This window comes from Pseudomonas sp. E1MeOHC2 (assembly GCF_058745025.1).
This window is the reverse complement of sequence record NZ_CP196675.1, coordinates 1,876,538-1,990,467: the sequence shown is the minus strand read 5'-3', so window position 1 is coordinate 1,990,467 and position 113,930 is coordinate 1,876,538. Positions and strand designations below refer to the sequence as shown.

The following is a 113,930-nucleotide window of genomic DNA, read 5'->3' as shown; positions in this document are numbered from 1 at the left end:
CGCTTGTTCGAGGGGTTCCTCGACTATGCCGAGCAACATCAGCGGGTGATTGCCCGGTTCGGGCGCTTCCCGCACCGCAATCTGATGCTGGAGCGGCCGAGCACCAGTGAAGAGATGGACTTTTTGCTGGAGCCTGGGTCCAGGTTCTGAGATTCACAGGTTTGCCACGCAATCCTGTCATGACAAAAAACCGCCCCTGCAGCAGGGGCGGTTTTTTTTTGCCGCCTTTGGCCACCCGACCAATGGTGTAGGTGGAAAGGGGGTAGGGCAGGGAACCAGGGAGGGATTTTCCCGTCGAAGGTCACTGCAGGCCACTCGCCTGTATCCCCTGTCCAGGAGTGTCCTTCATGTCGTTGCGTTCCCTCGCCCTGTTGTCCTTGTGCGTCGTTTTGACCGCGTGCAGCAAGATCAACCAGGAAAACTATTCCAAGCTCAAGGCCGGCATGAACAAGGCTGAGGTCGAGCAACTGCTCGGCACGCCTGCCGAGTGCTCCGGCGCGCTGGGCATGAGCAGCTGTACCTGGGGGGATGAAAAGAGCTTTATCAGCGTGCAATACGCGGCTGACAAGGTGCTGATGTATTCAGGGCAGGGCCTCAAATGAGGCGTCTGCACCTGCTGCTGGGGTTATGCCTGGTCATGTTGCTGGGCGGCTGCGCCAGCTCCGCCCATGATCCGCTGACGCCGAAAACCGCCGGCAATGTCGACCTCAAGCGCTACCAGGGCAAATGGTACGAGTTGGCGCGCCTGCCGATGCGTTACCAGCAAGGCTGCGAGCAATCCGAGGCGCACTACAACCTCAAGCCAGACGGTACGTTCGGTGTGCTCAATCGCTGCCGCACGATCGGTGACGAATGGTTGCGCGCAGAAGGGCATGCCGGCATCCAGGAGCCGGGGCATACCGACAAGCTATGGGTCGAGTTCGACAACTGGTTCACCCGACTGGTGCCGGGCGTGGCCAAGGGCGAATACTGGATTCTGTACGTGGACGAGCGCTATCACACCGCGATCGTCGGCAGCCCGGACCGCAAGTACCTGTGGATTCTGTCACGCACACCAAGCCTGCCGGCCTGGCAGCGCGAGAACTTGCTGTCCAAGGCACGGCAGCAGGGCTACGACACCAATCGGCTGATCTGGCGCACGTCTGACCAGCAGATCGTCAAGTCTCATTGATGGCGTTCAGGCTGTCGGTGTAAGGAGCAGCACAAGGCTGCTCCTACCATCAACTCAGCAATTGGCGCAGCACTTCAACGAACGCCCGCGCGCTTTCCGCTTCCTGCGCATGCCGCCCTTGGCGCACGACCCACTGCCCGTTGACCATCACATCGCGCACCTGGCGGTCCCCGCCAGCGAACAACCAGCGGTTGAGAATGGCATCGCCGTCTGCCATTGCGATGTACGGGTCCTGCCCATCGAGTACCAGCCAGTCGGCCCGCTTGCCCACCGCCAGCTCGCCGACGGCTTGCCCGAGCGCCTGGGCACCGCCGCTCAAGGCCGCGTCATACAGCGTGCGCCCGACCATCGGTTGGTCGCCTCGGTACAGCCGGTTGCGGCGCTGATCGCGTAGCCGCTGGCCATACTCCAGCCAACGCAGCTCTTCCACCACGCTGAGCGACACATGGCTGTCCGAGCCAATGCCCATGCGCCCACCCTGAGCCAGGTAATCCACCGCTGGGAAAATGCCGTCGCCCAGGTTGGCCTCGGTGGTCAGGCACAACCCGGCCACCGCGCCACTGCGGGCCATGGCGGTGACTTCATCGGGGGCGGCGTGGGTGGCGTGTACCAGGCACCAGCGCGCGTCCACCGCGACATGCTCGTACAGCCACTGCAGCGGGCGTCGGCCGCTCCAGGCCAGGCAGTCGTCAACTTCCTTCTGTTGTTCGGCAATGTGGATGTGGATCGGGCTGTGCGGGTTGCCGGCCTCCAGCACACGGGCGATCTGCCCTGGGGTGACCGCGCGCAACGAGTGGAAGCACAGGCCCAATTGCTGTGCCGGCTGCGCGGCCAGCAGCGGCGCGAGTTGTTCCTGCAGGCGCAGGTACTGCTCGGTGGAGTTGATGAACCGCCGTTGCCCGTCGTTTGGTGCCTGGCCGCCAAACCCGGCATGGCTGTACAGCACGGGCAGCAGGGTCAGGCCAATGCCGCTGCTGGCGGCCGCCGCGCTGATGCGCCGGGACAGCTCGGCGGGGTCGGCGTAGGCCTTGCCTGCCTGGTCGTGGTGCACATAGTGGAATTCGGCGACCGAGGTATAGCCGGCCTTGAGCATCTCGATGTACAGCTGGCGGGCGATGACCTGCAGTTGCTCGGGTGTGATCTGGCCCACCAGGCGATACATCAGGTCACGCCAGGTCCAGAAACTGTCGTTGGGGTTGCCCGCCACTTCCGCCAGCCCCGCCATTGCGCGCTGGAAGGCATGCGAGTGCAGGTTGGGCATGCCGGGCAGCAGCGGCCCGGCCAACCGCTCGGCGCCTTCGGCCGAAGCATCGGGCTCGATGCGGGTCACGTTGCCGTCGCTGGCGACCTCGATTCGGACATTGCAGGCCCAGCCATTGGGCAGCAGGGCGCGTTCGGCGAAGTAGGCGGACATCGGTGAAATCCTGTTATTGTTAACTTGTATATACATATACAGGCGTTTGCCTGCCGGGTAAACTGCGGCAAGCTACCGCTCATTCAATCGCACAAGGATCCAACGCCGTGCCGACACCTCCTGTCTCCGCGCTGGTTGCCCAGATGGGCGAGGGCCCGGCGCCGCTGTACGCGCGGGTCAAACAGATGATCATCCAGCACATCGACAACGGCAGCTGGCCGCCCCATCACCGGGTGCCCTCGGAGAGCGAACTGGTCAGCCAGCTGGGCTTCAGCCGCATGACCATCAACCGCGCCCTGCGTGAGCTCACCGCCGAAGGTTTGCTGGTGCGCATGCAAGGGGTCGGTACGTTCGTCGCCGAACCCAAGAGCCGCTCGGCGCTGTTCGAAGTCAACAACATCGCCGACGAGATCGCCGGCCGTGGCCACCAGCATAGCTGCCAGGTAGTCACCCTCGCCGAGGAAGCGGCCGGCTCCGAGCGTGCGCTGGCGCTGGACATGCGCGAAGGGCAGCGGGTGTTCCATTCGCTGATCGTGCATTACGAAAATGGCATCCCGGTGCAAATCGAGGACCGCTACGTCAACGCGGCGATCGCACCCGATTACCTCAAGCAGGACTTCACCCGGCAGACGCCTTACGCCTACTTGTCCCAGGTTGCGCCATTGACCGAGGGTGAACACGTGGTCGAGGCGATTCTGGCCGAGCCGCACGAGTGCCAGCTGCTGCAAATCGAGCGGGGCGAGCCCTGCCTGCTGATTCGCCGCCGCACCTGGTCCGGTCGCCAGCCGGTGACTGCCGCGCGGTTGATCCACCCCGGTTCCCGTCATCGCCTGGAAGGACGTTTCAGCAAATGAGCCAGTTGAAGTTGTTGCGTGCGCAGGACTACCCGCGCATGCCGTGGAAGAACGGTGGCGGCTTCACCGAGGAAATCACCCGTGACAGTGGCGAGGGGCTGGAGGGATTCGGCTGGCGTCTGTCGATTGCCGACATCGAAGAATCAGGCGGTTTCTCGTTGTTCGCCGGCTACCAGCGGATCATCACGGTGCTGCAGGGCGATGGCATGCGCCTGCTGGTCGATGGCCAGGCCAGTCGGCCGCTGTTGCCGTTCGATGCTTTCGCGTTTGCCGGCGAGAGCCAGGTCAGTTGCAACCTGCTGGGCGGGGCGATTCGTGATTTCAACCTGATCTATTCGCCGCAGCGCTATCGGGCACGGTTGCAGTGGTTCGATGGCACCAGCCGGCTGTTCAGTTCGGCGTCGACGGTGTTGATTTTCGCGGCCAGCAGCCAGGTCGAGGTGGCTATGGCGGGGCGTGAGACTCAGCGATTGGGGTTGTATGACTGCCTGCGGCTGGAAGGTAACGAGGCGCTGTTGGGGTTGGATATTCAGGGGCGGTTCTGCCTGATCGAGCTGACTGCGCACTAATCTCATTGTTGTGAAACAGGGGGCCGCATAGCGGCCCCTTTGCATTTGAGGAAGGAAAATATTTTGGTTGTCCATGCTTGTACATACAAGTAAAGGTGTGTTTGTATATTGGCCACGACACACCTGCCCGCGGACGACCGCAGAGGACCCTTCCCGTGACCGACAACAACAAATACCGTGACGTTGAAATCCGTGCCCCACGTGGCAACAAGCTGACCGCCAAAAGCTGGCTGACCGAAGCGCCGCTGCGCATGCTGATGAACAACCTCGATCCGCAGGTCGCGGAAAACCCGAAAGAGCTGGTGGTCTACGGTGGTATCGGCCGTGCTGCCCGCAACTGGGCCTGCTACGACAAGATCGTCGAAACCCTTACCCGCCTGGAAGACGACGAAACCCTGCTGGTGCAGTCGGGCAAGCCGGTCGGCGTGTTCAAGACCCACAGCAACGCCCCCCGCGTACTGATCGCCAACTCCAACCTGGTGCCGCACTGGGCCAACTGGGAACACTTCAACGAACTGGATGCCAAGGGCCTGGCCATGTACGGCCAGATGACCGCCGGCAGCTGGATCTACATCGGCAGCCAGGGCATCGTCCAGGGCACCTATGAAACCTTCGTCGAGGCCGGCCGCCAGCACTACGGTGGCAGCCTCAAAGGCAAGTGGGTACTGACCGCAGGCCTCGGCGGCATGGGCGGCGCTCAGCCACTGGCCGCAACCCTGGCCGGCGCCTGCTCGCTGAACATCGAATGCCAGCAGAGCCGCATCGATTTCCGCCTCGAAACCCGCTACGTCGACGAGCAGGCCACCGACCTCGACGATGCGCTGGTGCGCATTGCCAAGTACACCGCCGAAGGCAAGGCTATCTCCATCGCCCTGCACGGCAACGCCGCTGAAATCCTGCCGGAGCTGGTCAAGCGTGGCGTGCGCCCGGACATGGTCACCGACCAGACCAGCGCCCACGACCCGCTCAACGGCTACCTGCCAGCCGGCTGGACCTGGGAGCAGTACCGCGACCGCGCGCAGACCGAGCCGGCTGCAGTGGTCAAGGCCGCCAAGCAGTCCATGGCCGTGCACGTGCAGGCCATGCTCGACTTCCAGAAGCAGGGCATCCCGACCTTCGACTACGGCAATAACATTCGCCAGATGGCCAAGGAAGAGGGCGTGGCCAACGCCTTCGACTTCCCAGGCTTCGTACCGGCCTACATTCGCCCGCTGTTCTGCCGTGGCGTAGGCCCGTTCCGCTGGGCTGCGCTGTCTGGCGAAGCCGATGACATCTACAAGACCGACGCCAAGGTCAAAGAGCTGATCCCCGACGACGCCCACCTGCACCGCTGGCTGGACATGGCCCGCGAGCGCATCAGCTTCCAGGGCCTGCCGGCGCGTATCTGCTGGGTTGGCCTGGGCCTTCGCGCCAAGCTGGGCCTGGCGTTCAACGAAATGGTCCGCAGCGGCGAGCTGTCGGCGCCGATCGTGATCGGCCGCGACCACCTGGACTCCGGTTCGGTATCGAGCCCCAACCGCGAAACCGAAGCCATGCGTGACGGCTCCGACGCCGTCTCCGACTGGCCGCTGCTCAACGCCCTGCTCAACACCGCCAGCGGCGCCACCTGGGTTTCGCTGCACCACGGCGGCGGCGTCGGCATGGGCTTCTCGCAGCACTCGGGCATGGTCATCGTCTGCGACGGTACCGATGAAGCCGCCGAGCGCATCGCCCGCGTGCTGACCAACGACCCAGGCACTGGCGTCATGCGCCACGCCGACGCCGGTTACGACATCGCCGTCGATTGCGCCAAAGAGCAAGGCCTCGACCTGCCAATGATCACGGGCTGATCGCTGCACTTTGAGAGATACTGAACAACAAGAAGGGGCCCGCGGGCCCCGACAGAATGGAGTAGCGAAGTGACCGAACTGACCCTCAAGCCTGGCACCCTGACCCTGGCCCAGCTGCGCGCGATCCACGCTGCACCCGTGCGCCTGCGCCTGGATGCCAGCGCCGACCAGCCGATCAACGACAGCGTTGCCTGCGTCGAACAGATTCTTGCCGAAGACCGTACCGCCTACGGCATCAACACCGGTTTCGGCCTGCTGGCCTCGACCCGCATTGCCAGCCACGACCTTGAAAACCTGCAGCGCTCGCTGGTGCTGTCCCACGCCGCCGGTATCGGTGCGCCGCTGGACGACGACCTGGTGCGCTTGATCATGGTGCTCAAGATCAACAGCCTCAGCCGTGGTTTCTCCGGCATCCGCCGCAAGGTGATCGACGCGCTGATCGCCCTGGTCAACGCCGAAGTCTACCCACACATTCCGCTCAAAGGCTCGGTCGGCGCTTCCGGCGACCTGGCACCGCTGGCGCACATGTCGCTGGTACTGCTCGGCGAAGGCAAGGCGCGTTACAAGGGCCAGTGGCTGTCGGCCACCGAAGCCCTGGCCATTGCTGGCCTAGAGCCGCTGACCCTGGCCGCCAAAGAGGGCCTGGCGCTGCTCAACGGCACCCAGGCGTCTTCGGCCTACGCCTTGCGCGGTCTGTTCTACGCCGAAGACCTGTACGCCGCCGCCATTGCTTGCGGTGGCCTGACCGTGGAAGCGGCGCTGGGCTCGCGTTCGCCGTTCGATGCACGAGTGCATGCCGTGCGTGGCCAGCGTGGCCAGATCGACACCGCCGCGTGCTTCCGCGACCTGCTGGGTGAAACCAGCGAAGTCTCGCAATCGCACAAAAACTGCGACAAGGTCCAGGACCCGTACTCGTTGCGCTGCCAGCCGCAGGTCATGGGCGCCTGCCTGACCCAACTGCGCCAGGCCGCCGAAGTGCTGGGCATCGAAGCCAACGCCGTGTCGGACAACCCGCTGGTGTTCGCTGCCGAAGGCGATGTGATCTCGGGGGGCAACTTCCACGCCGAACCTGTGGCCATGGCTGCTGACAACCTGGCCTTGGCCATCGCCGAAATCGGCTCGCTGAGCGAGCGCCGCATTTCGTTGATGATGGACAAGCACATGTCCCAACTGCCGCCGTTCCTGGTGGAAAACGGTGGGGTCAACTCCGGCTTCATGATCGCCCAGGTGACCGCTGCCGCGCTGGCCAGCGAGAACAAGGCCCTGTCGCACCCCCACAGCGTCGACAGCCTGCCCACCTCGGCCAACCAGGAAGACCACGTGTCGATGGCCCCGGCCGCCGGCAAGCGCTTGTGGGAAATGGCCGAGAACACCCGTGGCGTGCTGGCCATCGAATGGCTGGGTGCCTGCCAGGGCCTGGACCTGCGCAAAGGGCTGAAGACCTCGGCCAAGCTGGAGCAGGCGCGTCAGGCGCTGCGCAGCGAAGTGCCGCACTATGACCGCGACCGGTTCTTTGCGCCGGATATCGAGAAGGCCGTCGAGCTACTGGCCAAGGGTAGCCTGACCGGGCTGCTGCCGGCTGGGGTTCTGCCTAGCCTGTAATGCCTTGGGGCCGCTTTGCGGCCCATTCGCGGGACGAGCCCGCTCCCACAGCAGCCCCACAGATTTCAGACCTGTGTCGTTCCTGTGGGCGCGGGCTTGCCCCGCGAGTGGGCTGCACAGCAGCCCCCTCGATCTCACGACCACAAAAACAAAATTAGGACGTGACATGCAACAAGCTCAAGGTCTCAAGCGCGGGCTATCGGCCCGGCACATCCGTTTCATGGCGCTCGGCTCCGCTATCGGTACCGGGCTTTTCTACGGTTCCGCCTCGGCCATCCAGATGGCCGGCCCGGCCGTGCTGTTGGCCTACCTGATTGGCGGCGCCGCCGTGTTCATGGTCATGCGCGCCCTCGGCGAGATGGCCGTGCACAACCCGGTCGCCGGCTCGTTCGGCCACTACGCCACGACCTACCTCGGCCCCATGGCCGGCTTCATCCTCGGCTGGACCTACGCCTTCGAAATGGTCATCGTCGCCATCGCCGACGTGACCGCCTTCGGGATCTACATGGGCTTTTGGTTCCCCGAAGTGGCCCGCTGGATCTGGGTGCTGGGCATCGTCTTCCTGATCGGCGGCCTGAACCTGTGCAACGTCAAAGTGTTCGGCGAAATGGAGTTCTGGCTGTCACTGCTCAAAGTTGGCGCCATCGTCGCGATGATCCTCGCCGGCCTCGGCATCATGGCCTTCGGCTTCAGCCAGGTGGGTACCGGGCATGCTGTCGGGTTGAGCAACCTGGTCGAGCACGGCGGCTTCATGCCTAACGGTGTCAGCGGCCTGATCGCCTCCTTCGCGGTGGTCATGTTCGCCTTTGGCGGTATCGAAATCATCGGTGTGACCGCCGGTGAGGCCAAGGACCCGCAGCGCGTCATTCCTAAAGCGATCAACGCGGTGCCGCTGCGTATCCTGCTGTTCTACGTGCTGACCCTGTTCGTGCTGATGTGCCTGTATCCGTGGCCGCAAATCGGCAGCGAGGGCAGCCCGTTCGTACAGATATTCAGCAACCTGGGGATCGGCTCGGCGGCGGCAGTGCTCAACGTGGTGGTGATTTCCGCTGCGATTTCGGCCATCAACAGCGACATCTTCGGCGCAGGCCGCATGATGTATGGCCTGGCTCAGCAAGGCCACGCCCCGCGCGGTTTCAGCAAGCTGTCCCGGCACGGCGTGCCATGGATGACCGTGGTGGTCATGGGCGCGGCGTTGCTGATCGGCGTGCTGCTCAATTACCTGATCCCGGAAAACGTGTTCCTGCTGATCGCCTCGATCGCCACCTTCGCCACCGTGTGGGTATGGCTGATGATTCTGGTCACCCAGGTTGCCATGCGCCGCAGCATGAGCCGCGAAGAAGCCGCCCAGCTGCAGTTCCCGGTACCGTTCTGGCCCTATGGCCCGGCCATGGCCATCGCGTTCATGGTGTTCATCTTTGGCGTGCTCGGTTACTTCCCTGACACCCAGGCCGCCTTGCTGGTCGGTGTGGTCTGGGTGGTGTTCCTGGTCGCGTCCTACCTGCTGTGGTGCAAGCCGCGGGCGGGTCAGGGCAAGGCGGCGCAGGCACAGGCCGAGCTGCATCGCTAGTACAGGAGATTGCATATGAGAACCCTCTGGCAGCACTGCCATGTGGCAACCATGGTTGACGGCCGCTACTCGATCATCGAGGACGCAGCGATCGTCACCCGTGGCGGGCTGATCGAATGGATCGGCCCACGCAGCGAGCTGCGGTCGGTCGAGGCTGATCGTACGGTGGACCTGGGCAACGCCTGGGTCACCCCCGGCCTGATTGACTGCCACACCCACGCCGTGTTTGGTGGCAACCGCAGCGGTGAGTTCGAGCAGCGCCTGCAAGGCGTGAGCTATGCCGAAATCGCCGCGCAAGGCGGGGGCATCGCCAGCACCGTGCGGGCGACCCGCGCGGCCAGCGAGGATGAGCTGTTCGCCAGTGCCCGCCAGCGGGTCCAGGCGCTGATGCGCGACGGCGTGACCACGCTCGAGGTCAAGTCCGGCTACGGCCTGGACCTGGCCAATGAGCGCAAGATGCTGCGCGTGGCCCGGCGCCTGGCCGATGAGTTGCCCGTTGCCGTGCGTGCCACTTGCCTGGCCGCCCACGCCCTGCCGCCGGAGTACGCCGGCCGGGCCGACGACTACATCGCGCATATCTGCGATGAGATGCTGCCTGCCCTGGCCGCAGAAGGCTTGGTGGATGCGGTGGATGCGTTCTGCGAACACCTGGCGTTCTCCCCGGCCCAAGTCGAGCGGGTGTTCATCAAGGCGCATGAGCTGGGCCTGCCGGTAAAACTGCATGCCGAACAGCTGTCGTCGTTGCACGGCTCCAGCCTGGCGGCGCGCTACCAGGCGCTGTCGGCCGACCACCTGGAATTCATGACCGAGGAAGACGCCATTGCCATGGCTGCGGCAGGTACTGTCGCGGTGCTGCTGCCGGGCGCTTTCTACTTCCTGCGCGAGACCCAGTTGCCGCCGATGGAGGCCTTGCGCCGCCACGGGGTGAAAATTGCTCTGGCCAGTGACCTCAACCCCGGCACCTCGCCAGGGCTGTCGCTGCGCCTGATGCTGAACATGGGTTGCACATTGTTCCGCATGACTCCCGAAGAAGCGTTGGCTGGGGTTACCACCCATGCCGCCACGGCGCTTGGCCTGGGCGACAGCCACGGTTCGCTGGCAGCCGGCAAGGTGGCCGACTTCGTCGCCTGGCAGATCGAACGCCCCGCCGACTTGGCCTACTGGCTGGGCGGCGACCTGCCCAAGCGCGTGGTGCGCAAGGGCCATGAAATTTCCAATTGAGCGAGGCGTAATGGACAAGGTACTGAGTTTTCACCAAGGCCGCCTGCCCCTGCTGATCAGCATGCCCCACGCCGGGCTCGGTCTGACCCAGGCTGTGCGCGAGGGCCTGGTAGACCAGGCGCAGAGCCTGCCCGACACCGACTGGCACATCCCGCGTCTGTACGATTTCGCCCGTGAGCTGGGCGCCAGCGTGGTGGCGGCGGAGTATTCACGGTTCGTCATCGACCTGAACCGCCCGGATGACGACAAGCCGCTTTATGCAGGCGCCACCACGGGGCTCTATCCAGCCACCCTGTTCGAGGGTGAGCCGCTGTTCAAGCCAGGCAAGGCGCCGTCCGCCGATGAGCGCAAGCACTACTTGGAACAGATCTGGCGGCCGTATCACCAGACGATCCAGCGTGAGTTGGCGCGCCTGCGCGAAGAATTCGGTTACGCCTTGCTGTGGGATGCCCACTCGATCCGCTCGCAGATCCCGCACCTGTTCGAGGGCAAACTGCCGGACTTCAACCTGGGCACCTTCAACGGCGCCAGTTGCGATGCCGAGCTGGCCGAGCGGCTGCGTGGCGTTTGTGCGCAGGCGCAGGGTTACAGCCATGTGCTGAACGGACGCTTCAAGGGTGGCCATATCACCCGTCATTACGGTGATCCGGCCAATCACATCCACGCCGTGCAGTTGGAGCTGGCGCAGAGCACGTACATGGACGAAACGGAGCCCTTCGCTTACCGTGAGGACTATGCACAGCCGACCCAAGCCGTGTTGAGCCAGTTGCTGGCGCAGGTGCTGGCATGGGGCAGGGAACGCTACGGTCGTTAGGCTGCAGCCTAGCGCCTGCGCGGTAATCCAAGTGAACACCGCGCAGGTGGGGCCGACTTCTCGCTTACTCAGGCGGCGCGCTCGGCCTCTCACGCATAGTCGTGACTGGCTGCAAGTGTCAGCTCGCGTACCAGGCGAGCGACGTTTTGCCGATGCTCTTGTTCAAGACGGTCGTACACCGGCTGCAACTGCTCGATCGTTTGCCCAGGATGTTGGTCGGTGACAGCCAGGACGCGGTTCTGGTAGTCCTGCTCAAGCGCCGCGAAACGCTCGGCGTGAGCCTCTTTCAAGTAATCGACCCAAAAATCCCGTTCGGCGGCATAGCGCATGAGGGGTTCGCCATGCTCACCCTGCTGAACTTGAGCCAAGGCTTGGTCCAGCTCGCCCCTGCGCAGGCCAGCCACGCCCTGGAACAGCATGCTGCTGGGCGGCAGTGGCAAATCCAGTTCACGCGTCAAGCGCAGGCGGTAGGCCAACCGGACCTCCGCCTCGTCGCGTGAGCCGGCCTGTGTGCGGGCAATGTCGTCCAGCGCCTGCAGGCGATAGAGTCGCAGGGTCAGGCGGTAAAGCGCCGAGCCACGCGATTGCGCGGGTATGTCACGCAATGCCTGATCAGTGAAAACACGAATCTCCATCTGGCTGAACAGCAGCCACGCACCATCTGCACACGTCTGCACAGCCTCTTGAGCGATCACATTGAACAGCAGGCGCTGTTCAGTGCTGGCGGCGGCGATTTCCAGTACATGCCAGACCCTGGCCGCGAAGTCGGCACGTGTGCGGCTGGTTCGATAAGGGGCGGAGTCTGTCAGGCGTCCGGTCAGCGCCAGCAGGTCTTGAGCATCATCGGCCTCCACCAGTGCTTGCCACGTGCTGCGATGAGCTTCGTTTTCTTCGACGCTACCCAGCAGCCATTGCTCAATGTCCGGAGCACCCTGAGGGAAGGGCTGGGGAGGGCTGTGGACATGTCCGTCGCTGTCGGATTCGGTACCGTCAAAGCCTTCGCTATCGCTTCCGGAGCCCTGCTCGGACGACGAGTCCGAGCTGTGCCGCTCGCGCCACTGGTCGTTTGCGATCGAATCCGGCAGGTCCATATTGAATGAATAGGCGCGCCCGTGCCGCTCGGAGGTGTGGGCGCGGTACTGGGTGTCTTCGCTCAACGGGTTGCCAAACAGGGAAATTTCCGTGTGCCCATGGTCGTTGCGTGGGTTGTAGAGGATGTTGTCCGGCAGCTCGGTAATGTGGTTGTTGTCGAGGTCCAGCAGGTTGAGCGGGAACAGCCCCTCTACCCACTCAGGCCAGGCCTGCAGGCCCGTGTCGGCCAGCGATAGCGAGCGCAAATGGGCAGAGAGCGCTGCCACGTCGTCGATCTCGCCAATGCGGTTACCGTCCAAGTGCAATGCGCTGAGGCTGCGTATGCGGGCAAAGACATTCATTGCCTGTTGGTCCACGCGCATGCCCTGGTCATACAGGCTGAACCGCTGCAGGCCGGGTAGCGCCGTCAGCGCCTCGGGTATGCGTTCCAGCGGTGGGGTGAGTGCTTCCAGGGTGAGCCCGCCCAGTATCCGAAACTGGCTGAGGAACCGCTCCAGTTGCTGCGCCGTACAGGTTACGCGTGCCAGGTGCAGGTTGTGGATCTGGGTGAAGTAGCTGCCCGGCAGGTGAGGAGGGAAATCAACCAGGTCAACCCCGTCGAGCATCAGCGGCGCGAAGGACTCGCCCATTTGCAGGGTGCGCAGATGCGCCAGCAGCCTGTCACCGATCAGCGACCTGGCACGGCTGGTAGGCTCGCTCAGTGGGGCTGTCGAACTGGACGCGTGTGCCCAGTTGTCGAGGGCCTCGCGCAGTTCGTTGTACTGGCGCACGTGATTGTCGATGATGTTTTGAATGGACGGCGTTACATCGATCTCGAAGCTGAAGCGCCCGCCCACCCGGTTGTCGCGCAGTTGGGTTTGCATGATGGCCCTGAAAGGCATGAAATTGCCCTGCAGGGAAACCAAGGTATGGGGTGGAGCCATCCGGGTATCGTTCAAGAGCGTGTCGGGTGCGCCTGAAAGGTGGTTACCCCGCAGTGACAGGTGCTGCAGGGCAGCGACGGTTTCGTCGTCCAGCCATTCGGGCCATGCATCCAGGCCCACCCGGTCAAGCCCCAGAAAGCGCAGGGACATGCCTTGGAGCAAGTTTCGCCCGCTCAGGAAGCCCATGCGGTTACCGCTCAGGTCGAGGTACTCCAGCGCGGGAAACTGGCGTAGCGAGTCCATTTCCAGTGATGTGATTGTAAGGTTGTGGTTCAGCAGCCTCAGTTCACGAAGCCTTGGAAAGTATGCAGCGAGCCGATAAAGGCTGACTACGTGCAAGCCGGGCGCAGCTGTATTCGCCGCTGTGCGACTTATTTCAAGCGCTGTGATTCGAGGGAAGTGTCGATAGAACCTTTCCATGTTCTGCGCGTCGGCCAACTGCTGGGGGAAGCTGTCAGGATGGCCGCTGATCTGGACGTCGATCAGCTCAAGCCGATCCACACGTTGCAGAAAAACGTCGGGCAACTGCGCGGGGAAATCGATCAGCAGCACCTGCTCAAGGCGCAGTGGTGCGGCGGTACGACCGATCTCCGGCAGGCTGTTGGCGAGCCAGTGCTGCCAGAGTGCATCCTGAATCCGGCTGCGGCTGGCCTCACGTCTTTGAAGGTCGGCAAGCGCGCTGGACGCCTGGCCCCAACGGGTGAGGCCCGCATCCAGCGCCGTGCGCTCCGCCAGCAGTTCGCCAAGGCGGGTGTGAATCTGTTGACGGGTAAGCCCGCTCGCTTCCAGTGCGTCGAGTATGTGTTCGGCCGACTCCGCTTCGCGGGGCAGTTCGAGCCAGCGAATCATGTCGAGCAAGGTCTCCCTGAGGATGTACCCGCTGGTCGCACCCCTGCCGCTCAAGGGGTAGCCGATGCGGCCGTTGGCCAGGCGCATGGGTGAATGGCGACCGGCCTTCGCGGGCTGCATTTTCAGCAGCTGGCGCAGGGCCGCCCGCGGCAGTAGCGGGCCTTCCTGGAGCCTGGACTTGAGTTTCGGCCCGTCCCAGGTGCCGGGGAAGCCAAGCTGCGCACGGTAGGTGTCGGACAATGCATGCAGAACCGCTGCGTAGAGGTTGTCGCGCCCATGCAGGCTCTGCCCGTCGTGATCGAAAACCTCATAGCCATCGCCGTGGCGGGTCAGTACCTTGCGAATCGGTGCGTCTTCAGGGCCGATAGCGTCCAGCTGCACCCCGCCGAATCGGTTGTCGCGAACCTCGATACGCACGTCGACCGACCAGCCGGGCAGGCGCTCAAGGCTATGCAGGATCAGCATGTCGCTATTGGGGTTGCGCACCGACTCCAGGTACAGGCCTTCGTATGCCCGTTGCAGGCGGACCTGTTGCTGATAAATGCGAATTTCTTCCGCCACACGCAAGGGCACTTTGCCTGTTTTGAGTTGCAGCAGTTCGTCGGCAGTGGCCTGGCCGGCGACCTCTTCGGCTACCGTGGCCGGGATTTTCGGATACGCTTGTCGGATTGCCTGGGTGGAGCCCTGTGCAGGGGAGGAAAGTGCCTGATAGCGGGTTTCGAATACCTTGGCACGCATGGCGGCATCCGCCGAGGGTAGTTCGGCAGTCACTTGCTGGTCGAGCGTGAAGCGCTGCAAGGTATCTTCAAGCAGTGCCGGGGGGCGAAGGTTGTCGCTGAACATGCGCCGCAGGACGGCTTCGGGTGTACCGCTGACCAGCAGGATGCGTTGCGCGGTGGTTGCGCTGAGCGTGGCGCTGCGTTCGCCCAGGCGCTGGATCAGGGTGTGCCCTTGCCATTCCAGCGGCTGGTCCAGTTCATGTTGCCAGGTGCCGGCACCGTTGTGACGCACGATGGGCGGGTAGCGGTCGCTGTGGGTGGGGTGTTCGAGCCTGTACTCGCCGTTTTGCACCGATTGCTTGACGGCGTACACCTTGTCTTCGAGGGCCAGCCAGGTTTTGCCCTGATAGTGATACAGCCCGAACTCGTCAGGCTGCAACCCGGATGGCAGCACGACATCGTGGGCAAAGGGGGCGAGGTCGGGGTGCCACAGGCGCCGCTCGCCGTTGGGCATCTCGACCGGTTTGAGCTCCTCGATGAACGACGGTGTTTCCACGGGGATCCGTTCCACTGCAGGTGTTCCGGTTTCGACGCCCGCCGCCCCCAGCGCGGTGATCAGTGCCACGTTCTCTGCCACGTCCAGCAGATATCCCAGGGCTTGCTCACGGTCATCGTTGGCCCAGCTTTCCAGGCCATCGAAAATCTCGAAGCCAAGTTGGGCGACGGTCACCCCCATCATGATCTCACCCAGGCCCGGTACGAAAAACGCAGCGACATTGAGCGCCTCGAAGGTCTTCTGGGTGAAGTAGGCTTTGCGCTTTTTAGCGGTTTTCTGATCTTCCTCTGCGGTGGAGACGGCATGAAACAGCGCATCATCCTTGAGGCGTGACATCTTCTGCGCGACCAGTTCATCGAGAAATGGCTGTTTGAAATAGAACACGCCTGTTGGGATCTCTGCCGTTGGGTTCTCCAGCGACTCAAGCTGACCCTTTGTCGGGTTCCACTTCTGCGGACGCAAATGCTCGCGCAGTTTCTCCAACACTTCGTCCTGATGGCGGGCCGGTACCAGGCGCCGTAACTGCCATGCATCGAGCTTCAGCAGTTGTCGTGGCAGGTCTGCCAGCAGCGACTTGACCGATGCATATTCCTTCATTGGCGTCGGCGAGCCAGGCAGATAGCTCACCACCGCCCCCCTGTAGGGCGGTACGCCAATGATCAAGGCCCCGCTAAGCTGGCGTTTCCAAAGGGTCATGAAGTTGCAGTGCAAAGGGCTGCCCTGGTAGTCGGCCTTGCTGCTCACCGACAGGGTCAAGAGTGCGTCGTACATGCCTTTGCTGATGGCTTTTTGCAGGAAAGCCAGATGGGTATGAACGCGGAACGCAGATTGTTCGGCATTTTTCAGCATGCCCTGTGCACTGGACGTGTAGGCCGCATCGATCAGTGCCTGATATTGGCCACCGATGTCCAGTTCACGAGAAAGCGCTGCGAATTGGTCGGGCACGATCGGCACTGGGTTGCCGGTCGCGGTAACGAATATGAATTCATTGCTGTCGAGGATGACCGCCTGCAGGCCCTTGGCGTCCAGCCCCCCGGGTTGCGCTTCCGAAGCCTCGAAGTTCTGCATGGCGCTGCGCAGCAGTGATTGGGTGGCCAGTTTCAGCGCACGCTGGCCCGCAACAATGACGTCCCCCTCAAGGTGCAGCTTGTATTCAGCGGCTTTGCTGGCGTTGAACAGGTAGGTTCGGGACAGGTTCAGGTCCAGGCCGAAACGCTGCTTGAATGCTGGCGCGAGTTTTTCATTGGCGAACGTTTCCAGCTCTGGCAAGGGTGCGAGTAATGCCGCCACCTTGGCTTCGTACTCCCGGTGCAAGGCGTAGTCCTGGGCGAGTGCACGAGCGACCTCGGGGCTTTGCGGGTAGGCCTGCTCAAACCAGGCGGGGAGGGACGTGATGGCGGCGCGCAAGCGTTGATGAGTCGCCGGCTCGGCAGTCGCTACCCAGGTGGGCAGTTTGCCGATGACAAGTTGCTGCTGAGCCGGTACAGGGGGCGCGGCAGTGCCGTGGGCCGTCGCGGGGGATAAGGCTGTCATGAGGGTGATCTCGTTTGTCGGGCCTTCGATGCTAGAGGCTGTTCGCCCATGGCAATCCATACAATGATCTATGCCCTGACCATTGCCTTCAGCACTCCCCTCTGCGGCTGGCGACTTCACACAGACACATGCTCAAAGCGCAATTCAGGTTTATGATGCCCAACGGCAGACTTAATCCTCACACGGAGTGCGCAATGCAGACCCTCTACCCGCAGATCAAACCCTACGCCCGGCACGATCTGGCCGTGGAAGCGCCGCATGTGCTGTATGTCGACGAAAGCGGCTCGCCTGAAGGTCTGCCGGTGGTGTTCATCCACGGGGGGCCTGGGGCGGGTTGCGACGCCCAGAGCCGTTGCTACTTCGACCCCAACCTGTACCGCATCATCACCTTCGACCAGCGCGGCTGTGGCCGCTCCACGCCCCATGCGAGCCTGGAGAACAACACCACCTGGCACCTGGTCGAAGACCTGGAACGCATCCGCAAGCACCTGGGCATCGACAAGTGGGTGCTGTTTGGCGGCTCGTGGGGCTCGACCCTGGCCCTGGCCTATGCACAGACCCACCCTGAGCGTGTGCACGGCCTGATCCTGCGTGGCATTTTCCTGTGCCGGCCGCAGGAAATCGAATGGTTCTACCAGGAGGGCGCCAGCCGCCTGTTCCCCGACTACTGGCAGGACTACATCGCGCCGATCCCGCCGGAAGAGCGGGGTGACCTGGTCAAGGCCTTCCACAAGCGGCTGACCGGCAACGACCAGATCGCCCAGATGCACGCCGCCAAGGCCTGGTCCACCTGGGAGGGCCGTACTGCCACGCTGCGCCCCAACCCGTTGGTGGTCGACCGCTTCTCCGAGCCGCAGCGGGCGCTGTCGATTGCCCGCATCGAATGCCACTATTTCATCAACAACGCCTTCCTTAAGCCGGACCAGTTGATCCGCGACATGCCGAAGATTGCCCACCTACCGGCGGTAATCGTGCATGGCCGTTACGACGTGATCTGCCCGCTGGACAACGCCTGGGCCTTACACCAGGCCTGGCCCAACAGCGAGCTGAAAGTCATCCGCGACGCCGGCCACGCGGCCTCTGAGCCTGGCATTACCGATGCTCTGGTGCGCGCTGCCGACCAGATGGCGCGCCGCCTGCTCGACCTGCCCCTGGAAGAAGCATGAGGGGGCTGTTGCAGCGTGTGCGAGGCGCACGGGTAGAGGTGGCGGGGGAGATTGTCGGTGCCATCGACCATGGCTTGCTGGTGCTGGTAGCGGTGGAGCCTGAAGATTCTCGCGAGCAGGCCGATAAGCTGTTGCACAAGCTGCTGAATTATCGTGTATTCAGCGATGAGCAGGGCAAGATGAACCTGTCGCTCAAGGATGTCGGGGGCGGCTTGTTGCTGGTGTCCCAGTTCACACTGGCGGCGGATACCCGCAATGGCATGCGCCCGAGCTTCTCGACGGCGGCACCGCCTGCCCTTGGCGCCGAACTGTTCGACTATCTTTTAGAGCAAGCGAAGGGCCAGCACGCCGATGTGGCGAGTGGGCGTTTCGGAGCGGACATGCAGGTGCATTTGGTCAATGATGGCCCCGTAACATTTATGTTACAAATTTGAGGTCAAAAAACCCCTTGTTTGTACGAAAACAAGGGGTTTTGTACGATAAATAGTTCGTCCAGCCTGATGCGTTGTTACGCGACCTGCTGGATAATCGCGCGCTGCATGGACCTGCGTTCGTAGGTTCGTTTCACTCTGACTCGAGCTTTGTCTGGATCCGTTTGGGGAATCATTACGCCCTCACGGGGTCCGAACAGTGCTCGCCAACCCGGCATTTGTCGCTGGCCGTTGGTTTCATGATCTGTTTTCGGCGAGGGTTGCTCGTGATTGTTAGTCCCCATAAAGCATCAAGAATCCCCGGCATTCCGCTACGCAAGGCCCTGATGGCCAGCGTGGCACTGGTCGGCCTGATGAGCGCGGGCCAGCTGTGGGCATTCAATCTTGACGATGTTGCAGCCAAGGCAAAGGATCTGGCCGGCCAGAAGTACGAAGCACCGAAGAGCAATCTGCCTGCGGCATTCCGCGACATGAAGTTCGCCGACTACCAGAAGATTCACTTCCTGCAGGAAAAGGCCGAGTGGGCCAAGGACAAGACCCCCTTCAAACTGTCCTTCTATCACCAGGGCATGCATTTCGACACCCCGGTGAAAATCAACGAAGTCACCGCCTCCAAGGTCGAGGAAATCAAGTACGACCCGAGCCGCTTCGAGTTCGGTGATGTGCCGCACGACCCGGAAACCACCAAGAACCTGGGCTACGCCGGTTTCCGCGTGCTTTACCCGATCAACAAGGCCGACAAGCAGGACGAGATCATGACCCTGCTTGGCGCCAGCTACTTCCGCGTGGTCGGCAAGGGCCATGTGTATGGCCTGTCGGCCCGTGGGCTGGCCATCGACACCGCACTGCCGTCGGGTGAAGAGTTCCCGCGTTTCACCGAGTTCTGGGTCGAAAAGCCCAAGCCTGCCGACAAGCACCTGGTGATCTATGCGCTGCTGGACTCGCCGCGTTCCACCGGCGCCTATAAACTGACCCTGCGTCCGGGCAGCGATACCGTGGTTGACGTCAAGTCGCGGGTCTACCTGCGGGATCACGTCAGCCGCCTGGGCATCGCGCCGCTCACCAGCATGTACCTGTTCGGCCCTAACCAGCCTTCCAAGGTCATGAACTACCGCCCAGCCCTGCACGACTCCGAAGGCTTGTCGATCCATGCCGGCAACGGCGAGTGGCTGTGGCGCCCGCTGAACAACCCGAAACACCTGGCGGTCAGCAACTTCAGCGTCGAGAACCCGCGTGGTTTCGGCCTGATGCAGCGTCATCGCGACTTCAAGGACTATGAAGACCTCGACGACAACTACCAGAAGCGTCCGAGCGCCTGGATCGAGCCGAAAGGTGACTGGGGCAAAGGCACCGTCGACCTGGTCGAGATCCCGACCGCCGACGAAACCAACGACAACATCGTGGCATTCTGGAGCCCCGAGACCCTGCCAGAGCCAGGCAAGCCGTTCGAATACGACTACCGCCTGCACTGGACCATCGACGAGGCCCAGTTCCAGGCCCAGGATGTGGCGTCGGTCACCCAGACCCTGCGCTCCACCGGCGACGTCAAACAGTCCAACCTGATTCGTCAGGCTGACGGCAGCGTGGCGTTCATCGTCGATTTCGCAGGCCCCAACCTGGCCGCCCTGGCGCCAGACACCGCGGTACGTAGCCAGGTCAGCGTCGGTGACAATGCCGAGGTGGTCGAGAACAACCTGCGCTATAACCCAGAGAGCAAGGGCTGGCGCCTGACCCTGCGGCTGAAGGTCAAGGAAGCCAACAAATCGACGGAAATGCGCGCTGCGCTGGTTCGCGACGTACCTGTCGAGCCCGCCAAGCCTGCGACCAAGGACGCCAAGCAGGACAAGGCCGCTGCCAAGCATGCCAAGGCCGAGAAAAACGCCAAGGCCGAACAACCTGCCGCCGATGCGGCGTCCACCAACGGGACCCCGGCCACCACCGAGAAAGTGCTGACCGAGACCTGGACCTATCAGTTGCCTGCCGATGAGTAACTCAAGCGCAAGGCCGGAATCGCTTGGCGAATACCTGGCCCACCTTCCACTGAGCGATGAGCAGCGCGCGGAACTCGCCAACTGCACCTCGTTCGGTGAGCTGCACCAACGCCTGGCGGCCAACCCGGCCGCCAATTCCGCCGAGGCCGTGCAGGCTTCGGTGGGCCCGCGGCTGACCGTGGGCAGCGCTGCCGAGCTCGAAGATGCCGAAATGCTCGGTGTCGACGGCAGCGGCCGGTTGTGCCTGAAAATCGCGCCGCCGATCAAGCGCACCCGTGTGGTGCCCGAGCCGTGGCGCACCAATGTGCTGATACGCATGTGGCGCCGCATGACCGGGCGCACCAACGCGCCGCAGCCAGCTCAGCGCGAGCTGCCCAAGGCCCGCTGGCGTACGGTCGGCTCGATCCGCCGCTATATCCTGCTGACCCTGATGATCGGCCAGACCATCGTGGCCGGCTGGTACATGAAGGGCATCCTGCCGTACCAGGGCTGGTCGTTCGTCGACCTCGACGAGATCCTCAATCAGTCGCTGTGGGAAACGGTCGTGCAGGTCTGGCCGTATGCGCTGCAGACCTCCATCCTGATTCTGTTCGGCATCCTGTTCTGCTGGGTGTCGGCGGGCTTCTGGACGGCGTTGATGGGCTTCCTCGAACTGCTCACCGGGCGCGACAAGTACCGCATTTCCGGCAGCAGTGCCGGCAGTGAGCCGATTGCGCCCGAGGCACGTACCGCGCTGGTCATGCCGATTTGCAACGAAGATGTGCCGCGCGTGTTCGCGGGCCTTCGGGCTACATTCGAGTCGGTGGCCGCCAGCGGCAACCTCGACCGTTTCGACTTCTTTGTGCTCAGCGACACCAACGACACCGACATTGCCGTGGCCGAGCAACAGGCCTGGCTGGACGTGTGCCGTGAAACCAAGGGCTTTGGCCGCATCTTCTACCGCCGCCGTCGGCGCCGGGTGAAGCGCAAGAGCGGCAACCTCGACGACTTCTGCCGTCGCTGGGGTGGCGAGTACAAGTACATGGTCGTGCTCGACGCTGACAGCGTCATGAGCGGCGAGTGCCTGAGCAGCCTGGTGCGCCTGATGGAGGCCAACCCGGACGCCGGCATCATCCAGACCGCGCCCAAGGCGTCGGGCATGGACACCCTGTATGCGCGCATGCAGCAGTTCGCCACCCGCGTGTATGGCCCGCTGTTCACCGCCGGCCTGCACTTCTGGCAGTTGGGCGAGTCGCACTACTGGGGCCACAACGCGATCATCCGCATGAAGCCGTTCATCGAGCACTGCGCTCTGGCGCCGCTGCCGGGTAAAGGCGCGTTCGCCGGTGCGATTCTCTCCCACGACTTTGTCGAAGCTGCGCTGATGCGCCGTGCCGGCTGGGGCGTATGGATCGCCTACGACCTGCCGGGCAGCTACGAAGAGCTGCCGCCGAACCTGCTCGACGAGCTCAAGCGTGACCGCCGCTGGTGCCACGGCAACCTGATGAACTTCCGCCTGTTCCTGGTCAAGGGCATGCACCCGGTGCACCGTGCGGTGTTCCTTACCGGGGTGATGTCGTACCTGTCGGCGCCGTTGTGGTTCTTCTTCCTGGTGCTGTCGACCGCACTGCTGGCGACCAACACGCTGATGGAGCCGCAGTACTTCATCGAGCCGTACCAGCTCTACCCGCTGTGGCCGCAGTGGCACCCGGAGAAGGCCGTTGCGCTGTTCTCCACCACCATCGTGCTGTTGTTCCTGCCCAAGCTGCTGAGCATCATCCTGATCTGGGCCAAGGGCGCGGTCGAGTTTGGCGGGCGCATCAAGGTCACCCTGTCGATGCTGATGGAGATGCTGTTCTCCATGTTGCTGGCACCGGTACGGATGATCTTCCACACCCGCTTCGTGCTGGCCGCGTTCCTCGGTTGGGCCGCGACCTGGAACTCGCCGCAGCGTGACGACGACTCTACCCCGTGGAGCGAGGCCCTGCGCCGCCATGGCCCGCAAACCTTGCTGGGCTTTGCCTGGGCTGCGCTGGTGGCTTGGCTGAACCCGAGCTTCCTGTGGTGGCTGGCGCCTATCGTGGGTTCGCTGGTGCTGTCGATCCCGGTTTCGGTGATCTCCAGCCGAACCCGCCTGGGCCTGGCGGCCAAGGACGAGAAGCTGTTCCTGATCCCTGAGGAATACGCCACGCCGCAAGAGCTGCTGGCAACCGACCAGTACACCCACGAGAACCGCTGGCATGCCCTGCATGACGGTTTCGTGCGGGCGGTGGTCGACCCGCGGCAGAACGCCCTGGCGTGCGCCATGGCGACCGCTCGCCACGGCCAGGCAGCAGCGATCGAAGCACTGCGTGCCGAACGTGTGGCCAAGGCACTGGAAGTAGGGCCCAAAGGGCTGGACCTGAACACCCGCCTGACCTTGCTGAGCGACCCAGTTGCCCTGGCGCGCCTGCATGATCGAGTCTGGGCAGAGCACAATGTGGCCTGGATCGATGTCTGGCGTGCCTCGATCGACAACGACCCGCATTCGCCGTTGTTGCCGCTGCATCCGGAGAATGAAGGCCAACCGGCACTCGTCGGCGCCTGATCCATAGCATTCGCGGGGCAAGCCCGCTCCTACAGGTATTGCGTAACCGTGTAGGAGCGGCCTTGTGTCGCGAAACGAGGGCGCAGCCCTCGCCAGCAATATCCCCCTCTACTCGATTTTGGCCAACAAAGTCCCCCCCAGCTCTAGGTCCCCGGGCCGCCATGCGTTAGCATCCCTCCCCGATAGAACGCTTCGGCCAGCACGGCCGTGCCAACAATAAGATTTGCTACTTTTCTTGCTAGGGGACTTGGTGATGATCAAGAAATACCTTTCGCGACTGCTGGTCGGTGTTACCGCCCTGGTCGCCGTCACGGCGGCCCAGGCTGGCGCTATCGAAGACGCGGTCAAGCGCGGCACCCTGAAAGTGGGCATGGACCCGACCTACATGCCGTTCCAGATGACCAACAAGCGCGGCGAGATCATCGGCTTCGAAGTCGATATCCTCAAGGCCATGGCCAAGTCCATGGGCGTCAAGCTGGAGACTGTCTCCACCGCCTATGACGGCATCATCCCGGCCCTGCTGACCAACAAGTTCGACATGATCGGCAGCGGCATGACCCTGACCCAGGAACGCAACCTGCGCCTGAACTTCAGCGAACCCTTCATCGTGGTCGGCCAGACCCTGCTGATCCGCAAGGAGCTGGCAGGCGAGATCAAGTCGTACAAAGACCTGAACAACGAGAAGTACAGCATCACCTCCAAGCTCGGCACCACCGGCGAGATGGTCTCCAAGAAACTGATCGGCAAAGCCAAGTACCACGGCTACGACAACGAGCAGGAAGCGGTGATGGACGTGGTCAACGGCAAGGCCGACGCCTTCGTCTACGATGCACCCTACAACGTGGTGGCGGTGGAGAAGGCCGGCGCTGGCAAGCTGCTGTTCCTCGAAGAACCCTTCACCTACGAGCCGCTGGCGTTCGGCCTGAAGAAAGGCGACTACGACAGCATCAACTTCATCAACAACTTCCTGCACCAGATCAAGCATGACGGGACCTACGATCGTATCCACGACAAGTGGTTCAAGAACAAGGACTGGCTGAAGGAAATGGAATAAGGCCCAGGCCACAAGCCCAGGCTGTGACCCCGACGCGCAGGCAAACCCTGCGCGTTCGCATTTACGGAAGTACCCCACGTGATCAAACACAAGAAAGCCCAGTGGCCCTGGCACGCGCTGACCGCGCTGGTCCTGGTGGGCCTGGCGGTCAGTTTGTACCTGGCCACCTCGATGATGTCCTATGAGTGGCGCTGGAACCGTGTCCCGCAGTACTTTGCCTACCAGGCCGAAGAAGCTCAGCGTGCCGCCGGCTATGGCACCGTGCAGGACATCGTCATTACCGGTGACACCGCCCGTGTAACGCTGAAGGAAGAGGGGGGCGCCGAGCAGGTGCTCGACGTCGACCGCAACAGCCTGTTGCTGAGCCGAGGCGATGATGTTTCTGAAGGCGACCAGATCGGTGTGACCCGCCATTGGGCGGCAGGCCCGTTGGCGTGGGGCCTGTGGACCACGCTGTGGCTGTCGGTGGTGTCGGGCGCGCTGGGCCTGGTGATCGGTCTGTTCGCGGGCCTGTGCCGGCTGTCGAACAACCCGACCCTGCGTGACTTGTCGACCGTTTATGTCGAGCTGGTGCGCGGTACACCGCTGCTGGTACAGATCTTCATCTTCTACTTCTTCATCGGCACCGTGCTCAACCTGTCCCGCGAATTCGCCGGGGTTGCCGCGCTGGCGCTGTTCACCGGGGCTTATGTGGCCGAGATCGTCCGCGCCGGTGTGCAGTCCATCGCCAAGGGCCAGAACGAAGCGGCCCGCTCGCTGGGCCTTAATGCTGGCCAGTCGATGCGCCACGTGATCCTGCCTCAGGCGTTCAAACGCGTGCTGCCGCCCTTGGCTGGCCAGTTCATCAGTCTGGTCAAGGACACCTCGCTGGTCTCGGTGATCGCCATCACCGAGCTGACCAAGAGCGGCCGCGAGGCCATCACCACCTCGTTCTCGACCTTCGAGATCTGGTTCTGCGTGGCAGGCTTGTACCTGCTGATCAACCTGCCGCTGTCGCACCTGGCCAGCCGGCTCGAGCGGAGGCTTGCGCAAAGTGATTGAAGTCCGTGACCTGGTAAAAGTCTTCGACACCCGCGGCCACGTGGTGCGTGCGGTGGACAATGTCACCACGCGTGTGGCCAAGGCCGAAGTGGTGGTGGTGCTGGGCCCGTCGGGGTCGGGTAAGTCGACCTTCCTGCGCTGCCTCAACGGCCTGGAGCATTTCGACGAAGGCGTTGTTGCCATCGACGGCTTGCAACTGGCCGACCCGAAGACCGACATCAACGCCTACCGCCGCGAAGTCGGCATGGTGTTCCAGCATTTCAACCTGTTCCCGCACATGACCGTGCTGGAAAACCTGTGCCTGGCGCAAAAAGTCGTGCGCAAGCGCGGCAAGGCTGAGCGCGAGGCGAAGGCCCGGGCGCTGCTGGAGAAAGTGGGTATTTCGCAGAAAGCCAACGAGTACCCGTCGCGCCTCTCTGGCGGCCAGCAGCAGCGGGTGGCGATTGCCCGCGCCCTGGCGATGGAGCCGAAGGTAATGCTGTTCGACGAGCCGACCTCGGCGCTCGACCCGGAAATGGTCGGCGAAGTGCTGGACGTGATGAAGACCCTGGCCCAGGAAGGCATGACCATGGTTTGCGTCACCCACGAAATGGGCTTTGCCCGTGAAGTGGCGGACCGAGTGCTGTTCTTCGATCACGGCAAATTGCTGGAAGATGCCTCGCCGGCGCAGTTCTTCGATGCACCAAAGGACCCGCGCGCGCAGGCGTTTCTGCGGCAGGTGCTATAACCGCGCAGGCCCATTCGCGGGGCAAGCCCGCTCCCACAGGATATCACTTGCCCTTGGGGCAGTAGGGCACCTGTGGGAGCGGGCTTGTCCCGCGAATGGGCCGCAAAGCGGCCCCGGCATTTTCAAAGGCTGAACCGCCCCACCATCCCCCGCAACTGCCGCCCCAACTGCTCCAGCTCCCCGCTCGACGCCGCCGTCTGTTCGCTGGCCGCACTGGTCTGGTCCGACACATCGCGCACATTCAGCACGCTGCGGTTGATCTGTTCGGCCACCACGCTCTGCTCTTCACTGGCCGTGGCAATCTGCTGGTTCATGCCCTGAATGCTCGACACCGTGTCGGTGATCTGGCCCAGCGCATGCCCGGCCTTGCGGCTTAGCTCCACGCTCTGTTCGGTCAGGCTCTTGCTGCTGTCCAGTAAGCGGTTCACTTCGTCAGTACCGTTGTGCAGGCTGTCGATCAGCTGTCCAATCTCCTCGGTTGCCGTAGAGGTACGCTGGGCCAAACCACGCACCTCATCGGCCACCACGGCAAAGCCACGCCCGGCTTCGCCGGCCCGTGCTGCTTCGATCGCCGCGTTCAAAGCAAGCAGGTTGGTTTGTTCGGACACCGACTTGATCACATCAAGGATGCTGCCAATCCGTTGGCTCTCGCCCGCCAGGTGCTGCATGGCCGTCAGGCAATGGTCCATCTGACCAGCCAACTGCTCGATCCGGCCGATGGCTTCGGCCACCACCTGATCACCCACCTGCGCCTGCTGGTCGGCGTTGGTCGCGGCCGCTGAGGCTTGCTCGGCATTCTGCGCGACCTCCTGCACCGTCGCGCTCATCTGGTTCATGGCGGTGGCCACCTGGTCGGTTTCTTCGCGTTGCTGGCTGATGCGCAGCTTGGTGTCTTCGCTGCTGGCCGCCAACTGCGTGGCCGCCTGTGTCAGGTGGCCGACACCCTGGTCGATGCCACCGATCAGCTCGCGCAGACTCAAGGTCATGTCGCGCATGCTGGACTGCAACTGGCCCATCTCGTCACGGCGCAGTACCGGCTCGACCTGGCTCAGGTCGCCCTTGGCGATACGCGCGGCCAGAGTCAGCGTCTGGCGCAGCGGCTGGGTGATCTGCAGGGTGATCAGCCAACCGGCGAGCACGCCCACCACCAGCGCCAGTACGGCCACGCTGGTCAGTAACGAGCGGGCTGCCAGGGCCTCGCTGTCGCGTTGCTCGACTTTGCGCTCGCCCAGCTCCACGCTCACGGCGCTTAACTCATCGCCCATTTTTTCCATGTTGCCTTGCAGCTGCTCGACCCGCACGGCGGCGTGACGGTACTGGTCCAGGCTGGCGCGATAACGCGCCAACTCGACGCCAGGTTGTTCGGTAAGCGTGCGCGGCAGCCCCAAGGTCGCCAGGCCTTTGAGCAACTGGCCAAGGGCGCTGTCGGCGGCGTCCAGTGCGGCATCGCCGACCTTGGCGAAATCCTCGACGGGCGAGAAGGTGTACGCCGGTACCAGGCTCTGCTGGTTGGCACCGTCAACGTGACGGCTGAGGGTGTCCATCAGGCCCAGTGTGCCGCTTTGCTGGCTATCGGCAGGCATCTTCAACAAGGCCTGGGTCTGCAGTTCATCGATGACGTCGTTGAGCTTCTGCTCCTGTGCCTGCATGGCCTCGCGCAGGGCGTGCCGCTGGTTGACCGTGCGCTGCAGTTCAGCGAAGTCGTCGCGCATACGCTGCAACAATTGCAGCTTCTGGGTGAGCATCTGGCGGGAGTCATCGACGCTACTGCGCTGCTGCAGGGTGCTCAGCATGCTTTCGAGCTGTTCGAGGATGCGCCCGATACGTAGCTTGCTGGTGTCGTCGCTGAGCACGCGATAGGTGATGCGCTCTGCACGCAGGTCCTTGACCAAGTCGTTGATCAGGCCGATTTCACTGAGTTGCTCTGAGCGGATGATGGCGCCATCCAGCGCGCGCCAGCCGCTGATGGTGGTGGCCAGGGTAAGCAGCAAGACCACGGCAAAGCCGAGGGCAAGCTTGGCGCCGACACCGATGTTGCCGAGCCTGCGGTTGAGGTAACCGAGCATGGTGAGTCTCCGTCCATTTGAGAGAGACCATGCCGGCACAATGCCGGCATGGCACTCCTGCCCATCGGCAGCGGAGGTGTAGGACTTGACCTGATAATCAGGTAGGAAATTTCACTTATACCTGTATGAACCTTCCCAGCAAGGCCGCTCCTACAAGAGCCGGTCAGAGCCTGAAGCGGCCCACCAGCCCTTGCAGGTGAGTACCCAGCCGCGCCAGCTCGACACTGGAACTGGCCGTTTCTTCACTGGCCGACGACGTCTGGTCAGAAATATCCCGCACATTCATCACACTGCGGTTGATCTCTTCGGCCACGGCCGTCTGTTCCTCCGCCGCAGTGGCGATCTGCTGGTTCATGGCCTGGATCGACGACACAGTCCGGGTGATGGTCGCAAGCGAGCCACCAGCGCGGCGGGTGAGTTCGACACTGCTGTCGGTCAGTTGGCGGCTGTTGTCCATCACACTGGCCACGCGTTGGGTGCCGTTTTGCAGGCCGGCAATCAGCTCTTCGATTTCTTCGGTCGACTGTTGAGTGCGCTGGGCCAAGCTGCGCACTTCGTCGGCGACCACGGCAAAGCCACGCCCGGCCTCGCCGGCCCGTGCTGCCTCGATCGCCGCGTTGAGGGCCAGCAGGTTGGTCTGCTGGGCCACCGACTTGATTACATCGAGCACGCTGCCGATCTTGTCACTCTCGGCCTTGAGCTGGTTCATCGCTTCGCTGGAGTTGGCCACCTCGCAGGCCAGGCGCTCGATCTGCGCCACCGCCTCACCTACCACCCGATCCCCCTCGCGGGCTTGTTGGTCGGCCATCAGCGCGGCTTCCGAGGCCTGTTCGGCGTTGCGCGCCACCTCGTGCACGGTGGCGGTCATCTGGTTCATGGCCGTTGCTACCTGGTCGGTCTCGACCTTCTGGTTGTTGACCCCGGCACTGGTCTGTTCGGTCACCGCCGACAGTTCCTCGGCGGCGCTGGCGATCTGCGTGACACCGTCGCCGATGCCGCCGATCAACTCCCGCAGGCCTTGGGTCATGCGCTGCATGCTGGCTTGCAACTGGCCCAGCTCGTCGCGGCGTTGCACCTGCAAGTCATGGCTCAGGTCGCCATTGGCCACGCGCTCGGCAGCGCTCAGGGTTTGGCGCAACGGGATGATGATCTGCCGGGTGATGGCCCAGGCTGCCAAGAGGCCCAGCGCCAGAGCCAGGGCGGTGGCGGCGGCGAGCAGGGCCTTGGCTTGGCTGGCGCCAGCGTTGCGGACGGCGGTCTGCGAGGCGGTCATCGCCTGGCTGGTCTGCAGCAGCACCGTGCCTTGCTCGGCCATGTGCTGCAGGGCTTGTTCGCTGGCAGTTTGCGCGTTGCCGAACTGGTTAACCGCGTCGCGGTAGCCGGCCATGGCGGTGGCGGCATCGTCGAGGCTGGCGGCATGCTCGGCAGGCACCTTGGTCGGCAGCGCCTTGAGTTCGGCCAGGGCTTGGTCGATGGCTTTCAGTGCGGTCTGTTGGAATTCGGCGTTGCCGCTATAGGTGTAGCCACGGACCTGGAAGCGCGCTTGTTGCAGCAGTGCGTTTACGTCCACTGCATGCTGGTATTGAGTGATATCACCCCCCTGCAGCAGGCCGCGCTGGACCCGGCCGACCAGCTCGACGGCCTTGTCGGCGCTGTCGCCGAGCACGCCACGGCTGGCTTCGCGGCGCTGGCCGGCCTGCTTCAGGTCGTTGAACGCTTGCTGGTAAATGCGCACGGCCTCGCGTTGCTGTTCGAGGCGCTGGCGGTCGGCGGGGTGTTCGATCTGGCCCAGCATGCGCTGTACCTGGCGATCAAGATTGGCCAGGGCCTTTTCCAGCTCTGCCACCGAGGCCTCATCGCGGCTGCGTTGGTAATGCTGGCGTGCAATGCGCAGTTCCTGGGTGTACTCCTGGATTACCGAAATATTACCCAGCTTGTCGCCGCGGTCGATGACGCTGTCCAGGCCGTGCCAGCCTGTCAGGGTGATGGCCAGGGTCAGGAGCAGTACCAGGCCAAAGCCCAGCCCTAGCTTGCGATTGACGCTTACGTTCCCCAGCGAGTGGGCTAACCATCGGTACATGTTCGACTCTCCGGTAACTTGGCAGCACGGGTAATTATTGTGTTGCCAAGGCATCGGCCTGGGAGAGGGAAACTTGATGGGTGGAAAGGTCTGACTAATCAGTCAGAAGATTCGCGACAGCAGCGCCGTCACGGCAGTCTCCACGCGCAGGATGCGCTCGCCCAGTTGCACGGGTGCAAGCCCCGCCTTGCCCAGCAGTTCGACTTCATAGGGGATCCAGCCACCCTCTGGGCCGATGGCCAGGGTCACGGCTTGTTCGACGGCACGCGGGCAGGCAGGGTAGGGGCCTGGGTGGCCCACCAGGCCAAGCGTGCCTTCGGCAATGGCCGGCAGGCGGTCTTCGACAAACGGCTTGAAGCGCTTCTCGATGATGACCTCGGGCAGCACCGTATCGCGGGCCTGCTCCAGGCCCAGGATGAGGTTTTCGCGAATGCTTTCGGGGTTGAGAAACGGCGTTTGCCAGAAACTCTTCTCGACCTTGTAGCTGTTCACCAGGATTAGGCGCGGAACACCCAAGGTGGCGACGGTCTGGAACAGCCGGCGCAGCATTTTCGGCCGAGGCACGGCCAACACCAGGGTCAGCGGTAGCTTGGCGGGCGGTGGTTGGTCAAAGCCGACGTGCAGTTCTGCCTCATGGCCTTCCAGGCGCACCACGGTGGCGCTGCCCATCAAGCCGTTGATCTGCCCGACGCGCAGGCTATCGCCCACCGCGACCTTGTGAATCTGCTGCATGTGGGTGAACCGCCGGTCGGCCAGGACTACGCGGTCAGCCGCGATGTAGTCGGCTTCTTCGAGTAACAGCAGGTTCACGGTTGCGTCGCTGGCGGTTGGTCGTTGTGATCGTTCGCCGCTTCATCATGCTCGCTGCGCTTGCGGATCAGGCTGCCGCACAGCACGCCGACCTCGAACAACAGCCACATGGGCACCGCCAGCAGGGTCTGGGAGAAGATGTCCGGTGGGGTCAAGACCATGCCGACCACGAAGCAGCCGATAATCACATAGGGGCGAACCTTCTTCAGGTACTTCACGTCGACCACGCCGATCCACACCAGCAGTACCACCGCGACTGGGATCTCGAAGGCAACGCCAAAGGCGAAGAACAGGGTCATGACGAAGTCGAGGTAGCTGGCGATGTCGGTCATCATCGACACGCCTTCCGGCGTGGCACTGGCGAAGAAGCCGAAAATCAGCGGGAACACCAGGAAATAGGCGAAGGCCATGCCGGCGTAAAACAGGAAGATGCTCGACACCAGCAGCGGAATGGCGATGCGTTTTTCGTGGCGATACAGCCCAGGTGCGATGAAGCCCCAGATCTGCTGAAGAATGAACGGGATCGCCAGGAACAGCGAAACGATCATGGTCAGCTTGAACGGCGTGAGGAACGGCGAGGCCACGTCGGTGGCGATCATCGTTGCATTGGCCGGCAGGTGATCGCGCAGCGGCGCGGAAACCAAGGTGTAGATCTGCTGGGCGAAGGAGAACAACCCGGCAAAGATCAGGAAAATGACGGCGACACAGCGCAACAGGCGGGTGCGCAGTTCGGTCAGGTGCGAGACCAGCGGCATCGGCTGGTCGTGTTCCGGATTTTCGCTCATGGGGCTCGCGGCGGTTGTGGCGGTTCAGAAGGTGCGGCCGGGGCTGCCGGCGTGGCGTCTGGCGTGGTTTCGAGCCCTGCGGGAGGCTGTACCGTGGCCGTGGTGACAGCTGGCTGCACCGGCGGCGTCTGGGGGTTGAGGATGCGCCGGGCTTCCTCTTCCATCTGCAGGATGTGCTCGTTATGCAGTTGACGACGGATATCGTCGGCGCCGATTTCGCGCTCGACTTCCATCTTGATGCTGTTGAAGCTGCGCTTGAGGCGGCCGATCCACAGCCCTGCGGTGCGCGCGGCGCCGGGCAGGCGCTCGGGGCCGAGCACCAGCAAGGCGACCAGGCCTACGAGCAGCAGCTCACTGAAACTGATGCCGAACATGGGTCAGTCTTTCCGCTGCGGCTCTTGGACCGGTTGAGCCTGGCCCTCGATGGTGTGGCCCTGGGGTTGCTGTGCGGTGTTCTGCACCGGTGGCACGGGCTGCGCAGGCGGCGGGGTCTGTTCGGCCGGCTTGTTCTCTTCGTCGTTCATGGCCTTGCGGAAGCCTTTGATCGACTCGCCAAGGTCGCTGCCCAGGTTTTTCAGTTTTTTGGTGCCGAACACCAAGACCACCACGACCAGCAGGACGATCCAGTGTTTCCAGTCAAAGATACCCATGTTGCTCTCCTAGAATTCTATTCGGTCAGGCCGAAGGTTGACGCGCAGCTTTCTCATCATGCCCGGACAGCCCAAAGCGGCGCTCCAGTTCATCGAGCACGGCCTGTGGGTGTTGCCCCAACGCGCTGAGCATCACCATGCTATGGAACCACAAGTCGGCGGTTTCATAGATGACATCGCTGTAATCCTTGCTGACAGCGGCGTCCTTGGCGGCAATGATCGTCTCGACGGACTCTTCGCCCAGCTTTTCGAGGATCTTGTTCAGGCCCTTGTGATGCAGGCTTGCCACATAGGAGCTGTCGGGGGCCGCGTGCTTGCGTTGTTCAAGCACTTCGGCCAGGCGGTTGAGGGTGTCGCTCATGTCAGTGTCCTGCGCTATAAATGGCGTCCGGGTCCTTCAGGACCGGGTCGACGGTGTTCCACTGGCCGTCTTCGAAGACGCGGTAGAAGCAGCTTTCGCGGCCAGTATGGCAGGCGATATGGCCCAGTTGTTCGACCATCAGGATGATCACGTCGGCATCACAGTCCAGGCGCATTTCGTGCAGTTTTTGCACATGGCCAGATTCTTCGCCCTTGCGCCACAGCTTGCCACGCGAGCGCGACCAGTAGATGGCGCGTTGTTCGGTAGCGGTCAGCGCCAGCGACTCGCGGTTCATCCAGGCCATCATCAGCACGCGTCCGGTCTTGTGGTCTTGGGCAATGGCCGGTACCAGGCCATCGCTGTTCCACTTGATCTCGTCCAGCCAGTCTTTCATCGTCGACTCCAAAACGGGCCCGCAACTGTGCCGGGCCCTTTGCGCTAGTGTGCCAGCCAGAGGCGCGGCTGGCTATTGGCGCACGATCAGGTAAAGGCCAGCGGCCAGCATCAGCCAGGCTGGCCAGGCGGCCGGGGCGGCCAGGCTGGCAGCCTCGGCGGCACCTGCGGCCAGTACCGCACCACCACCGAGCAAGCCTGCGCCAAGCAAACGCAGCGCCCAGCGGTCGCCCAGGCGACGCCGCTCTGGCAGCTGGGGGTCGTGCAGGTGCGGTTGCGACAGGCGTTCGAGCAGGTCGCGGGTCATGCCGGCCAGGTGCGGCAGTTGCTCGGCTTGGCTGTACAGGTTGCCGAACATGGCCTTGGGGCTGTAGCGCTCGCGCATCCAGCGTTCCAGGAACGGCTTGGCGGTGCTCCACAGGTCCAGGTCGGGGTACAGCTGACGGCCCAGGCCCTCGATGTTGAGCAGGGTCTTTTGCAGCAACACCAACTGTGGCTGGACTTCCATGTTGAAGCGCCGGGCAGTCTGGAACAAGCGCATCAACACCTGGCCGAAGGAAATATCTTTCAACGGTTTTTCGAAGATCGGCTCGCACACGGTACGAATCGCCGCTTCGAACTCATTGACCTTGGTGTGCGCCGGCACCCAGCCCGAGTCGATGTGCAGTTGCGCGACGCGGCGGTAATCGCGTTTGAAGAAGGCGATCAGGTTGCGCGCCAGGTAGTCCTGGTCTTCCGACGTGAGGCTGCCGACGATGCCGCAGTCGATGGCGATGTACTGCGGGCTCCACGGTTTTACCGTGCTGACGAAGATGTTGCCGGGGTGCATGTCGGCGTGGAAGAAGCTGTCACGGAACACCTGGGTGAAGAACACCTCCACACCGCGTTCGGCCAGCAGTTTCATGTCGGTGCGCTGGTCGGCCAGGGTCGCCATGTCGGTGACCGGCACGCCGTAGATGCGCTCCATCACCAGCACCTTGGGCCGGCACAGGTCCCAGTAGACCTGGGGCACGTACATCAGCTCGGACCCCTCGAAGTTGCGCCGCAGCTGGCTGGCGTTGGCCGCCTCGCGGAGCAGGTCGAGTTCGTCGTAGATGGTCTTTTCGTAGTCGTTGACCACTTCCACCGGGTGCAGGCGGCGGGCGTCGGCGGACACCCGCTCGGCGCCCTTGGCGATCAGGAACAGCCAGGCCAGGTCCTGGGCAATCACCGGTTTGAGGCCCGGGCGTACCACCTTGACCACGACTTCCTCGCCGCTTTTAAGGCGGGCGGCGTGCACCTGGGCCACCGAGGCTGACGCCAGCGGCTCGACGTCGAAGCGGCTGAACACCTCGCCGACCTTGGCGCCGAGCTGCTCTTCGATCAAGGCCAGGGCCTTTTTCGGGTCGAACGGCGGCACGCGATCCTGCAGCATCATCAGTTCGTCGGCGATGTCGGTGGGCAACAGGTCGCGGCGGGTGGACAGCAGTTGGCCGAACTTGATGAAGATCGGCCCCAGGTCTTGCAGCGCCAGGCGCAGGCGCGCCCCACGGCTGAGCGTGGAGGGCTTGCGCGGCAGCCAGCGCCAAGGCATCAGCAGGCGCAGGCTCATCAGCCACCAGGGCAGGGGCAGGTCGAACAACAGGTCATCGAGACGGTAGCGGATCACCACACGCTGGATGCGAAAGAGACGGCGGACGGCGAGCAGCTTCATGCGTTATCGCTGGTATCAAGGGATCGGGAGAGGCGCAGCAGGCGCGCCTCGAGGCGTTCTGTGTCGATTTTCAGGGCATCGAGCTCGCTGAAAGCGGCTTCGGCTTCGCGCTTGCCGACCAGGGTGCGGGACTCTTCGGCCAGGTACTCGGAGAGGTTCTGGCTGAAGCGCGTCAGGCCCTGGTGGGTCCAGCGCGCGCGCAGGCGGATGTGGCCGGCGAGCAGCGCAGTGGCCACCGGGCCGAGCCAGCGCTGCAGTTCGTGCTCCCAGTCCAGTTCGAGGTCTTGCAACACGCCGAACAGGTCGAGCAACACAGCGCTATCGCCATGCAGTTCGACCTGCGGGCTGTGCAGCACGGCGGTTTTGTCCTTGGCCAGCGCCAGTTGCGCCAGGCTGCCGGCAGGGGCGCGCAGGCTGCAGTCGACTTCGCCCTCCCAGTGCGCGGCCAGCATCAGGCCGTCTTCATCGGGCAGGATGAACACCTGCAGGGCCGGCTGACGGCAATCGATCTCGATGACCTTGCCTTCCAGCGCGGCCAGCCGCGGCAGCCCCGTGCTGTCCATGCGCAGGACGCGGTTCAGGCCATGTTCGACGCTGGCGAGCAGCCCGGCCAGCAGCATCAGGGCTTGATTCCCCGGTGCACGGCAACGATACCGCTGGTCATGTTGTGGTAGGTGACGCGGTCGAAGCCGGCGTCGACCATCATGGCCTTGAGGGTTTCCTGGTCGGGGTGCATGCGGATCGATTCGGCCAGGTAGCGGTAGCTTTCCGAGTCGTTGGTGATCAGCTTGCCGGCCAGCGGCATGAAGGCGAACGAGTAGGCGTCATAGGCCTTGGACATCAGCTTGTTGGTCGGTTTGGAGAACTCCAGGATCAACAGGCGGCCACCGGGCTTGAGCACGCGCAGCATCGAGCGGATGGCTTCGTCCTTGTGGGTGACGTTGCGCAGGCCGAAGGCGATGGTCACGCAGTCGAAGTGGTTGTCCGGGAACGGCAGCTTCTCGGCGTCGGCCTGGACGAACTCGATGTTGCCGGCCACACCACGGTCGAGCAGGCGGTCACGGCCGACCTTGAGCATCGAATCGTTGATGTCGGCGAGCACCACTTGCCCGGTCGGGCCCACAAGACGCGAGAACTTGGCGGCCAGGTCACCGGTACCACCGGCAATGTCCAGCACGCGGTTGCCAGTGCGCACGCCCGACAGCTCGATAGTGAAGCGCTTCCACAGGCGGTGCATGCCGCCGGAAAGCACGTCGTTCATCAGGTCGTATTTGGCGGCTACGGAGTGGAACACCTCGGCGACTTTCTTCGCCTTCTGGCTCTCCGGTACGTCTGTGTAGCCAAAATGGGTGGTGGGTTCGGCGTGTTCGCCTTTGCGCTGGTCGTTCATATCGCTTCACCGGAAAAAATTACCGCCATTCTAGGGCGAATGGGCGGATTTGTCTTGGCGGGGTGTGCCATGCGGCAGGGGCGGGCATAATGCCAATTATGTCTACATACCCAGGATCACCCGCATGACCCAGATCAGCGTTGAACGCAAACACTCCCTCGGCCGCGAGGGCGCCCGTGCCAAGGCCGAAGCGCTGGTGGACAAGCTGAGCCGTGAATACGACCTCAAGGCCACCTGGAACGGTGACCGGGTCGATGTGGCCCGCAGCGGCGCCAACGGCAGCGTGCACATTGGCGAGGACAGCATCCGCGTCGAACTGAAGCTGGGCATGATGCTGTCGATGATGAGCGGCACCATCAAGGGCGAGATCGAGCGGGCACTGGACAAGGCCCTGGCGTGATGCAGCCTGCGGGGCCGACGAGCCCCGCAGCTATCTGTCGTGCTCAAGGCTCCGGGAACGGAATGATGTCCTTGTCACGCTCATACAACAGGTCGCCACCATAGACCCTGAGCCGTTCATACCTGTTGGCGGCGCGCATGAGTTGCTCGCTGCGGGACTTGGCCTTCGGCAGTTTCAGGTGGCCCTGGGTAAAGGCATGGGCGGGCGCGTTCGCGCTGGGGTAGTGAAAGTGTGCCTCCCAGAGCAGTTCGCTGCCAGCCGCGCGTACCTTGTCTATCCGGTAGATATCCAGAAAGTGCCCATCTGCGGTGCGGGTGCGCTTGTCCACCCGCCTGACGGTGACTGCGCCAAGCTCCTTCAGGGCGCGCACCACCCAGCTCTCCGGATACTGGGTGTTGAAATAGATCGTTGTCAGCGCCTGGTACTTTGCATCGCGGGTGCGCTTGATGGCTTTAAAGAGTTTGTCCTTCAGCACAGGACTGGCTTCGGCATTCAGTTCATTGTGGACACCTGTGAGTTTGTCCATGTGCTGATCGAGTCGGTCAGCCAGTGTTTGTGGTTGCTCCATGTAGCGCTCGGCGCTGCGGATCTCTGCCTCGGTCTGGGCTACAAGGCGCGTACCTTCACTGCGTAACTTCTTTTGACTCTTGCCTGGTTGTGAAACCTTTGGCGCTTCCAGCCATACATCGCCATGCTGTTCGAGTTCGCAGGCTGCCGTTTTGCTCACGGGGTCGTACTGGATTGCGCGACCGTCCCTCAGCGTCTCTTCAACCAGGGTTTTCTTGTGCCGGGCGGTACGGATGCTTTTCAGCTTCCTTAACGGCTGCGTACGGATTTTCGCTTGCCCGTGCGCAGGGCCGGGTGTAACAGGCGCCTGTGCCGCCCCCGCCAGCTCGAATCTTTCGGTGTAGGCGGCGTCCAGGGCGCGCTCGGCAAGGTTACGCAACTTGGTGACCTGTTCGACGAAGCCCTGCAAGGGCTGCGTGTCAATCGCCGGATCGTTCAGCGCCAGCAGGTCCTCGGCGGTATTGAGGGCGCCGGTGTACGCCTGGCGCACACTGCTGAGTACTTCGATCTGATCGTCCAGCGATTGTTCACTGGCCAGCAAGCCGTCATGGTTCAGCACGGCCTTACGAAGCTCGGGCCCACAAAGGCGTTGAGGCTGGCTGTCGATGTGCTCGATACTTTCAGGCGTCAGGTTTTCCCTTTTAAATGCCAGCGAGGCCAGGTCCACGCATGTTTGGGCACACAGCATGACCGTGGAATAAGGTCGATGTTGCGTGGCATTCGCCAGTTCTGTCTCTTTGTTTGCAAATGCGATGCTGGCGTCACTTGATGCTTTTGTCAGATTGCGATCGAGGCGTTCGCTGGCTTTGAGCAAACGCTTGCTGATGTCGAGGGCGACGTTGCGAGCTGCTCTGTATTCTGTAATTGAGTGTATTTCTTCAGGTGTTCGGGGCAGGCGGGGAAGTTGCCTGGCCACGCTGTCGAGGTGGATGTAGTCAGTCTCCAGCAACAAGCGATTGAGCAGGCTGACGTCGTTGTCAATTGACAAGTGGTAAAGGTTGCCAAGGTTGTCTGTGTAGCGTTTGTTGCCGAACTGCTGATACACCGGCTCGCACAGTTCGGACGTGTCGTTTATGGTCACGGTGAGGACGGCGGCGCGTTCTTCCATCAGGGTCGAGGCTGCTCTCACGGCGTCCCCGAGCTCAACCCGCAGCGCTCTCAACGCTTGCAGATCGTCCAGTTGCTGCTGGGACGGCGTTGCCACAGTGTCGCCCTGCTCGGGCGCCTTATAGGTGTCTGCGTAGTTTTTCACCTGTTCATCGAGCGGTTGCAGGGTCAGCAGATTCGCAGGAATCGTTTCGTCGTAGACTTCAAGTGCCTCGATCCGCTCGATGACGGCGTTGCTCATCCTCTGGAAATCCACCTTGGGCGTGGTTTTCACAGGCATGCCGCCGGCCATCCTCAGTTGAAGTGCCCATTCACCATTCCACCGGCTGATCCAGGGGCCCCTTTCGCGCGCTCGGCCTACGATGTGATAACCGTCGGCTTCACCGCCCCATTTGGATTCCCATTCGCTCTGGCTCTGGTCAGGGCCGATGATCTGTACACCGCTCCAGCATTCCTGCACTTCATAAGGCGTGTCGTGCAGCTTGACGTAATGGTGCCCTTCGACTTCGTAGAGGCCGCGCAGGCGGCCTGTAGCGATCGGGGCATGCCCTTGCAGGGAACGCTTGGCTTGCAGCTTGGCCAGCGCGATGCGTCGTTCCTGCGGCAGGTTGGTCAGACGTTGGCTGTCGTTCCAGTGGCTGACCCTCGGGGAAGGAAATGCCTGTTCATCCTTGGCGGGTTCCCAAGGTAGCTCCCGGGGCGCTTCTGCGACTATCGATGGCGTCAGGCCTGCCGAAACCGGTGCGGTGAAACGCGCTGCTGGCGCTGGGGGCGCAGGTGTGCCGGCATGCGGCTCCGGGATTTGGCGATGCGCTAGCAACATCGCCAGGTTGGTCAACAAATCGGTGATTGCGATGGCTCTTTCCTGCTCCGAGCCATGCAGCAGTGCAGGAATATCGTCCTTCAAGGTGGCGACTGTTTGCAGTAGCCACACTGCGCTTGCTGCAGGTCCGCTTAACAGCATGGAGCCGGTGTTGAAAAGTGCCCAGGCAATCTGTTTGACCAAGGCCCATTTCGCTTGTGCATTGGAAACGCTGTTACGTGTTGCCATGAAGAGCATGGCATCTACCCGGCTCTTGAACATGTGCGCGTCAAGATCGCCTGCCCAGGCCTCGAACGTTGCGTCCACGGGAAGTGCAAGCGTGGCCAGGACGGTGTCCACCACTGCGCTTTGTGGGTTGACCAAATGGGCCAACTGGGAAAGGCGAGGGTGCAGATGTGGGCGGAGAAACCCACCGTTTTCGTAGAGCTGTCGGGCGTCTTTATCCAGCCAGTCGAGCATGCTCTGTTGCAGGTCGCCACCTTCGCGGACGCTGTTCATCAACGCATCCAGGCTGGCGAATTGCAGAATCGTGTCTTCTGGGTAAAGGGGACGATACAGGACCCAGCGGTTGGTTGTGGTTGGCAGACTGATCAGGTACATACCCTGCACCGTATCGCTAGACGAGGCGCCAGGCGCGCACAAGAAGGCCAATGGGGCCATGCTTGTCGCCTGCGATTGTTTAGCCGCCTGGCTAAATTCGACCAGTGCCTGACAGGCACTTCCACTGAGCTTCTTGTTGATCGTGGCCTGCAGGGCATTGAGCATCAGGTTGCTCCGCCATTCTTTGGCGAACCGGGCAGTTCGAGTTGCTTTCCCGGGCGGCCCGTCGATCTTGCTGTGTACGTAGGGCGAATAGTGGCCGCCAATGTCGACCTTGAGTATCAGGCTTTCTACCTCTTCGATGGTCAACCAGTCGCTGATGCCAGCATGACTGGCGTCGGTGATGCCCGTTATTGCCTCCAGCTGGCCGGCTTGCAGGCGGGAAATGGCAAGATCGGTCAGGGAGACGCGTCTACTGAACAGCGATTGCCCTCCGCCTGCAGGCCCGGAGGGCACGGCTTGATCGATGCTGATGAACACTTGGTCCGGGTCGTGTACCGCCTTGTCAGGGTAGTCGCTCACCAACTGCTTGCGCAGGCGGCGATTGGCAAAACGATGCACTCCGTCGATGTCACCAAGGGACGTCAGCCCTTTCGATTGCCCTTGACTGGCTGCAAGTTCAAGCATTGCCGCGTGATAATTGAAGCGATCAGTATCAGAGGCATCGGCAAGCCATTGGGGAAGTTCGATATCGGGTAAATCAGGGTTCAGGTAGCCAAGCTCGGAAAAAAATCCGGAGGGGTCGGTGATGTTGCTGAACACCGTTTCCAGTTGATCGGCTTCGGTCAGGTTGCCCAGGCGTAGGTGGCTGATGCGATCAAGAATGCTGTTGAGCACCTGGGTTGCCTGCCAGGCGAAGACGTCTTCGCTCAATGCACGCTGCGTCCATGACATGCTTTCAAAGCGATAGCTCTCGGCCAGCTCATTCTGCAGCGCCGCAGCCAGCGTCGCAAAGTCGGCATGGCTGCTGATGTGCCCCGATGGCCTGCAACGCAGCACTGATGTACGGCTGCCGTGTGTTCCCGTGAGGACCAGGTCCGGTATGGCGTGCGGGTAGGATGTTCCGTTGTCGCTGAGGGAAACTTGCAGGGCGCTGACCGTCAGCCCTTCGCCACTGCCCACGAGCATCGTGTAGAGCGCGTGCTTTTCACCTTCGTTCAGGCCTGGCTGCTGGATGTTGGCAAGCAGCGAGGCCTTGATCATCTGCTGCAGCCAGCGTAAGCGCGTCACATCCGATTCGCCGAAGCCGTTCCAGTAGCTGATTTGCGCCTGTTGCAGGTTTTCCCTAATTCCCGCGAGCAAGGTGTCGAAGGCGCTATTGAGCTTGCTCATGTCAAGGTCGATCTGCGGTTGCGCAGTGGCATCGAGCCCTTGCTCTTGAGCGCGGAAAACCTTGGGCGGTGCGATGCTCAAAGGGCCCTGGCTTACCAGCGACAAGCGCTCGCCGGTCAGAAGGTGTTGCAGGAGCCTGTCGACCAGGCCGTTGTTATCAACCTCGCCACCCAGAAGGGTAAAGGTTTCGAGGGATTTCAGGCCTGGGTTGTGGGTTGCGATCCAGGGGTAGCGATCGAGCAGAACTGCGAAACCGTCGGTGGCGATAACCTGGCGTAAGGTTGGGCGACTGGCGAAATGATTCGCGACGAGTTGTCGAAACGTGTTGCGCTGGGGCATGGTCGGGAGGCTCCGCTTGGCGGTCGTTGGGAAACGTGACGCTAGCGCTGCCTGGCCTGCGGTCGGTGTTGCATAGATCTGTTTAGGGTGCGAATTCTAATTTCCCTCCCTACCTTATGCTCAAGCCCAACCTCCATGGGCGGTTCCTCTCCACTCATGAGCATGAGGTACTAGAGCATGGCCAAAGTGAATGTGAAGAAAAAGGACGACGCCCCAGGCACCCTGGGCGAGGTGCGCGGCTACGCGCGCAAGATCTGGCTGGCAGGTATCGGCGCCTATGCCCGCGTCGGCCAGGAAGGTTCCGAGTACTTCAACGAGTTGGTAAAAGCCGGCGAAGGCGTTGAAAAACGTGGCAAGAAGCGCATCGACAAAGAGCTCGATGCGGCCAACAACCAGCTGGATGAAGCGACCCAGGAAGTCAGCCGCGTACGCGGCAAGGTCGAAGTTCAACTCGACAAGATCGAAAAAGCTTTCGACGCACGGGTTGGTCGCGCCTTGAATCGCCTTGGCATTCCGTCTAAACATGACGTTGAGGCGTTGTCCATCAAGCTTGAGCAACTGCACGAACTGCTTGAGCGCGTCGCGCACAAACCATAAGGAGAGCAGGATGGCTGGCAAGAAGAATTCCGACAAAGAAAGCAGCTCCTGGGTCGGCGGGATCGAGAAGTATTCCCGCAAGATCTGGCTGGCGGGGCTGGGGATCTATTCGAAGATCGACCAGGACGGCCCGAAGCTGTTCGACACGCTGGTGAAGGACGGCGAGAAAGCCGAGAAGCAGGCGAAGAAGACCGCCGAAGACGTGGCCGACAGCGCCAAAGCTTCGACCACCTCGCGCGTTTCGGGTGTGAAGGATCGTGCGCTGGGTAAATGGAGCGAGCTCGAAGAAGCCTTCGACAAGCGCCTGAACAGCGCCATCTCGCGCCTGGGCGTGCCGAGCCGCAACGAGATCAAGGCCCTGCACCAGCAGGTGGACAGCCTGACCAAGCAGATCGAGAAACTGACCGGTGCTTCGGTCACGCCGATCTCCAAGGCGGCCGCGAGCAAGTCCGCTGCTAAGGCGCCTGCCAAGCCGGTTGCGAAAACTGCGGCGGCCAAGCCAGCGGCCAAGGCTGCTGCGGCTAAGCCTGCAGCCAAAACCGCTGCTGCCAAGCCAGCGCCTAAACCGGCTACCAAGCCTGTTGCGGCCAAGCCTGCGGCGGCTAAGAAGCCTGCAGTGAAGAAGGCTCCGGCCAAACCGGCCGCCGCCAAACCGGCAGCGCCTGCCGCCAGCGCGGCGCCTGCTCCGGCGGCTACTGCGGCGCCAGCGCCAAGCGCGGCACCGGTCAGCAGCACCCCGTCGGCTCCGACCGGCACCGGGACCCTGATCTAGTCCCGCGTCGGCTTCTTCGCGGGGCAAGCCCGCTCCCACAGAGCCTCAGCACAGGGTTTGCAAGCTGAGCTGAATTTGTGGGAGCGGGCTTGCCCGCGAAGCAGGCACCGCCGATCCAGCAGGCTACCCCTCCAGATACCGCATCGCCAACTGCTCCGCCGCCGCCCGTGCCTGCGTCTGCAGATGCGGCGCCACCAGCATCATCACCTGGTACACCACAATCCCCACATCCCCCTCACGCCCCAGCACCCGCTGGTAATCCAGCGAGAACATCAGCGTCAGGGTGATCTGCTCCACCAGTTGCCCCAGCGCCTGGGTCTCACTCGTCACCTGCCCCTGGCCCTTGAGGCTGGCCAGCAGCGCGGCAAGGGTTCGCTTGAGCGCGTTGATCAGGCTGCGCATGCCGCGGGCCAGCTTGGGCAAGCGCCCGGTCAGGTTGGACAGGTCCTGGAACAGGAAGCGGTACTGGGCCATGCGCTCGACGATCAGGTGCAGGAACAGCCAGTAGTCCTCGGCATCCAGGCGCACCTCCAGCGGTGGGTCGAGCAGCGGCATCAGCGCTTCTTCGAAGCGCTCGAACAGGCCCAGCACCACGGGCTCCTTGCCATGGAAGTGGTAGTACAGGTTGCCAGGGCTGATGCCTAGCTCATTGGCGATCTCCAAAGTCGAGACATTCGGTTCGCCTTGCTGGTTGAACAGATGCAGGGCGCATTCGAGGATACGGTCGCGGGTTTTCATCCAGGCGGTGTGCTCATCGGGTCAGGACATAGGTGCCTGGCGCAGGGCCCAGCGGTGGATAGGTTGCATTGCCAAGCGCCGTACGCGGTGCTTTGAGCGGGCCTGAACGTGGTGTGACCCACTCCAGCCACAGCGGCCACCAGCTGCCCTCGCTGCGCTGGGCATCATGGAACCAGGCACGTGGGTCGCTCGACAGCTTCGGGTTGGCCAGGTAGTAGGCCTTGGGGTTGCCGGGTGGGTTGATGATGCTCTGGATGTGCCCGCTGTTGGCCAGCACGAAGCGCCGGTCGCCGCCGAGCAACAGGGCCGAGCGGTAGACGGCGTCCCAAGGGGTGATGTGGTCGTTGCTGCCGGCCACGGTAAAACTGTCGAGGTCGACCTGTTTGAGGTCGATGGGCGTGCCGCAGACCTCAAGGCCGGCCGGGTGGGTCAGCGGGTTGAGCTTGAAGAAGTCCAGCAGGTCGCCATGCAGCGCCGCAGGCAGGCGCGTGCTGTCGGCATTCCAGTACAGAATGTCGAAGGCGGGCGGGGTCTTGCCGAGCAGGTAGTTGTTGACCCAGTAGTTCCAGATCAGGTCGTTGGGCCGCATCCAGGCGAAGATGCGCGCCACTTCGGCGCCGTCGAGCACGCCGCGCTGGTACGAACGGCGCTTGGCTGCCTCGATGGTCTGCTCGTCGGCGAACAGGCTGGCGGGGCTTTCGAACTTGCTGTCGAGCAGGCTGACCAGGTACGTGGCGCTGCGTACCCGGCGCAACTGATGCTTGGCTTGCAGGTGCCCTTGCAGTGCTGCCAGGGTCAGGCCGCCAGCGCAGGCGCCCATCAGGTTGGGGTCGCGGTTGCCGCTGATGCTGCGGCAGGCATTGAGCGCTTCTTCCAGGGCCTGAACATAGCTGGACAGGCCCCATTCGCGGTGGCGTGGGTCAGGGTTGCGCCAGCTGACCATGAACACCTGTAGGCCGTTCTTGAGCATGTACTGGACAAAGCTGTTGGTCGCGCTCAGGTCGAAGATGTAGAACTTGTTGATCTGCGGCGGCACGACCAGCAGCGGCCGGGCGTGCTGCTTTTCGCTCATCGGCTGGTACTGGATCAGCTCCAGCAACTCGTTGCGAAACACCACGGCGCCTGGGGTTGCCGCCACGTTGCCACCCACCTCGAAGGCGCGCTCGTCCACCTGGCGAGGCAAACCATCGTTGTGGCGCAAATCGTCGAGCAGGTGCGCCACACCACGCACCAGGCTCTGGCCACCGGTGTTGAGCAGCTCCTTCACTGCCAGTGGGTTGAGCAGCGAGTTGCTGGGTGCGAGGGCGTCGTTGATCAGGCTGAACAGGAAATGCGCACGGGCCCGGTCATCGTCGTTCAGGTGGCTTTCCTCGATCCACAGGCGGGTCTGCTTCTGCCAGGCCAGGTAGGCTTGCAGGCCACGCCGGTAAAACGGGTTCTGGCTCCACGTCGGGTCGCTGAAGCGCGTGTCTCGCGGGCTTGGCTGATAGGGTGTGTCGCCGAGCATCACCCGGCCCAGCTGGCCGCTCAGGGCCAGCAGGTGGCGGGCGGTGTGCAGCGGATTGCGCAAGCCATGGCGGCCGACACTGCGCAGCGTGGAAATCAAATCGCGACCGCGCAGGCCGAGGACGGCGTTCTGCACGTTCATGCTGGTGGCGGGAAGCGTTGGCGTTCCTTTGGCCGGTTTGTCTTTCATGGCAACACTCCCTCGTCTTACCCTTCCGCCCGGTGGCCTCATCGCGGCCAAGCCTGCGCCTACACGCCCGAAGCCGGGCGAGGGTGCATGACTGCGCGCTGACGCTCTTGCTGAAGGAACTTCATGATGATCGGGGCGACGGCCTCGGCCCGGGTGATCAGAAACAGATGGCCGTCGTCGATAATGTGTAGCTGGGCATTGGGAATCCGCCAGGCCAGCAGGCGCATGTTGATCAGCGGGATCAGCGGGTCGTCATCGCCGGCCAGCACCAGGGTGGGCTGCTGGATCTTGTGCAGCCAGTGAATGCTGGTCCAGCCAAACCCTGCGAACAGTTGCCAGTAGTAGCCCAGCTTGCCGCCGGAACGCACCTTGGATGCGTGTTGCATGGCAAGGTCCGGGTCGCGGCGAAAGCCACCGCCGTAGATCAACGGGGCGATGCGGATCACATGAGAAGGCTGAATGTAGCGCCGTGGGCTGGCCATCATCCACAGCACCTTGGGCTTGCCCGGCACCATCACTGCACCCGCAGCGGTAGCGGCCAGTACCAGCTTCTTGCAGCGCTCGGGGTAGTCGTGGGCGAACTGCTGGGCCAGGGCGCCGCCCCAGGACACGCCAATCACATTGACCTGGCCGTAATCGAGGTAGTCGAGCATGCGTGCCGTCAGCTTGGCCAGCCCAGGGAAGCGATAGGGCTGGCGCGGCGTGGACGAGCCGCCAACGCCCGGCACGTCGAAGGCGATGACTTCAAGGTCCGGGTCCAGTGCTTCGATGAACGGGAACACCAGCTCCAGGTTGGCGCCGATGCCGTTGAAGATCAGCAGCGGCGTCAAGTGCGGCTTGCCTGGGCGCACGGCAGTGCGGATGGACTGATTGTCCAGTTCGACGGTCCTGAAGATATAGGGTTGCGGCATGCGCGTGGCTCTGTGGTGTAGTGAACACCGTGGCCCACCCGCAGGTAGCCACGGCGCTGCAACTCAACGTTCGTGAACGTAGGTGCCCGGAGATGCCTCGCCAGCGGCATAGGCGCGGTTGCCCAGGCGGGTCGGCGCTTTTTTCAGGTCGCCGGCACGTTCGCCCAGCCACGTCTGCCAATGCAGCCACCAGGAATCGGCATGCTTGGTCGCGTTCTCCTGCCAGGCCACGGGGTCGCCTGGGCGATCGGCGCCGGTCATGAAGCGCGCCTTGGGGTTGCCCGGCGGGTTGAGGATGCTCTGGATGTGGCCGCTGTTGGACAGCACGAACTCTATCTTGCCGCCAAACAGGTGCGCCGAGCGGTAGCAGGACGGCCACGGGGTGATGTGGTCGTTGGTGCCTGCCAGGCTGTAGATGTCGCAGGTGACCTGCTTCAGGTCGATCGGCGTGCCGCACACTTCCAGTGCGTCGGGACGGATCAGCGGGTTGCTTTTGAACATCTCGATCAGGTCGCCATGGAAGGCGGCCGGCAGGCGCGTGGTGTCGTTGTTCCAGAACAGGATGTCGAACACCGGTGGCTCGTTGCCCAGCAGGTAGTTGTTGACCCAGTAGTTCCAGATCAGGTCGTTGGGGCGCATCCAGGCGAACACCTTGGCCATCTCGCTGCCTTCGAGCACGCCGGCCTGGTAGGAGTGGCGCTTGGCGGCTTCGAGGGTCTGTTCGTCGACGAACAGCGCAACCTGGGTGTCCATGGTGGTGTCCAGCACGCTGACCAGCAGGGTCAGGGCATTGACCTTCTTCTCGCCAAGGGCGGCGTAATGGCCCACCAGCGCGGTGCAGGTGATGCCGCCGGAGCAGGCGCCGAGCATGTTCAGGTCTTTGCTGCCGGTAATTGCCAGCACCGCATCGACCGCTTCCTTGAGTGCATCGATGTAGGTCGACAGGCCCCATTCACGCTGGGCCTTGGTCGGGTTGCGCCAGCTGATGATGAAGGTCTGCTGCTGGGCGCGCAGGCAGAAGCGCGCCAGGCTTTTTTCCGGGCTGAGATCGAACACGTAGAACTTGTTGATCTGCGGCGGCACCACCAGTAGCGGCCGCGCATGTACTTGTTCGGTGATGGGGCTGTATTGGATCAGCTCCAGCACGTCGTTGCGGAACACCACGGCGCCGTCGCTGGTGCCCAGGTTCTTGCCCACTTCGAAGGCGTCCATGTTCACCTGGCTGGGCATGCCGCCGTTGTTGACCACGTCCTTGGCCAGGTTGGACAGGCCATCGAGCAGGCTTTTGCCACCGGTTTCGAAGAAGCGTTTGACCGCTGCCGGGTTGGACAAGGTGTTGGTCGGCGCCATGGCCTCGGTCATCAGGTTGATGACGAACTGCCCGCGGCTGATGTCCTGGGGCGACAGGTCGCTGCTGCCGATCCACTCCTGCAGCTCATTGCGCCAGGCCAGGTAGGTTTGCAGGTAGCGGCGGTAAAGGGGGTTGTTGCTCCAGGCGGGGTCGTTGAAGCGGCGGTCGTCGCTCTCGGGTGCCAGGCTGGATTTGCCCAGCAGCACGTTCTTCAGCTCCAGGCCAAAGTGCGCCACGTGCTTGGCGCTGTGCAAGGGTTGGCGCACTGCCTGGCGCAGCACGGTACGTGCCGAGCTCAGCAGGTCCTTGCGGCGGATGCCGATGACCGGGTTCAACCCCAGGGTGTTCTCCGAGGCCTGCCGCTGCAACTCATCGTTGTTCTTGTTACTCATCTACGACGCTCCGTTGTCCAGAGACGAGTACCGGTTGCCTGTGGCGGGGTGCACAGTCCAGAGCCCGGTACTGCTACTCGGGTGACCAGTGATAAGGAACAGCGGTGCTGCTGGCCGGATGCATGGGGTGATGAGCTGCGGGGAATTCTGCGTGTGAAGACAGCCTGCTTTCGCTCGCGACCTCTACATACCGGCTTGGTCCTGATTGCCTTCAAGGCGATGCAGGGAACTTGCCAGCTCCATTGGTTACCCGACTTTCATGTAATGCGCAAGACAGCCCGTCACTGGGCTGTCTGTAGGGCATTCAAGCAGATGAGATTAGAAAATGCGCTCTAAACATTGGATGGCTTGCGCTAGAGCATGAGTTTCACCACCGATTCGGCCGGATCGCGGGACTTTCCGGCCTTATGCAACTCGTCGAGGTACTCGGCCCAGAGCTGATCCTGGCGCAGGCTTAACTGCTCAAGGTATTCCCAGGTGAACAGGCCGCTGTCATGGCCATCGTCGAAGGTCAATTTCAGTGCATATTGGCCAGCGGGTTCGAGGCCGACGAGGCCGACGTTGATCTTGCCAACTTGCAGGATAGGGTTGCCGTGGCCCTGGACCTCGGCGGAGGGGGAGTGCACGCGCAGGAATTCGGCGGGCAGGTGGTAGACCTCGTTGGGGCCGTAGGTAAGGCTGAGGGTCTTGGAGGCTTTGTGCAGATTGATGGCGGTGGGCAGACGGGCCATGGGCTGAATCTCTCGGGAGCTGATGGTGCAAGCTTCCAGCTTCGGTGCAAGAGATTCAAGTTTGATTGGGGCCGCAAAGCGGCCCCATACGGTCTTACAGGATGTAGCGCGACAGGTCTTCGTTCTGCGCCAGCTCACCCAGGTGGCTGTTCACATACCCGGCGTCGATCTGGATCGGCGTTTCGTCGTGAGTGCTGGCCAGGTCGCCGGCACTGAACGACACCTCTTCGAGCAGGCGCTCGAGCAGGGTGTGCAGGCGGCGGGCACCAATGTTTTCGGTCTTTTCGTTGACCTGGTAGGCGATCTCGGCCAGGCGCTTGATACCGTCGGTGAGGAACTCGATGTTCAGGCCTTCGGTCTTGAGCAGGGCCTGGTACTGTTCGGTCAGCGAAGCGTGCGGCTCCTGCAGGATGCGCTCGAAGTCTTGCGGGGTCAGCGCCTTGAGTTCGACACGGATCGGCAGACGGCCTTGCAGCTCAGGTACCAGGTCGCTCGGCTTGCTCAGGTGGAACGCGCCCGAGGCGATGAACAGAATGTGGTCGGTCTTGACCATGCCCAGCTTGGTGTTGACGGTGCAGCCTTCGATCAACGGCAGCAGGTCGCGCTGAACGCCCTCGCGGGATACATCGGCGCCGCCGACATTGCCGCGCTTGGCCACTTTGTCGATTTCGTCGATGAACACGATGCCATGCTGTTCAACGGCTTCCAGGGCCTTGGCCTTGAGTTCTTCTTCGTTGACCAGGCGGCCCGCTTCTTCCTCGCGGACCATTTTCAGTGCTTCTTTGACCTTGAGCTTGCGCGCCTTGCGCTTGCCCTTGCCCATGTTGGCGAACAGGCTCTGCAACTGGTTGGTCATCTCTTCCATGCCGGGCGGCGCGGCGATTTCGACGCCCACGGCATCAGCCACTTCGATTTCGATTTCCTTGTCGTCCAGCTGGCCTTCGCGCAGGCGCTTGCGGAACAGCTGGCGGGTGTTGGAATCGCTGCTGGTCTGCGCGGCTTCTTCGCTGAAGCTGGTGACCCGCGCCTGCGGCAGCAGGGCGTCGAGGATGCGGTCTTCGGCGGCGTCTTCGGCGCGGTGGCGCACGCGGATGATCTCCTGCTCGCGGAGCATCTTAAGCGCGGCATCGGCCAGATCGCGGATGATCGACTCGACATCACGGCCCACGTAGCCGACTTCGGTGAACTTGGTCGCTTCGACCTTGATGAACGGCGCGTTGGCCAGCTTGGCCAGGCGACGGGCGATTTCGGTCTTGCCGACACCGGTCGGGCCGATCATCAGGATGTTCTTCGGTGTCACCTCGGCACGCAGCTCGGCAGGCAGCTGCATGCGCCGCCAGCGGTTGCGCAGGGCGATGGCCACGGCGCGCTTGGCGTCGTCCTGGCCGATGATGTGGCGGTTGAGTTCGTGAACGATTTCGCGGGGGGTCATGGACATGATGAAAATGGTCCTCAAGCAGAATGAGTCAGCGTGGAAAAGCCCCACCACTGGGATGGGGCGCCAGAACAGCTGATCAGTCGGCCAGGTCCTGCTCCTCGATGGTCAGGTTATGGTTGGTGAACACGCAGATGTCACCGGCGATGTTCAGGGCGGTCTCGGCGATTTCGCGGGCCGAGAGGTCGGTCTTGTTCAGCAGGGCACGGGCTGCGGCCTGGGCGTAGGCGCCACCGGAACCCATGGCGATCAGGCCGTCTTCGGGTTCGACCACGTCGCCGTTGCCGGTGATGATCAGCGAGGCATCCTTGTTGGCCACGGCCAGCATGGCTTCCAGGCGGCTCAGGGAGCGGTCGGTGCGCCATTCTTTGGCCAGCTCGACGGCAGCACGGACCAGGTGGCCCTGGTGTTTCTCCAGTTGCCCTTCAAAGCGCTCGAACAGGGTGAAAGCATCGGCGGTGGCACCGGCGAAACCGGCGATGACCTGGCCGTGGTACAGGCGACGAACCTTCTTGGCGTTGCCTTTCATCACGGTGTTGCCGAGGGAAACCTGGCCGTCGCCGCCCATGACGACTTTGCCGTTACGGCGGACAGAAACGATGGTGGTCAAGGGGAGAGTCTCCACGCAGCGGGGCGAAAGTGCCTGATGCAGACTCATATGGGGGTGGGGGGAAGGATTTCAACCTTGGGGGATGAATGGCTGGGGCTGTATGCGGTCAATGTGGGAGCGGCCTTGTGTCGCGAAAGGGCCGCAACGCGGCCCCAGCAATTTTATACACAGCCCCGAAATCCTGGGGCCGCGTTGCGGCCCTTTCGCGACACAAGGCCGCTCCCACAGGGCTGTGCAAGCTGCTTGCTCCCTGGTCAGGCCTCGTGGCAGACGTGCCCATCGACCAAGGTGTAACGCACCGCCCCAGGCAGGCAGTGGCCGATGAACGGGCAGTTTTCGCCACGGGAAAGCCACTGCTCGCCGGCGACGGTCGAGGCTTTCGGGTCGAACAGCACCAGGTCCGCCGCGCCACCGACCTTCAGCTCACCCGCCGGCAGGCGCATGGCGGCAGCCGGGCCGCTGGTCAGGCGCGCCAGCAAGGTCGGCAGATCGACCAGGCCGTCCTCGACCAGGGTCATGGCCAGTGGCAGCAGCACTTCGACGCTGCTGATGCCAGGCTCGGTGGCACCGAACGGGGCCAACTTGGCATCGCGCTCATGCGGCTGGTGGTGGCTGGAAATCGCCTGGATCACACCCGACTTGACTGCCGCGCGCAGGCCGTCGCGGTCGGCGGCGGTACGCAGCGGCGGCTGCACGTGGTACAGGCTGGAAAACTCGCGCAGCGACTCGTCGGTGAGAATCAGCTGATACAGCGCCACGTCGGCGGTCACCGGCAGGCCCAGTTCCTGGGCTTGGGCGATCAGCCGCGCGCCGCGGGCGCTGGTGATCTGGGTGAAGTGCGCGCGCACGCCAGACTGTTCGACCAGCAGCAGATTGCGCGCCAGGGCCACGGTCTCGGCGGTTTCGGGGATGCCCGGCAGGCCGAGGAAGCTGGCCATGGCGCCTTCATGGGCCAGGCCACCCTGGGCCAGGTCGCGGTCCTGGGAGTGGAACACCACGGTCAGGTCGAAGGTGGCGGCGTACTCCAGGGCGCGGGCCAGGGTGCGGTTGTTGGGGATTTGCTTGAGGCCGTTGCCGAAGGCCACGCAACCGGTGTCGCGCAGGGCTACCAGCTCGGCCAGTTGCTCGCCTTCCAGGCCCTTGGTCAGGGCGCCGATCGGGTAGACCTTGCTGTTGCCGGCTTCGCGGGCGCGGTCGAGAATCAGCTCGGCCACCGCCGAGGTATCCAGTACCGGTTTGGTCTGCGGCGGGCAGCACAGGCTGGTCACACCACCGGCCACGGCGGCGCGGGTTTCGCTGGCGATGTTGCCTTTGCGGCTGTAGCCCGGCTCGCGCAGGGCCACGTCGAGGTCGACCAGGCCAGGCGCTGCGATCAGGCCGTCGGCCTGGATCGTGCGGTTGGCGCTGAAGCCGGCCGGTGCCGCGCCGATCGCAGCGATGCGGCCGCCGTCCAGGTGCAGGTCGGTGATCTGGTCCAGGCCGCTCTTGGGGTCGATGACCCGGGCGCCAAGAATACTGATGCTCACAGGGCGTTCTCCTGGTCGAGTTGGCGTTGCGCGTTTTGCCCGCTCATGGCCATGGACAGCACGGCCATGCGCACGGCAATGCCGTACGTCACCTGGTTGAGAATCACCGAGTGCTTGCCGTCGGCCACGGCCGATTCGATCTCCACGCCGCGGTTGATCGGGCCAGGGTGCATGACAATGGCATCGGGCTTGGCACCGGCCAGGCGCGCGGTGGTCAGGCCGAACAGGCGGTAGAACTCGCCCTCGCTGGGCAGCAGGCCGCCGGCCATGCGTTCACGCTGCAGGCGCAGCATGATCACCACGTCGACATCTTTCAGGCCTTCGGCGAGGTCGGTGTAGACCTTCACGCCGTATTGCTCGATACCGATCGGGATCAGGGTTTTCGGGCCGATCACGCGGATGTCCGGGCAGCCCAGCGCCTTGAGCGCGAGCATGTCGGAGCGGGCCACGCGCGAATGCAGGATATCGCCGACGATGGCCACAGACAGGTTTTCGAAGCTGCCTTTGTGCCGACGGATGGTCAGCATGTCGAGCATGCCCTGGGTCGGGTGCGCATGGCGGCCATCGCCACCGTTGATCACGGCCACATCGGGGCACACGTGCTCGGCGATGAAGTGCGCGGCGCCCGAATCGGAGTGGCGCACGACGAACATGTCGGCAGCCATGGCTTCCAGGTTGCGCAAGGTGTCGAACAGGGTTTCGCCTTTGCTGGTCGAGGAGGTCGACACGTTGAGGCTGATCACGTCGGCAGACAGGCGCTGCGCGGCCAGTTCGAAGGTGGTGCGGGTACGGGTGGAGTTCTCGAAGAACACGTTGCACACGGTCTTGCCGCGCAGCAACGGGACTTTTTTAACGGCCCGGGCACCGACTTCCAGGAAGGAGTCGGCGGTGTCGAGGATCTCGGTCAGCAGTTCGCGGGGCAAACCGTCGAGCGAGAGAAAGTGGCGCAGCTGGCCCTGATCATTGAGCTGCAGCGGGCGCTTGGCGTCGATTGGCGTCATCGCGGGGGACTCTTAAAGGGCGGAAGCGGAGGCGAGGTCCTGGCGCTCGAGGGCGAGCGGTGCGGGTCCGGTCAATTTTACCCGTTCATGGGCTGCCAGCGACAGGGTGGCACCGAGCACATTGGGACGAATCGGCAGTTCGCCGGCATCCAGGTCGAGCAGGCAGACCAAGGTGACACTGGCCGGGCGGCCATAATCGAACAGTTCGTTGAGCGCGGCGCGAATGGTGCGGCCGCTCATCAGGACGTCGTCGATCAGCACCAGGTGCTGGCCTTCGATTTCGAAGGGTAGCTCGGACGGGCGCACCTGCGGGTGCAGGCCGTTCTGGCTGAAGTCATCGCGGTAGAACGACACGTCCAGGGTGCCCATGGGGCTGGTATCGCCCATTTCTTCCTGCAGCGCCTGGGCGACCCAGACGCCGCCCGTGCGGATGCCGATGAAGCGCGGCTCGGTGATAGCACGGCGGGCCAGGTGGGCGCGAAGGTCGACAGCCATCTGCCGGATCAGATCGGCGGGATTGGGTAGGCTCATTGCGTGCTCCTCGGGGGCCGCCGGCATTGCCCGGCGGCAAAGATGATCAGGTATTGGCCTCCAGCCAGCCTTGCAGCAGCAGGGCGGCGGCAATGGCGTCGACCGGGTTGTCGCGGTAGCTGCCGCGCTGGCCACCCCGGGTCAGGCGTTCGCCCTTGGCCTCGAAGGTGGTCAGGCGTTCGTCGTGGGTGTGCACGGGCAGGTTGAAGCGGCCGTTCAGGCGCCGGGCGAACTTCTCGGCGCGGGCGCTCATTTCGCTGGGCGTGCCGTCCATGTTCAACGGCAGGCCGACGACGATGGCGTCGGGCTTCCATTCGGCGACCAGTTTTTCCACCTGGGCCCAGTCCGGCACGCCGTTTTGCGCTTTCAGGGTGCACAGCTCGCGAGCCTGGCCAGTAATGACCTGGCCAACCGCCACGCCGATCTGTTTAGTGCCGTAGTCGAAGCCCAGCAGCAAGCGTAGTTCGGCCATCAGGCGTGGCCCGCCTGGCTGGTCAGCAGGCTGAGGTTGATGCCCAGGCTGGCGGCCGCAGCGTTCAGGCGCTGGTCGCTGGCAAGGCCGAAGATGATCTCGGGGTCGAACGGGCAGTTGAGCCAGGCGTTATCGGCCAGCTCCGCTTCCAGCTGGCCAGCTTCCCAGCCGGCGTAGCCCAGGGTGATCAGGCTGTTTTGCGGCCCGACGCCTTCGGCGATGGCAAACAGCACGTCCTGCGAGGTGGATAGCGACAGGCCCTGCAGCTCGATGGTGGCCTGGTAGGTGCACTCGCTGGAGTGCAGCACGAAACCGCGATCGGTCTGCACCGGGCCACCCTGGTAGATCGGCACGTGCAAGGTGCTGGCCGGGGGTTCATCGTCCGGGCGCAACTGTTCGAGGATATCGGCCAGGCTGAGCTCCTGCGGTCGGTTGACCACCAGGCCCATGGCGCCATTGGCATTGTGCTCGACGATGTACGTGAGGGTCTGGGCAAAGTTCGGATCGGCCATGTGCGGCATGGCGATCAGGAACTGATGCTTGAGGTAGCTCGGGGCGAGGGTTTTCATGGGGGATAGTGTGGCGCCAGGTGACGAGGCTGACAAGGTGGTTTGTGTGTCGCCTGTGCCGGCCCTTTCGCGGGGCGAGCCCGCTCCCACAATGATCACCACAAGTCTGAAAACTGTGAAGGACCTGTGGGTGCGGGCTTGCCCGCGAAGAGGCCAGTACAGCCAGCAAATCAGTTACTCGACAACCGGTCCCCACGGGCAAATCGCCAAGTGCGGATGATCTCCAACCGGTCGAATTCCGCCAGGTCGCCGGTAAACGGCGCAAACGGCGCCGCCAGCCTGACGATGCGTTGCGCCGCCTGGTCCAGCACCGCTTGCCCGGACGACTCCAGCACCAGTACCTCGTACAGCGAACCATCGCGGTTGATCGACACCATCATGCGCAGGTTGCCGTAGATTTGCTGGCGCCGCGCTTCGTCTGGGTAATTGAGGTTACCCACCCGCTCGACCTTCTTGCGCCACTCCTCCTTGTACCAGGCGCCCTTGTCGCGCATGGTCGAGGCCGCGTTGAGGCGGTGGATGCGTGGGCGCTTGGCATACAGCTGCTGTTCGTTGGACAGCTCGGCCTCAAGGCTGGCGATCTGGCTGGACAGTTGCGAGCTGTCGAAGTCAGGCGTCGGTGTTGCCGGCTTGGGCTGCGCCTTGCTTTCCTTGGGTTTGGGTTCGACTTTTTGTGGTTTGGCGGCCTTGGTCACCACCGCCGACTTCTCGGGGGTGGGCGGCGGCGCGACGTCGGGCCTGGCCGCAGGTGGCGGTGTGACCTTGTTGATCTTGCTGTCCTGGAAGGGGGCGACCTCGGTGGTCTTGGGCACCGCCTTTTTTTCCAGGGTGCCGCTGCCTTGCTGGTTGTCCTGAGCCTGGAAATCGGCCTTCTCGGGCGCTTTCTCGCTTTTGAAGGTGGCCAGGGTGATGTCCATGGTGTGGCGGATTTCAGCAGGCTTGGCCACGGTAAAACCAACGCCAAGGATCAGCACCAGGTGCACCAGGGCAGCCAGAAACAGGGTAAAGCCGAGCCGATCCACCGGGCGAACGCGGGGTGGCAGCAGGTCGGAGGGGATGTCAGCGGGCAGCGTCATCAGGTATCCAGCAACCGCGGGGCGGGGCAGCAGGCCAAGTAAAAAGGACCTGCATCATACCCCACTCTGCGATTATGCCGCGCGTTGCCGGTCAGCGGGCCTTCAGCTGGCGATCAATGGCGTCCATCAATTGCCCACCGATGTTGGTGTTGAACGCGTTGTCGATCTCGCGGATGCAGGTCGGGCTGGTGACGTTGATTTCGGTGAGATGCTCGCCAATCACGTCCAAACCCACGAACAGCAGGCCTTTTGCGCGCAGGGTCGGGCCGACCTGGGCCGCGATCCAGCGGTCACGCTCGGTCAGCGGGCGGGCTTCGCCACGGCCACCGGCGGCCAGGTTGCCGCGGGTTTCGCCACTGGCCGGGATGCGCGCCAGGCAGTAAGGCACCGGCTCGCCGTCGATCATCAGGATGCGCTTGTCGCCGTCCTTGATCGCCGGCAGGTAGGCCTGCGCCATGATCTGTTGAGCACCCAGCGCGGTCAGGGTTTCGAGGATCACCGACAGGTTGGGGTCGCCGACCCGGTGGCGGAAGATCGAGGTGCCGCCCATGCCGTCCAGCGGCTTGAGGATCACGTCGCCATGCTGGGCGGCGAACTCGCGAATGATGTCTGGGCGGCGGCTGACCAGGGTCGGCGGCGTGCACTGCGGGAACAGCGTGGCGAACAGTTTTTCGTTGCAGTCGCGCAGGCTTTGCGGGCGGTTGACCACCAGCACGCCCTCGGCCTCGGCCTGCTCCAGCAGGTAGGTGCTGTAGACGAACTCCATGTCGAACGGCGGGTCCTTGCGCATCAGGATCACGTCCAGCTCGGCCAGGGGGCTGTCCTGCTCGTCGCCCAGCTCGAACCAGCGTGCCGGGTCGGCGAATACTTTCAGCGGGCGCATCCGCGCACGCGCCTTGCCTTCGCCTTGGTACAGGTCGCGCTGTTCCATGTAGAACAGGCTCCAGCCGCGGGCCTGGGCGGCCAGCAGCATGGCCAGCGAACTGTCCTTCTTGTAGGAGATGGACGCGATGGGGTCCATGACAATGCCGAGGCGAACGCTCATGGGGTGGTTCCTCTTGGCGGCGCGCAGCCGCGATGGATCGAAAGAAAAGTGGCTCAGGGTGGCGCCGGGAGCGCCGATGGTCAAGGGGCGCAGCAGATGGAATGGCCACCCGGAGTGTGCTAAAAATGCGAGGCACAATGCTGCGCAAACCTGTAGCGGCCTTGTGTCGCGAAAGGGTCGCAACGCGGCCCCAGCAATTCTGGCCTGAGCAGCGACGGTAGCCCTAGTGATGGAACAACCCCTGAAGGTGATGGTGATCGACGACTCACGCACGATCCGCCGTACCGCGCAGATGTTGCTCGGCGAAGCGGGTTGCGAGGTGATTACCGCCAGCGATGGCTTCGATGCCCTGTCCAAGATCGTCGACCACCAGCCCCAGATCATCTTCGTCGATGTGCTGATGCCGCGCCTGGACGGCTACCAGACGTGCGCCGTGATCAAGCACAACAGCGCTTTCAAGGACATACCGGTCATACTCCTGTCCTCGCGCGACGGCCTGTTCGACAAGGCCCGCGGGCGGGTGGTGGGCTCCGACCAGTTCCTCACCAAGCCGTTCAGCAAGGAAGAACTGCTCGATGCGATCAGGGCCCATGTGCCCGGTTTTGCCGAACACCAACAACACGCACCCTGACCGCGTCCGCCATGGCGCGGTCTTTCTTTCCTGATGGGGAAACAGCATGGCCCGAGTTCTGATTGTCGACGACTCGCCGACAGAGATGTACAGATTGACCGAATGGCTGGAAAAGCACGGTTACCAAGTGCTCAAGGCCAACAACGGTGGCGATGGCGTGGCGCTGGCCCGTCAGGAAAAACCCGACGCGGTGTTGATGGACATCGTCATGCCCGGCATGAATGGCTTCCAGGCCACCCGTCAACTAAGCAAGGACAAAGAAACCAGTGCCATACCGGTGATCGTGGTCACCACCAAGGACCAGGAAACCGACCGTGTCTGGGCCACGCGCCAGGGCGCCCGCGACTTCCTGACCAAGCCGGTCGAAGAAGACGCGCTGATCGCCAAGCTCAAAGAAGTGCTGGGGGCTTGACCACCCGCCCCCAGGGCGCGTCGTTGACCGCCTTTGAGTTGCTGCTGGACATCGACCGGCGCTGCCGCCTGCTGGTGGCGGACCAGCCGCTGCAGGACACCCGCCTGCAACAGTGGAGCGGGATCGGTTTTCGCATCGCCGGGCAATGGTTCGTCGCGCCCATGGGCGAAGTCGCCGAAGTGCTGCGCGAACCCCGCAGCAGCCGTGTTCCTGGGGTGCAGCCCTGGGTCTGTGGGGTCGCCAACCTGCGCGGGCGGTTGCTGCCGGTGATGGACCTGAGCAGCTTCTTCGGGCTCGGCCCGGCAGCCCCCGGCAAGCAGCGACGGGTGCTGGTGCTGGACCATGAGGACCTGTTCGTCGGCCTGTTGGTGGACGAGGTACTGGGGCTGCAGCACTTTGCCCTGAGCAGCCTGGAACTGTCACCGCCGCAGCCCCTGATCCGCGCTGCTGCACGCTTCGTGCAGGGGCATTTCCCGCGTGAACGCAATTGGGCGATTTTCAGCCCCTTCGCCCTGGCCCAGGCGCCGGGCTTTCTCGATGTGGCGTTATAGGACCTGCGAACGTGAACAACCCCGCCACCAGTGCTACCGCAACGCCCATGGCTCCGCGCACGCGCAGCATCGCGCAGATCACTGTGCTGTTTCTGGTGCTGATTCTGTCGATCATTTTGCTGTTCGCCAATTTCGCCTACCTGAGCACCCAGTCCAACTACGACAAACAGTACATCGGCCATGCTGGCGAGCTTCGCGTGCTGTCCCAGCGCATCGCCAAGAACGCCACCGAGGCCGCGGCAGGCAAGGCCTTGGCGTTCAAGTTGCTGTCGGATGCGCGCAACGATTTCGAACGGCGCTGGAGCTACCTGCGCGAAGGTGACAAATCCACCGGCCTGCCCGCGGCGCCGGCCACGATGCGCGATGAAATGGAAGCGGTCCGCCAAGACTGGGAGAACCTGCGCAAGAACACCGATACCATCCTTGCCAGCGAACAGACGGTGCTGTCCCTGCATCAGGTGGCCGCGACCCTGGCCGAGACCGTGCCGCAACTGCAGGTCGAATACGAAAAAGTGGTCGAGATCCTGCTGCAGAGCGGCGCCCCGGCCAACCAGGTGGTGGTGGCCCAGCGTCAGCTGTTGTTGGCCGAACGTATCCTCGGTTCGGTCAATACGGTGCTGGCCGGTGACGACACCGCCGCCCAGGCGGCCGATGCCTTTGGCCGCGATGCCGGGCGTTTTGGCCAGGTGCTCGAGGGCATGCTCGACGGCAATCCGACGATCCAGGTCACCCGTGTCGAGGACGCCGATGCCCGGGCGCGGCTGGCCGAAATCGCCGAGCTGTTCCAGTTCGTGGCAGGCTCGGTGGACGAAATCCTCGAAACCTCACCTGAACTGTTCCGCGTACGGGAAGCGGCGGGCAACATCTTCAGCCTGTCGCAGACCCTGCTCGACGAGGCCTCGCACCTGGCCAACGGGTTTGAGAACCTGGCCGGCGGGCGCACCCTCGATACCGTCGGTGGCTATGCCTTGGGCCTGCTGGCGCTGGCGTCGATCATTCTCATCGGCCTGGTCATGGTGCGCACCACCAACCGGCAACTGCGCGAGACGGCGGAAAAGAACGAACGCAACCAGCAGGCGATCATGCGCCTGCTCGACGAAATCGAAGAGCTGGCCGATGGCGACCTGACCGTGACCGTGTCGGTCACCGAGGACTTCACTGGTGCCATCGCCGACTCGATCAACTATTCCGTCGATCAACTGCGCGATCTGGTTGGCACCATCAACCACAGCGCCGTGCAGGTGGCGGCTGCCGTACAGGACACGCAGAACACTGCCCGCCAGTTGGCCAAGGCGTCCGAGCACCAGGCCGCGCAGATCAGCGAGGCGTCCGAGGCGGTGGGCGACATGGTCGAATCGATCGACCGGGTTTCGGCGCATGCGTATGAGTCGGCCAAGGTGGCCGAGCGCTCGGTGGCGATTGCCAACAAGGGCAACGAGGTGGTGCACAACACCATCAACGGCATGGACAACATTCGCGAGCAGATCCAGGACACCGCCAAGCGGATCAAGCGCCTGGGCGAGTCTTCCCAGGAGATCGGCGACATCGTCAGTTTGATCGACGACATTGCCGACCAGACCAACATCCTCGCCCTGAACGCGGCGATCCAGGCCTCGCTGGCCGGTGAAGCCGGGCGTGGTTTTGCGGTAGTGGCCGACGAGGTGCAGCGCCTGGCCGAACGTTCGTCGTCGGCCACGCGGCAGATCGAGGCGCTGGTGCGGACCATTCAGGCCGATACCAACGAGGCGGTGATTTCCATGGAGCAGACCACCGCCGAAGTGGTGCGCGGCGCGCGCCTGGCCCAGGATGCCGGGGTGGCGCTGGCGGAAATCGAAGGGGTGTCGCAGACCTTGGCCGAGCTGATCCACAGTATTTCTGACGCGGCCCAGCTGCAGACGTCTTCTGCCGGGCAGATTTCCCACACCATGGCGGTCATCCAGCAGATCACCGCGCAGACGTCTGCCGGCTCCGGCGCCACCGCCGACAGTATCCACCACTTGGCACGCATGGCCAGCGAGATGCGCCGGTCTGTTTCTGGTTTCACCCTGCCGGCACCCGCCGAGCCGCGCTGAGGAGTGCCCATGGCTGTTGCCGCTGTAAGTCCCGAACGCCACGAAACGGTGGCGCTGGCCTGGACCAAGGCCGCCATCCTCGATTGCCTGGGCCAGGCGCGACAGGCCCTGGAGCGCTTTGCTGGCGAACCGGGCGAGCTCTCCATGCTGGCGTTCGTGGTCGACAACCTGCACCAGGTGCACGGTTGCCTGCGCATGCTCGAATTGCGCGGGGCGACGCACCTGGCGGAAGAACTGGAGCTGTTCGCCAGGGCCTTGGCCGAGGGCCAGGTCAGCCCCCGGGGTGACTGCTTGGGGGCTTTGTTCCGGGGCCTGGAGCAACTGCCCTCCTACCTGGAGCGGCTGCGCGGCGCGCGCCACGACCTGCCGTTGGTGATGCTGCCGTTGCTCAACCAGCTTCGCGCCTGCCGAGGCGTGGAACCCTTGGCCCAGGCCAGCCTCATCAGTGGCACTGCCCAGCGCTTTGCCGGCTCCGATGACCTGGCCAACCTTGACCTGTCGCTGGGCAACTGGCGGGAGCAGATGCAGGCCGGGCCCGGCCGTGACGCCTTGCGGTCGGTGGTGAGCGCGCTGTGCGACGACCTGATGCGCATCAAGGAACGCCTGGACCAGTTCGTGCGCGGCGATCGCCAGCACAGTGAACAGTCGGAAGCCTTGCTCGCACCCTTGCGCCATGTCGCCGATACCCTGGCGGTACTCGGCTTCCAGCAGCCTCGGCGGGTGATCATCGATCAAGTGCTGGCGCTGCAGGCCTTGGCCCCCGGCGCAGGCTCGGTGGATGACGCGGTGTTGATGGATGTGGCGGGCGCGCTGTTGTACGTGGAGGCGACCCTCAATGGCATGGTCGGCCCGTTGGAAGAAAACGGGCAGGGCGGCCTGCCCGGCTCGGACCTGGCCGAGATCCGCCAGTTGGTGCTGAGCGAGTCGCTGGCGGTCTTGCAGCAGGCCAAGGACTTGATCGGTGATTGCCTGGAATCCGACTGGCCCCGGCAACGCCTGCAACCGTTGCCGGGGCTGCTGCAGCAAGTGCGCGGGGCGTTGGCGATGTTGATGCTGGCGGGCCCTGCCGATGTGTTTGCCGGGTGCGCGAGCTACGTGCAGCGCTGGTTGCAGCACCTGGATGTCGAGCCACCGGCCGATGAGCTGGCACACCTGGCCGACGCCCTGAGCGCCGCCGAGTGCTACCTGCAATGGCGGGTGGCCGACCCGCTGGCCGATGGCCAGCCCTTCATCCACATGGCGCGTACCAGCCTGGCGGCGCTGGGGGTGGCGTGCGTGGTCAGCGAAACCGGCGTTGGCCTGGAAGGCAACGGCGATGGCATCGACGACGAGCTGCGCGAAGTGTTCCTCGACGAGGCCGGTGAGCTGCTGCCGGAAATCGAACGCCACTGGTTGCGCTGGCGCGCCGACAACCAGCAGCGCGATGCCTTGCTCGAGGTACGCCGCGCGCTGCATACGCTCAAGGGCAGTGGCCGGATGGTTTATGCCGAGGCGGTGGCCGAACTGGCCTGGGGCGCCGAGCACCTGCTCAACCGGATGCTCGAAGGCCGTATCGTGCTCACCCCGGAAGGCGTGGTGGCCTTGCAGCAAGTGTTTGTGCACCTGCCTGACCTGTTGGCCGACTTCGCCGCCGGGCAGCTGCCGCAACTGACCGAAATCGAGCAACTGTCCGGGCATCTGCATGCCCTGGCCGAAAACGATGCGCCGCCCGCCGCTGACATCGATGGCCTCGACCCGCAATTGCTGGACATCTTCCGCAGCGAGGCACACGGCCACCTGGCCAGCCTCGAGGCATTTCTGCAGAGCGCCGACGGCCCCGACACGCCCGTCAGCGATAGCCTGCAACGCGCCCTGCACACGCTCAAGGGCAGCGCTGCCATGGCCGGCGTAATGCCGGTCGCCGAGCTTGCCACTGCCTTCGACCGCCTGGCGCGTGAGTACAAGGGCCATCAGTTGCCCCTGCAAGTGGCCGAAATCGAATGGCTGGAGGCCGGGCGTTCACTGTTCCACCTGGGCCTTGCGCAACTGGACAGCACACCACTGGCGGCCATCCCGGGTGCCGCCGAGTTGATCGAGCAGGTCGGCCAGGCGGTGGATGTGCGCCTGGCCAACCTGCATGACGACCCCCATCATGCACACCGCAGCAAGCGCGACCCGCAACTGACCGCCAGTTTCCTGGCCCAGGCCATGGACATTCTGCTCGACGCCGAGTCATTGCTGTCGCGCTGGCAGGAGCAGCCGGGCCAACGCCAGGCGCTGGAGACCCTGCTCGATGAACTGACCAGCCTCGGCCATGCTGCGCATCTGGCCGACCTGTGGCAGATGGACGACGTCTGCGAGGCCCTGCTCGACGTCTATGGCGCCGTGGAAGAGGGCAGCCTGGCGGCCGACCCACGCTTTTTCGCCACGGCGCAGGCAGGCCATGAAGCGCTGCTCGACATGCTCGACGAGGTAGCCGCAGGCCAGGAAATTTCGCCCAGACCTGCGCTGATCGACAGTTTGCGCAACCTGCTGGCACAGGCCTTGGCACCCGATGCCACGGGCCTTGTGGGCATCGATACGGTCACGCCGCTGCATCCGGACATGGACCTTGGTCTGGGGCTGTCGCGCAACCTGTTGCTGCCACCTGCGGGCGAGTTGCCGGCCGAGGAACCTGAGAGCCCAGGCGACAAGGAACTGCTGGAAGTCTTCCTGGAAGAAAGCTCGGACATTGTCGAGAGCGCCGCCGCCGCCCTGGCACGCTGGCAGGCTGACCCGCGCAACAGCGTCGAGGTGGAAAACCTGCTGCGCGACCTGCACACCCTCAAAGGGGGCGCGCGCATGGTCGAGATTGCCGCCATTGGCGATCTGGCCCACGAACTGGAATTTCTATACGAACTGCTCGCCGCAGGCCGCCTGCCGCCGAGCCCGCCGCTGTTTGCGCTGTTGCAGAATTGCCACGACCGCCTGGCGCATATGCTCGATGCCGTGCGCCTGGGGCAGCCCCTGCATGCTGCCACGGCACTGATCGACTACATCCGCAACTTCAGCAGTGCTGCGCTGACCGACAGTGCGGCGGGCCAGGGGCCGCTGGAGGCAGCGGCGCTTGAGGCGCCTACTGCGGCTCCGGAGCGGGTGCCGGGCGACATGGTCAAGGTCGATGCCGAGCTGCTCGACGACCTGGGCAACCTGGCCGGTGAGCACTCGGTCATCCGTGGCCGCATCGAGCAGCAGGTCAACGATGCCCAGTTCACCCTCAACGAAATGGAAACCACCCTGGAGCGCATGCGCGACCAGCTGCTGCGCCTGGATGTCGAGACCCAGGGGCGGATCTCCAGCCGGCAGGCATTCGAGGGTGACGCTTACGACGATTTCGACCCGCTGGAAATGGACCGCCACTCGCAGTTGCAGCAGTTGTCGCGGGCGCTGTTCGAGTCGGCATCCGACCTGCTCGACCTGAAGGAGACCTTGGCTCAGCGGGCGCAGGAGGCCTATAGCCTGTTACAGCAGCAAGCGCGGGTGAACAGCCAGTTGCAGGAGGGCCTGACCGCGACCCTGATGGTGCCGTTCGAACGGCTGGTACCGCGCTTGCAACGGGTGGTGCGACAGGTTGCCAGCGAGCTGGGCAAGCAGGTCGAGCTGGTGGTTGGCAACGCCGAGGGTGAGCTGGACCGCAGCGTGCTCGAACGCATGGTGGCGCCACTGGAGCACATGCTGCGCAACGCCGTCGACCATGGCCTGGAAAGCCGCGAAGCGCGCCTGGCTGCGGGCAAGCCCGAACACGGCACGATTCACCTGAACCTGCTGCACGAGGGCGCCGACATTGTCATCGAGATGACTGACGATGGTGCCGGCGTGCCGCTGGAGGCCGTGCGGCGCAAGGCGATCAAGCGCGGCCTGCTGGACCCGCAAGCGCAGTTGAGCGATCACGAGGTCTTGCAGTTCATTTTGCGCCCCGGTTTCTCCACCGCCGAGAAGATCACTCAGATCTCCGGGCGAGGTCTGGGCATGGACGTGGTGCACGAAGAGGTCAAGCAGTTGGGCGGCTCGATGACCATCGAGTCGGCCCAGGGCAAAGGTGCGCGCTTTTTGATCCGCCTGCCGTTCACCGTGTCGATCAACCGCGCGTTGATGGTGCACATGGGCGAGGATCAATACGCGATCCCGCTCAATACCATCGAAGGCATTGTCCGCGTGCCGCCTGCAGAACTGGCCGCCTGCTACCAACTGGATGCACCTCGTTATGTCTACGCGGGCCACGTGTACGACTTGCGCTACCTGGGTGAACTGCTGCAAGGCCTGCCACGGCCCAGCCTGCTGGGTCAGAGCGTACCGCTGCCGGTGCTGCTGGTGCATTCCCAGGAGCAGTCGTTCGCCATTCAGGCCGATAGCCTGTCGCCCAGCCGCGAGATCGTGGTGAAGAGCCTGGGGCCACAATTTGCCGCCGTCGCCGGGCTGTCTGGGGCGACCTTGCTGGGGGATGGCCGGGTGGTGCTGATTCTCGACCTGCTTGGCCAGTTGCGAGGCCAGCAAAGGCGCCTGGCGCGCCTGCCGGGAGGGGGCGACGCGCAGCGCCAGCTGTTCGGCCCGTCGCCGCGACGGTCACTGCTGGTCATGGTGGTGGACGACTCGGTGACCGTGCGCAAGGTCACCACCCGGCTGCTGGAGCGACACGGCATGAGCGTGCTGACGGCCAAGGACGGGGTCGATGCCATGGCGCAGCTGGAAGAACATCGCCCCGATGTATTGCTGCTGGACATCGAGATGCCACGCATGGACGGTTTCGAGGTGGCCACGCGCATACGCCGTGACGAGCGCCTGAAGGGCCTGCCGATCATCATGATTACCTCCCGCACCGGGCAGAAGCACCGTGATCGTGCGATGGCCATCGGTGTCAACGAGTACCTGGGCAAGCCTTATCAGGAGTCCGTCCTGCTGCAGAGCATCGCCCACTGGAGCCAGGCCCATGCTTGAACTGATCGCAGGCCAACGCAGCAGCCTGACTGGCTTGCTACTGCCGATGGGTGACCGCACCCTGGTGCTGCCCAATGTTGCCGTGGCTGAGCTTATTGGCCAGCGCAACCTGGTGTGTCAGCCTGGCGAGCCAGCCTGGCACCTGGGCTGGATCGACTGGCGTAAGCAGCATTTGCCGCTGATCGGTTTCGAGGCTGCCTGTGGAGGTGAGACGCCGTGTGGCGAACGGGCGCGTATCGTGGTGCTGAACGCGCTAGGCGACACCGGGCTGCGTTACCTGGCGGTGCTGCTGCAGGACATTCCGCGTTCATGCAAGCTCGACAGCCAGCTCAATTATGTGGATGTGGCGCTGGGCAGCCTGGAACTTGCGGCGGTGCAAGTGGGCGAGCAGGTGGCGCGGGTGCCGGACCTGGTGGCATTGGAACGGCTGGTGCGTGACGCGGATCTGCAACCTGATTCTGGATAATAGGGTGTTTGCTGTGGCCTCTTCGCGGGGCAAGCCCGCTCCCACAGGGACCGAATAATGTGGGGCAGAAGCTGTACCTGTGGGAGCGGGCTCGCCCCGCGAAGAGGCCCGAACTGACTGTCTCAGGAACCCAGCCCATAGCAGGAGGTCTGTGTTTGCATGTATTACGGTGAACGCTTCAACGCCTGGACCCACCTGATCGGTGCCATTCTGGCCTGCATCGGTGCCATCTGGCTGATCGTCGTCGCGGGCTTGCAGGGCGACCCCTGGAAGATCGTGAGTTTCTCCATCTATGGCGGCACGCTGCTGCTGCTCTACAGTATCTCGACCCTCTACCACAGCACACGCGGGCGGGCGAAGGTGATCATGCGCAAGCTCGATCACCTGTCGATCTACCTGCTGATTGCCGGCAGCTACACCCCATTCTGCCTGGTCAGCCTGCGCGGGCCCTGGGGCTGGAGCCTGTTCGGGGTGGTCTGGGGGCTGGCGGTGATCGGCATGCTGCAGGAGATCAAGCCGCGCTCCGAGGCGCGGATCCTGTCGATCATCATCTATGCGGTGATGGGCTGGATCGTCCTGGTGGCGGTCAAGCCGCTGCTGCACAGCCTGGGCACCGCCGGCTTCGCCTGGTTGGCGGCCGGCGGGGTGTTCTACACCGTGGGCATCATCTTCTTCGCTTTCGACAGCCGTTTCCGCCACTGGCATGGCATCTGGCACCTGTTCGTGATTGCCGGCAGCCTGATGCACTTCGTGGCGGTGTCGCTGTACGTGCGTTAGTTTTTACGAGAAATCGCCCCACAGCTGCTGTGCCACCGAAAGCGCAACGACCGGCGCCGTCTCGGTGCGCAGCACGCGCGGGCCAAGGCGGGCGGCGTGGAAGCCGGCAGCTTTGGCCTGCTCGACCTCAGCATCGCTCAGGCCGCCTTCGGGGCCGATGAGGAAGGCTAGGCGGGCCGGCTTGTCATGGCTGGTCAGCGGCTCGGCGACTGGGTGTAGCACCAGCTTGAGGTCCGCATCGCTGCCCTTGATCCAATCGGCCAGGGTGACTGGCGGGTGGATCACCGGCAAGCTGGAGCGGCCGCACTGTTCGCAGGCGCTGATCGCCACCTGGCGCCAGTGCGCCAAACGTTTGTCGGCGCGCTCATCCTTCAAGCGCACTTCGCAGCGCTCGCTGACGATCGGGGTAATCTCGTTGGCGCCCAGTTCGGTGGCCTTCTGGATCGCCCAGTCCATGCGCTCGCCGCGCGAAAGGCCTTGGCCCAGGTGGATGTGCAAGGGCGATTCGGCTTGACCGGCCAGGGCCTGATCGAGGCTGACGCGCACGGTTTTCTTGCCCACTTCGAGCAACTGGCCGAGGTATTCCTGGCCGCTGCCGTCGAACAGCTGCACGGCGTCACCGGGGGCCATGCGCAATACGCGGCCGATGTAGTGGGCCTGGGCTTCGGGCAGGTCGTGCTCGCCGATGCTCAGGGGGGCGTCGATGAAGAAGCGGGACAGTCTCATGGGTAAGGCTCTAATTGATGGGGTGCTTCCGGTGGACTAGGGGCTGCTTTGCAGCCCTTTCGCGACACCAGGCCGCTCCCACAATTAAACGGCGTGCGCTGTGCCATTGTGGGAGCGGCCTTGTGCCGCGATCGAGGGCAAAGCCCTCGCAGCGATGTCAGCCTGGGTCGCGGAAATCGGGGTGGAAATTGGCCGGCACGGCGACGCTGATGCTTTCTCGAGTCGCGATATCAATGCCTTCCGTGGCCACTTCGGCGAGGAAGTCGATCTGTTCCGGGGTAATCACGTAGGGCGGCAGGAAGTACACCACACTGCCCAGCGGGCGCAGCAGGGCGCCGCGGGTCAGGGCGTGCTCGAACACTTTCAGGCCACGGCGTTCTTGCCACGGATAGGCAACCTTGCCGGCTTTGTCCTGGACCATCTCGATCGCCAGGGCCATGCCGGTCTGGCGGATTTCTGCGACATGGGCATGGTCGGCCAGGTGCGCGGTGGCGCTGGCCATGCGCGCAGATAACGCCTTGTTGGCCTCGATCACGTTGTCTTGCTCGAAGATGTCGAGGGTCGCCAGGGCCGCCGCACAGGCCAGCGGGTTGCCGGTGTAGCTGTGCGAGTGGAGGAACGCGCGCAGGGTCGGGTAGTCGTCGTAGAACGCCTGGTACACCGTGTCGGTGGTCAGGCAGGCGGCCAGCGGCAGGTAACCGCCGGTCAGCGCCTTGGACAGGCAGAGGAAGTCCGGGCGGATGCCGGCCTGCTCACAGGCGAACATTGTGCCGGTGCGGCCGAAGCCTACGGCGATTTCATCGTGGATCAGGTGCACATCGTAGCGGTCGCAGGCCTCGCGCAACAGCTTCAGGTACACCGGGTGGTACATGCGCATGCCGCCAGCACCCTGAATCAGCGGCTCGACGATCACGGCGCTGATCGAGGCGTGGTGCTCGGCCAGGGTCTGCTCCATGGCGGCGAACATGTTGCGCGAGTGCTCTTCCCAGCTCATGCCCTCTGGGCGCAGGTAGCAGTCGGGGCTAGGCACCTTGATCGTGTCCAGCAGCAGCGCCTTGTAGGTTTCGGTGAACAGCGGCACATCACCCACCGACATGGCGGCGATGGTTTCGCCATGGTAGCTGTTGGTCAGGGTGACAAAGCGCTTCTTGCCCGGTTTGCCGACGTTCTGCCAGTAGTGGAAGCTCATCTTCAGCGCCACTTCGATGCACGACGAGCCGTTGTCGGCGTAGAACACCCGGTCGAGCCCGGCCGGGGTCATGGCCACCAGGCGCTCGGACAGCTCGATCACCGGCTGATGGCTGAAACCGGCCAGGATCACGTGCTCCAGTTGGTCGACCTGGTCCTTGATGCGCTGGTTGATGCGCGGGTTGGAGTGGCCAAACACATTGACCCACCAGCTGCTCACCGCGTCCAGGTAGCGTTTGCCTTCGAAGTCTTCCAGCCACACGCCTTCACCGCGCTTGATCGGGATCAGCGGCAACTGCTCGTGGTCTTTCATCTGGGTGCAGGGGTGCCACAGGACCTTGAGGTCACGTTGCATCCACTGATCGTTGAGGCCCATGGGTACTTCTCCTGGCTGCGCTGCTGGCTTGGACCGCGTAAGCCTAAGCAAAGCTGCAGGGCAGGACAACCGCTGCGGGTCAATGACGTTGGGTGCCGGTTCATTCGAGCCGGCGAATATGCCCCTCCGGGCGGGCTCTTGGCCATTGTCGTCAGCATCGCCCGCAACCCTGTGACAGGGCTACTGACAAAAATGTCAGTTGCCAAAAGGACTTGATGTCGCTGTGCTGGCAGGGTTGGCAGACCTGACGTATTCTTAACGCATCTCGCTCGGGGCATTTCTGCCTCCCTTTTTTTCTGTAACGTCTGACTCGGAGTTCGCCGACATGGCTGCTGCTTGGGTGCGCCTGTGCGCGTTGGTATTGATTGGTGTGTCCAGCGGCGCCGCGCTGGCAAAGGACAAAACGCCCACGGCCATTGTGGTCGGTGGTGGCCTCGCGGGCCTGACCGCAGCCTACGAGCTGCAGAACAAAGGTTGGCAGGTGACGCTGCTGGAGGCCAAGTCAGGCATGGGCGGCCGGTCTGGCCTTGCAACCAGTGAGTGGATCGGCAACGCGAAGGCCCAGCCGGTGCTCAACCAGTACCTGGACCGTTTCAAGCTTGAAACACTGCCCGCGCCGGAATTCGTGCGTACGCCGGGCTACCTGATCGACGGTGAGTATTTCAATGCGACGGACCTCGCCACCAAGCAGCCTGCCACTGCCGAGGCGCTCAAGCGCTATGAGAAAACCCTCGACGACCTGGCCCGCTCGATCGATGATCCGCTGAACCCTCAGGCGACCAGCACGCTGTTCGCCCTCGATCAGATCAACGTGTCCACCTGGCTGGACAAGCTGCAATTGCCGACCACCGCGCGTCAGCTGATCAACCAGCAGATCCGTACCCGTTACGATGAGCCGTCGCGCCTGTCGCTGCTGTATTTCGCCCAGCAGACTCGGGTGTACCGGGGTGTCAGTGACCGTGACCTGCGTGCCGCCCGCCTGCCGGGCGGCAGCCCGGTATTGGCCCAAGCGTTCGTCAAACAGCTGAAGACCATCAAGACCAGCTCGCCGGTCACCGCCATCGTCCAGGACAAGGACGGCGTCACGGTCAAGGTTGGCAGTGTGGGCTACCAGGCCGATTACCTGGTCATGGCCGTGCCGCTACGCGCCCTGGCCAAGATTCAGATGACCCCGGGCCTGGACAACCAGCACCTGGCGGCGCTCAAGGGCACCAACTATGGCTGGCGCGACCAGCTGATGCTCAAGTTCAAGAAGCCGGTGTGGGAAAGCCGTGCGCGCATGTCTGGCGAAATCTTCAGTAACGCGGGCCTGGGCATGTTGTGGATTGAACCGGCACTCAAGGGTGGCGCCAACGTGGTGATCAACCTGTCCGGCGATAACGCCCGCCTGCTGCAGGCGTTCGGTGACAAGCAGATGGTCGACCAGGTGCTCATCCGCCTGCATGCGTTTTATCCACAGGCCCGTGGTGCGTTCACCGGGTACGAGGTCAAGCGCTACAGCACCGACGCCGGCACCGGTGGCGCCTACCTGGCTTATGGCCCAGGGCAGATCAGCAAGTACTGGCGCCTGTGGGAGCGCCCGGTGCAGCGCATCAGCTTTGCCGGTGAGCATACCGACGCCCTCTACCCAGGCACCCTGGAAGGTGCCCTGCGCAGCGGTCAGCGCGCTGCCGGCCAGGTTCAAGACCTGCTTGCCGGCAAGTCGTTCGACCCGGCCAAGGCTGTGCCGGTTGCGGCAGCAGCAGCGGCGGGTGCCGCGGCGGCCAAGGATAAGGGTGGGTTCTTCTCCAACCTGTTCGGTGGTTCTTCCGACAAGAGCAACAAGGCGGAAAAAGCCCCGGCCAAGGCCGAGCCGGTGAAGGAAGAGGCCAAGCAGGACAAACCAGGTTTCTTCTCGCGCCTGTTTGGTGGGGCTGACAAGCCTGAAGTGAAAGCCCAGCCGATTGCCAAGGCTGATGAAGTGGCCCCTGCACCGGCTCCGCAGGCCGCTCCAGCCCCGGTTGCGCCGGCGCCTGTGGCCAAGGAAGCAGCAGCCAAGCCTGCTGCTGCCAAACCTGCCGCTACCAAGGCAGCCCCTGCCAAGCATGCTCCGGCACACAAGCCGGCGGCAAAACAGGCGCATAAGCCTGTCGAGGCGAAAAAAGCCACGGTCAAATCGGAACCCGCGAAGAAGCCTGTGGCCAATACTCAGGCCAAGGCGGGTTGATTGACTGTACCGGCCCCTTCGCGGGCAAGCCCGCTCCCACAGGGATCGTGCGGCTTTAGAAAATTGAGCAAGACAGCTGCTCCCACAGAGTCACGCCGCTTTTGTGGGAGCGGGCTTGCCCGCGAAGGCGCCGGTACTGGCAACTTGAGTGTCCCCTACTATCGTTAATGTTTCCTTAATAGGAAGCTTCCACAATATCCATCGTATTTTTCGATAATCCGAAGCAATTTTTTCCGCTTTTATTCGATACGTTACGCGTTAGTCTGTGCACAGCTTTCACGGGGAAACACGCCAACATGCAACTGCGCAATTCATCTTCTCGCTACGGCGTGGTCAGCATCATCCTGCATTGGGGTGTCGCGCTGGCCGTCTTCGGCCTGTTCGGCCTGGGGCTGTGGATGGTCGGTCTGGACTACTACGACCCGTGGCGCAAATCTGGCCCAGATCTGCACAAGAGCATCGGCTTGGTGTTGCTGGCAGTGATGCTGCTACGTGTACTCTGGCGTTTCATCAGCCCGCCACCGCCCGCGCCGGCCAACCATGGGGCACTCACCCGCATGGCCGCCAAGCTGGGCCATCTGGCCCTGTACGTGGGGCTGTTCGCGGTGATGATCGCCGGTTACCTGATCTCCACCGCCGACGGCGTCGGTATTCCGGTGTTCGGCTTGTTCGAAGTACCGGCTCTGGTCAGCGACCTGCCCGATCAGGCGGACCTGGCTGGGGTGATCCATCTTTGGCTGGCCTGGGGCCTGGTGATTTTCGCCGTCCTCCATGCCCTGGCAGCATTGAAACACCACTTCATTGACCGTGACGCGACCCTGATCCGCATGCTGGGCCGCAAAGCTTGACTCTCAACCTCAATTGCAAGGAATAGAAAGGATGTTGAAAAAGACTTTTGCCGCTCTGGCGCTCGGTACCGCTTTGTTCTCCGCAGGCCAGGCCATGGCCGCCGAGTACAAGATCGACAAAGAAGGCCAGCACGCGTTCGTTGACTGGAAGATCAGCCACCTGGGCTACAGCTTCATCCACGGTACGTTCAAGGACTTTGACGGCAACTTCAGCTGGGACAGCGCCAAGCCTGAAGCGAGCAAGATCAGTGTCGATCTGAAAACTGCCAGCCTGTGGTCGAACCACGCCGAGCGTGACAAGCACATTGCCAGCAAAGACTTCCTGGACGTGAAGAAGTATCCAGAAGCCAAGTTCGTATCCACCGCCGTCAAATCGACCGGCGACAAGACCGCCGACGTGACCGGCGACCTGACCTTGCACGGTGTGACCAAGCCGGTCACCTTCAAGGCCACCTTCAACGGTGAAGGCAAGGACCCATGGGGTGGCGAGCGCGCTGGCTTCAACGCCACCACCACGCTGAACCTGAACGACTTCGGCATCAAGGGCCCAGGCGCGACTTCGCAGACCCTGGACCTGGATATCAGCGTTGAAGGCGTGAAGCAGAAGTAATTCGCACTACCTGCAAAAAAAACGCCGCCCTATTGGGCGGCGTTTTGTTGTATGGGCTGGTATCAGCTCTTACGGGTCAGCAGCGCTGGGCGCTCACTGCGTGGGCGGCTTGGCAGGTCGTCCAGTTGCTCAGGCGTTGGGTAACGATCGAGCTTGGACTCCTTGCGGATGATGACCGGCTGGCTCTGTGGCTCACGCGAGCTACGCACTGCCGGTTCTTGACGCGCAGCATCATCGCGCGAAGGGCGGCCGCGGCCACCGCCATCACGGCGTGCGCCGCCGCCATTGGCGTTACGCGGTGGGCGTTTCTCGCCGTTGGCGTTGCGTGGTTGAGCGCCACCATTATTGCTGCGACCCTGGCCACCGCTGTTGCTGCGCGTGCCAGCACCTTGGCTCTGGCTTTGACCTGCGCCAGTGCCAGTGCCGCTGCCAGGACGACGGTTACGCCCCTGGTTTTTGCCTTGGTACGGGCTGACGTAGTCGGCGCGGTTGCCGAAGTTGTCGACGTCATCGTCCAGGAACTCATCCGGAGCACGGTCGGCCTGCGTTTTTGGCGCGCCGTTCTGGCTGGCTTGCTGCTGGCGTGGCTTGTTGTCACGCGGCTTGCGCTGCTGCTGCTGCTGCTGCTGCGGCTTGTCGCCAGACTTTTCCTTGTCGGCCGGCTTGTCGGCAGCGTGCGGCTTGGCCTTGCCTTTATCCTTGCCTTTGTCCTTGCGGCCACCGTTGGCGTCTTTGCCGCCTTCGCCGCGTGGCTGGTTGCGACCGCCACGGCCGGTGTTCTGCGGGCGTTCGCGAACTTCCGGCTTCTCGGCCTCTACCTGGCTTGCGTCAAAGCCCATCAGATCACCGTCGGCAATCTTCTGCTTGGTGACGCGCTCGATGCTCTTGAGCAGCTTCTCTTCATCTGGCGCGACCAGGGAAATGGCCTCACCTGAACGGCCCGCACGACCAGTACGGCCGATACGGTGGACGTAGTCTTCTTCGACATTGGGCAGCTCGAAGTTGACCACATGGGGCAACTGATCAATGTCCAGGCCGCGGGCGGCGATGTCGGTGGCAACCAGTACCCGTACAGCGTTGGCCTTGAAGTCGGCCAGGGCTTTGGTGCGAGCGTTCTGGCTCTTGTTGCCGTGGATGGCGGCGGCGGTCAGGCCGTGCTTTTCCAGGTACTCGGCCAGGCGGTTGGCGCCGTGCTTGGTACGGGTGAAGACCAGTACCTGCTCCCACGCACCCAGGGTGATCAGGTGGGCCAGCAGCGCACGCTTGTGGCTGGCAGGCAGGCGATAGACGCGCTGCTCGATGCGTTCGACCGTGGTGTTCGGCGGGGTGACCTCAATGCGCTCCGGGTTGTGCAGGAGCTTGTCGGCCAGGTCGGTGATGTCTTTGGAGAAGGTTGCCGAGAACAGCAGGTTCTGGCGCTTGGCCGGGAGGCGGGCAAGGACCTTCTTGACGTCGTGGATGAAGCCCATGTCGAGCATGCGGTCGGCTTCGTCGAGGACCAGGATTTCCACATGGGACAGGTCTACCTTGCCTTGCCCGGCCAGGTCGAGCAGGCGGCCAGGGCACGCCACGAGGACATCGACGCCTTTGGCGATGGCCTGGATCTGTGGGTTCATGCCGACACCGCCGAAGACGCAGGCGCTGACCAGCGGCAGGTCACGGGCATAAACCTTGAAGCTGTCATGCACCTGGGCAGCCAGTTCGCGGGTCGGAGTCAGGACCAGTACGCGGGGCTGGCGTGGGCCATGGCGCTGCGACTTGTCGGGGTGGCCACCCGGGAACAGGCGCTCCAGGATCGGCAAGGCGAAACCGCCGGTTTTACCAGTACCTGTCTGCGCAGCGACCATCAGATCGCGGCCTTGCAACACGGCGGGAACAGCCCGCTGTTGCACCGGAGTCGGCTGGGTATAGCCCGCAGCCTCGATAGCGCGGACAAGAGCCTCGGAGAGACCGAGGGAAGCAAAGGACATGGGCAATCCTGTTCTCGTGTGGGCTGGGCCCGTAGGGATGTTCTGCCTGGCGCGACGGGCATCGGTGAGATGCGATCGCGTCCGGTCCAGCTTGGCTTTCACTGCACATCCAGGAAACGGAGGGCTGACGCGGTAAGGCGTCGTTGCCGATCGGGATGCCTGTTGCTAGGCCGAGCGTCCGGGCGTAAGCCTGGCGGGAAGGCCCGAGTATAACAGAGCTATCGCGACGTGCTGCTTTCCTGCTGCTCAACGGCGTTGAGAATGTTTCCAATGTCGCCTGTGTAGCGGTTGTTGATGGCTGCGTAGGCGGGTTCCTGCTTGAAGCGCTGCAACTCTTCGGCGAACGCCTGGGCCAACGCCTCTCGCCCGGGTTTACGGGTCAGCCCCAGGTATTGCGCCTGTCGGCTTACCACCAGTGGCAGCTCTTCGACCTGCTTTTCCAGGCCCAACTGCTGCATCAGGTAGCGGCCAACCCTGCGGTCGGTAATCAGTAAATCGATTCGGCCAAGCATCAGCTTGCCGAAGTTGGCTTCATGGGTAGGGGCCGCTTCGCGGCGAAAACGGGGCGAGTCGTTAAAAAGCGCGCCGTATGTGTAGCCGGGCGATGTACCTACGGCCAGCCCTGCGAGGTCGTCCAGCCCGTTGACGGCATGGCGGCGGGCGCGCGCCTGAAACAGCACGAACTCGACATCCGACATGGGCTCCGTTGGGTAGATCAGAAAAGGCTTGCGTGTGTCGATCTGAAAGATATCCACAATACCGTCGGCCAGCCCTTGCTCGATCATCGCCAGGCAGCGCTTCCACGGTAGGAATTGCCATTCCACTTCTACGCCCAGGCGCCTGAACACCTGGGTGGTGACTTCGTAGTCGATGCCTCGGGGCTGGCCGTCCTGCAAGTAGACATACGGCGCCCAGTCGTCGGATACCAGGCGCAGGCGTTCCGCCAGGGCCAACGGGCTCAGGCAGGCGAGCAGCAGGATCCAGAACAGGCGGGTGATGACGGACATGGCCCGCAGATTACGCGCTCGGCCTGCTCAAGGCCAGTGAAGAGCGGCCTGTTCAGGCCTGCGTCGACCCGAGCAGATGCGCTTCGATATCCTTGCGCCGTTCCCCGAGCGAAAGACGCAGGCCAGGGTGACGCAGGCACTGGCGCAGTTGCTCGGGTTCGATGCGGCCATGGCGCGCATTGAAGTTCTCCAGGGCTTTGTCCCACCAGGCCGATGCGCAGGCGCGGTCGAACTCATTGGGGTAGGGGTAGCTGCCATAGAGCAGTTCGCGGGCAAATTGCCGCGCGTGGCTGGGCAGGGTCAGGCTCAGCGCCTTGAAGCCCAGCCGGTGCAGGGTCGGGGGCCGTGGCAGTTGATCGTTGACCCGCGCAACATCGGCCAGCGCAGCCTCGCACAGCGGCGCGTCACCGTGCTTGCGCAGCCAGGCCTGGATCTTGGCGCGGAACTGGGCCTTGCGGCTCCAGTAGTGGTGAATGACGTCGGTGCATTCGGCCAGTTCCAGTTTGCGGTAGGCCGCCACTGCCAGGCAGAACTCTTCGAGGGTATAGGCCTCGCGGGCCAGCGGGTAGAACTCGTCCATCATGGCGATGGAGTGCTCCAGCGTCAGCGCGTCTTCGGCGGTGAGGCCGATCACACCTGAGTTGATCAGCGGCATCTGGCAGTCGGCCAGGCCCCGAGCCTGGAGGAGGGTCAGCAGGTTCTTGTACAGCAGGCACTTCTGGTTCGCGCCGTAGCGCGCGCCGATGGCGTTGCACAGCAGATGCCCAGGTTTGACCCGCTCGAACAGCCGCATCGGTGATTGCCTGAAGAACGTGTCGGTGTCGATCAGCACGGCCAGCGAATGATGCTTGAGCACCTGCTGGAGCAGCACATGCTTGCTGCGAAAGTGGTAGCCGTGGGGCGCGTTCCACGCCTTGCGCGTGGCTTCGTCGAGCAGGTGCAGCGTGACCGGAAGCTTGGCATAGGGCTGCGGGTTGTCGGTGTAGACCTGGATGTCGAGGGTCTCGCCTGCCGACCGGTCCAGGTGGGCAAGGGCACTGACGATACTGAAGCAGGCTTCCTGATGATAGGTGGCCGGGCCGAAAGCCAGGTAGACGAGCTGAGGGCGCGATGGCTGGGAATGCTGCATGTCAGGCAAGACCTGTTTAACCGGAAAATAAATAAGGCCTTAGTCTATGACCAAAGCCTTAACTATTTCTTAAACAGAATATTGCCAAGAAGTTTCAGCGAGGCAGCTTCAGGTTGTTCCAGATCGCGAGGCTCGCTTCGGCTTGGTTCAGCGTATAGAAGTGCAGGCCCGGTGCGCCGCCTTGCAGCAGTTGCTCGCACATGCGGGTGATCACTTCTTCGCCGAATGCCTGGATGCTGGCGGTGTCGTCGGCATAGGCTTCGAGCTGCTTGCGGATCCAACGTGGAATCTCGGCGCCACAGGCGTCGGAGAAGCGTGCCAGCTTGCTGTAGTTGGTGATCGGCATGATGCCGGGCACCACCGGGACCTCGACGCCCAGTTTCTGCGCGCGCTCGACAAAGTAGAAATAGCTGTCGGCGTTGAAGAAATACTGGGTGATGGCGCTGTCGGCACCGGCCTTGACCTTGTGCACGAAGTTGGCAAGGTCGATCTCGAAATTGCGGGCCTGCGGATGCATCTCCGGGTAGGCGGCCACTTCCAGGTGGAAGTGATCACCGGTTTCCTGGCGGATGAACTCGACCAGGTCACTGGCGTAGCGCAGCTCGCCGCTGGCCATGCCCATGCCGGAGGGCAAGTCGCCGCGCAGGGCGACGATGCGTTTGATGCCCGCTGCCTTGTATTCGGCAAGCAGGGCGCGCAGCTCTTGCTTGGTGTCGCCGACGCACGACAGGTGCGGTGCGGCAGGCACCTTCACTTCGCTCTCCAGCTGCAGCACGGTATTGAGCGTGCGGTCGCGGGTAGAGCCACCGGCACCGTAGGTGCAGGAGAAAAAGTCCGGGTTGTAGGCGGCCAACTGGCGGGCAACGCCCATCAGCTTTTCGTGACCGGCATCGGTCTTGGTCGGGAAGAATTCGAAACTGTAGCGGCGTTCTTGTGACATCTCTGTTTCCTCAGCTGCAAGCCATGAGCCGCGAGCTGCAAGTAAAAGCCAGGGCGGTGGGGGCCGGCCTGGCTCGGGCATCGATCAAGATTCAACGACTACAAGCGCCAGGCGGCAGGCCGCCTGGCACTTGTCGCTTAGTAGCGGTAAGCGTGCGGCTTGAACGGGCCTTCGACAGTCACACCGATGTAGTCGGCTTGCTGCTTGGTCAGCTGGGTGACGACGCCGCCGAAACCACGGACCATTTCCAGGGCCACTTCTTCGTCGAGCTTCTTGGGCAGCACTTCAACGGTCAGGCGTTCGGCTTTCTTCTCGGCCGACAGGTCGGCGTACTTCTGCTCGAACAGGAAGATCTGTGCCAGCACCTGGTTGGCGAACGAGCCGTCCATGATGCGGCTTGGGTGGCCAGTGGCGTTGCCCAGGTTGACCAGGCGGCCTTCGGCCAGCAGGATCAGGTAGTCGTCGTTCTGCGGGTCGAAGTCGCCAGCGCCGGTACGGTGGATCTTGTGCACCTGCGGCTTGACCTCTTCCCACGCCCAGTTCTTGCGCATGAAGGCGGTGTCGATTTCGTTGTCGAAGTGGCCGATGTTGCAGACCACGGCACGCTTCTTCAGGGCCTTGAGCATGTTGGCGTCGCAGACGTTGACGTTACCGGTGGTGGTCACGATCAGGTCGATCTTGCCCAGCAGGGCCTTGTCGATGCTGGCTTCGGTGCCGTCGTTGATACCGTCGATGAACGGCGAGACCAGCTCGAAACCGTCCATGCAGGCTTGCATGGCGCAGATCGGGTCAACTTCGGTGACCTTGACGATCATGCCTTCCTGACGCAGCGACTGGGCCGAACCCTTGCCCACGTCACCGTAGCCGATCACCAGGGCTTGTTTGCCCGACAGCAGGTGGTCGGTACCGCGCTTGATGGCGTCGTTCAGGCTGTGACGGCAGCCGTACTTGTTGTCGTTCTTGCTCTTGGTGACCGAGTCGTTGACGTTGATCGCCGGGACTTTCAGCTCGCCCTTGGCCAGCATGTCCAGCAGGCGGTGCACGCCGGTGGTGGTCTCTTCGGTGACGCCGTGGACGCGGTCCAGCACGGCCGGGTATTTCTTGTGTAGCAGTTCGGTCAGGTCGCCGCCGTCGTCGAGGATCATGTTGGCGTCCCATGGCTGGCCATCCTTGAGGATGGTCTGCTCCAGGCACCACTCGTACTCTTCTTCGGTTTCGCCTTTCCAGGCGAACACTGGGATGCCGGCGGCGGCAATGGAGGCAGCGGCCTGGTCCTGGGTGGAGAAGATGTTGCAGGACGACCAGCGCACTTCGGCACCCAGGGCAACCAGGGTTTCGATCAGCACGGCAGTCTGAATGGTCATGTGGATGCAGCCCAGAATCTTCGCACCCTTGAGCGGTTGCTCAGTGAGGTACTTGCGACGCAGGCCCATCAGTGCAGGCATTTCCGATTCGGCGATGATGGTTTCGCGACGGCCCCAGGCGGCCAGGGAGATGTCAGCGACTTTGAAATCGGTAAAACCAGCAGGCGTGTTTACAGCGCTCATGAGAGCCTCCATTCGTAGTGTGCGAATGGGCGCCGTTGTGCGTTGAGCGTCCGCAGGAGCGGACAACGCCCCATCCGAGCCTGACAGGTCTAGCCTGCTGCAGCGCCCCTCGGACAGGTGGCGGGCATGGCCCCGCTGGGGGTGGCCATGTAAAACGGCACAGATTATAGCCGCGACCGGGAGCTTCACCCAAGGTTTTCTGTCGATTAATCGAGACGATAGTCGATGTTCAATGGAGCGGTAGCGGCGGCTCTGCCATCATGAGTACACGTTAGCCAAGCAGGTCAGGAGTACAGATGAACTTTCACACCCGCAAATGGGTAAAACCCGAAGACCTCAACCCCAATGGCACCCTGTTCGGTGGCAGCCTGTTGCGCTGGATCGACGAAGAGGCGGCCATCTACGCCATCGTCCAGCTGGGCAACCAGCGCGTGGTGACCAAGTACATGTCGGAGATCAACTTCGTCAGTGCTTCGCGCCAGGGCGACATCATCGAGTTGGGCATCACCGCCACCGAATTTGGCCGTACCTCGATCACCCTCAAGTGCGAAGTGCGTAACAAGATCACCCGCAAGAGCATCCTGACTGTCGATAAGATGGTCTTCGTCAACCTCGGCGAAGATGGCCTGCCGGCGGCGCATGGGCGTACCGAGATCAAGTACGTGCAGGACCAGTTCCCGGACTCGGCAGTCGAGTAGACATTTCGGGGCCGCAAAGCGGCCCCGGCAATCTCAAGGTTGGGCGCTGACCTTGCGCACCACCCGGCCGATGCTCAGCCCCTGCACCAGGATCGACGACAGCACCACGATGTAGGTGATCGACAGCAGCAGGTCACGCTCTTCGCCCAGTGGCAGCGACAGTGCCAGCGCTACCGACACGCCACCGCGCAGGCCGCCCCAGGTCAGCACCCGCACAGTCCCTTTGGGCACCGGGCGCCAGCGCCGCAGCAGCACGATCGCCGGCGCTACGGTCAACAGCCGTGACAGCAATACCGCCAACGCCAGCACGCCACCTGCCGCCAGGTGCATCCAGTTGAACGGCAGCAGCAGCAGTTCGAGGCCGATCAGCGCAAACAGCAGGGCGTTGAGCATGTCATCGATCAACTCCCAGAAGCCGTCCATGTAGCGACGGGTCATGTCGTTCATCGCCAGGTTGCGCCCCATGTTGCCGATGATCAGGCCGGCCACCACCATGGCGATCGGTGCTGAAACGTGCAGTTCATAGCACATCGCCGAGCCACCGATGACCAGCGCCAGGGTCAGCATGACCTCGACCTGGTACTGCTCGATACTTTTGATCATGCGGTAGGTGGCGTAGCCGATCAGGCCGCCGAACACCACGCCGCCAATGGCCTCGCGGGCGAACAGGATGGCCGTGTCATAAACACTGGGGGTTTCGCCGAGCTGGATGATGCCCAGCAGCACGGTGAACACCACCACCGCAGTGCCATCGTTGAACAGCGACTCGCCAACAATGGTGGTCTTCAGTGGCTTGGATGCATTGGCAGTCCGCAACGCGCCGAGTACGGCAATCGGGTCGGTGGGCGAGATCAGCGCGCCGAACAGCAGGCAGTAGATCAGCGGCACCTGCCAGCCGAACATCGCGAACACCCAGTGCGACAGGTAGCCGATAACCACGGTGGCGATCAGTACGCCAATGGTGGCCAGCAGGCCGATCGGCCAGCGGTAGCTGCGCAGGTCCGAGAGGTTGACATGCAAGGCACCGGCGAACAGCAGGAAGGCCAGCATCCAGTGCATCAGCAAGTCGTTGAAGTCGATCTGGTTCATCAGGCCTTCGACGCGCTCTTCCAGGCCAGGGAAGCCAATCAGGCTCAGGCCTTGCAGCATCAGCGAGAACAGCAGTGCCGTGACCATCACGCCAATGGCGGGCGGCAGGCCGATGAAGCGGTAGTTGACGTAGGTGAGGAGGGTGGTGAGGCAGATAAACGCGGCAACTAATTCAAGCATCCCGAATCCTGTAAAAATGGCTTCCAAGTCGTAACCCGAATGGCTCGGGCAGTTCTTTGATGACCTGGCGAGGGCTTCGGGACACAATGTTGACTGGATAAGTTGACCTCGTTTCTGTCAAAGGGTTTCCTTCGACCTTTATTACATTCATTGGACCTGCTGGGTACGTTCAGTGCTCTGTTGTGGGTTGCGCCCGCTCAGCGGGTGGTCTGCTGCCGGCATGTTGCTGCAGGCCTGAACCTGGCAGAGCTGCGTTTGCCAGGCGGTCTGAGAAGTACTTGTCGAAAGGCGCCCAATCGGGGTACTCCTCAGGGGATACTGCCAACGTCATCAGCCGGCCAACGAGCCCGCAGATCCAATCGGCACATTGTAATGTCTGGAACAGGTGGCTTTCGCCCTGCAGGGGTGGTTCTATCAGGCTTCTACATTTTTCTGCGGCATCTTCGAACATTGCCAGCGTGCAGGCCTCTACATTACGTTCTCGCCATTCATTGCCGGCTCTTTGCTCATCAAGTAGAAGCATGAAAGTCGACCCTGATGGTGCGCAGTAACGATCGATGGTTCTCACAGCGTTCAGCAGCTGTCGTTTGAAAGTTTCGGTTGCATCGTGTCTATCCGGCGGAGCACTTTTATATTCGCCCGCATAGAAAACATGACCGCCAATCTTGTGGATGTGATTGAGCAGGCGAAAGGTAGATTGTCTCAGTGTTCTGTATTGGGTGATGTTGCGGACGGTGTACAGCTTCGAACCTTTTTTCTCCCATTGATACGCGGGGAGGTTTCGAGGGTTTTCGTTTACAAGGTCCCATGCAAGCAGTTGGCATTTGAGTTGATAAAAGAAGATGGCGAATTCTCTTACCTGTGTTGCTGGCAGCAGTACGCCGCCCAGGCCAAACACCGGGCTGGTTTTGAATTGTGCATGGCTGCGAGAAACGTACTGGCCAACGTGCCCGAACTCATCGAGATAGGCCACATAGTGAGTCATGGTTTCCGGGTCCTTATCCCAGAAACACGAAAGCCCGCATGCTTGCGCATAACGGGCTTCGGAAGGTAGGCACGGGTTCAACCCTATGCGTTACGGCGATCCTATGCTGCTATGCACAAGGCGTCAATCGCGTTTCGTGAGCGAATGTGTATTGAGTGAGGTGGGGCATGCCGTCATTGAGCGCGAAATGTCTACGTCGGCAGAGGTGAGCAGTATATGGGGTGGTTGGCAGACACAAATCAGAGAGCCCCAGGGAAACGTCTTCTGTCTGTGTAGTCTTTTTCCCAAGCTGTGTTTATTGCAGGTGGTTGTTATAGTGCGGTGAAAAATAGTCACGGGTTTGGCCCGAAGGCAAGGAACTCCTGCGTGTTGGCAACTTCCCTGGTATTGGTCGCCGCCCTCTTGCATGCGACCTGGAACACCCTGATCAAATTCAGTGGCGAGCGCCTGTTAGTGATCGCCAGTATGGACACGGTCGCACTGGCCTTTGCCGTGCTTGCTGTCGCTTTCGTCGAGGTGCCTCCTGCCGAAATCTGGCCCTGGTTGGTCGCCTCGGCGCTGGCCGAGCAGCTGTACCGCTACCTGCTGATCCAGGCTTACCGCGTTGGTGACCTGGGGCTGGTCTATCCTCTGATGCGCGGCCTGTCGCCGCTGGTGGTGCTGGGGTTGACCCTTGCCTTTGCCGGGGAATCGGTGAGCCAGCAGCAGATCATCGGCATTCTGCTCATCCCTTGCGGCATGGCGTGCCTGCTGTGGCAGGGGGGAGGTGGTGATCGTCTGCCCTGGTCGATGCTGCCGGTGGTGGCGCTGATTGGCCTGTGCATCGGTTGCTACACCTGGTTCGACGGCCAGGCGGTGCGGTTGTGGGGCAAGCCTTGGGACTACCTGGTATGGCTGACCTTGCTCAGTGCCTGGCCATTCCCGTTGCTGGCCAGTGTGGCGCGGCGGGCACCGTTCGTGCTGTTCTGGCGAACCCAGTGGCGGCTGGGCTTGGCCGTGGGGGTTTGTGTGTTGTTCAGTTATGCGCTGGTGCTGTGGGCCATGCACCTGGGCTCGGTGGCCGAGGCGGCGGCGCTGAGGGAGTTGAGCGTGATCTTGGTGGTGCTGCTGGGTATGCGCTACCTCAAAGAACCTTTTGGCGGGCCAAGACTCCTAGCTTGCGGGCTGGTGCTGGCAGGCATGCTGGTAATGAAGCTCTAACCTGACTATTGAACAAGGAATCCTGTCCATGACCGTTGCCCTGTGGTGCATCCTGATCGCGCTGGTACTGCCGCCGCTTTGTGCATTGATCGCCAAGGTAAGCAGTGGCCGCTTCGGCCTCAAGGACAACCACGATCCGCGTGCCTTCCTCGACACGCTATCGGGCCTGCCACGCCGTGCCCATGCGGCGCAGCAGAACAGCTATGAAGCATTTCCGGCGTTTGCGGCGGCGGTGCTGGTGGCCGATATCGTCGGCAATGCCGAGCAAGTGACGCAGGACGTGCTGGGCGTGATGTACATCACCAGCCGGTTGCTCTACATCATCTGCTACCTGGCGGACTGGGCGGCGTTGCGATCAGTGGTGTGGTTTGCAGGGTTGGCGCTGATCGTGTCGTTTTTCGTGATTTCCATCTGACACCGAGGTGCCTTCTTCGCGGGCAAGCCCGCTCCCACAAGGATCGTGCATCCTTCAGGGTTAGCACGATTACTGTGGGAGCGGGCTTGCCCGCGAAGAGCCCAGCCTCGATCAAGGCACTTTCGGTACTTCAGGCAGCGGTTTGCCTTTAGGCCAAAGCATCCAGATCTGCCCTTGCTGTTTCATGTTCCCGGCCAGCTCGCCCGCTTCAGGCCCGGTCCCCCAGAACAGGTCTGCGCGCACCTCGCCGGCAATGGCACCCCCGGTATCCTGAGCCCCAACAGGCCGCACCACCGGCGTACCATCCGGGCGCGTGGTGGACAACCAAAGCAGGCTGCCCAGTGGAATCACCTTGCGGTCGATGGCCACGCTGTACCCTGCGGTCAGCGGCACGTTGAGTGAGCCGCGCGGGCCTTCGTTGCTGTCGGGGCGGGTGCTGAAAAACACGTAGCTGGGGTTGCTGGCCAGCAGTTGCGGTACCCGCTGGGGGTTGGCCTGGGCCCAGGCATGAATGCTGCCCATGCTGACCTCTTCCTTCTTCAATTGGCCCTGTTCCACCAGCCAGCGACCGATCGGCCGATAGGGGTGGCCATTCTGGTCGGCATAACCCAGGCGCAGCTGACGGCCATCTTCCAGTTGGACCCGGCCCGAACCCTGGATCTGCAGGAACTGCAGGTCCATCGGGTCGGTCAGCCAAGCCAGCACCGGGGCCTTGACGCCCTCACGGTTGATGACTTCGGCAGTGTCGTAGGGCTTGAGCACCCGGCCGTCTAGGCGCCCACGCAGGCGCTTGCCCTTGAGCTCCGGATACACGCTGGCGAGGTCGACCACGATCATGTCGTCGGGCACGCCGTACACCGCGACGTGGTTGGTTTCAGTCGGTTTCAGGCTGCCTGGGTAGACCGGCTCGTAGTAACCGGTGATCAAGCCGTTGGCGTTGTTTTCGGCCGAACGCAGCCCATAGACCTGCAGGTTTTGCTGCAGGAAAGCGCGTATTTGCAGGGCATCGTCGGGCACGTTGGCAGCGGCCTCGCAGGTGGCGGCCCAGACCGCATCACGCTTGAGCTTTTCGCAGCCATTGCGCCACGCGTGGAAGCCGGCTACCAGGTCGGCGTCGCTGACGCTGGGCAGGTCCTGCCAGGTGGCATTGGCGTAGGTGGCAATGGCATGGGGTTCAGGCTTGGCGTTCTCGCCGCCGTTGCAGCCGGCCAGCAGGGCCAGCGCCGGGAGTGTCCAGGCCAGGTGGCGCAGGGCAGATTTCATGAGTGGATTCCTGTCATGGACGAACATGAAGCTTCGCCCCTGTTTTTTGTATGGCTATTGGTCTTTGGCCCGTGGGCAGCGATACTGGCCGCCCATTTTGTAGGCCGTAGAGACCGTGATGTTCAAGCGATTGACCGTTGTTCTGCTCGCAGCCCTTGCCCTGAGTGCCTGTGACCGTGTTGACCCAAACTCGCCGCTGGGCCAGCGAAAGGTGATCTTCAAGGACATGCTCAAGGCCAGCGAGGACTTGGGCGGCATGCTGCGCGGTCGTTTGCCGTTCGACGGGGTGAAGTTCTCCGAAGGGGCAGTGAAGCTCGACAGCTTGTCGCATCAACCGTGGCAGCACTTTCCTCAGGCGCGTGATGGGGGCGACAGCAGCGCGCGAGCCGAGGTGTGGGAGCGCCAGGCCCGGTTCCATGAGCTTGCCCGGCAACTGGAGGGCGTGACCGGTGAGTTGGTCGATGCGACCCGGGGCCAGTCGCCGGACGCGGCGCGGTTGAAAGGGCCGATGGACAAGGTCGAGGCAGCGTGCAAGGCCTGTCATACCGAGTTTCGCAATCATTGAGGGCAAATGCATTGGCCCCATCGCCGAGAAACCGGTGATGGGGCCAATGCAGGCAGCGTAATCCGGGCCTGTCAGCGGTCCAGTTCGTCCACGGCTTCCTGCAGTTCCTTTCTGGATTCTGCGAGTTTGTCCTTACGCTTGTTTATCTTTTCTGCATCGCCTTTCTTTTCGGCCTTCTTCAGGTCTTTTTCGCGCTGCGCAACTTCGTGACGTGCATCAAGTACTTTCTGTTCGCGCTCTTTTCGCAGGCTGCTATCGGTGCAGTTTTTTGCGCCTTCGAGCGCCTGCTCAAGCCCCGCGACCTGGTCGCTGTTGCCATGTTCGCGGGCAATTTTCAGTTGGTTCTCGATAGCGCTGCGTTTGGCGGCGCAGCCGGTCAGGCCGGCATCCGGCTGGGCGGCTTGCGCGGCGCCGGCAGCCAAACCAAGCGTTGCGAGCAGGAAAAGAGTCGAAATAGGTTTCATGAAAAGCCTCCTGAACGGGGCAGGGCAGAAAAGTTGGGAGAAATCCTGCCTTGGTTTTGCCCATTTAGGAACCCTTGTTGGGTTTTTCTGGCTGAAACTCAGACTTTCCTTACATGGGATTTGGTAAAAAATCATTGCACGGGGCGTTTATCACTGAATTGGAACGCGTGGACACCGGCCTCGTTTAATTGCGCAGCGATGGCTTGAATCTCCTTGGCCATGAAAAACGCTTCAAGCTGACGCGAACGCACTGTGCCGACGCCAGGCAAAGCTTGCCAGTCAGTGGCCGTGCGCGAGGACAGCTGCGCCCAGTCGCCGTCCAGTGGCGTGCCACCGGGGGCGGGTGCACCGAGCGCTCGCATCCAGCGGGAGAAGGGCTGTGAACGGGCGCTTTCGAAGGCGTGTAGCAGCTGTGTGGTTGTCGCTTCGCTGATGCCGGGTACCTGGCCCAGGCGCAGAGGATCAAGCAGCAGCCAGTCGGTCATCGAAGTGACCAGCCCCGCATCGACCAGGCGCCGCCACGTACCCGGCCCGGTGCGCGGCATGGCCAACCCCTGCTTGCCACTGAGCCATGTGAGCCGTGCGATGAACTGTTCGTTGCAGCCTTCGCCTGCATGCCAGCAACTGTGTGGGTGATAGCGACCTGGCTGCGGCGCCTGTACCGATTGGCGCCAGGCCGCACGGTGTACCACTTGCTCGAAGCGCGGGATGGTCAGGCCCGCCAGGCTGATTGCTACATGATCGCCGGGGGCAATGTCCAGGTTCTGCCAATGCGCCAGTGAGCCAAGGCTCACCTGTGTAATCAGCCGGTCGTCCAGCTTGACGGGTTGTAGCTGCAGAACGGGCGTGACCCTGCCTGTGCGGCCGACCCGAAAGCGTACGTCGCGTACCTCTGCCAGGGCCTGGGAGTAGGGGTGCTTCCAGGCGACGATCCAATAGGGCGCCTTGGCCTGCCAGCGCTCGGCGGGTGGCCGGGCGTCCTGGCGCAGGATCACACCATCTGTGGCAAAGGGCAGTGGTGAGCGGTACCAGTGCAGGCGCCAGTGCGCGGCCTGGGGGGCGGCGTCGATCGCGACGCTATAGCGCTGGCTGTCGGGGAAGCCCAATTGCGCCAACTGCGAGAGGCGTTCGGCCTGGCTGTCGGGGCCCTGCGGCCAATCCCAGACGAACAGGCCGATACCGGCGCCTTGTTCGGTGCCAAGCTGATTGCGGGCGAGCAGCCCGGCCACGGTGCCACGTGCGTTGACGCTGCCTGCCTGAGCTTGCACATGTGCGCCCAGGCGCAGGTACAGTTCGCCCTGCAACGACAGGTCTCGCGCCTGAGGCAGTTGCCGCGTGATCGACCCTAGTTGAGGGATATGGCGGCTCCAGTCCTGCCCTTGTACCCCATCACCCCGGCTCAGCAACTGCACCAGCTGCCCCTGTCGATAGAACAGGGAAACCGCCACGCCATCGACCTTGGGCTGGATCCACAGGCCTGTCTTGCCGGCCATCCAGCGCCCGACGGCGTGCTCGTCGTCGAGCTTGTTGACGCCCGTGTGAGGGATAGGATGGGGGACAGTGCCACGTGCTGTAGCCAGTGGCGCCTGGGGTTGCAGCAGGCCAAAGCATTGCTGCAATTGCTTCAGGCGTTGCCGGCTCTGGTCATAGAGCTCATCTGCCACCAACGAGATGCCCTGGCGATGGTAGTGATCATCCCATTGGGCAATCCTGTCGCGCAGTTGGGCAACCTCGGCGTCAGCCTGTTTCACGGGCCAGTCGGGGCACGGGTTGGCCCGTGCCAGCGGGGCCTGTAGCGGCAGCAGCAGTGCGAACAACAGCATGAACGGCATGGCCAGCATCCTTGCATGGCGAGTGGGAACCCTCAGTCTAGGCAGGCGGGGCGCCGGGTGCCGTGAACAGTTGTCAGCCGATATGTCACAAAAAAGCCCCTGCCGATTGCTCGGCAGGGGCTTTCATCTACCGCTGTAGGAAACTTACAGGCCGGCAGCGTCACGCAGCGACTGGGCGCGATCGGTACGCTCCCAGGTGAAGGTGGTGAAGGTGTCGTCGCCGACCGTCTTCTGCTGCGGGGTGCGGCCGAAGTGGCCGTAGGCAGCGGTTTCCTGGTACATCGGGTGGAGCAGGTCGAGCATCTTGGTGATGGCGTACGGACGCAGGTCGAAGCACTCGCGCACCAGCTGTACGATCTTGTCGTCGGAGACCTTGCCGGTACCGAAGGTGTTGATCGAGATGGACGTCGGCTGGGCCACGCCGATGGCGTAGGACACCTGGATCTCACAGCGCTCGGCCAGGCCTGCGGCGACGATGTTCTTGGCCACGTAGCGACCGGCGTAGGCAGCAGAACGGTCGACCTTGGACGGATCCTTGCCGGAGAACGCGCCGCCACCGTGACGGGCCATGCCGCCGTAGGAGTCGACGATGATTTTGCGGCCGGTCAGGCCGCAGTCACCCACCGGGCCACCGATGATGAAGTTGCCGGTCGGGTTGATGTGGTACTGGGTGCCTTTGTGCAGCAGTTCGGCAGGCAGGGTGTGCTTGACGATCAGCTCCATCACCGCTTCTTGCAGGTCTTTTTGCGAGACTTCCGGGTTGTGCTGGGTCGACAGGACCACCGCGTCGATCCCGACCACTTTGCCATTTTCGTAGCGGCAGGTGACCTGGGACTTGGCGTCCGGGCGCAGCCACGGCAGCAGGCGCGACTTGCGCGCTTCGGCCTGGCGCTCGACCAGACGGTGCGAGAAGCAGATCGGGGCTGGCATCAGTACGTCGGTTTCGTTGCTGGCGTAGCCGAACATCAGGCCCTGGTCGCCGGCACCCTGGTCTTCCGGCTTGGAGCGGTCGACGCCCTGGGCGATGTCCACGGACTGCTTGCCGATGATGTTCATCACGGCGCAGGTGGCGCCGTCGAAGCCGACGTCGGAGCTGTTGTAGCCGATGTCGATGATGACTTTACGTACCAGCTCTTCGAGGTCGACCCAGGCGGAAGTGGACACTTCGCCGGCGATAATGGCGACACCGGTCTTGACCAGGGTTTCGCAGGCCACACGGGCGTATTTGTCCTGAGCGATGATGGCATCGAGGACGGCGTCCGAAATCTGGTCGGCGATCTTGTCCGGATGCCCTTCGGACACGGACTCGGAGGTGAAAAGGGAGTATTCGCTCATCTCGAAGGGTTCCTAAAATTTACCGATGGTGTATGTCGCCAGTCGCCCGCTGGAAATGGCGGACCTGTATCTGGAAACCGTTACGCAAGCCTACGTACAGGCTGTCCCCGGGGACCAGCCCGGCACTATTGGCCCAACGGGCCAGGTCGTCCTGCTCGAAGCCTAGCCAGAGGTCGCCGCAGGCATCCCGCGCCCACCCCTGGTCATGGCTGCACAGTTCGGTGACCAGCAGGCTGCCGCCCGCTTTCACCCGTTTGGCCAACAGGCGCAAGGCCAGGGCCGGGTCGCTGAAATGGTGCAGGACCATGTTCAGCACTACGCAGTCGGCTGCCACATCCGTTGTATCCAGTGCATCGGCCAACTGCAGGTTCACATTGTCCAGGCCTTCGCGCTGGCAGACTTGGCGGGCCAGCTCGAGCATGGTCGGGCTGTTGTCCAGCGCGGTGACCGTGCCGAAGCGCCGTGCCAGGTCCGGGAGGAAGCCGCCGTCACCGGGGCCGACCTCCAACGCACTGGCAGCCGGGCCAAAATTGAGTGTGTCGAGCAACGCCAGCAGGCTTTCGCGGTACTGCGGCAGGCCGGCGATCAGGTCTTGCTGGGCGCGGAATTTTTCTTCCACTCGCTGGAAAAAGTCCTGGCTGGTGGCTGCGCGACGCTGCTGCACCAGGGCGATACGTGCCTGCACCTCGGGTGGCAAGGTCAGGTCATCGACTTCTTCGAGCAGCGCCGTGTGCAGGCGCCCACCCAGGCGCAGGCTGTCGGGCAGGGCGCGGCGATAGAAAATGGCGTTGCCTTCGCGGCGCGTAGCCACCAGCTCGGCCTGGGCCAGCACCTTGAGGTGGTGGCTCATGCCGGACTGGCCGATGTCGAAGATCTGCGCCAGTTCCAGCACGCCAAACGAGTCGCTGGCCAGCGCGCGCAAAACATTCAGACGCAGCTCGTCACCACTGGCTTTGCACAGGGCGGCCAGTGTGTCGCTTCGCTGAGGGATCGATTGCGCACGGAGGTTCATGGGGCGGCAGTCTAGACAGGCATCGCTGACCCCGCAAGATCAATATCAAAAAGTTTTGATATTGGCGATGAGCTGCAAGCCGCAAGGCTCAAGCTGCAAGAATAGAGCGTTCCGCGTGCGGGTCTGCTTTCGCTTGCAGCTTAAAGCTTGCCGCTCGCAGCTTTAATGTTTGCCCCCAGCCCCCCCAGTGGGCGAAAATGGCCGCCTTTTTTCGTAATACCACTTATTCAAGCCCCCAGGAGATCAGCGATGCCCAGCCGTCGTGAACGTGCCAACGCCATTCGTGCCCTCAGCATGGATGCCGTGCAAAAGGCCAACAGCGGCCACCCAGGTGCCCCCATGGGCATGGCGGATATCGCCGAAGTGCTTTGGCGCGACTATCTGAAGCACAACCCGAGCAACCCGAGCTTCGCCGACCGTGACCGCTTCGTGCTGTCCAACGGCCACGGCTCGATGCTGATCTACTCGCTGCTGCACCTGACTGGCTACGATGTCACCATCGACGACCTCAAGTCGTTCCGCCAGCTGCACAGCCGTACCCCGGGCCACCCGGAGTTCGGCTACACCCCGGGTGTCGAGACCACCACCGGCCCGCTGGGCCAAGGCCTGGCCAACGCCGTGGGCTTCGCCCTGGCCGAAAAAGTACTGGGCGCCCAGTTCAACCGTGACGGTCACAAAATCGTCGACCACAACACTTATGTGTTCCTCGGCGACGGCTGCATGATGGAAGGCATCTCCCACGAAGTCGCCTCGCTGGCCGGCACCCTGGGCCTGAACAAGCTGGTCGCCTTCTATGACGACAACGGCATCTCCATCGACGGTGAAGTGGAAGGCTGGTTCACCGACGACACGCCGAAGCGTTTCGAGTCGTACAACTGGCTGGTGATCCGTAACGTCGATGGCCACGACGCTGAAGAAATCCGCACCGCCATCGAGACCGCCCGTAAGAGCGATCGCCCGACCCTGATCTGCTGCAAGACCATCATCGGTTTCGGTTCGCCGAACAAGCAGGGCAAGGAAGACTGCCACGGCGCTCCGCTGGGCAACGACGAAATCGCCCTGGCCCGCAAGGAACTGAACTGGAACCACGGTCCGTTCGAAGTGCCTGCCGACATCTACGCCGAGTGGGATGCCAAAGAAGCCGGTGCCAAGGCCGAAGCCGCGTGGAACAAGCGTTTCGACGCCTACGCCGCTGCCTTCCCTGAGCTGGCCGGCGAGCTCAAGCGCCGTCTGAGCGGCGAACTGCCAGCCGACTTCGCGGAAAAAGCCGCTGCCTACATCGCTGAAGTCGCTGCCAAAGGCGAAACCATCGCCAGCCGCAAAGCCAGCCAGAACGCCCTGAACGCCTTCGGCCCACTGCTGCCAGAGTTGCTCGGCGGCTCGGCTGACCTGGCCGGTTCCAACCTGACCCTGTGGAAAGGTTGCAAGGGCGTCAGCCATGAAGATGCCAACGGCAACTACATGTACTACGGCGTGCGCGAGTTCGGCATGACCGCGATCATGAACGGCGTCGCCCTGCATGGCGGCCTGGTGCCTTACGGCGCGACCTTCCTGATGTTCATGGAATACGCCCGCAACGCCGTGCGCATGTCTGCACTGATGAAGCAGCGCGTGATCCACGTTTACACCCACGATTCCATCGGCCTGGGTGAAGATGGCCCGACTCACCAGCCGATCGAGCAGCTGAGCAGCCTGCGCAGCACGCCGAACCTGGACACCTGGCGTCCAGCCGATGCGGTGGAATCCGCCGTGTCCTGGAAGCACGCCCTGGAGCGCAAGGACGGCCCATCGGCGCTGATCTTCTCGCGTCAGAACCTGCAGCATCAGGACCGTGACGCCCAGCAGATCGCCGACATCGCCCGTGGCGGTTACGTGCTCAAAGACTGCGCCGGGGAGCCTGAGCTGATCCTGATCGCCACCGGTTCCGAAGTGGGCCTGGCCGTTCAGGCGTTCGACAAACTGACCGAACAAGGCCGCAAGGTGCGCGTTGTGTCGATGCCGAGCACCAGCGTATTCGACGCCCAGGACGCAAGCTACAAGCAGTCCGTACTGCCGCTGCAAGTCGGTGCGCGCATCGCCATCGAAGCCGCCCATGCCGACTTCTGGTACAAGTACGTCGGCCTGGAAGGTCGTATCATCGGCATGACCACCTACGGTGAGTCGGCCCCGGCCTCTGCACTGTTCGAAGAGTTCGGCTTCACCCTGGAGAACATCCTGGGTACTGCCGAAGAGCTGCTGGAAGACTGATACAGGCAAAGTGAGGGCTGCTGGCCCTCATTCGCGGCACAAGGCCGCTCCCACAGGATCTGCAGAGTCGCAGTACCCTGTGGGAGCGGCCTTGTGCCGCGAATGGGCCGCATGGCGGCCCCGTTCAACCGCCGGAGTTCAAGAGCTACCTATGCCCCACCCGCATCCCTACAAAGTTGCACTCAACGGTTATGGCCGCATCGGCCGCTGTGTCCTGCGCGCGTTGTTCGAGCGGGGGGCAAAGGCCGGTTTCGAGATTGTCGCGCTGAACGACCTGGCCGATCAGGCCAGCCTCGAGTACCTGACACGCTTCGACTCCACCCACGGGCGTTTCCCCGGTGAGGTGAGGGTCGATGGCGATTGTCTGCATATCAATGGCGACTGCGTGAAGGTGTTGCGCAGTGCCACGCCCGAAGGCATCGACTGGGCCGCCCTGGACATCGACCTGGTGCTGGAGTGCTCCGGCGCCTACAACACCCGTGCCGACGGCCAGCGCTTCCTCGATGCCGGTGCGCCACGGGTGCTGTTCTCGCAACCCATGGCCAGCGAGGCGGACGTGGACGCCACGGTGGTCTACGGCATCAACCAGGCGTGCCTGACCGGCAGCGAGCGGCTGGTGTCCAACGCGTCGTGCACCACCAACTGCGGCGTGCCGCTGTTGCGTGTGCTGGACCAGGCGTTCGGCATCGAATACGTGCAGATCACCACCATCCACTCGGCGATGAACGACCAGCCGGTGATCGACGCTTACCACCACGAAGACCTGCGCCGCACGCGTTCTGCGTTCCAGTCGGTGATCCCGGTGTCCACGGGGCTGGCGCGCGGCATTGAGCGGCTGCTGCCGGAACTTGCCGGGCGAATCCAGGCCAAAGCGGTACGCGTGCCGACCGTCAACGTCTCGTGCCTGGACATCACCCTGCAGACCGCCCGCGACACCAGCGCCGCCGAGGTCAACCGGGTGCTGCGCGAGGCAGCCCTGGAGGGCCCGCTCAAAGGATTGCTGGCCTATACCGAGCTGCCTCACGCCAGCTGTGATTTCAACCACGACCCGCATTCGGCCATCGTCGATGCCAGCCAGACCCGTGTTTCCGGCCCCCGCCTGGTGAACCTGCTGGCTTGGTTCGACAACGAATGGGGGTTTGCCAACCGTATGCTCGACGTTGCCGAACACTATCTGCACGTCGTTCAACCAACCCGCAACAAACAGCCCTAAAGGACTGCATTCATGACCGTGTTGAAGATGACCGACCTCGACCTGCAAGGTAAACGCGTACTGATCCGCGAAGACCTCAACGTGCCTGTAAAGGACGGTGTGGTAGCCAGCGACGCGCGTATCCTGGCAGCGCTGCCGACCATCAAGCTGGCCCTGGAGAAGGGTGCGGCGGTAATGGTCTGCTCGCACCTGGGCCGCCCGACCGAAGGTGAGTTCTCGGCCGAGAACAGCCTCAAGCCGGTCGCCGAGTACCTGAGCAAGGCCCTGGGCCGTGACGTGCCGCTGATCGCCGACTACCTGGACGGTGTCGAGGTCAAGGCTGGTGACCTGGTGCTGTTCGAGAACGTGCGCTTCAACAAGGGCGAGAAAAAGAACGCCGACGAGCTGGCGCACAAATACGCGGCCCTGTGCGACGTGTTCGTGATGGACGCTTTCGGTACCGCCCACCGCGCCGAGGGTTCGACCCATGGCGTTGCCAAGTTCGCCAAGGTGGCTGCTGCAGGCCCACTGCTGGCTGCCGAGCTGGATGCCCTGGGCAAGGCGCTGAAAGCCCCGGCCAAGCCGATGGCGGCCATCGTCGCCGGCTCCAAGGTGTCGACCAAGCTCGACGTGCTGAACAGCCTGAGCGCTGTCTGCGACCTGCTGATCGTCGGGGGCGGTATCGCCAACACCTTCCTGGCAGCTGCCGGTCATCCGGTCGGCAAGTCGCTGTACGAGCCGGACCTGGTCGACACCGCCAAGGCCATCGCCGCCAAGGTCAATGTACCGCTGCCGGTTGACGTGGTAGTCGCCAAGGAATTCGCCGAAAGCGCCGAAGCGACCGTCAAGGCCATTGCCGACGTCGCCGCCGACGACATGATTCTGGACATCGGCCCACAAACCGCAGCCAACTTCGCCGAGTTGCTGAAGTCGTCACAGACCATCCTGTGGAACGGCCCGGTTGGCGTGTTCGAGTTCGACCAGTTCGGCAACGGCACCCAGGTTCTGGCCAAGGCTATCGCCGAAAGCCCTGCGTTCTCTATCGCCGGTGGCGGTGACACCCTGGCGGCAATCGACAAATATGGCGTTGGCGCCGATATCTCCTACATTTCTACCGGTGGTGGCGCCTTCCTCGAGTTCGTCGAGGGTAAGGTTCTGCCGGCTGTGGCAATCCTGGAAGAGCGGGCCAAGGCCTGATGACGTTGGCGCTTGGCAAAGGGAGCGACCTGATGGTCAAGCAATTGCCTGTGATGATCCTGGTCGGCCTGCTGAGCGCCTGCTCCGGCAGCCCGTCTTCGGACGCAACCGCGTCGCGCTTGCCCAAGGGCGGCTGCTACCAGTCCGAGTGGCAGGCCGAGACCGTGCCGGTCATCAACAAGCGCCTGGGCCCGGATGGCCTGGAAAAGTATGACGAAGATCACCAGCACAAGGCGCCTGGCTGCCCCTGATCGGGGCCCTTCATCGGGCTTTGCCCGGTGCAGGCAACCAAGTGGCGACTGTGTGGTCATCTAGAGGATATTCAATGAAAGCGCTTATGGCCGTAGCGGCCCTGGCGACACTGGCAGGATGCTCACTGCTGCAGCCGGCGCAACCCGCCCCGGCAGATGTCTGGACCCGTTGGGTCTGTGACACCCAGACCGAAGTGCTGTGGCGCTTCGCTGATGCACAATTCGAAGCGGTCGACGTGCGCCTCGGTGGCGGCGACCAGGTCTACCGGCTCAAGTCCGAGCCGGGCGCCTCAGGCGATTTGTACAGCGATGGCGTGCTGGCTTTCCACACCAAGGGCGATGAAGGCCTGGTGTATTGGGTGGCAACCAACGATCTGATTGGGCGGGGCTGCAAGGCACCGTGACTGGCCGGGCCGCCAAGGTGGCCCACACTACTTGAACAGCAACCGCCCCTGCGGCAGGCTTGCACGAAACAAACGACGCTTGTCGGGAGAGAGATACACAATGGCACTCATTAGCATGCGCCAGATGCTGGACCACGCCGCCGAGTTCGGTTACGGCGTACCAGCTTTCAACGTCAACAACCTCGAGCAAATGCGCGCAATCATGGAGGCCGCCGACAAGACCGACTCTCCGGTTATCGTCCAGGCTTCGGCCGGTGCCCGCAAATACGCCGGCGCGCCCTTCCTGCGCCACCTGATCCTGGCCGCCATCGAAGAATTCCCGCACATCCCGGTGTGCATGCACCAGGACCACGGCACCAGCCCTGACGTCTGCCAGCGTTCGATCCAGCTGGGCTTCAGCTCGGTGATGATGGACGGCTCGCTGGGCGAAGACGGCAAGACCCCGACCGACTACGACTACAACGTCCGCGTTACCCAGCAGACCGTTGCCATGGCACACGCCTGTGGCGTTTCGGTAGAAGGCGAGCTGGGCTGCCTGGGTTCGCTGGAAACTGGCATGGCCGGTGAAGAAGACGGTATCGGCGCCGAAGGCGTGCTGGATCACAGCCAGATGCTGACCGACCCGGAAGAAGCGGCCGACTTCGTCAAGAAGACCCAGGTCGATGCCCTGGCCATCGCCATCGGCACCAGCCACGGTGCGTACAAGTTCACCAAGCCACCTACCGGTGACGTGCTGGCGATCGACCGCATCAAGGAAATCCACAAGCGCATCCCCAACACCCACCTGGTCATGCACGGTTCGTCTTCGGTACCGCAAGAGTGGCTGGCGATCATCAACCAGTACGGCGGCGACATCAAAGAAACCTACGGTGTACCGGTTGAAGAGATCGTCGAAGGCATCAAGCACGGCGTGCGCAAGGTCAACATCGACACCGACCTGCGCCTGGCGTCCACCGGTGCCATGCGTCGCCTGATGGCGCAGAACCCAAGCGAGTTCGACCCGCGTAAGTTCTTCGGTGAAACCGTAAAAGCCATGCGTGACGTGTGCATCGCTCGTTACGAAGCGTTCGGCACCGCCGGCAATGCCTCCAAGATCAAGCCGATCTCCCTGGAAGGCATGTACCAGCGTTACCTGAAAGGTGAGTTGGCCGCCAAGGTCAACTGATCCCCAGGTCGCCCTGAAAAACCCGCAGAAATGCGGGTTTTTTTTGCCTGTGAAAACGCCGGCAGATATTCGCGGCAGAGCAACCGTTAGTCGGCTACCGTACGGTTTAGGCACTGATAGCGTTCTGATTGCATTGCGTGTTACAGACTCGGGTCTAGAGTACTTATCGGATCCAACCGCAATTTGAAGTCGGTCACAAAATAGAGAAGCAGCATGGATGGCGCTCACCTTCAACCTCAGCCACTGGATGGCAGCTCGGTGCTACTGGTGGTAGACGATTACCCCGAGAACCTCATCAGCATGCGGGCCTTGCTGGCCCGGCAGGATTGGCAAGTATTGACTGCAAGTTCAGGGATGGAAGCCCTGAGCGCCTTGCTCGAACACGACGTCGACCTGGTCTTGCTGGATGTACAAATGCCGGAGATGGACGGCTTTGAAGTCGCCCGGCTGATGCGTGGCAGCCAGCGTACGCGGCTGACCCCGATCATTTTCCTCACCGCCAACGAGCAGTCCGAGGCCGCAGTGCTCAAGGGCTACGCCAGTGGCGCGGTGGACTACATGTTCAAGCCGTTCGACCCGCAGATTCTCAAGCCCAAGGTCCAGGCGCTGCTCGACCAGCAGCGTAACCGGCGCATGCTGCAACGCCTGAGCCGCGAGCTGGAAGCCGCCAGGGCATTCAATGCCTCGATCCTGGAGAACGCCGCCGAAGGCATTCTTGTGGTGAATGCCGCAGGCACCATCAGTTTTGCCAACCCGGCCATCTCAAGGTTGCTGGCCGCCCCGGTCGAGCAATTGCAGGGTGCCCAGTTGCTTGACCTGGTGCAGATGGCCAATGCCGATCTGTGGAACGAGTCGGACTTCTACCGGGCCTACCTGGGGCGGCAGATTTTTCGTGTGCACGATGCCCAACTGCGCACCCTGGGCGGCGAACTGGTGCCGGTGGCGCTGTCCTGTGCCCCGTTGCCGTCCGATCAGCAGGCGATGGTGGTGACGGTGCTGGACATGTCGGTGGTGCGCAACCTGCACCAGCAGCTTGAGTATCAGGCGGTGACCGACCCACTGACCGGCCTGCTCAACCGTCGGGGTTTCTATCAGTCCGCAGAGGGCGTACTGCTGCGCAACGAGCGCTCGGACAAGGCGCAGGCGCTGATGTACATGGACCTTGATGGCTTCAAGCGGATCAATGACTCGCTGGGCCATGAAGCGGGCGATCGCGTCCTGCGCTGGGTTGCCGAACAGCTCAAGGACTGTCTGGGAAACGAGGCTTTGCTGGCCCGGATGGGCGGCGATGAGTTCACGGCGTTGTTCGACAGCTTGCCCTACCCCGAGCAGGCCGGGCGTTACGCCGAGCGATTGCTCGAGCGCATCGCGATCAGCCAGCAAATCGACGGGCTGGATGTGTGCCTGGGGGTCAGCATTGGCATCGCCACCTACCCTGAGTGCGGCGCCACCGTCGAAGGCCTGCTGCGCGCGGCCGATGCGGCGATGTATGCGGCCAAGCAGGCCGGGCGCCAGCAGTACCGTTTCTACGACCAGGAACTCAACGGCCGCGCGCGCTCACGGTTGATGCTCGAAGACAGCGTACGTGCCGCCATCGAACAGCAGGATTTCAGCCTGGTGTATCAGCCCCAGGTGGGTTTTGCCGACGGCCACCTGCGCGGTTTCGAGGCGTTGCTGCGCTGGCAGCACCCCAGTGTCGGCGATGTGCCGCCTGGGCTGTTCATCCCTTTGCTTGAGGAAGCCCGGCTGATCAACCGCCTGGCCAGCTGGATCTACCGCCAGGGCGCGGCCCAGCGCCAGGCCTGGTGCGACCGTTTCGCCCAGGATCTGGTGCTGGGCATCAGCCTGAGCCGTGCCCAGTTCGTCATGCCGGGGCTGGTCGAGGAGCTGCAGCGGGTGATCCAGGATTACCAGCTGAACCCGGCGCAACTTGAAGTCGAGGTGGCGGAGATGTCGTTGATGTACAACATCGACGCAGCGGTGAAGCAGATACACCGCCTGCGCGAACTGGGCGTGCGGGTGGCGCTGGATGATTTTGGCGCGGGTGACTGTTCGCTGCGCATGCTGCGTGACTTGCCGATCGACACCCTCAAGCTTGACCGGCACCTGGTCGCACGCCTGCCGGACTCTACGGTGGATGCCGCGCTGGTGCGCAGCGTGATCGGCTTGTGCGCCGACTACCGCATCACGGTGATCGCCGAGGGCGTGGAAACCCAGGCCCAAGCTGCGTGGCTCAAGGCAAACGGTTGCGCCTATGTGCAGGGTTTTTTGGTGGCGCACCCCATGACTGCGGCCGATGCCAGTGGCTTTCCGGCGATTTTCTCCTGGCCCCGGCCATGATTGGCTAGAATCGCCATTCGCCACGCCGAAGCAGTGCCATGACCGTATTACGTTACTTGCAAGCCTACCCGCCACACCTGCAGGAGCAGGTGCGGCAGATGATCGACAGCGACCGCCTGGGCGAGTACCTGCAGCGTCGCTACCCCGACCGCCATGACGTGCAAAGCGACAAGGCGCTGTACGGTTATGCCCAGGACCTGCGGCAACAGTACCTGCGCAGCGCGCCCAACCTGGACAAGGTGCTGTTCGACAACCGCCTCGATCTGACCCACCGTGCCCTGGGGCTCAACACTGCGGTATCGCGCGTTCAGGGTGGCAAGCTTAAGGCGAAGAAGGAAATCCGCATCGCCTCCTTGTTCAAGGAAGCCGCGCCGCAGTTTCTGCGCATGATCGTGGTGCACGAGCTGGCGCACCTGCGTGAGCGCGATCATAGCAAGGCGTTTTACCAGCTCTGTCAGCACATGGAGCCGGACTACCACCAACTGGAATTCGACCTGCGCGTCTACCTGACCTATCGGGAGCTGCCGGGCAACTGTTAAGGACCACGCAGCATGGAAGTGAGCAAGACCAAGAGCAGCTTCTACCGCCGCCTGTACGTAGCCTGGTTGATCGACAGCCAGACGGCGACCAGCGTGCCGGCCCTGATGGAGGCCACCGGCATGCCACGCCGCACGGCCCAGGACACCATCGCCGCCCTGGCCGACCTGGATATCGTCTGTGAGTTCGAGCAGCAGGAGGGCGCGCGCAATCATGCCGGGCACTACCGCATTCATGACTGGGGCGCGATCGACAAGCAGTGGATCACCCGGCATATGCGCCAGATCCGAGAAGTGCTGGGTTATCCGTGATGCTGTGGCCGCTGCCACAAAGGTTCGCGCAACCCCTGTAGGAGCGGCCTTGCGTCGCGAAAGGGGCGCAAAGCGCCCCCAACTATTTCAGCCCTTGCGCATGCCGATATGCGGAATGTCATCCTCAAGGTATTCCTCACCCACCACCTCGAACCCATGCCGTGCATAAAACCCTTGCAGATGCGCTTGCGCCGACAGATACACCGGCGTCCCCGGCCAGCAATGCTCAGCAGCCTCCAGCCCCTTGAGCAGCAACGGATGCCCCAACTTGAGCCCACGCGCTGCAGGTGATGTCACCACGCGCCCGATCACCACATCGCCCCCCTGGGATTGCGGGTCGAGCAGGCGCAGATAGGCCACCAGCTTGTCGTCCTGCCAAGCCATCAGGTGCAGGGTATCGCCGCTCAGGTCTTGGCCATCGACTTCCTGGTAGGCGCAGCGTTGCTCGACCACGAACACTTCGGTGCGCAATTGCAGGATGGCGTAGAGCTGGTCCTTGCCGAGGTCGGTGTGGTGCTTGCAGAGCCAGTCGATGGACATTGGCACGAACTCCTTGAATGGGACGTCGATCATCGCAAATCCACAGGCCGTCGACGAGTGGCGGATTGCTGCAGACCGTGTCATGCAGGCTTCGGCCAAAATAGAGGCAAAATGACACTATTGTCCGCTGCCCTGAGCCTCAGCTTTGTGTAATCTCCTCGGCAGTTGCGGCGAAGGCCGCCTACACAGTGTGCGCCCTCTATTGCGAAAGGACTTGAGCATGCGGCCACTGCTATGTGTTCTGGGATTGCTGGCAGCCATGCTGGCCACGCCCGTGCTGGGTCATGACAAGCTGCGGCTAGTTGCGGATAGCTGGCCACCGTTTACCGATGCCAGTATGCCGGGCGGCGGCCTGGCAACCAGCATCGTCACTACCGCACTGGCCAGGGCCGGTTACGCCAGTGCGTTCGAGGAGGCGCCGTGGGCACGGGCCTTGATGGGCGTCAGCGAAGGGCGTTACGACATCTTGATCAATGCCTGGTACAACGACTCACGGACCCGCATCGGGCATTTTTCCAACGCCTACCTGAACAACAAGGTCCGCCTGCTCAAACGCAAAGGCGAGGCCTTCGGTTACCAGCACCAATCCGATCTGTACCCCTACAGCATTGCCGTGGTGCGCGATTATGCCTATTCGCCCGATTTTGACGGCGACACCCGCTTGCACAAGGTGGCGGTGCGTAACTTCTCGTCGGCGGTGCGCATGCTGGCGGCCGGCAGGGTAAACCTGGCGGTTGAGGATGAGTACGTGGCCCATTACAACCTGCAGCGCGAACCGCAGGCGGTGCGTGATGGTGTGGAGCTGGTCGACCCGCCACTGGCGCAGAACAGCCTGCATATTCTGGTCAGCCTGAAACACCCGGAACACCAGCAGATAGTCGAACGTTTCGAGCGGGCAATCGCGGCCATGAAAACCGATGGCAGTTATGCGCGCTTGCTGCGCCAGCATGGCTTTTGATCTCTATTGCCTGTGCCGGCCACTCAGCATTTAGGCCGGTGTGCTTTCCTTGACCAAGTGCGCCGCCAGCGTGCGCAACGGCCCCAGCTGCCGGCAGATCAGTGCCAGCTGGGTTTGCACCAGTCGCTGATGTTCATCCAGCTCTTCCGGCATCTGCTCCAGGGCATTGGCCAACGCTTCTTCGGCATCACTGTGGATCGCCACCGGTAGCCGCGCCGCCAGGCCATTGGCAATCTCGTCCAGGCTGTTGGCCAGGCTTTGCCCGGCACCCTCGATCAATTGCTCCTGAACCTCCGCGGGCAAGGCGGTATCACGGTGCGCGCCCAGCCCGGAGAGGTAGCTGAGCAGCGTGTGCGACAGCACCAGGAAGCGGAAGCCGACGTCCGCTTCCTTGCGAAAGTGCCCCGGCTCCATGAGCATGTTCGCCAGCGTGGTGGACAGCGCCGCATCGGCGTTGTGGGCGTTGCGGCGGGCCAGGCGGTAGGCGAGGTCGTCGCGTTTACCGTGGGCATACTGCTGCATGATCTGGCGCAGGTACACGCTGGCGCAGGCCAGGGTGTTGGCCAGCGCCTTGTTCAGGCGCCGGCCTTGCCAGTCGGGCAGGAACAGGAACACCGCCAGAATGGCGATCAGGCTGCCCACCAGGGTATCGAACAGGCGCGGCAGGAACAGCCCATAGCCGTCGCCGATCTGGTTGAAGCAGAACAGCACCATCAACGTGATCGCTGCGGTCGCCAAGGTGTACCGGGTGGTGCGGTTGACGAAGAACACCACCCCGGCGACCACGGCGAACATCGACTGGATGATCGGGTTGGGGAACAGGTCAAACAGTGCCCAGCCCACCGTCAGGCCGATGGCCGTGCCGACAATCCGCTGCCCCAGCTTGCGCCGCGTCGCGCCGTAGTTGGGTTGGCAGACGAACAGCGTGGTGAGGATGATCCAATAGCCCTGCGTGGGGTGGATCAGGTGCACCATGCCATAGCCGATCGACAGCGCCAGGGGCAGGCGCAGGGCGTGGCGGAACAGCAGCGAGGTCGGCGTCAGCTGGGTGCGCAGGCGGCTCCAGACATCCTTCAGCGAGCGTGGCGAACGGTCCAGCAGGCTGCTGTCACTGGCATCGGCCAGGCTGTCCGGGTTGCTGGCGGCGCCCAACAGGCGGTCCAGGGTGGCAAGGTTGGCCGCCAGTGCCCGTAGCGAACGCAGCAGGCTTCGCCAGGCGGGGTTGTTCTGGTTGCGCAGGTGCTCCAGGGAGGCGTTGAGGTCTTCCAGGGTGTCGGCAAACCGGCTGTCGAGGACAAACGGCTGACGCAGACGGATTGAGCGCGCCAGGTCCTGGCAGGCCGAGCCTTGATGACGCAGCAGGCGCTGGCAGCGGAACATCACGTCGCTGTGGAAGAACGCTTCGGCCAGGGCGTTGTAGGGGTAGTGCGAGGCGCTTACCCGTTCGTGGATGTCCTGGGCCAGGAAGTACAGCTTCAGGTAGCGGCTGACCTTGGAGTTTGGCTGGCTGTTGCCAACCCGGTGCAGGATGATTTCCTTGGCGGCGTTGAGCGCCGCGACCACCTTGCCATTTTGCTGGGCCAGCTCCAGCCGCCGGGCCTCCAGGTCATGGTTGCGCACCGGTTCGAACAGATTGGCCTTGAGCTTGAGGTAGCGGCCCAGCTCGAAAAACAGCTTGGCCAGGCTTTGCTGCACCGGCTGATTGGAGAACAGCGCCTGCCACAGCACCGACAGCAGGCCATACCAGGCCGCGCCCGCCACCAGCAGCATCGGCTCGTGCCAGAAATCGGTGACCTCGCCGCCGCGCTGGTCCACGCCGATCATGGTGTATACCGCCGTGATCAGCGTCGCCGAGGCGATGGCGCCATAACGCTCGCCCAGGGCGCCGAGCATGGTCAGGCCGAAAGCCGCCAAGGCCAGTGCAACGGCGAAGACCCATGGGTAGGGGAACAGCAGTTCGACGGCCAGAGCGGCGATGGCAAAGCACACCAGGGTCACGGCCAGGGCGCTGAGGCGGCCTTGCCAACTGTCGTCGGTCTCGGCCAGGGCACTGGCGATAATGCCCAGGAACAACGGGATCAGCAGGGCCATTTCATCCTGGTACCAGCACAAGGCCATGCTGCCGGTAAGGGCGACCGTTACCCGGATGCTGTAGCTGAACTTGTCTTGGCCCCACAGGCGACGCAGTGACTGACGGAACGAGCTCGATGACATGATGGCCTTGGGCTGTGATCGAATGAATACATTGCCGCACGGACCAGCAAGAAGCGTTCCGTGCTGCTGAATGGATTCTACTCTACACGAACTGCGCCGCAGCGTTAGCCGATGCCCAGGCCCACTGGAAATTGAAACCGCCCAGGTGGCCGGTTACATCCAGCACCTCGCCAATGAAGTACAGCCCCGGGCTCTTGAGCGACTCCATGGTCTTGGACGACACCTCGCGGGTATCCACGCCGCCCAGCGTCACCTCGGCAGTGCGATAGCCCTCGGTGCCGGCAGGTACCACTTGCCAGGCCGCCAGTTTTTCGGCGATCTGTGCCAGTTCTGCCGGCGTGTACTGCTTCATCGGCTTCGATTCGAACCACTGCTCGGCCAGCAGGTTGGCCAGCTTGCGGGTGAACACTTCGCCGAGCACGGTTTTGAGTTCTGCATTGGCGCGCTCGGCCTGTTGCTGTTGCAGCCAGGTCAGTGCGTCGCGGTCTGGCAGCAGGTTGATCTCTACCGTGTCGCCGGCCTCCCAGAACGAGGAGATCTGCAAGATCGCCGGGCCACTCAGGCCGCGGTGGGTGAATAGCAGGTTTTCGCGAAAGCTGGTGCCGTTGCAGCTGGCCGTGCAGTCCAGCGAAGTGCCCGACAGTTCCGTGCACAATGCCTTGAGTTGGGGCTCGGTGATGGTGAACGGCACCAGACCGGCGCGTGTCGGCAGCAGGGTATGGCCAAACTGACGGGCCACCTGGTAGCCGAAACCGGTAGCACCCAGGGTCGGGATCGATAGGCCGCCGGTGGCGATCACCAACGACTGGCAGGCGAACTGCCCGGCACTGGTCTGCAGCAGGTAGCCGTTTTCAGTCTTCTCGATGTGCGAGATGCTGGTTTCCATGCGCAGCTCGGCACCGGCTTCGTCGCACTCGGCCAGGAGCATGTTGAGGATGTCGCTGGACTTGTTGTCGCAGAACAGCTGCCCGAGTTTTTTCTCGTGATACGGCACGCCGTGCTTGGCCACCAGCTCGATGAAGTCCCACTGGGTGTAGCGGGCCAGCGCCGACTTGCAGAAGTGCGCGTTGTGCGAGAGGAAGTTGGCAGGCTCGGTGTACATGTTGGTGAAGTTACAGCGCCCGCCGCCAGACATCAGGATCTTCTTGCCTGGCTTGTTGGCGTGGTCGAGCAGCAGCACTCGGCGGCCACGGCGGGCGCTGAGCTGGGCGCACATCAGGCCAGCGGCGCCAGCGCCGAGGATGATCACGTCTGTGGTGTGCACGATAGACCTCTTGGTAGCTGGGGCCGCTGTGCGGCCCATTCGTGGGGCAAGCCCGCTCCCACAGGTACTCCGCCAGGCTCAAGGGCTGTGGAGGTCCTGTGGGAGCGGGCTTGCCCCGCGAATGGGCTGCATAGCAGCCCCAGAATAAGTTTAGATAATGCGGACTTTCAGGGCCCGGCCCTTGATCTTGCCGCTGTTCAGGCGCTGCATGGCCTGCTTGGCCAGGGCCCGTTCCACCGCCACGAAGGCCTGGAAGTCGAAGATGGCGATCTTGCCCACCTGCTTGCCCGGGATACCGGCATCGCCGGTCAGCGCACCGAGGATGTCACCCGGACGCAGCTTGTCCTTGCGCCCGGCAGCGATGCACAAGGTGCTCATTACCGGCAGCAGCGGCTCGCCGCCCTTGTTCTTCAGGCTGTCCAACTGGTCCCAGCGCAGCGGGCTTTTCTGCAGCGCTTCGATGGCCTGGGCGCGGTGCCCTTCGGCCGGGGCTACCAGGCTGATCGCCACACCTTTCTCACCGGCACGGCCGGTACGACCGACACGGTGCACGTGGATTTCCGCGTCACGCGCCAGCTCGACGTTGAGCACCATATCCAGGCCGTCGATATCCAGGCCGCGGGCGGCCACGTCGGTCGCCACCAGCACCGAGCTGCTGCGGTTGGCGAACATGGCCAGCACCTGATCGCGGTCGCGCTGTTCGAGGTCACCGTGCAGGGCCTGGGCGACGATGCCCTTGGCCGTGAGGTGGGCGACCACGTCTTCACACTGCTGCTTGGTGAAGCAGAACGCCACGCACGATTGCGGGCGATAGTGGCCCAGCACGCGGGTCACCGCTTCGAGGCGTTGTTGCGCGTCGATTTCGATGAAGCGTTGTTCGATCTGGTTGTCGGTGTGCAGGCTTTCGACCTTGACCTGCTGCGGGTTGCGCATGAAGTCGGCGGCAAGCTGCTTGATGCCGGCCGGGTAGGTGGCCGAGAACAGCAGGGTCTGGCGGCGTGCCGGGGTCTTGCCGATGATGCTGGCGATAGCGTCGAAGAAGCCCATGTCGAGCATGCGGTCAGCTTCGTCCAAGATCAGGGTGTTCAGGCCATCGAGCACCAGCGTGCCTTTGTCCAGGTGCTGCTGGATGCGCCCCGGGGTACCGACGATGATGTGCGCGCCGTGCTCCAGCGAAGCAATCTGTGGGCCCAGCGAAACGCCGCCACAGAGGGTCAGGATCTTGATGTTGTCCTCGGCGCGGGCCAGGCGGCGCAACTCCTTGGCGACCTGGTCGGCGAGCTCGCGCGTCGGGCACAGGACCAAGGCCTGGCAACCGAAGTAACGCGGGTTGATCGGGTTCAGCAGGCCGATGCCGAACGCAGCGGTCTTGCCGCTGCCGGTCTTGGCCTGGGCGATCAGGTCCTGGCCCTTGAGGATGACCGGCAGGCTCTGGGCCTGAATCGGCGTCATCGAGGCATAGCCGAGGGCGTCCAGGTTGGCCAGCATGGCGGCGGACAGCGGCAGGGTGGCAAAGGCGGTGGATTCGGTGGTCACGAGGCGGGCCTGTGTAGCGAAGCGAAAAATGCCGCACAGTCTACCAGCCTCATGGCCATTCGCCCTACGACTCCATGTGTTGTTCCGGACGACGGGCACGCCTTCCGTCTGTCGGCGCCAGTTGCAGGAAGATCGCCGCTGCCAGCATGGCCATGATGCCGATGGTCACGAAGGTCAGCTGGAACGCGCCCAATGTGCTCTCGACCCCTTCGGCACTGCCCGCCGCAGTGAAGCCACCCAGCAATGCCCCGGCGCAGGCCACACCCAGGCTCAGCGCCAATTGCGCGACCACTGACAGCAGGCTGTTGCCGCTGCTGGCGCTGGCATCGTCGAGGTCGATCAGGGTCACCGTGTTCATGGCCGTGAACTGCATGGAGTTGACCGCGCCGAGCAGGCCCAGGTGTATCAGCAGCACGGCGTAGGGTGTCTGCTCGTCGATCAGGCCGAGGCTGGCCAGCAGCAGGCCCAGCAGCAGGGTATTGCCGGTGAGGATGATGCGGTAGCCAAAACGCTCGATCAGCGGCCGGGCGATGGACTTGGCAAGCATCGCCGCCGCCGCCAGCGGGATCATGCTCATGCCGGCCTGGGCGGGCGAATAGCCCAGGGCTACCTGCAACAGCAGTGGCACCAGGAAGGGCAGGGCGCCGCTGCCCAGGCGGGCGAACAGGTTGCCGAGGATGCCGATGGCAAAGGTGCGCACGCGGAACAGGCTGGGCGAGAACAGCGGCTCGGGATCGCGCCCTGCGCGCAGCCAGTAGGCGGCCAGGCAGGCCATGCCGGCGAACAGCAGCAACATCACCCGCAAATGCGGCAAGTGCAACTCGCCCAGGCCTTCCATGGCGATGGTGATCAGCACCATCGCCGCACCGAACAGCAGAAAACCTGGGCCGTCGAAGCTGGTGCGCTCAGCGCCGCGCAGGTCGGGGATGAACTTCCACACGGCATAACAGCCGATGGCGCCGACCGGCAGGTTAAGCAGGAAGATCCAGTGCCAGCTGAGGATCTCCACCAGCCAGCCGCCGACCGTTGGGCCAAGCAGGGGGCCGAGCAGGCCGGGGATGGTGATGAAACTCATGATCCGCACCAGCTCGGTGCGTGGGTAGGCGCGCAGTACCACCAGCCGGCCGACCGGCAGCATCAATGCGCCGCCCAGGCCTTGAACCACCCGGGCCAGGATCAGAAAACCGAGGCTGTCGGCGGCGGCGCACAGCAGCGAGCCGAAGCTGAACAACAGGATCGCGCTGAAGAAGATGTGCTTGGTGCCGAAGCGGTCGGCGAGCCAGCCGGAGGCGGGGATCAACAAGGCCACGGTGAGCATGTAGGCGATGATCACGCCTTGCATGCGCAGCGGGTCTTCTTCCAGCGAGCGGGCCATGGCCGGCAGCGCGGTGTTGAGGATGGTGCCGTCCAGGGACTGCATGAAGAAGGCGATGGCCACGACCCAGGGGATCCAGCGGGCGGTGACGGGGTCCAGCGGGGTGCGTTCGGGCATGACGTCCTCGTTTGTCAGTGCCGGCGTCTTCGCGGGGCAAGCCCGCTCCCACAAGGCGGGGAGCGGGATTGCCCCGCGAAGACGCCGGCAAGTCCAATCACAATGTCAGGGTAAGGCCTTTGACCAGAGCCCCCGGCAAATGACTCGACCCGGTACTGCGCTGTCCATAGGTACTGGTGGAGAGAATCATCTCGCGCTCGCGGGTCAGGTCCTCCAACTGGCTACCCAGCAAACTGTACAGGCTGTCATCGAAGCGCATGGTGCTTACCGGCCCCTGAATCTCGCCATTCTCCACCCAGAAGGTGGCAAAGCGGGTCAGGCCGGTCATGCGCGCTGCCGGCAGGTCCGAGTAGTTGAGGTACCACAGGTTGCTGATATACAGCCCGGTGCCAAGCCGTTCGAGGATGGCTTCACTGGCCAGGTTGCCCGCCGCCAGGCTCAAGGCGCAAGGCGACTCATAGCTGTCGGCGCCATTTGCCATCAGGTCGAATTCGGCCGCGCTGCGTGCGCTGATCAAGCGCTGCACGGCCTGGCCTTGCGCGATCAACGCAACGTCAAGGCGTGGTGAACCCTCATCGGAAAACGTCGGGCTCAACGAGCCGCTGACCTGTTCGTCGAAACTGACCAGCGGGCTCAGGCGTGCATCGCCGTTATACAGGCGCTGCAGGGCGCTATTGCCGGTGGCCAGGGCCTGCGCAGAAAACCCGCCCCAGCACAGCATACCGGCAATCTCGTCCATGGCCGCCGGTGCCAGGTAGGCGCGGTAGCTGCCGGGTTTCAAGGTGATTGCGGGGCGGCCCAGGTACGCCAGTTGCTCGCGGGCCTGGCGCAGACGCGCGATGAATTCATCAGCGCTCCAGGCTTGCCCGGCATAGTTGGCTTTCACTGCCTGGCCGTTGCCGTGGAACAGGCTCCAGTCCATGTTGAAGCTGTTGGCCTGGTGCCAGCCAAAGGCCCCGAACGAGCTGGCGAAGCCGCGACAGATCGGCCCAGCGGCGTAGATGCCGACCAGGTCCAGGTCGCCTGCTTCACGCTCGATCAAGGCCAGTACTTCATCCAGATCCGGCAGCGTGTGGCCCTGCTGGCTGTGGCTGTTCCACGGGGTTTCGTCCAGGCGCAGGTAGGGGTCGACCGCCAGCAGAGGCAGGGTCTGGCGCAATTGGCCGAGGGCATCGGCCAGGCGCGCGCGGTCCAGCACGGCATCATCGCCCAGGGTGATCTGCTGCTCGGCCTGGCGGCCATCATGAATCAGGCGCAGCTGCACACTGGCCTGGCCGACCTCACCGGCCTGGCGCACCTTGGCGTGGTTGAAGCGCACGAACTGCGACTGCTCGGCGCTGTAGCCGAAGGTGAACTGTTCGCCCGGCTGAAGGGCGTCGCGCAGGGCGCCAAGCAGGCTTTCGAAACGTTGCTGGGGTATGGCGCTCATCAGGCGTCGCCTCCGAATACATCGATCTGGCTGAACACACAGGCCGGCGACGCATGGCCGACCCGTACCACCTGGTTGGGTTCGCCCTTGCCGCAGTTGGGTGTGCCGAGCACCTGGAAGGTGCTGCGGTCGCCGACTGCCGACAGGTTGCGCCAGAACTGCGCCGAGATGCCGCGGTAGTTGGGGTTCTTGACGATGCCCTTGAGCTCGCCGTTTTCGATCAGTTGGCCCCACTCGCAGCCGAACTGGAACTTGTTGCGCGCATCGTCGATGGACCAGGAGCGGTTGGTACGCATCAGGATGCCATGCTCGATGCCCTGGACCAGTTGCGCCAGCGACCGGTCGCCCGGCTCGATGTTGAGGTTGGCCATGCGGTCGATCGGCGCACGGTTCCAGCCGCAGGCACGGCTGTTGGCCACGCCGTCCAGGCCCGAGCGGAACTGCGACAGGGCGCCGCCCAACGGCCGCAGCAGCAGGCCTTCGCGGATCAGGAACTGCTTGCTGGCCTGGGTGCCGTCATCGTCGTAGCTGTAGCTGGCCAGCTCTTCACCGATGGTCGGGTCGAAGGTCACGTTGAGCAGCGTCGAGCCGTATTGCAGGTGGCCGAAATCGCTGGCGTTGACGAAGCTGGTGCCGGCGTAGTTGCGTTCGTCGCCAAGAATGCGGTCCATCTCCAGCGGGTGGCCGATGGACTCATGGATCTGCAGCATCATCTGGTCAGGCATCAACAGCAGGTCGCGCTGGCCGCTGGGGGTATTGGGAGCGAGCAGCAGTTGCAGTGCTTCGTCGGCGACCCGGTTGGCAGCGCCGACCAAGCCACAGCGCTCGATGATTTCAAAGCCACCCTGCTGGCCGAAGTTGTCCCGGCCCAGGCTGCGGCTCTGGCTGTCCTGGCCGTCGCTGGCGGTCACGCTCAAGCCTGGGAACAAAAAGCGCTGGGCGTGGCGCAGCTCGGCGCCGGCGCTGTTGAGGTAAGTCTGCTCGACCAGGCTCATGCCCAGGCCAGCCTGCCAGTCCACCAGGCGGCTGTCCTGGGGCACGCTGGCCGATTCGGCGGCGAGCAGGCCAAGGCAGTCGGCAAGGCTGGGCATGGGCTGATCGAAGTGGGGCGAAACGTGGTCGTGGCGGGCGCTGGTCACCGGTTGCTCACGCAGGTCCAGCAGGCTGTGCCGGGCGATTTGCCGGGCCAGCGCCTCGGCGCGTTCGAGCGCCTGTTGCAGGCCTTGCTGGGACAGGTCTGCCGTGGCCGCATAAGCCTCCACGCCATTGACTCGCACGGTGAGCATGGCGCCCTCGTCCTGGCTGAAGAACGGCGGCTCGGCTACGTTGCGGCGAACCGACAGCGACTGGTGCGACTGTTTCACATGACGCAGGGAAAACAACTCGGCCGTACTGCGCAGCGCCGCAAAGCGCTGGCGCAACAGGGCGCTGGAATCGAACATGCGGGAACCTCCGAGTCAGTGGTGGCTCCCCCTAGAACCACTCCACTCGCATACTCAGGCACGTTTGGTCGCCGTCCTCGAGCAATGCGAGCTCATTATGGCAGCCAGCTACTTCCCTGGTCAGGAAATAACGCGAGGGCGTTCAATCGCCGCCCTCCCAGCAAGGGGGCGGCGTTGCTACCCCCTCTTTCTGGATGGCGCCCTTCAACATAGCATTCAGATGCGACGCGACATGGTGAGAGGTGTCCGTCAGCAAATAGACGTGGTGCTTTTCGAGGTCGGGCAAGCTCAGCCCCTCCACGTACGCGAGCGATGTATCGGCGCTATCCAGGCCCTCGACAATGCCGACGGCCAGGCCACTTCTCATGCAGGCCAGCACTGCGTGCCAGTTGGCGCTTTCCAGCAGAACACGGTACGCAATGCCGTGGGCTTTCAATGCCTGCAAGGCAGCCTCCCGGTATGGGCAACCTTTCAACTGCAGTGCCAACGGTAAGGGGCGACTGGGATCATGGCTGAATCCAGGCGCTGCGGCCCAGCGAGGCTGAGTCGAGCGAAGCCACTCGCCTTGTTGCCAGTCTTCACTGCTGACCGCTACTGCCAAGTCCAGTCGTTGTCGCGCAAACAGGTCGATGAGCTCTGCGCTGGATCGCGCTACAGCCTCCAGCTCCAGTTTCGGATTATTGGCGACGAACACTGGCAGAAAGTCATTCATCAGGTTGGCGGCATAGCCATCGGGTACTCCCAGACGCACCTTGCCAGTCATCTGCTGTGGCGACAGCGTAGCCAGCAGCCTGTCGTGAGCCATCAAGAAACGTGTCGCCTCGCCCAACAACTGGCGACCCGCAGGGGTTAGCTCTACGGACTGGTTACTGCGCGTGAACAATTGTTGCCCGATCTTTCCCTCCAGCTTCTGGATTTGCGTCGTCACCGCCGATGGGCTGCGGTGGACGTAGTCGGCCGCCGCCTTGAAACGGCCTAGCCGGGCCACTGCCTGGAAGGTTCTCAGTACATCGATGTCGAGGCCTTTGCCCATGGAACCACCTGATTTGGTTGGATCGAACCAGCGCTTCGATTTAATCAACTGTACAGCCTTTATACCCACTCTTACTGTGGGGTCGAAGCCCGCATGCCCCCTGAATTGCAATGGAATGATACGGATGAGCCTGAACGACTTCGTGGTAGATGCACTCGTACGCAACCCCGCTTACCAGCACGCACGCTTATGGACTGTCGAGAACCATGAGAAGTACTCGACCTTGGCCCAGCCTGAGCCGGGACCTGAAAGCGCCCATCGTTTCAACCACGAGATATTTCTGCTCATGCGCGCCTTGAATGAGCAAGGCGTGGGTCAGAGCGGGCTCTGTGCTGACGCAGAGGGGCAGGGGGCGCTCAAGACCGTCATCGACGAAGTTGCCAAGCGGTTGGCAGCGCTGAGCAGTGGGCGCCGCGTGCACTATGTCGAGCTGGGCCCCGAGCCGATCAAGAGCGCCTGCTTGCTGAAGCGAATGGTCGAGACGTCCAGCTCCATCCGCTACACCGCCATCGATATCAACCAGACCTCGGAAGCCGCGATGAGCGATGCCGTGGGTCCCATCGTGCGGGAGGATGGCAGTTTCAATTACATCGCTGCTGATTACCGCACTGTTACCCATGATGATTTGCGTCACGATCAGGAGCTCACCCTGATCACCTTGCTTGGGTTCCAGGAAGGTAACGAGCTGCCAGTAAGCACTGGGCGGCTGATTCGTAGCCTTGCAGGTAGCACCACCTACATTCTTTCGGAAATGCAGGTCTACGAGGAAGGCCTGGAAAGTACCATCCTCAAGTTCTACGCCAACCCCTGCATGCTCCAGTTCTCCCGAACGGTCGCGCTTCAACAAGGCTTCATCCCCTCGGGCGAGCACGAAGCCATGCTCGTACCGCTACGCATTCAGGATGAACCGATCCATGTCGTAGTGACCCTGCAGTCTGTGCAGCGCCTGCAGCAACGTGGGTATCTACTGACCAACATCTGCCTCAAGTACACGCCCGAACAGTTCCGTCGCATCAGGGCCCGGCATTGCAACTGCAGTGTGGTGGACGAGTTCGCCAGTGGTGATGGCTCGGTGCGCTATCAGATCGCGAAGTACCTTCAGTAGTGACTCTACGGGGACAGACACATCATGAATCCTTCTTCAGACACCTTACCCCTGTTCGAACGCGGCGTAGGGCGCGTGAAGCTGGCGCTCAAGTCGACATTGAAGCGCACGCCGCGGCCATCGCCGATCTGCCTAAGTGAGCAGTTGCCCTGGTCGGACGATTTGCTTTGCCAGCACGGGCCCATCCTCAGTGACACCCGAACAGTTGGGCAGCTTGGGTATGCCCACAGCCCACACGCCAAAATCGCGGTGGACAGCATCACTGGGGTGGCGGTTGTGCATCGGCTGTTCACGCCCGAGGGCGTTTCGGCCTTGCAAGGCATCTGCAGCCGTCTGGAGGAGGGGGCGGGCGACAGCGACTGGATCATTTCACGGCGTACGCGAGGGGTGACGGCTTTGTCATCGTTCATCAACGACATGATGTGCAGCCGTTCATTCCTGTTGGCCGTATCGCGCATTGCAGGCGTGCCGCTGGTGCCTTACCCCATGGTCAATGCGCGATCGCAGGTCAACTATTTCTACCCCAAGCCTGTCGAGCAACAGCAGCAACTCGGCATGTGGCACACAGACGGCACCAACTATGTGCTGAATATCGTGCTGTCGGGGTGCTCCGACTACAGCGGGGGCGAGTTCCTGTTCCACAACGGCACTGTCGATACCTTTGATGCGCTGGATCACCGCACCTTCGAAAGCGCAAGGCTGGACGCGCCTGGCGATGCCTTGTTCATCTACGGCAGCCGATTGTTCCACGGTGTGCGCCCGGTGATCAGCGGGCGACGCATGTCATTGGTGCTGTCCTTTCATTGCCCCTACTTTGCTGACGATTCCAACTGTTTCTGGCACTTGGCTTCCTACGACGGCATTCCTGCGACGATCCCCAAATGGTTGGGGTTGCGTTGGGCGTTACACCGATCGGCTGCCCGACAGTTTTCACGTATAGGCATCGAGCCGATTACGTTCGAGGAATTGCATTACACAGGGGCGTGAACATGCCAAGCAGTGCGCCATATCTGATATTGCTGCAAGTCATCTTTGTTCTTTCTTGGAGTTCGGGCTTCATTGGCGCCCGGCTTGGTACGGAAGACGCGGGTGCGATAAACCTGCTGTTCTGGCGTTTTCTGCTGGTCAGCATCTGCCTGCTGCCCTTTGTTGTACGTCGGCTGCAGGCGCTTACGTGGGCGCAGATACGCTATAACGCCGTCATCGGCTTTTTGGCACAGTTTGCTTACTTGGTCAGTGTTTACATCGCCATCCGAGGCGGGCTACCGGCGGGGATTGCCGCCAT

General features: G+C 63.0%; 97 protein-coding genes, 2 pseudogenes and 1 riboswitch (2 of these 100 running past the window's edge). Of the genes and pseudogenes, 47 read left to right on the top strand and 52 right to left on the bottom strand.

Annotated elements, in window-relative coordinates; genetic code table 11:
* From ACSSU5_RS08870 to ACSSU5_RS08860, 3 genes are all read left to right on the top strand, one after another.
* A protein-coding gene (locus tag ACSSU5_RS08870) for a DUF924 family protein (RefSeq protein WP_264311232.1) crosses the window boundary here: on the top strand, positions 1 to 150 show its 3' portion. The gene continues 447 nt to the left of window position 1, outside the view; 150 of the gene's 597 nt are visible here — the last part of the coding sequence; its start codon lies off the left edge, out of view; its stop codon occupies positions 148 to 150.
* A 197-nt stretch (positions 151 to 347) separates the two neighbouring features.
* Positions 348 to 602 carry an outer membrane protein assembly factor BamE domain-containing protein gene (bamE, locus tag ACSSU5_RS08865; RefSeq protein WP_008094623.1) on the top strand — a complete coding sequence of 85 codons (255 nt, stop codon included), beginning with the start codon at positions 348 to 350 and terminating at the stop codon, positions 600 to 602.
* Positions 599 to 1,171: a lipocalin family protein gene (locus ACSSU5_RS08860; protein WP_492561018.1), complete on the top strand. Its 573-nt coding sequence runs from the start codon at positions 599 to 601 to the stop codon at positions 1,169 to 1,171. Before bamE ends, ACSSU5_RS08860 begins: the two co-directional genes overlap by 4 nt.
* A 49-nt stretch (positions 1,172 to 1,220) precedes the next feature.
* On the opposite strand, the gene ACSSU5_RS08855 is transcribed toward ACSSU5_RS08860, so the two are convergent.
* Positions 1,221 to 2,585 carry a formimidoylglutamate deiminase gene (locus ACSSU5_RS08855; protein WP_492561017.1) on the bottom strand — a complete coding sequence of 455 codons (1,365 nt, stop codon included), beginning with the start codon at positions 2,583 to 2,585 and terminating at the stop codon, positions 1,221 to 1,223.
* 143 nt (positions 2,586 to 2,728) lie between these two features.
* Here ACSSU5_RS08855 and hutC point away from each other — a divergent pair, with 143 nt between their 5' ends.
* The 7 genes from hutC to hutG all read left to right on the top strand — a co-directional run bounded on the left by hutC (position 2,729) and on the right by hutG (position 11,044).
* Positions 2,729 to 3,439, top strand: a complete 711-nt coding sequence (gene hutC, locus ACSSU5_RS08850) for a histidine utilization transcriptional repressor HutC (RefSeq protein ID WP_264314006.1) — start codon at positions 2,729 to 2,731, stop codon at positions 3,437 to 3,439.
* Positions 3,436 to 4,008, top strand: a complete 573-nt coding sequence (locus tag ACSSU5_RS08845) for a HutD/Ves family protein (RefSeq protein ID WP_264311235.1) — start codon at positions 3,436 to 3,438, stop codon at positions 4,006 to 4,008. The genes hutC and ACSSU5_RS08845 overlap by 4 nt, the downstream gene beginning before the upstream one ends.
* 155 nt (positions 4,009 to 4,163) lie before the next feature.
* Entirely contained in the window at positions 4,164 to 5,837 is a 1,674-nt protein-coding gene (hutU, locus tag ACSSU5_RS08840) for a urocanate hydratase (RefSeq protein WP_264311236.1), read from the top strand.
* 69 nt (positions 5,838 to 5,906) lie between these two features.
* On the top strand, positions 5,907 to 7,439 hold the full coding sequence (gene hutH, locus ACSSU5_RS08835; RefSeq protein ID WP_264311237.1) for a histidine ammonia-lyase: 1,533 nt from the start codon (positions 5,907 to 5,909) through the stop codon (positions 7,437 to 7,439).
* A gap of 166 nt (positions 7,440 to 7,605) precedes the next feature.
* Positions 7,606 to 9,009 (top strand): amino acid permease, encoded by a 1,404-nt coding sequence (locus tag ACSSU5_RS08830; RefSeq protein WP_264311238.1) that lies wholly within the window; start codon positions 7,606 to 7,608, stop codon positions 9,007 to 9,009.
* A gap of 15 nt (positions 9,010 to 9,024) precedes the next feature.
* Positions 9,025 to 10,230: an imidazolonepropionase gene (gene hutI / locus ACSSU5_RS08825; RefSeq protein WP_264311239.1), complete on the top strand. Its 1,206-nt coding sequence runs from the start codon at positions 9,025 to 9,027 to the stop codon at positions 10,228 to 10,230.
* 10 nt (positions 10,231 to 10,240) lie between these two features.
* A complete protein-coding gene (gene hutG / locus ACSSU5_RS08820; RefSeq protein ID WP_492561016.1) occupies positions 10,241 to 11,044 on the top strand; it encodes an N-formylglutamate deformylase in 804 nt (267 codons plus the stop codon).
* An 89-nt stretch (positions 11,045 to 11,133) separates the two neighbouring features.
* On the opposite strand, the gene ACSSU5_RS08815 is transcribed toward hutG, so the two are convergent.
* Positions 11,134 to 16,716, bottom strand: coding sequence for an NEL-type E3 ubiquitin ligase domain-containing protein (locus tag ACSSU5_RS08815; RefSeq protein WP_492561015.1), 5,583 nt, complete (start codon positions 16,714 to 16,716; stop codon positions 11,134 to 11,136).
* A 194-nt stretch (positions 16,717 to 16,910) separates the two neighbouring features.
* Here ACSSU5_RS08815 and pip point away from each other — a divergent pair, with 194 nt between their 5' ends.
* The 7 genes from pip (at position 16,911) to ACSSU5_RS08780 (ending at position 25,692) form a co-directional block, all read left to right on the top strand.
* Positions 16,911 to 17,882, top strand: a complete 972-nt coding sequence (gene pip / locus ACSSU5_RS08810) for a prolyl aminopeptidase (protein ID WP_264311242.1) — start codon at positions 16,911 to 16,913, stop codon at positions 17,880 to 17,882.
* Positions 17,879 to 18,316 carry a D-aminoacyl-tRNA deacylase gene (dtd, locus tag ACSSU5_RS08805; RefSeq protein WP_492561014.1) on the top strand — a complete coding sequence of 146 codons (438 nt, stop codon included), beginning with the start codon at positions 17,879 to 17,881 and terminating at the stop codon, positions 18,314 to 18,316. The genes pip and dtd overlap by 4 nt, the downstream gene beginning before the upstream one ends.
* A 263-nt stretch (positions 18,317 to 18,579) precedes the next feature.
* Positions 18,580 to 20,304 (top strand): glucan biosynthesis protein G, encoded by a 1,725-nt coding sequence (locus ACSSU5_RS08800; RefSeq protein WP_319026014.1) that lies wholly within the window; start codon positions 18,580 to 18,582, stop codon positions 20,302 to 20,304.
* Positions 20,297 to 22,870: a glucans biosynthesis glucosyltransferase MdoH gene (gene mdoH / locus ACSSU5_RS08795; protein ID WP_492561013.1), complete on the top strand. Its 2,574-nt coding sequence runs from the start codon at positions 20,297 to 20,299 to the stop codon at positions 22,868 to 22,870. The genes ACSSU5_RS08800 and mdoH overlap by 8 nt, the downstream gene beginning before the upstream one ends.
* Positions 22,871 to 23,126: 256 nt before the next feature.
* A complete protein-coding gene (locus ACSSU5_RS08790) occupies positions 23,127 to 23,924 on the top strand; it encodes a transporter substrate-binding domain-containing protein (protein WP_264314008.1) in 798 nt (265 codons plus the stop codon).
* Positions 23,925 to 24,002: 78 nt separating this feature from the next.
* A complete protein-coding gene (locus ACSSU5_RS08785) occupies positions 24,003 to 24,965 on the top strand; it encodes an amino acid ABC transporter permease (protein WP_264311245.1) in 963 nt (320 codons plus the stop codon).
* Positions 24,958 to 25,692 carry an amino acid ABC transporter ATP-binding protein gene (locus ACSSU5_RS08780; RefSeq protein WP_027592407.1) on the top strand — a complete coding sequence of 245 codons (735 nt, stop codon included), beginning with the start codon at positions 24,958 to 24,960 and terminating at the stop codon, positions 25,690 to 25,692. The genes ACSSU5_RS08785 and ACSSU5_RS08780 overlap by 8 nt, the downstream gene beginning before the upstream one ends.
* Before the next feature lie 122 nt (positions 25,693 to 25,814).
* On the opposite strand, the gene ACSSU5_RS08775 is transcribed toward ACSSU5_RS08780, so the two are convergent.
* The 13 genes and pseudogenes from ACSSU5_RS08775 to ubiE form a co-directional block, all read right to left on the bottom strand.
* Positions 25,815 to 26,528 carry a methyl-accepting chemotaxis protein gene (locus ACSSU5_RS08775; RefSeq protein ID WP_492561309.1) on the bottom strand — a complete coding sequence of 238 codons (714 nt, stop codon included), beginning with the start codon at positions 26,526 to 26,528 and terminating at the stop codon, positions 25,815 to 25,817.
* Between the two features lie 141 nt (positions 26,529 to 26,669).
* Positions 26,670 to 27,758, bottom strand: a pseudogene (locus ACSSU5_RS08770) (methyl-accepting chemotaxis protein); the annotation flags it as partial.
* A 163-nt stretch (positions 27,759 to 27,921) separates the two neighbouring features.
* On the bottom strand, positions 27,922 to 28,635 hold the full coding sequence (locus tag ACSSU5_RS08765) for a methyl-accepting chemotaxis protein (protein ID WP_492561308.1): 714 nt from the start codon (positions 28,633 to 28,635) through the stop codon (positions 27,922 to 27,924).
* Between the two features lie 141 nt (positions 28,636 to 28,776).
* Positions 28,777 to 29,838: pseudogene (locus ACSSU5_RS08760) on the bottom strand (methyl-accepting chemotaxis protein); the annotation flags it as partial.
* Positions 29,839 to 29,940: 102 nt separating this feature from the next.
* Positions 29,941 to 30,648 (bottom strand): 16S rRNA (uracil(1498)-N(3))-methyltransferase, encoded by a 708-nt coding sequence (locus tag ACSSU5_RS08755; protein WP_264311248.1) that lies wholly within the window; start codon positions 30,646 to 30,648, stop codon positions 29,941 to 29,943.
* Positions 30,645 to 31,433 carry a twin-arginine translocase subunit TatC gene (tatC, locus tag ACSSU5_RS08750; protein WP_033701938.1) on the bottom strand — a complete coding sequence of 263 codons (789 nt, stop codon included), beginning with the start codon at positions 31,431 to 31,433 and terminating at the stop codon, positions 30,645 to 30,647. Before tatC ends, ACSSU5_RS08755 begins: the two co-directional genes overlap by 4 nt.
* Positions 31,430 to 31,807 carry a Sec-independent protein translocase protein TatB gene (tatB, locus tag ACSSU5_RS08745; RefSeq protein ID WP_492561012.1) on the bottom strand — a complete coding sequence of 126 codons (378 nt, stop codon included), beginning with the start codon at positions 31,805 to 31,807 and terminating at the stop codon, positions 31,430 to 31,432. Before tatB ends, tatC begins: the two co-directional genes overlap by 4 nt.
* A 3-nt stretch (positions 31,808 to 31,810) precedes the next feature.
* Positions 31,811 to 32,083 carry a twin-arginine translocase TatA/TatE family subunit gene (locus ACSSU5_RS08740; protein ID WP_099430648.1) on the bottom strand — a complete coding sequence of 91 codons (273 nt, stop codon included), beginning with the start codon at positions 32,081 to 32,083 and terminating at the stop codon, positions 31,811 to 31,813.
* A gap of 25 nt (positions 32,084 to 32,108) precedes the next feature.
* Positions 32,109 to 32,444, bottom strand: coding sequence for a phosphoribosyl-ATP diphosphatase (locus ACSSU5_RS08735; RefSeq protein WP_264311250.1), 336 nt, complete (start codon positions 32,442 to 32,444; stop codon positions 32,109 to 32,111).
* Position 32,445: 1 nt separating this feature from the next.
* On the bottom strand, positions 32,446 to 32,838 hold the full coding sequence (gene hisI / locus ACSSU5_RS08730; protein ID WP_264311251.1) for a phosphoribosyl-AMP cyclohydrolase: 393 nt from the start codon (positions 32,836 to 32,838) through the stop codon (positions 32,446 to 32,448).
* Between the two features lie 72 nt (positions 32,839 to 32,910).
* The gene (gene ubiB, locus ACSSU5_RS08725; protein WP_492561011.1) at positions 32,911 to 34,530 is read right to left on the bottom strand and encodes a ubiquinone biosynthesis regulatory protein kinase UbiB; all 1,620 of its coding nucleotides are present in this window, start codon (positions 34,528 to 34,530) and stop codon (positions 32,911 to 32,913) included.
* Positions 34,527 to 35,150, bottom strand: a complete 624-nt coding sequence (locus tag ACSSU5_RS08720; protein ID WP_492561010.1) for a ubiquinone biosynthesis accessory factor UbiJ — start codon at positions 35,148 to 35,150, stop codon at positions 34,527 to 34,529. Before ACSSU5_RS08720 ends, ubiB begins: the two co-directional genes overlap by 4 nt.
* The gene (gene ubiE / locus ACSSU5_RS08715; RefSeq protein ID WP_264311254.1) at positions 35,150 to 35,920 is read right to left on the bottom strand and encodes a bifunctional demethylmenaquinone methyltransferase/2-methoxy-6-polyprenyl-1,4-benzoquinol methylase UbiE; all 771 of its coding nucleotides are present in this window, start codon (positions 35,918 to 35,920) and stop codon (positions 35,150 to 35,152) included. Before ubiE ends, ACSSU5_RS08720 begins: the two co-directional genes overlap by 1 nt.
* A 124-nt stretch (positions 35,921 to 36,044) precedes the next feature.
* On the opposite strand from ubiE, the gene ACSSU5_RS08710 reads away from it, so the two are divergent.
* Entirely contained in the window at positions 36,045 to 36,320 is a 276-nt protein-coding gene (locus ACSSU5_RS08710; RefSeq protein ID WP_264311255.1) for a polyhydroxyalkanoic acid system family protein, read from the top strand.
* A gap of 43 nt (positions 36,321 to 36,363) precedes the next feature.
* Here the strand turns inward: ACSSU5_RS08710 and ACSSU5_RS08705 are convergent, their stop codons facing one another.
* The gene (locus ACSSU5_RS08705) at positions 36,364 to 41,088 is read right to left on the bottom strand and encodes a dermonecrotic toxin domain-containing protein (protein WP_492561009.1); all 4,725 of its coding nucleotides are present in this window, start codon (positions 41,086 to 41,088) and stop codon (positions 36,364 to 36,366) included.
* A gap of 177 nt (positions 41,089 to 41,265) precedes the next feature.
* Here ACSSU5_RS08705 and ACSSU5_RS08700 point away from each other — a divergent pair, with 177 nt between their 5' ends.
* Both ACSSU5_RS08700 and ACSSU5_RS08695 read left to right on the top strand, forming a co-directional pair.
* The gene (locus tag ACSSU5_RS08700) at positions 41,266 to 41,685 is read left to right on the top strand and encodes a phasin family protein (RefSeq protein WP_027592419.1); all 420 of its coding nucleotides are present in this window, start codon (positions 41,266 to 41,268) and stop codon (positions 41,683 to 41,685) included.
* Between the two features lie 10 nt (positions 41,686 to 41,695).
* Positions 41,696 to 42,457 (top strand): phasin family protein, encoded by a 762-nt coding sequence (locus ACSSU5_RS08695; protein ID WP_492561008.1) that lies wholly within the window; start codon positions 41,696 to 41,698, stop codon positions 42,455 to 42,457.
* 123 nt (positions 42,458 to 42,580) lie between these two features.
* On the opposite strand, the gene ACSSU5_RS08690 is transcribed toward ACSSU5_RS08695, so the two are convergent.
* From ACSSU5_RS08690 to gshB, 14 genes are all read right to left on the bottom strand, one after another.
* Entirely contained in the window at positions 42,581 to 43,195 is a 615-nt protein-coding gene (locus ACSSU5_RS08690) for a TetR/AcrR family transcriptional regulator (protein ID WP_492561007.1), read from the bottom strand.
* Between the two features lie 13 nt (positions 43,196 to 43,208).
* Positions 43,209 to 44,891: a class II poly(R)-hydroxyalkanoic acid synthase gene (phaC, locus tag ACSSU5_RS08685; protein ID WP_264311259.1), complete on the bottom strand. Its 1,683-nt coding sequence runs from the start codon at positions 44,889 to 44,891 to the stop codon at positions 43,209 to 43,211.
* Between the two features lie 59 nt (positions 44,892 to 44,950).
* Positions 44,951 to 45,802, bottom strand: a complete 852-nt coding sequence (gene phaZ / locus ACSSU5_RS08680; RefSeq protein ID WP_264311260.1) for a poly(3-hydroxyalkanoate) depolymerase — start codon at positions 45,800 to 45,802, stop codon at positions 44,951 to 44,953.
* 63 nt (positions 45,803 to 45,865) lie between these two features.
* Entirely contained in the window at positions 45,866 to 47,545 is a 1,680-nt protein-coding gene (gene phaC, locus ACSSU5_RS08675) for a class II poly(R)-hydroxyalkanoic acid synthase (protein WP_264311261.1), read from the bottom strand.
* A 353-nt stretch (positions 47,546 to 47,898) separates the two neighbouring features.
* A complete protein-coding gene (locus ACSSU5_RS08670) occupies positions 47,899 to 48,276 on the bottom strand; it encodes a gamma-butyrobetaine hydroxylase family protein (protein ID WP_264311262.1) in 378 nt (125 codons plus the stop codon).
* Between the two features lie 94 nt (positions 48,277 to 48,370).
* Positions 48,371 to 49,714: an ATP-dependent protease ATPase subunit HslU gene (hslU, locus tag ACSSU5_RS08665; protein WP_492561006.1), complete on the bottom strand. Its 1,344-nt coding sequence runs from the start codon at positions 49,712 to 49,714 to the stop codon at positions 48,371 to 48,373.
* 76 nt (positions 49,715 to 49,790) lie between these two features.
* Positions 49,791 to 50,321, bottom strand: a complete 531-nt coding sequence (gene hslV, locus ACSSU5_RS08660) for an ATP-dependent protease subunit HslV (RefSeq protein WP_003249309.1) — start codon at positions 50,319 to 50,321, stop codon at positions 49,791 to 49,793.
* A gap of 254 nt (positions 50,322 to 50,575) precedes the next feature.
* Positions 50,576 to 51,847, bottom strand: a complete 1,272-nt coding sequence (locus ACSSU5_RS08655; protein WP_264311264.1) for a dihydroorotase — start codon at positions 51,845 to 51,847, stop codon at positions 50,576 to 50,578.
* Positions 51,844 to 52,848, bottom strand: a complete 1,005-nt coding sequence (locus ACSSU5_RS08650; protein ID WP_027592428.1) for an aspartate carbamoyltransferase catalytic subunit — start codon at positions 52,846 to 52,848, stop codon at positions 51,844 to 51,846. The genes ACSSU5_RS08655 and ACSSU5_RS08650 overlap by 4 nt, the downstream gene beginning before the upstream one ends.
* A gap of 12 nt (positions 52,849 to 52,860) precedes the next feature.
* Positions 52,861 to 53,379, bottom strand: coding sequence for a bifunctional pyr operon transcriptional regulator/uracil phosphoribosyltransferase PyrR (pyrR, locus tag ACSSU5_RS08645; protein ID WP_027592429.1), 519 nt, complete (start codon positions 53,377 to 53,379; stop codon positions 52,861 to 52,863).
* Between the two features lie 46 nt (positions 53,380 to 53,425).
* Positions 53,426 to 53,851 carry a Holliday junction resolvase RuvX gene (ruvX, locus tag ACSSU5_RS08640; protein WP_027592430.1) on the bottom strand — a complete coding sequence of 142 codons (426 nt, stop codon included), beginning with the start codon at positions 53,849 to 53,851 and terminating at the stop codon, positions 53,426 to 53,428.
* Entirely contained in the window at positions 53,851 to 54,420 is a 570-nt protein-coding gene (locus ACSSU5_RS08635) for a YqgE/AlgH family protein (RefSeq protein WP_264311266.1), read from the bottom strand. Before ACSSU5_RS08635 ends, ruvX begins: the two co-directional genes overlap by 1 nt.
* Positions 54,421 to 54,590: 170 nt before the next feature.
* Complete coding sequence (locus ACSSU5_RS08630) at positions 54,591 to 55,496, bottom strand: energy transducer TonB (protein ID WP_492561005.1); 906 nt, start codon at positions 55,494 to 55,496, stop codon at positions 54,591 to 54,593.
* 91 nt (positions 55,497 to 55,587) lie between these two features.
* Entirely contained in the window at positions 55,588 to 56,541 is a 954-nt protein-coding gene (gshB, locus tag ACSSU5_RS08625) for a glutathione synthase (RefSeq protein WP_264311268.1), read from the bottom strand.
* A gap of 229 nt (positions 56,542 to 56,770) precedes the next feature.
* Between gshB and ACSSU5_RS08620 the strand changes: the two genes are divergently transcribed.
* From ACSSU5_RS08620 to trhA, 7 genes are all read left to right on the top strand, one after another.
* Entirely contained in the window at positions 56,771 to 57,172 is a 402-nt protein-coding gene (locus ACSSU5_RS08620; RefSeq protein WP_033701912.1) for a response regulator, read from the top strand.
* Positions 57,173 to 57,218: 46 nt separating this feature from the next.
* The gene (gene pilH, locus ACSSU5_RS08615; RefSeq protein WP_264311269.1) at positions 57,219 to 57,584 is read left to right on the top strand and encodes a twitching motility response regulator PilH; all 366 of its coding nucleotides are present in this window, start codon (positions 57,219 to 57,221) and stop codon (positions 57,582 to 57,584) included.
* On the top strand, positions 57,581 to 58,135 hold the full coding sequence (locus ACSSU5_RS08610; RefSeq protein WP_264311270.1) for a chemotaxis protein CheW: 555 nt from the start codon (positions 57,581 to 57,583) through the stop codon (positions 58,133 to 58,135). Before pilH ends, ACSSU5_RS08610 begins: the two co-directional genes overlap by 4 nt.
* A 47-nt stretch (positions 58,136 to 58,182) precedes the next feature.
* Positions 58,183 to 60,207 carry a methyl-accepting chemotaxis protein gene (locus ACSSU5_RS08605; protein ID WP_264314009.1) on the top strand — a complete coding sequence of 675 codons (2,025 nt, stop codon included), beginning with the start codon at positions 58,183 to 58,185 and terminating at the stop codon, positions 60,205 to 60,207.
* A gap of 9 nt (positions 60,208 to 60,216) precedes the next feature.
* A complete protein-coding gene (locus ACSSU5_RS08600; RefSeq protein WP_492561004.1) occupies positions 60,217 to 65,160 on the top strand; it encodes a hybrid sensor histidine kinase/response regulator in 4,944 nt (1,647 codons plus the stop codon).
* A complete protein-coding gene (locus ACSSU5_RS08595) occupies positions 65,153 to 65,626 on the top strand; it encodes a chemotaxis protein CheW (RefSeq protein WP_264311272.1) in 474 nt (157 codons plus the stop codon). The genes ACSSU5_RS08600 and ACSSU5_RS08595 overlap by 8 nt, the downstream gene beginning before the upstream one ends.
* Positions 65,627 to 65,785: 159 nt before the next feature.
* Positions 65,786 to 66,403 (top strand): PAQR family membrane homeostasis protein TrhA, encoded by a 618-nt coding sequence (gene trhA / locus ACSSU5_RS08590; RefSeq protein ID WP_492561003.1) that lies wholly within the window; start codon positions 65,786 to 65,788, stop codon positions 66,401 to 66,403.
* A 3-nt stretch (positions 66,404 to 66,406) separates the two neighbouring features.
* On the opposite strand, the gene ACSSU5_RS08585 is transcribed toward trhA, so the two are convergent.
* Both ACSSU5_RS08585 and ACSSU5_RS08580 read right to left on the bottom strand, forming a co-directional pair.
* Entirely contained in the window at positions 66,407 to 67,129 is a 723-nt protein-coding gene (locus tag ACSSU5_RS08585; protein ID WP_492561002.1) for a 16S rRNA (uracil(1498)-N(3))-methyltransferase, read from the bottom strand.
* 157 nt (positions 67,130 to 67,286) lie between these two features.
* Positions 67,287 to 68,693 carry an adenosylmethionine--8-amino-7-oxononanoate transaminase gene (locus ACSSU5_RS08580; RefSeq protein ID WP_492561001.1) on the bottom strand — a complete coding sequence of 469 codons (1,407 nt, stop codon included), beginning with the start codon at positions 68,691 to 68,693 and terminating at the stop codon, positions 67,287 to 67,289.
* A 325-nt stretch (positions 68,694 to 69,018) separates the two neighbouring features.
* On the opposite strand from ACSSU5_RS08580, the gene ACSSU5_RS08575 reads away from it, so the two are divergent.
* The 3 genes from ACSSU5_RS08575 to ACSSU5_RS08565 all read left to right on the top strand — a co-directional run bounded on the left by ACSSU5_RS08575 (position 69,019) and on the right by ACSSU5_RS08565 (position 72,357).
* A complete protein-coding gene (locus ACSSU5_RS08575) occupies positions 69,019 to 70,899 on the top strand; it encodes a flavin monoamine oxidase family protein (RefSeq protein ID WP_492561000.1) in 1,881 nt (626 codons plus the stop codon).
* 296 nt (positions 70,900 to 71,195) lie between these two features.
* Positions 71,196 to 71,747, top strand: coding sequence for a cytochrome b (locus ACSSU5_RS08570; protein WP_264311278.1), 552 nt, complete (start codon positions 71,196 to 71,198; stop codon positions 71,745 to 71,747).
* Positions 71,748 to 71,778: 31 nt separating this feature from the next.
* Positions 71,779 to 72,357, top strand: coding sequence for a YceI family protein (locus ACSSU5_RS08565; protein ID WP_264311279.1), 579 nt, complete (start codon positions 71,779 to 71,781; stop codon positions 72,355 to 72,357).
* A 62-nt stretch (positions 72,358 to 72,419) separates the two neighbouring features.
* Here ACSSU5_RS08565 and rhlE2 read toward each other — a convergent pair whose 3' ends face one another.
* The 5 genes from rhlE2 to ahcY all read right to left on the bottom strand — a co-directional run bounded on the left by rhlE2 (position 72,420) and on the right by ahcY (position 78,950).
* Positions 72,420 to 74,327 carry an RNA helicase RhlE2 gene (gene rhlE2, locus ACSSU5_RS08560; protein WP_492560999.1) on the bottom strand — a complete coding sequence of 636 codons (1,908 nt, stop codon included), beginning with the start codon at positions 74,325 to 74,327 and terminating at the stop codon, positions 72,420 to 72,422.
* A gap of 218 nt (positions 74,328 to 74,545) precedes the next feature.
* Entirely contained in the window at positions 74,546 to 75,334 is a 789-nt protein-coding gene (locus ACSSU5_RS08555; protein WP_264311281.1) for a substrate-binding periplasmic protein, read from the bottom strand.
* Positions 75,335 to 75,386: 52 nt separating this feature from the next.
* Positions 75,387 to 76,463 carry a hypothetical protein gene (locus tag ACSSU5_RS08550; protein ID WP_492560998.1) on the bottom strand — a complete coding sequence of 359 codons (1,077 nt, stop codon included), beginning with the start codon at positions 76,461 to 76,463 and terminating at the stop codon, positions 75,387 to 75,389.
* 94 nt (positions 76,464 to 76,557) lie between these two features.
* Positions 76,558 to 77,403 (bottom strand): methylenetetrahydrofolate reductase [NAD(P)H], encoded by an 846-nt coding sequence (gene metF / locus ACSSU5_RS08545; protein ID WP_264311283.1) that lies wholly within the window; start codon positions 77,401 to 77,403, stop codon positions 76,558 to 76,560.
* Positions 77,404 to 77,540: 137 nt separating this feature from the next.
* Positions 77,541 to 78,950 (bottom strand): adenosylhomocysteinase, encoded by a 1,410-nt coding sequence (gene ahcY / locus ACSSU5_RS08540; protein WP_264311284.1) that lies wholly within the window; start codon positions 78,948 to 78,950, stop codon positions 77,541 to 77,543.
* A 20-nt stretch (positions 78,951 to 78,970) separates the two neighbouring features.
* Positions 78,971 to 79,067, bottom strand: a riboswitch (S-adenosyl-L-homocysteine riboswitch).
* Positions 79,068 to 79,246: 179 nt separating this feature from the next.
* On the opposite strand from ahcY, the gene ACSSU5_RS08535 reads away from it, so the two are divergent.
* Entirely contained in the window at positions 79,247 to 79,648 is a 402-nt protein-coding gene (locus ACSSU5_RS08535; RefSeq protein WP_012274534.1) for an acyl-CoA thioesterase, read from the top strand.
* A 33-nt stretch (positions 79,649 to 79,681) separates the two neighbouring features.
* Here the strand turns inward: ACSSU5_RS08535 and ACSSU5_RS08530 are convergent, their stop codons facing one another.
* Together ACSSU5_RS08530 and ACSSU5_RS08525 are read right to left on the bottom strand one after the other, a co-directional pair.
* Positions 79,682 to 80,917 (bottom strand): cation:proton antiporter, encoded by a 1,236-nt coding sequence (locus tag ACSSU5_RS08530; RefSeq protein WP_264311285.1) that lies wholly within the window; start codon positions 80,915 to 80,917, stop codon positions 79,682 to 79,684.
* A gap of 169 nt (positions 80,918 to 81,086) precedes the next feature.
* Positions 81,087 to 81,902 carry a DUF3800 domain-containing protein gene (locus ACSSU5_RS08525; RefSeq protein ID WP_492560997.1) on the bottom strand — a complete coding sequence of 272 codons (816 nt, stop codon included), beginning with the start codon at positions 81,900 to 81,902 and terminating at the stop codon, positions 81,087 to 81,089.
* Positions 81,903 to 82,268: 366 nt separating this feature from the next.
* Here ACSSU5_RS08525 and ACSSU5_RS08520 point away from each other — a divergent pair, with 366 nt between their 5' ends.
* Together ACSSU5_RS08520 and ACSSU5_RS08515 are read left to right on the top strand one after the other, a co-directional pair.
* Entirely contained in the window at positions 82,269 to 83,102 is an 834-nt protein-coding gene (locus ACSSU5_RS08520) for an EamA family transporter (RefSeq protein WP_492560996.1), read from the top strand.
* A gap of 28 nt (positions 83,103 to 83,130) precedes the next feature.
* Positions 83,131 to 83,517: an MAPEG family protein gene (locus ACSSU5_RS08515; protein WP_264311287.1), complete on the top strand. Its 387-nt coding sequence runs from the start codon at positions 83,131 to 83,133 to the stop codon at positions 83,515 to 83,517.
* Between the two features lie 111 nt (positions 83,518 to 83,628).
* On the opposite strand, the gene mltA is transcribed toward ACSSU5_RS08515, so the two are convergent.
* Complete coding sequence (gene mltA, locus ACSSU5_RS08510; protein ID WP_264311288.1) at positions 83,629 to 84,780, bottom strand: murein transglycosylase A; 1,152 nt, start codon at positions 84,778 to 84,780, stop codon at positions 83,629 to 83,631.
* Positions 84,781 to 84,898: 118 nt separating this feature from the next.
* Between mltA and ACSSU5_RS08505 the strand changes: the two genes are divergently transcribed.
* A complete protein-coding gene (locus ACSSU5_RS08505) occupies positions 84,899 to 85,345 on the top strand; it encodes a c-type cytochrome (RefSeq protein WP_492560995.1) in 447 nt (148 codons plus the stop codon).
* 71 nt (positions 85,346 to 85,416) lie between these two features.
* Here the strand turns inward: ACSSU5_RS08505 and ACSSU5_RS08500 are convergent, their stop codons facing one another.
* The 4 genes from ACSSU5_RS08500 to ACSSU5_RS08485 all read right to left on the bottom strand — a co-directional run bounded on the left by ACSSU5_RS08500 (position 85,417) and on the right by ACSSU5_RS08485 (position 89,988).
* Complete coding sequence (locus ACSSU5_RS08500) at positions 85,417 to 85,809, bottom strand: DUF1090 domain-containing protein (RefSeq protein WP_492560994.1); 393 nt, start codon at positions 85,807 to 85,809, stop codon at positions 85,417 to 85,419.
* Between the two features lie 131 nt (positions 85,810 to 85,940).
* A complete protein-coding gene (gene ligB, locus ACSSU5_RS08495; protein ID WP_492560993.1) occupies positions 85,941 to 87,641 on the bottom strand; it encodes an NAD-dependent DNA ligase LigB in 1,701 nt (566 codons plus the stop codon).
* 144 nt (positions 87,642 to 87,785) lie between these two features.
* Positions 87,786 to 88,976, bottom strand: coding sequence for a methionine adenosyltransferase (gene metK / locus ACSSU5_RS08490; RefSeq protein ID WP_264311292.1), 1,191 nt, complete (start codon positions 88,974 to 88,976; stop codon positions 87,786 to 87,788).
* 19 nt (positions 88,977 to 88,995) lie between these two features.
* Positions 88,996 to 89,988, bottom strand: coding sequence for an ArsR/SmtB family transcription factor (locus ACSSU5_RS08485; protein ID WP_264311293.1), 993 nt, complete (start codon positions 89,986 to 89,988; stop codon positions 88,996 to 88,998).
* Between the two features lie 249 nt (positions 89,989 to 90,237).
* Between ACSSU5_RS08485 and tkt the strand changes: the two genes are divergently transcribed.
* From tkt to ACSSU5_RS08440, 9 genes are all read left to right on the top strand, one after another.
* Positions 90,238 to 92,235, top strand: a complete 1,998-nt coding sequence (tkt, locus tag ACSSU5_RS08480) for a transketolase (RefSeq protein WP_264311294.1) — start codon at positions 90,238 to 90,240, stop codon at positions 92,233 to 92,235.
* Between the two features lie 151 nt (positions 92,236 to 92,386).
* Positions 92,387 to 93,448, top strand: coding sequence for an erythrose-4-phosphate dehydrogenase (gene epd, locus ACSSU5_RS08475; protein ID WP_492560992.1), 1,062 nt, complete (start codon positions 92,387 to 92,389; stop codon positions 93,446 to 93,448).
* Between the two features lie 12 nt (positions 93,449 to 93,460).
* A complete protein-coding gene (locus ACSSU5_RS08470; RefSeq protein WP_264311296.1) occupies positions 93,461 to 94,624 on the top strand; it encodes a phosphoglycerate kinase in 1,164 nt (387 codons plus the stop codon).
* A complete protein-coding gene (locus ACSSU5_RS08465; RefSeq protein WP_264311297.1) occupies positions 94,624 to 94,875 on the top strand; it encodes a hypothetical protein in 252 nt (83 codons plus the stop codon). The genes ACSSU5_RS08470 and ACSSU5_RS08465 overlap by 1 nt, the downstream gene beginning before the upstream one ends.
* Positions 94,876 to 94,949: 74 nt before the next feature.
* Positions 94,950 to 95,279, top strand: coding sequence for an MliC family protein (locus ACSSU5_RS08460; RefSeq protein ID WP_264311298.1), 330 nt, complete (start codon positions 94,950 to 94,952; stop codon positions 95,277 to 95,279).
* Positions 95,280 to 95,379: 100 nt separating this feature from the next.
* Complete coding sequence (fba, locus tag ACSSU5_RS08455) at positions 95,380 to 96,444, top strand: class II fructose-bisphosphate aldolase (RefSeq protein WP_264311299.1); 1,065 nt, start codon at positions 95,380 to 95,382, stop codon at positions 96,442 to 96,444.
* 213 nt (positions 96,445 to 96,657) lie between these two features.
* Positions 96,658 to 98,784: a putative bifunctional diguanylate cyclase/phosphodiesterase gene (locus ACSSU5_RS08450; protein WP_492560991.1), complete on the top strand. Its 2,127-nt coding sequence runs from the start codon at positions 96,658 to 96,660 to the stop codon at positions 98,782 to 98,784.
* Between the two features lie 38 nt (positions 98,785 to 98,822).
* Positions 98,823 to 99,323, top strand: coding sequence for a M48 metallopeptidase family protein (locus ACSSU5_RS08445; RefSeq protein ID WP_264311301.1), 501 nt, complete (start codon positions 98,823 to 98,825; stop codon positions 99,321 to 99,323).
* 12 nt (positions 99,324 to 99,335) lie between these two features.
* Positions 99,336 to 99,632, top strand: a complete 297-nt coding sequence (locus tag ACSSU5_RS08440) for a winged helix-turn-helix domain-containing protein (protein WP_264311302.1) — start codon at positions 99,336 to 99,338, stop codon at positions 99,630 to 99,632.
* An 87-nt stretch (positions 99,633 to 99,719) separates the two neighbouring features.
* On the opposite strand, the gene ACSSU5_RS08435 is transcribed toward ACSSU5_RS08440, so the two are convergent.
* Complete coding sequence (locus tag ACSSU5_RS08435) at positions 99,720 to 100,172, bottom strand: GNAT family N-acetyltransferase (RefSeq protein ID WP_264314010.1); 453 nt, start codon at positions 100,170 to 100,172, stop codon at positions 99,720 to 99,722.
* A 220-nt stretch (positions 100,173 to 100,392) separates the two neighbouring features.
* Here ACSSU5_RS08435 and ACSSU5_RS08430 point away from each other — a divergent pair, with 220 nt between their 5' ends.
* Positions 100,393 to 101,130: a substrate-binding periplasmic protein gene (locus ACSSU5_RS08430; RefSeq protein ID WP_264311303.1), complete on the top strand. Its 738-nt coding sequence runs from the start codon at positions 100,393 to 100,395 to the stop codon at positions 101,128 to 101,130.
* Positions 101,131 to 101,160: 30 nt separating this feature from the next.
* On the opposite strand, the gene yccS is transcribed toward ACSSU5_RS08430, so the two are convergent.
* The 7 genes from yccS to ACSSU5_RS08395 form a co-directional block, all read right to left on the bottom strand.
* Positions 101,161 to 103,344: a YccS family putative transporter gene (gene yccS, locus ACSSU5_RS08425; protein WP_264311304.1), complete on the bottom strand. Its 2,184-nt coding sequence runs from the start codon at positions 103,342 to 103,344 to the stop codon at positions 101,161 to 101,163.
* 82 nt (positions 103,345 to 103,426) lie between these two features.
* Positions 103,427 to 104,608, bottom strand: a complete 1,182-nt coding sequence (locus ACSSU5_RS08420; RefSeq protein ID WP_264311305.1) for a BaiN/RdsA family NAD(P)/FAD-dependent oxidoreductase — start codon at positions 104,606 to 104,608, stop codon at positions 103,427 to 103,429.
* A 150-nt stretch (positions 104,609 to 104,758) separates the two neighbouring features.
* Complete coding sequence (dbpA, locus tag ACSSU5_RS08415) at positions 104,759 to 106,096, bottom strand: ATP-dependent RNA helicase DbpA (protein WP_264314011.1); 1,338 nt, start codon at positions 106,094 to 106,096, stop codon at positions 104,759 to 104,761.
* Positions 106,097 to 106,208: 112 nt separating this feature from the next.
* Positions 106,209 to 107,636, bottom strand: coding sequence for a multidrug transporter subunit MdtD (gene mdtD, locus ACSSU5_RS08410; RefSeq protein ID WP_492560990.1), 1,428 nt, complete (start codon positions 107,634 to 107,636; stop codon positions 106,209 to 106,211).
* A 97-nt stretch (positions 107,637 to 107,733) separates the two neighbouring features.
* The gene (locus ACSSU5_RS08405; RefSeq protein ID WP_492560989.1) at positions 107,734 to 109,065 is read right to left on the bottom strand and encodes a TldD/PmbA family protein; all 1,332 of its coding nucleotides are present in this window, start codon (positions 109,063 to 109,065) and stop codon (positions 107,734 to 107,736) included.
* The gene (locus ACSSU5_RS08400; RefSeq protein WP_492560988.1) at positions 109,065 to 110,507 is read right to left on the bottom strand and encodes a TldD/PmbA family protein; all 1,443 of its coding nucleotides are present in this window, start codon (positions 110,505 to 110,507) and stop codon (positions 109,065 to 109,067) included. Before ACSSU5_RS08400 ends, ACSSU5_RS08405 begins: the two co-directional genes overlap by 1 nt.
* Before the next feature lie 142 nt (positions 110,508 to 110,649).
* On the bottom strand, positions 110,650 to 111,540 hold the full coding sequence (locus ACSSU5_RS08395) for a LysR family transcriptional regulator (protein WP_492560987.1): 891 nt from the start codon (positions 111,538 to 111,540) through the stop codon (positions 110,650 to 110,652).
* Positions 111,541 to 111,664: 124 nt separating this feature from the next.
* Here ACSSU5_RS08395 and ACSSU5_RS08390 point away from each other — a divergent pair, with 124 nt between their 5' ends.
* The 3 genes in view from ACSSU5_RS08390 to ACSSU5_RS08380 are tightly spaced (at most 24 nt apart) and all read left to right on the top strand, a layout consistent with a single transcriptional unit that may run on beyond the window.
* The gene (locus ACSSU5_RS08390) at positions 111,665 to 112,645 is read left to right on the top strand and encodes a hypothetical protein (protein WP_492560986.1); all 981 of its coding nucleotides are present in this window, start codon (positions 111,665 to 111,667) and stop codon (positions 112,643 to 112,645) included.
* A 24-nt stretch (positions 112,646 to 112,669) separates the two neighbouring features.
* Positions 112,670 to 113,632, top strand: coding sequence for a 2OG-Fe(II) oxygenase family protein (locus tag ACSSU5_RS08385; RefSeq protein ID WP_492560985.1), 963 nt, complete (start codon positions 112,670 to 112,672; stop codon positions 113,630 to 113,632).
* 2 nt (positions 113,633 to 113,634) lie between these two features.
* Positions 113,635 to 113,930, top strand: partial view of a DMT family transporter gene (locus ACSSU5_RS08380; protein ID WP_264311312.1) — the 5' portion only. 637 nt of this gene lie beyond the right edge of the window; the window shows 296 of its 933 coding nt (coding positions 1-296); its start codon is at positions 113,635 to 113,637; the stop codon falls past the right edge of the window.

Excerpts from the sequence above, each read along its gene's own strand:
- ACSSU5_RS08595 (WP_264311272.1), top strand. The coding sequence starts at position 65,153 with ATGCTTGAACTGATCGCAGGCCAACGCAGCAGCCTGACTGGCTTGCTA.
- ACSSU5_RS08385 (WP_492560985.1), top strand. The coding sequence starts at position 112,670 with ATGAATCCTTCTTCAGACACCTTACCCCTGTTCGAACGCGGCGTAGGG.
- ACSSU5_RS08465 (WP_264311297.1), top strand. The coding sequence starts at position 94,624 with ATGACGTTGGCGCTTGGCAAAGGGAGCGACCTGATGGTCAAGCAATTG.
- dbpA (WP_264314011.1), bottom strand. The coding sequence starts at position 106,096 with ATGCTGGCCAACCTGGACGCCCTCGGCTATGCCTCGATGACGCCGATT.
- ACSSU5_RS08530 (WP_264311285.1), bottom strand. The coding sequence starts at position 80,917 with ATGCTTGAATTAGTTGCCGCGTTTATCTGCCTCACCACCCTCCTCACC.
- ACSSU5_RS08600 (WP_492561004.1), top strand. The coding sequence starts at position 60,217 with ATGGCTGTTGCCGCTGTAAGTCCCGAACGCCACGAAACGGTGGCGCTG.
- ACSSU5_RS08630 (WP_492561005.1), bottom strand. The coding sequence starts at position 55,496 with ATGACGCTGCCCGCTGACATCCCCTCCGACCTGCTGCCACCCCGCGTT.
- ubiB (WP_492561011.1), bottom strand. The coding sequence starts at position 34,530 with ATGAAGCTGCTCGCCGTCCGCCGTCTCTTTCGCATCCAGCGTGTGGTG.
- pyrR (WP_027592429.1), bottom strand. The coding sequence starts at position 53,379 with ATGAGCCTACCCAATCCCGCCGATCTGATCCGGCAGATGGCTGTCGAC.
- ACSSU5_RS08845 (WP_264311235.1), top strand. The coding sequence starts at position 3,436 with ATGAGCCAGTTGAAGTTGTTGCGTGCGCAGGACTACCCGCGCATGCCG.
- ACSSU5_RS08860 (WP_492561018.1), top strand. The coding sequence starts at position 599 with ATGAGGCGTCTGCACCTGCTGCTGGGGTTATGCCTGGTCATGTTGCTG.
- ACSSU5_RS08575 (WP_492561000.1), top strand. The coding sequence starts at position 69,019 with ATGGCTGCTGCTTGGGTGCGCCTGTGCGCGTTGGTATTGATTGGTGTG.
- ACSSU5_RS08390 (WP_492560986.1), top strand. The coding sequence starts at position 111,665 with ATGAGCCTGAACGACTTCGTGGTAGATGCACTCGTACGCAACCCCGCT.
- ACSSU5_RS08400 (WP_492560988.1), bottom strand. The coding sequence starts at position 110,507 with ATGTTCGATTCCAGCGCCCTGTTGCGCCAGCGCTTTGCGGCGCTGCGC.
- ACSSU5_RS08855 (WP_492561017.1), bottom strand. The coding sequence starts at position 2,585 with ATGTCCGCCTACTTCGCCGAACGCGCCCTGCTGCCCAATGGCTGGGCC.
- trhA (WP_492561003.1), top strand. The coding sequence starts at position 65,786 with ATGTATTACGGTGAACGCTTCAACGCCTGGACCCACCTGATCGGTGCC.
- ACSSU5_RS08430 (WP_264311303.1), top strand. The coding sequence starts at position 100,393 with ATGCGGCCACTGCTATGTGTTCTGGGATTGCTGGCAGCCATGCTGGCC.
- mdoH (WP_492561013.1), top strand. The coding sequence starts at position 20,297 with ATGAGTAACTCAAGCGCAAGGCCGGAATCGCTTGGCGAATACCTGGCC.
- hutI (WP_264311239.1), top strand. The coding sequence starts at position 9,025 with ATGAGAACCCTCTGGCAGCACTGCCATGTGGCAACCATGGTTGACGGC.
- ACSSU5_RS08460 (WP_264311298.1), top strand. The coding sequence starts at position 94,950 with ATGAAAGCGCTTATGGCCGTAGCGGCCCTGGCGACACTGGCAGGATGC.
- ACSSU5_RS08445 (WP_264311301.1), top strand. The coding sequence starts at position 98,823 with ATGACCGTATTACGTTACTTGCAAGCCTACCCGCCACACCTGCAGGAG.
- fba (WP_264311299.1), top strand. The coding sequence starts at position 95,380 with ATGGCACTCATTAGCATGCGCCAGATGCTGGACCACGCCGCCGAGTTC.
- ubiE (WP_264311254.1), bottom strand. The coding sequence starts at position 35,920 with ATGAACGACCAGCGCAAAGGCGAACACGCCGAACCCACCACCCATTTT.
- phaC (WP_264311261.1), bottom strand. The coding sequence starts at position 47,545 with ATGAGTAACAAGAACAACGATGAGTTGCAGCGGCAGGCCTCGGAGAAC.
- ACSSU5_RS08450 (WP_492560991.1), top strand. The coding sequence starts at position 96,658 with ATGGATGGCGCTCACCTTCAACCTCAGCCACTGGATGGCAGCTCGGTG.
- hutC (WP_264314006.1), top strand. The coding sequence starts at position 2,729 with ATGGGCGAGGGCCCGGCGCCGCTGTACGCGCGGGTCAAACAGATGATC.
- pilH (WP_264311269.1), top strand. The coding sequence starts at position 57,219 with ATGGCCCGAGTTCTGATTGTCGACGACTCGCCGACAGAGATGTACAGA.
- ACSSU5_RS08435 (WP_264314010.1), bottom strand. The coding sequence starts at position 100,172 with ATGTCCATCGACTGGCTCTGCAAGCACCACACCGACCTCGGCAAGGAC.
- dtd (WP_492561014.1), top strand. The coding sequence starts at position 17,879 with ATGAGGGGGCTGTTGCAGCGTGTGCGAGGCGCACGGGTAGAGGTGGCG.
- ACSSU5_RS08775 (WP_492561309.1), bottom strand. The coding sequence starts at position 26,528 with ATGAACCAGATGAGCGCGACGGTGCAGGAGGTCGCGCAGAATGCCGAG.
- metF (WP_264311283.1), bottom strand. The coding sequence starts at position 77,403 with ATGTCACAAGAACGCCGCTACAGTTTCGAATTCTTCCCGACCAAGACC.
- ACSSU5_RS08440 (WP_264311302.1), top strand. The coding sequence starts at position 99,336 with ATGGAAGTGAGCAAGACCAAGAGCAGCTTCTACCGCCGCCTGTACGTA.
- gshB (WP_264311268.1), bottom strand. The coding sequence starts at position 56,541 with ATGAGCGTTCGCCTCGGCATTGTCATGGACCCCATCGCGTCCATCTCC.
- tkt (WP_264311294.1), top strand. The coding sequence starts at position 90,238 with ATGCCCAGCCGTCGTGAACGTGCCAACGCCATTCGTGCCCTCAGCATG.
- ACSSU5_RS08570 (WP_264311278.1), top strand. The coding sequence starts at position 71,196 with ATGCAACTGCGCAATTCATCTTCTCGCTACGGCGTGGTCAGCATCATC.
- ACSSU5_RS08765 (WP_492561308.1), bottom strand. The coding sequence starts at position 28,635 with ATGAACCAGATGACCGCCACCGTGCACGAGGTGGCGCGCAACGCCGAA.
- ACSSU5_RS08585 (WP_492561002.1), bottom strand. The coding sequence starts at position 67,129 with ATGAGACTGTCCCGCTTCTTCATCGACGCCCCCCTGAGCATCGGCGAG.
- ACSSU5_RS08710 (WP_264311255.1), top strand. The coding sequence starts at position 36,045 with ATGACCCAGATCAGCGTTGAACGCAAACACTCCCTCGGCCGCGAGGGC.
- ACSSU5_RS08555 (WP_264311281.1), bottom strand. The coding sequence starts at position 75,334 with ATGTCCGTCATCACCCGCCTGTTCTGGATCCTGCTGCTCGCCTGCCTG.
- ACSSU5_RS08620 (WP_033701912.1), top strand. The coding sequence starts at position 56,771 with ATGGAACAACCCCTGAAGGTGATGGTGATCGACGACTCACGCACGATC.
- ACSSU5_RS08690 (WP_492561007.1), bottom strand. The coding sequence starts at position 43,195 with ATGAAAACCCGCGACCGTATCCTCGAATGCGCCCTGCATCTGTTCAAC.
- ruvX (WP_027592430.1), bottom strand. The coding sequence starts at position 53,851 with ATGGCCGAACTACGCTTGCTGCTGGGCTTCGACTACGGCACTAAACAG.
- hisI (WP_264311251.1), bottom strand. The coding sequence starts at position 32,838 with ATGAAAGACTGGCTGGACGAGATCAAGTGGAACAGCGATGGCCTGGTA.
- ACSSU5_RS08580 (WP_492561001.1), bottom strand. The coding sequence starts at position 68,693 with ATGGGCCTCAACGATCAGTGGATGCAACGTGACCTCAAGGTCCTGTGG.
- phaZ (WP_264311260.1), bottom strand. The coding sequence starts at position 45,802 with ATGCCGCAACCCTATATCTTCAGGACCGTCGAACTGGACAATCAGTCC.
- ACSSU5_RS08535 (WP_012274534.1), top strand. The coding sequence starts at position 79,247 with ATGAACTTTCACACCCGCAAATGGGTAAAACCCGAAGACCTCAACCCC.
- ACSSU5_RS08515 (WP_264311287.1), top strand. The coding sequence starts at position 83,131 with ATGACCGTTGCCCTGTGGTGCATCCTGATCGCGCTGGTACTGCCGCCG.
- ACSSU5_RS08815 (WP_492561015.1), bottom strand. The coding sequence starts at position 16,716 with ATGACAGCCTTATCCCCCGCGACGGCCCACGGCACTGCCGCGCCCCCT.
- ACSSU5_RS08485 (WP_264311293.1), bottom strand. The coding sequence starts at position 89,988 with ATGAACCTCCGTGCGCAATCGATCCCTCAGCGAAGCGACACACTGGCC.
- mdtD (WP_492560990.1), bottom strand. The coding sequence starts at position 107,636 with ATGCCCGAACGCACCCCGCTGGACCCCGTCACCGCCCGCTGGATCCCC.
- ACSSU5_RS08405 (WP_492560989.1), bottom strand. The coding sequence starts at position 109,065 with ATGAGCGCCATACCCCAGCAACGTTTCGAAAGCCTGCTTGGCGCCCTG.
- ACSSU5_RS08635 (WP_264311266.1), bottom strand. The coding sequence starts at position 54,420 with ATGAAAACCCTCGCCCCGAGCTACCTCAAGCATCAGTTCCTGATCGCC.
- ACSSU5_RS08505 (WP_492560995.1), top strand. The coding sequence starts at position 84,899 with ATGTTCAAGCGATTGACCGTTGTTCTGCTCGCAGCCCTTGCCCTGAGT.
- yccS (WP_264311304.1), bottom strand. The coding sequence starts at position 103,344 with ATGTCATCGAGCTCGTTCCGTCAGTCACTGCGTCGCCTGTGGGGCCAA.
- tatC (WP_033701938.1), bottom strand. The coding sequence starts at position 31,433 with ATGAGCGAAAATCCGGAACACGACCAGCCGATGCCGCTGGTCTCGCAC.
- ligB (WP_492560993.1), bottom strand. The coding sequence starts at position 87,641 with ATGCCGTTCATGCTGTTGTTCGCACTGCTGCTGCCGCTACAGGCCCCG.
- ACSSU5_RS08740 (WP_099430648.1), bottom strand. The coding sequence starts at position 32,083 with ATGGGTATCTTTGACTGGAAACACTGGATCGTCCTGCTGGTCGTGGTG.
- ACSSU5_RS08670 (WP_264311262.1), bottom strand. The coding sequence starts at position 48,276 with ATGGCCCGTCTGCCCACCGCCATCAATCTGCACAAAGCCTCCAAGACC.
- ACSSU5_RS08395 (WP_492560987.1), bottom strand. The coding sequence starts at position 111,540 with ATGGGCAAAGGCCTCGACATCGATGTACTGAGAACCTTCCAGGCAGTG.
- ACSSU5_RS08720 (WP_492561010.1), bottom strand. The coding sequence starts at position 35,150 with ATGCTGCTGGCCGGGCTGCTCGCCAGCGTCGAACATGGCCTGAACCGC.
- ahcY (WP_264311284.1), bottom strand. The coding sequence starts at position 78,950 with ATGAGCGCTGTAAACACGCCTGCTGGTTTTACCGATTTCAAAGTCGCT.
- mltA (WP_264311288.1), bottom strand. The coding sequence starts at position 84,780 with ATGAAATCTGCCCTGCGCCACCTGGCCTGGACACTCCCGGCGCTGGCC.
- ACSSU5_RS08700 (WP_027592419.1), top strand. The coding sequence starts at position 41,266 with ATGGCCAAAGTGAATGTGAAGAAAAAGGACGACGCCCCAGGCACCCTG.
- epd (WP_492560992.1), top strand. The coding sequence starts at position 92,387 with ATGCCCCACCCGCATCCCTACAAAGTTGCACTCAACGGTTATGGCCGC.
- phaC (WP_264311259.1), bottom strand. The coding sequence starts at position 44,891 with ATGAAAGACAAACCGGCCAAAGGAACGCCAACGCTTCCCGCCACCAGC.
- rhlE2 (WP_492560999.1), bottom strand. The coding sequence starts at position 74,327 with ATGTCCTTTGCTTCCCTCGGTCTCTCCGAGGCTCTTGTCCGCGCTATC.
- pip (WP_264311242.1), top strand. The coding sequence starts at position 16,911 with ATGCAGACCCTCTACCCGCAGATCAAACCCTACGCCCGGCACGATCTG.
- bamE (WP_008094623.1), top strand. The coding sequence starts at position 348 with ATGTCGTTGCGTTCCCTCGCCCTGTTGTCCTTGTGCGTCGTTTTGACC.
- ACSSU5_RS08695 (WP_492561008.1), top strand. The coding sequence starts at position 41,696 with ATGGCTGGCAAGAAGAATTCCGACAAAGAAAGCAGCTCCTGGGTCGGC.
- ACSSU5_RS08500 (WP_492560994.1), bottom strand. The coding sequence starts at position 85,809 with ATGAAACCTATTTCGACTCTTTTCCTGCTCGCAACGCTTGGTTTGGCT.
- ACSSU5_RS08470 (WP_264311296.1), top strand. The coding sequence starts at position 93,461 with ATGACCGTGTTGAAGATGACCGACCTCGACCTGCAAGGTAAACGCGTA.
- ACSSU5_RS08550 (WP_492560998.1), bottom strand. The coding sequence starts at position 76,463 with ATGCAGCATTCCCAGCCATCGCGCCCTCAGCTCGTCTACCTGGCTTTC.
- metK (WP_264311292.1), bottom strand. The coding sequence starts at position 88,976 with ATGAGCGAATACTCCCTTTTCACCTCCGAGTCCGTGTCCGAAGGGCAT.
- ACSSU5_RS08565 (WP_264311279.1), top strand. The coding sequence starts at position 71,779 with ATGTTGAAAAAGACTTTTGCCGCTCTGGCGCTCGGTACCGCTTTGTTC.
- ACSSU5_RS08705 (WP_492561009.1), bottom strand. The coding sequence starts at position 41,088 with ATGCCCCAGCGCAACACGTTTCGACAACTCGTCGCGAATCATTTCGCC.
- ACSSU5_RS08525 (WP_492560997.1), bottom strand. The coding sequence starts at position 81,902 with ATGACTCACTATGTGGCCTATCTCGATGAGTTCGGGCACGTTGGCCAG.
- tatB (WP_492561012.1), bottom strand. The coding sequence starts at position 31,807 with ATGTTCGGCATCAGTTTCAGTGAGCTGCTGCTCGTAGGCCTGGTCGCC.
- ACSSU5_RS08830 (WP_264311238.1), top strand. The coding sequence starts at position 7,606 with ATGCAACAAGCTCAAGGTCTCAAGCGCGGGCTATCGGCCCGGCACATC.
- hslU (WP_492561006.1), bottom strand. The coding sequence starts at position 49,714 with ATGTCCATGACCCCCCGCGAAATCGTTCACGAACTCAACCGCCACATC.
- ACSSU5_RS08735 (WP_264311250.1), bottom strand. The coding sequence starts at position 32,444 with ATGAGCGACACCCTCAACCGCCTGGCCGAAGTGCTTGAACAACGCAAG.
- ACSSU5_RS08605 (WP_264314009.1), top strand. The coding sequence starts at position 58,183 with ATGGCTCCGCGCACGCGCAGCATCGCGCAGATCACTGTGCTGTTTCTG.
- hutG (WP_492561016.1), top strand. The coding sequence starts at position 10,241 with ATGGACAAGGTACTGAGTTTTCACCAAGGCCGCCTGCCCCTGCTGATC.
- ACSSU5_RS08650 (WP_027592428.1), bottom strand. The coding sequence starts at position 52,848 with ATGACGCCAATCGACGCCAAGCGCCCGCTGCAGCTCAATGATCAGGGC.